At 59.4% G+C, this 95,616-nt stretch carries 84 protein-coding genes and 5 tRNA genes; 64 read left to right on the top strand and 25 right to left on the bottom strand.

Going from position 1 to position 95,616, the window contains the following annotated elements; translation table 11 throughout:
* Window positions 1–215, top strand: a 215-nt coding sequence (locus tag O3649_RS07775; RefSeq protein WP_371573610.1) for a GTP cyclohydrolase I, incomplete at its 5' end; no start/stop codon positions are given.
* Window positions 216–369: 154 nt separating this feature from the next.
* Here O3649_RS07775 and O3649_RS07780 read toward each other — a convergent pair.
* Window positions 370–570, bottom strand: coding sequence for a hypothetical protein (locus O3649_RS07780; protein ID WP_371573612.1), 201 nt, complete (start codon window positions 568–570; stop codon window positions 370–372).
* Between the two features lie 236 nt (window positions 571–806).
* On the opposite strand from O3649_RS07780, the gene folP reads away from it, so the two are divergent.
* From folP to O3649_RS07835, 11 genes are all read left to right on the top strand, one after another.
* Complete coding sequence (gene folP / locus O3649_RS07785) at window positions 807–1,766, top strand: dihydropteroate synthase (RefSeq protein ID WP_371573615.1); 960 nt, start codon at window positions 807–809, stop codon at window positions 1,764–1,766.
* Window positions 1,767–1,833: 67 nt separating this feature from the next.
* Window positions 1,834–2,247 carry a dihydroneopterin aldolase gene (gene folB, locus O3649_RS07790; protein WP_070507308.1) on the top strand — a complete coding sequence of 138 codons (414 nt, stop codon included), beginning with the start codon at window positions 1,834–1,836 and terminating at the stop codon, window positions 2,245–2,247.
* A complete protein-coding gene (gene folK, locus O3649_RS07795; protein ID WP_371573617.1) occupies window positions 2,247–2,843 on the top strand; it encodes a 2-amino-4-hydroxy-6-hydroxymethyldihydropteridine diphosphokinase in 597 nt (198 codons plus the stop codon). The genes folB and folK overlap by 1 nt, the downstream gene beginning before the upstream one ends.
* Before the next feature lie 45 nt (window positions 2,844–2,888).
* On the top strand, window positions 2,889–3,407 hold the full coding sequence (locus tag O3649_RS07800; RefSeq protein WP_371573619.1) for a DUF3180 domain-containing protein: 519 nt from the start codon (window positions 2,889–2,891) through the stop codon (window positions 3,405–3,407).
* Window positions 3,394–4,074 (top strand): PH domain-containing protein, encoded by a 681-nt coding sequence (locus tag O3649_RS07805; RefSeq protein WP_371573621.1) that lies wholly within the window; start codon window positions 3,394–3,396, stop codon window positions 4,072–4,074. Before O3649_RS07800 ends, O3649_RS07805 begins: the two co-directional genes overlap by 14 nt.
* Window positions 4,074–5,951 (top strand): PH domain-containing protein, encoded by a 1,878-nt coding sequence (locus tag O3649_RS07810; protein ID WP_371573623.1) that lies wholly within the window; start codon window positions 4,074–4,076, stop codon window positions 5,949–5,951. The genes O3649_RS07805 and O3649_RS07810 overlap by 1 nt, the downstream gene beginning before the upstream one ends.
* Window positions 5,952–6,057: 106 nt before the next feature.
* Window positions 6,058–7,020, top strand: coding sequence for a Rossmann-like and DUF2520 domain-containing protein (locus tag O3649_RS07815; RefSeq protein ID WP_371573626.1), 963 nt, complete (start codon window positions 6,058–6,060; stop codon window positions 7,018–7,020).
* Entirely contained in the window at window positions 7,017–7,964 is a 948-nt protein-coding gene (panC, locus tag O3649_RS07820; RefSeq protein WP_070819250.1) for a pantoate--beta-alanine ligase, read from the top strand. Before O3649_RS07815 ends, panC begins: the two co-directional genes overlap by 4 nt.
* Before the next feature lie 52 nt (window positions 7,965–8,016).
* A complete protein-coding gene (lysS, locus tag O3649_RS07825; RefSeq protein WP_083311357.1) occupies window positions 8,017–9,600 on the top strand; it encodes a lysine--tRNA ligase in 1,584 nt (527 codons plus the stop codon).
* Between the two features lie 717 nt (window positions 9,601–10,317).
* On the top strand, window positions 10,318–10,671 hold the full coding sequence (locus O3649_RS07830; protein WP_070616037.1) for an Lsr2 family protein: 354 nt from the start codon (window positions 10,318–10,320) through the stop codon (window positions 10,669–10,671).
* Window positions 10,672–11,731: 1,060 nt separating this feature from the next.
* Window positions 11,732–14,302 carry an ATP-dependent Clp protease ATP-binding subunit gene (locus O3649_RS07835; protein ID WP_371573629.1) on the top strand — a complete coding sequence of 857 codons (2,571 nt, stop codon included), beginning with the start codon at window positions 11,732–11,734 and terminating at the stop codon, window positions 14,300–14,302.
* Window positions 14,303–15,009: 707 nt separating this feature from the next.
* Here the strand turns inward: O3649_RS07835 and O3649_RS07840 are convergent.
* The gene (locus O3649_RS07840) at window positions 15,010–16,032 is read right to left on the bottom strand and encodes an A/G-specific adenine glycosylase (RefSeq protein ID WP_371573631.1); all 1,023 of its coding nucleotides are present in this window, start codon (window positions 16,030–16,032) and stop codon (window positions 15,010–15,012) included.
* Between the two features lie 92 nt (window positions 16,033–16,124).
* Between O3649_RS07840 and O3649_RS07845 the strand changes: the two genes are divergently transcribed.
* Window positions 16,125–16,904, top strand: coding sequence for a hypothetical protein (locus tag O3649_RS07845; protein ID WP_371573633.1), 780 nt, complete (start codon window positions 16,125–16,127; stop codon window positions 16,902–16,904).
* Between the two features lie 99 nt (window positions 16,905–17,003).
* Here the strand turns inward: O3649_RS07845 and O3649_RS07850 are convergent, their stop codons facing one another.
* A complete protein-coding gene (locus O3649_RS07850) occupies window positions 17,004–17,243 on the bottom strand; it encodes a phosphoglycerol transferase (RefSeq protein ID WP_314643811.1) in 240 nt (79 codons plus the stop codon).
* A gap of 108 nt (window positions 17,244–17,351) precedes the next feature.
* Complete coding sequence (gene disA, locus O3649_RS07855; RefSeq protein ID WP_070615415.1) at window positions 17,352–18,428, bottom strand: DNA integrity scanning diadenylate cyclase DisA; 1,077 nt, start codon at window positions 18,426–18,428, stop codon at window positions 17,352–17,354.
* 208 nt (window positions 18,429–18,636) lie between these two features.
* Between disA and radA the strand changes: the two genes are divergently transcribed.
* Complete coding sequence (gene radA, locus O3649_RS07860) at window positions 18,637–20,070, top strand: DNA repair protein RadA (RefSeq protein WP_049354023.1); 1,434 nt, start codon at window positions 18,637–18,639, stop codon at window positions 20,068–20,070.
* Between the two features lie 132 nt (window positions 20,071–20,202).
* Here radA and O3649_RS07865 read toward each other — a convergent pair whose 3' ends face one another.
* The 6 genes from O3649_RS07865 to O3649_RS07890 all read right to left on the bottom strand — a co-directional run bounded on the left by O3649_RS07865 (window position 20,203) and on the right by O3649_RS07890 (window position 27,460).
* Window positions 20,203–21,531 carry an aromatic acid exporter family protein gene (locus O3649_RS07865; RefSeq protein WP_070615411.1) on the bottom strand — a complete coding sequence of 443 codons (1,329 nt, stop codon included), beginning with the start codon at window positions 21,529–21,531 and terminating at the stop codon, window positions 20,203–20,205.
* A gap of 141 nt (window positions 21,532–21,672) precedes the next feature.
* Entirely contained in the window at window positions 21,673–23,415 is a 1,743-nt protein-coding gene (locus O3649_RS07870; protein ID WP_371573637.1) for a polysaccharide pyruvyl transferase family protein, read from the bottom strand.
* Window positions 23,416–23,417: 2 nt separating this feature from the next.
* On the bottom strand, window positions 23,418–24,485 hold the full coding sequence (locus O3649_RS07875) for a glycosyltransferase family A protein (RefSeq protein ID WP_070604984.1): 1,068 nt from the start codon (window positions 24,483–24,485) through the stop codon (window positions 23,418–23,420).
* A 131-nt stretch (window positions 24,486–24,616) separates the two neighbouring features.
* Window positions 24,617–25,651, bottom strand: a complete 1,035-nt coding sequence (locus O3649_RS07880) for an inorganic phosphate transporter (RefSeq protein ID WP_070674434.1) — start codon at window positions 25,649–25,651, stop codon at window positions 24,617–24,619.
* Window positions 25,651–26,268, bottom strand: coding sequence for a hypothetical protein (locus O3649_RS07885; protein WP_005504391.1), 618 nt, complete (start codon window positions 26,266–26,268; stop codon window positions 25,651–25,653). The genes O3649_RS07880 and O3649_RS07885 overlap by 1 nt, the downstream gene beginning before the upstream one ends.
* Before the next feature lie 418 nt (window positions 26,269–26,686).
* The gene (locus O3649_RS07890; RefSeq protein WP_314364529.1) at window positions 26,687–27,460 is read right to left on the bottom strand and encodes a histone acetyltransferase; all 774 of its coding nucleotides are present in this window, start codon (window positions 27,458–27,460) and stop codon (window positions 26,687–26,689) included.
* An 87-nt stretch (window positions 27,461–27,547) separates the two neighbouring features.
* On the opposite strand from O3649_RS07890, the gene O3649_RS07895 reads away from it, so the two are divergent.
* The 10 genes from O3649_RS07895 to O3649_RS07940 all read left to right on the top strand — a co-directional run bounded on the left by O3649_RS07895 (window position 27,548) and on the right by O3649_RS07940 (window position 35,735).
* Window positions 27,548–27,620: transfer RNA gene (locus O3649_RS07895), tRNA-Lys, on the top strand.
* 169 nt (window positions 27,621–27,789) lie between these two features.
* Window positions 27,790–28,299: an asparaginase domain-containing protein gene (locus tag O3649_RS07900; RefSeq protein ID WP_070832225.1), complete on the top strand. Its 510-nt coding sequence runs from the start codon at window positions 27,790–27,792 to the stop codon at window positions 28,297–28,299.
* 1 nt (window position 28,300) lies between these two features.
* Window positions 28,301–28,969: an amino acid transporter gene (locus O3649_RS07905; protein WP_371573641.1), complete on the top strand. Its 669-nt coding sequence runs from the start codon at window positions 28,301–28,303 to the stop codon at window positions 28,967–28,969.
* A gap of 252 nt (window positions 28,970–29,221) precedes the next feature.
* Complete coding sequence (locus O3649_RS07910; protein ID WP_303950170.1) at window positions 29,222–29,959, top strand: organic solvent tolerance protein OstA; 738 nt, start codon at window positions 29,222–29,224, stop codon at window positions 29,957–29,959.
* Between the two features lie 110 nt (window positions 29,960–30,069).
* Window positions 30,070–30,663, top strand: coding sequence for a multidrug DMT transporter permease (locus O3649_RS07915; RefSeq protein WP_005504401.1), 594 nt, complete (start codon window positions 30,070–30,072; stop codon window positions 30,661–30,663).
* Between the two features lie 268 nt (window positions 30,664–30,931).
* Complete coding sequence (locus tag O3649_RS07920; RefSeq protein WP_371573644.1) at window positions 30,932–32,437, top strand: ABC transporter permease; 1,506 nt, start codon at window positions 30,932–30,934, stop codon at window positions 32,435–32,437.
* Window positions 32,438–32,528: 91 nt separating this feature from the next.
* Window positions 32,529–33,416 carry a multidrug ABC transporter permease gene (locus O3649_RS07925; protein WP_246828668.1) on the top strand — a complete coding sequence of 296 codons (888 nt, stop codon included), beginning with the start codon at window positions 32,529–32,531 and terminating at the stop codon, window positions 33,414–33,416.
* Window positions 33,417–33,425: 9 nt separating this feature from the next.
* Window positions 33,426–33,956, top strand: coding sequence for a hypothetical protein (locus O3649_RS07930; protein WP_371573646.1), 531 nt, complete (start codon window positions 33,426–33,428; stop codon window positions 33,954–33,956).
* 381 nt (window positions 33,957–34,337) lie between these two features.
* Complete coding sequence (locus O3649_RS07935; RefSeq protein ID WP_371573648.1) at window positions 34,338–35,000, top strand: hypothetical protein; 663 nt, start codon at window positions 34,338–34,340, stop codon at window positions 34,998–35,000.
* 132 nt (window positions 35,001–35,132) lie between these two features.
* Window positions 35,133–35,735 (top strand): hypothetical protein, encoded by a 603-nt coding sequence (locus tag O3649_RS07940; protein WP_371573650.1) that lies wholly within the window; start codon window positions 35,133–35,135, stop codon window positions 35,733–35,735.
* Between the two features lie 134 nt (window positions 35,736–35,869).
* Here the strand turns inward: O3649_RS07940 and O3649_RS07945 are convergent, their stop codons facing one another.
* Entirely contained in the window at window positions 35,870–36,526 is a 657-nt protein-coding gene (locus O3649_RS07945; protein ID WP_005507588.1) for a DedA family protein, read from the bottom strand.
* A 337-nt stretch (window positions 36,527–36,863) separates the two neighbouring features.
* Between O3649_RS07945 and O3649_RS07950 the strand changes: the two genes are divergently transcribed.
* The 9 genes from O3649_RS07950 (at window position 36,864) to O3649_RS07990 (ending at window position 47,033) form a co-directional block, all read left to right on the top strand.
* A complete protein-coding gene (locus O3649_RS07950) occupies window positions 36,864–39,038 on the top strand; it encodes a RecQ family ATP-dependent DNA helicase (RefSeq protein WP_371573652.1) in 2,175 nt (724 codons plus the stop codon).
* A 41-nt stretch (window positions 39,039–39,079) separates the two neighbouring features.
* Window positions 39,080–39,607: a nucleoside deaminase gene (locus tag O3649_RS07955; protein ID WP_303975287.1), complete on the top strand. Its 528-nt coding sequence runs from the start codon at window positions 39,080–39,082 to the stop codon at window positions 39,605–39,607.
* A 300-nt stretch (window positions 39,608–39,907) separates the two neighbouring features.
* Complete coding sequence (locus O3649_RS07960; RefSeq protein WP_371573654.1) at window positions 39,908–40,642, top strand: multidrug ABC transporter ATPase; 735 nt, start codon at window positions 39,908–39,910, stop codon at window positions 40,640–40,642.
* Between the two features lie 2 nt (window positions 40,643–40,644).
* Window positions 40,645–43,251 carry a YhgE/Pip family protein gene (locus O3649_RS07965; protein ID WP_371573656.1) on the top strand — a complete coding sequence of 869 codons (2,607 nt, stop codon included), beginning with the start codon at window positions 40,645–40,647 and terminating at the stop codon, window positions 43,249–43,251.
* A gap of 80 nt (window positions 43,252–43,331) precedes the next feature.
* The gene (locus O3649_RS07970; protein WP_005504416.1) at window positions 43,332–43,952 is read left to right on the top strand and encodes a TetR/AcrR family transcriptional regulator; all 621 of its coding nucleotides are present in this window, start codon (window positions 43,332–43,334) and stop codon (window positions 43,950–43,952) included.
* A 155-nt stretch (window positions 43,953–44,107) separates the two neighbouring features.
* Window positions 44,108–44,194 (top strand) — tRNA-Ser (locus O3649_RS07975).
* A 172-nt stretch (window positions 44,195–44,366) separates the two neighbouring features.
* A complete protein-coding gene (upp, locus tag O3649_RS07980; protein ID WP_005507583.1) occupies window positions 44,367–45,005 on the top strand; it encodes a uracil phosphoribosyltransferase in 639 nt (212 codons plus the stop codon).
* 578 nt (window positions 45,006–45,583) lie between these two features.
* Window positions 45,584–46,336 carry a winged helix-turn-helix domain-containing protein gene (locus tag O3649_RS07985; RefSeq protein WP_005507582.1) on the top strand — a complete coding sequence of 251 codons (753 nt, stop codon included), beginning with the start codon at window positions 45,584–45,586 and terminating at the stop codon, window positions 46,334–46,336.
* 151 nt (window positions 46,337–46,487) lie between these two features.
* Window positions 46,488–47,033 (top strand): histidine phosphatase family protein, encoded by a 546-nt coding sequence (locus tag O3649_RS07990; RefSeq protein ID WP_371573659.1) that lies wholly within the window; start codon window positions 46,488–46,490, stop codon window positions 47,031–47,033.
* Window positions 47,034–47,126: 93 nt separating this feature from the next.
* On the opposite strand, the gene O3649_RS07995 is transcribed toward O3649_RS07990, so the two are convergent.
* Window positions 47,127–47,218 (bottom strand) — tRNA-Ser (locus tag O3649_RS07995).
* Between the two features lie 259 nt (window positions 47,219–47,477).
* Between O3649_RS07995 and O3649_RS08000 the strand changes: the two genes are divergently transcribed.
* From O3649_RS08000 to O3649_RS08020, 5 genes are all read left to right on the top strand, one after another.
* Entirely contained in the window at window positions 47,478–47,909 is a 432-nt protein-coding gene (locus O3649_RS08000) for a hypothetical protein (RefSeq protein ID WP_314423375.1), read from the top strand.
* A 271-nt stretch (window positions 47,910–48,180) separates the two neighbouring features.
* A complete protein-coding gene (locus O3649_RS08005; protein WP_303981019.1) occupies window positions 48,181–48,522 on the top strand; it encodes a DUF4190 domain-containing protein in 342 nt (113 codons plus the stop codon).
* 223 nt (window positions 48,523–48,745) lie between these two features.
* Window positions 48,746–49,348 (top strand): DUF4190 domain-containing protein, encoded by a 603-nt coding sequence (locus tag O3649_RS08010; RefSeq protein ID WP_371573661.1) that lies wholly within the window; start codon window positions 48,746–48,748, stop codon window positions 49,346–49,348.
* Between the two features lie 622 nt (window positions 49,349–49,970).
* The gene (locus O3649_RS08015; RefSeq protein ID WP_070687086.1) at window positions 49,971–50,414 is read left to right on the top strand and encodes a hypothetical protein; all 444 of its coding nucleotides are present in this window, start codon (window positions 49,971–49,973) and stop codon (window positions 50,412–50,414) included.
* 82 nt (window positions 50,415–50,496) lie between these two features.
* Window positions 50,497–50,937, top strand: coding sequence for a hypothetical protein (locus tag O3649_RS08020; RefSeq protein ID WP_371573664.1), 441 nt, complete (start codon window positions 50,497–50,499; stop codon window positions 50,935–50,937).
* Between the two features lie 102 nt (window positions 50,938–51,039).
* On the opposite strand, the gene O3649_RS08025 is transcribed toward O3649_RS08020, so the two are convergent.
* Window positions 51,040–51,127 (bottom strand) — tRNA-Ser (locus O3649_RS08025).
* 125 nt (window positions 51,128–51,252) lie between these two features.
* On the opposite strand from O3649_RS08025, the gene O3649_RS08030 reads away from it, so the two are divergent.
* The 3 genes from O3649_RS08030 (at window position 51,253) to O3649_RS08040 (ending at window position 54,222) form a co-directional block, all read left to right on the top strand.
* Entirely contained in the window at window positions 51,253–52,263 is a 1,011-nt protein-coding gene (locus O3649_RS08030; RefSeq protein WP_371573666.1) for an NAD(P)H-quinone oxidoreductase, read from the top strand.
* Between the two features lie 232 nt (window positions 52,264–52,495).
* Complete coding sequence (locus O3649_RS08035) at window positions 52,496–53,035, top strand: hypothetical protein (protein ID WP_049349921.1); 540 nt, start codon at window positions 52,496–52,498, stop codon at window positions 53,033–53,035.
* 311 nt (window positions 53,036–53,346) lie between these two features.
* On the top strand, window positions 53,347–54,222 hold the full coding sequence (locus tag O3649_RS08040; RefSeq protein WP_070674511.1) for a CoA ester lyase: 876 nt from the start codon (window positions 53,347–53,349) through the stop codon (window positions 54,220–54,222).
* 112 nt (window positions 54,223–54,334) lie between these two features.
* Here the strand turns inward: O3649_RS08040 and O3649_RS08045 are convergent, their stop codons facing one another.
* Window positions 54,335–54,601, bottom strand: a complete 267-nt coding sequence (locus O3649_RS08045; RefSeq protein WP_102033556.1) for a hypothetical protein — start codon at window positions 54,599–54,601, stop codon at window positions 54,335–54,337.
* Window positions 54,602–54,706: 105 nt separating this feature from the next.
* Window positions 54,707–54,781 (bottom strand) — tRNA-Thr (locus tag O3649_RS08050).
* A 322-nt stretch (window positions 54,782–55,103) separates the two neighbouring features.
* On the opposite strand from O3649_RS08050, the gene O3649_RS08055 reads away from it, so the two are divergent.
* On the top strand, window positions 55,104–55,886 hold the full coding sequence (locus tag O3649_RS08055; protein ID WP_371573669.1) for a DsbA family protein: 783 nt from the start codon (window positions 55,104–55,106) through the stop codon (window positions 55,884–55,886).
* Window positions 55,886–56,674, top strand: a complete 789-nt coding sequence (locus O3649_RS08060) for a spermidine synthase (protein ID WP_371573671.1) — start codon at window positions 55,886–55,888, stop codon at window positions 56,672–56,674. Before O3649_RS08055 ends, O3649_RS08060 begins: the two co-directional genes overlap by 1 nt.
* A 134-nt stretch (window positions 56,675–56,808) precedes the next feature.
* On the opposite strand, the gene O3649_RS08065 is transcribed toward O3649_RS08060, so the two are convergent.
* Window positions 56,809–57,783, bottom strand: coding sequence for a DMT family transporter (locus O3649_RS08065; RefSeq protein ID WP_294632137.1), 975 nt, complete (start codon window positions 57,781–57,783; stop codon window positions 56,809–56,811).
* Between the two features lie 188 nt (window positions 57,784–57,971).
* Window positions 57,972–59,033: a DMT family transporter gene (locus tag O3649_RS08070; protein ID WP_049338407.1), complete on the bottom strand. Its 1,062-nt coding sequence runs from the start codon at window positions 59,031–59,033 to the stop codon at window positions 57,972–57,974.
* Window positions 59,034–59,306: 273 nt separating this feature from the next.
* On the opposite strand from O3649_RS08070, the gene O3649_RS08075 reads away from it, so the two are divergent.
* Window positions 59,307–60,188 (top strand): di- and tripeptidase, encoded by an 882-nt coding sequence (locus O3649_RS08075; RefSeq protein WP_371573675.1) that lies wholly within the window; start codon window positions 59,307–59,309, stop codon window positions 60,186–60,188.
* A gap of 104 nt (window positions 60,189–60,292) precedes the next feature.
* Here O3649_RS08075 and purB read toward each other — a convergent pair whose 3' ends face one another.
* Window positions 60,293–61,726 (bottom strand): adenylosuccinate lyase, encoded by a 1,434-nt coding sequence (gene purB / locus O3649_RS08080; RefSeq protein ID WP_294640590.1) that lies wholly within the window; start codon window positions 61,724–61,726, stop codon window positions 60,293–60,295.
* Between the two features lie 290 nt (window positions 61,727–62,016).
* Here purB and O3649_RS08085 point away from each other — a divergent pair, with 290 nt between their 5' ends.
* The 6 genes from O3649_RS08085 (at window position 62,017) to O3649_RS08110 (ending at window position 70,535) form a co-directional block, all read left to right on the top strand.
* Window positions 62,017–62,610, top strand: coding sequence for an ABC transporter substrate-binding protein (locus O3649_RS08085; protein ID WP_371573677.1), 594 nt, complete (start codon window positions 62,017–62,019; stop codon window positions 62,608–62,610).
* A 19-nt stretch (window positions 62,611–62,629) separates the two neighbouring features.
* Entirely contained in the window at window positions 62,630–65,023 is a 2,394-nt protein-coding gene (locus O3649_RS08090) for an extensin (RefSeq protein ID WP_371573679.1), read from the top strand.
* Between the two features lie 251 nt (window positions 65,024–65,274).
* The gene (locus O3649_RS08095; protein ID WP_371573681.1) at window positions 65,275–66,402 is read left to right on the top strand and encodes a histidinol-phosphate transaminase; all 1,128 of its coding nucleotides are present in this window, start codon (window positions 65,275–65,277) and stop codon (window positions 66,400–66,402) included.
* 402 nt (window positions 66,403–66,804) lie between these two features.
* Window positions 66,805–67,971, top strand: a complete 1,167-nt coding sequence (locus O3649_RS08100) for a thiamine pyrophosphate-dependent enzyme (protein WP_371573683.1) — start codon at window positions 66,805–66,807, stop codon at window positions 67,969–67,971.
* 2 nt (window positions 67,972–67,973) lie between these two features.
* Entirely contained in the window at window positions 67,974–68,960 is a 987-nt protein-coding gene (locus O3649_RS08105) for an alpha-ketoacid dehydrogenase subunit beta (RefSeq protein ID WP_005504472.1), read from the top strand.
* 99 nt (window positions 68,961–69,059) lie between these two features.
* Window positions 69,060–70,535: a dihydrolipoamide acetyltransferase family protein gene (locus O3649_RS08110; RefSeq protein ID WP_371573686.1), complete on the top strand. Its 1,476-nt coding sequence runs from the start codon at window positions 69,060–69,062 to the stop codon at window positions 70,533–70,535.
* Between the two features lie 159 nt (window positions 70,536–70,694).
* Here the strand turns inward: O3649_RS08110 and O3649_RS08115 are convergent, their stop codons facing one another.
* The 3 genes from O3649_RS08115 to O3649_RS08125 are packed head-to-tail and all read right to left on the bottom strand — an operon-like array spanning window position 70,695 to window position 72,655.
* Window positions 70,695–71,810 (bottom strand): hypothetical protein, encoded by a 1,116-nt coding sequence (locus tag O3649_RS08115; protein WP_371573688.1) that lies wholly within the window; start codon window positions 71,808–71,810, stop codon window positions 70,695–70,697.
* A gap of 33 nt (window positions 71,811–71,843) precedes the next feature.
* A complete protein-coding gene (locus O3649_RS08120) occupies window positions 71,844–72,506 on the bottom strand; it encodes a sugar O-acetyltransferase (RefSeq protein WP_371573690.1) in 663 nt (220 codons plus the stop codon).
* Window positions 72,506–72,655 carry a hypothetical protein gene (locus O3649_RS08125; protein WP_005504480.1) on the bottom strand — a complete coding sequence of 50 codons (150 nt, stop codon included), beginning with the start codon at window positions 72,653–72,655 and terminating at the stop codon, window positions 72,506–72,508. The genes O3649_RS08120 and O3649_RS08125 overlap by 1 nt, the downstream gene beginning before the upstream one ends.
* Before the next feature lie 147 nt (window positions 72,656–72,802).
* Here O3649_RS08125 and O3649_RS08130 point away from each other — a divergent pair, with 147 nt between their 5' ends.
* The 4 genes from O3649_RS08130 (at window position 72,803) to O3649_RS08145 (ending at window position 77,656) form a co-directional block, all read left to right on the top strand.
* Window positions 72,803–74,569 carry a long-chain-fatty-acid--CoA ligase gene (locus tag O3649_RS08130; protein WP_371573692.1) on the top strand — a complete coding sequence of 589 codons (1,767 nt, stop codon included), beginning with the start codon at window positions 72,803–72,805 and terminating at the stop codon, window positions 74,567–74,569.
* Window positions 74,570–74,874: 305 nt separating this feature from the next.
* Entirely contained in the window at window positions 74,875–75,759 is an 885-nt protein-coding gene (locus O3649_RS08135; RefSeq protein WP_005507550.1) for a MetQ/NlpA family ABC transporter substrate-binding protein, read from the top strand.
* A gap of 145 nt (window positions 75,760–75,904) precedes the next feature.
* Window positions 75,905–76,960, top strand: a complete 1,056-nt coding sequence (locus O3649_RS08140) for a methionine ABC transporter ATP-binding protein (protein WP_371573694.1) — start codon at window positions 75,905–75,907, stop codon at window positions 76,958–76,960.
* Entirely contained in the window at window positions 76,961–77,656 is a 696-nt protein-coding gene (locus O3649_RS08145; RefSeq protein ID WP_012902834.1) for a methionine ABC transporter permease, read from the top strand.
* 1,234 nt (window positions 77,657–78,890) lie between these two features.
* On the opposite strand, the gene O3649_RS08150 is transcribed toward O3649_RS08145, so the two are convergent.
* From O3649_RS08150 to O3649_RS08160, 3 genes are all read right to left on the bottom strand, one after another.
* Window positions 78,891–79,652, bottom strand: coding sequence for an HAD family phosphatase (locus O3649_RS08150; protein ID WP_303987913.1), 762 nt, complete (start codon window positions 79,650–79,652; stop codon window positions 78,891–78,893).
* A 175-nt stretch (window positions 79,653–79,827) separates the two neighbouring features.
* Window positions 79,828–81,249, bottom strand: a complete 1,422-nt coding sequence (locus O3649_RS08155; RefSeq protein WP_371573697.1) for an ABC transporter permease — start codon at window positions 81,247–81,249, stop codon at window positions 79,828–79,830.
* Window positions 81,249–82,202: an ABC transporter ATP-binding protein gene (locus O3649_RS08160; protein ID WP_314360577.1), complete on the bottom strand. Its 954-nt coding sequence runs from the start codon at window positions 82,200–82,202 to the stop codon at window positions 81,249–81,251. Before O3649_RS08160 ends, O3649_RS08155 begins: the two co-directional genes overlap by 1 nt.
* Before the next feature lie 228 nt (window positions 82,203–82,430).
* Between O3649_RS08160 and O3649_RS08165 the strand changes: the two genes are divergently transcribed.
* The 8 genes from O3649_RS08165 (at window position 82,431) to O3649_RS08200 (ending at window position 93,396) form a co-directional block, all read left to right on the top strand.
* Entirely contained in the window at window positions 82,431–83,720 is a 1,290-nt protein-coding gene (locus tag O3649_RS08165) for a histidine phosphatase family protein (RefSeq protein WP_070507226.1), read from the top strand.
* Between the two features lie 34 nt (window positions 83,721–83,754).
* The gene (locus tag O3649_RS08170; RefSeq protein ID WP_141744454.1) at window positions 83,755–84,189 is read left to right on the top strand and encodes a VanZ family protein; all 435 of its coding nucleotides are present in this window, start codon (window positions 83,755–83,757) and stop codon (window positions 84,187–84,189) included.
* Between the two features lie 400 nt (window positions 84,190–84,589).
* On the top strand, window positions 84,590–85,381 hold the full coding sequence (locus O3649_RS08175) for a DeoR/GlpR family DNA-binding transcription regulator (protein WP_005504500.1): 792 nt from the start codon (window positions 84,590–84,592) through the stop codon (window positions 85,379–85,381).
* Window positions 85,381–86,331, top strand: a complete 951-nt coding sequence (locus O3649_RS08180) for a 1-phosphofructokinase family hexose kinase (RefSeq protein WP_005508167.1) — start codon at window positions 85,381–85,383, stop codon at window positions 86,329–86,331. The genes O3649_RS08175 and O3649_RS08180 overlap by 1 nt, the downstream gene beginning before the upstream one ends.
* Window positions 86,332–86,522: 191 nt before the next feature.
* Window positions 86,523–88,529 carry a fructose-specific PTS transporter subunit EIIC gene (locus tag O3649_RS08185; RefSeq protein ID WP_070630030.1) on the top strand — a complete coding sequence of 669 codons (2,007 nt, stop codon included), beginning with the start codon at window positions 86,523–86,525 and terminating at the stop codon, window positions 88,527–88,529.
* 99 nt (window positions 88,530–88,628) lie between these two features.
* On the top strand, window positions 88,629–90,323 hold the full coding sequence (ptsP, locus tag O3649_RS08190; protein ID WP_070630029.1) for a phosphoenolpyruvate--protein phosphotransferase: 1,695 nt from the start codon (window positions 88,629–88,631) through the stop codon (window positions 90,321–90,323).
* Between the two features lie 233 nt (window positions 90,324–90,556).
* Entirely contained in the window at window positions 90,557–90,835 is a 279-nt protein-coding gene (locus O3649_RS08195) for an HPr family phosphocarrier protein (RefSeq protein WP_005504506.1), read from the top strand.
* Window positions 90,836–91,251: 416 nt separating this feature from the next.
* Complete coding sequence (locus O3649_RS08200) at window positions 91,252–93,396, top strand: threonine/serine exporter family protein (RefSeq protein ID WP_314604242.1); 2,145 nt, start codon at window positions 91,252–91,254, stop codon at window positions 93,394–93,396.
* A 139-nt stretch (window positions 93,397–93,535) separates the two neighbouring features.
* On the opposite strand, the gene O3649_RS08205 is transcribed toward O3649_RS08200, so the two are convergent.
* On the bottom strand, window positions 93,536–94,207 hold the full coding sequence (locus tag O3649_RS08205; protein WP_005504509.1) for a uracil-DNA glycosylase: 672 nt from the start codon (window positions 94,205–94,207) through the stop codon (window positions 93,536–93,538).
* A 139-nt stretch (window positions 94,208–94,346) separates the two neighbouring features.
* On the opposite strand from O3649_RS08205, the gene O3649_RS08210 reads away from it, so the two are divergent.
* Window positions 94,347–94,634, top strand: a complete 288-nt coding sequence (locus tag O3649_RS08210; RefSeq protein ID WP_371573702.1) for a DUF3263 domain-containing protein — start codon at window positions 94,347–94,349, stop codon at window positions 94,632–94,634.
* A gap of 272 nt (window positions 94,635–94,906) precedes the next feature.
* Window positions 94,907–95,497 (top strand): LytR C-terminal domain-containing protein, encoded by a 591-nt coding sequence (locus tag O3649_RS08215; protein WP_049326999.1) that lies wholly within the window; start codon window positions 94,907–94,909, stop codon window positions 95,495–95,497.
* Window positions 95,498–95,616: the final 119 nt, after the last annotated feature.

Here is a 95,616-nt window from a genome sequence, read left to right on the forward strand (position 1 = left end):
TGCAGGAGCGTCTGACCACGCAGGTGGTGGAGGCTCTGGAGGAGCACCTGAACCCGCGCGGCGCGATTGTGGTGATTGAGGCTGAGCACATGTGCATGTCGATGCGCGGTGTGCGTAAGCCGGGCGCGAAGACCGTGACCAGCGCGGTGCGCGGTGCGCTGATGAACGGCGCAACCCGTGCGGAGGCGATGAGCCTGATCTTCTCACAGCGCTAAGCGCACTCTAGACACGCTGAAAGGGGCGGAGGTGAAAACCTCCGCCCCTTTTCGCATCGCCAAAGTGCTCTGAGAATGTGTTCTGAGCCGGTACCTTCCGCGGCCGTGGCGGCGCCGATCATGCCGCACCGCAGAAGCTAGAAGAGCCCCGCCGCTAACGCTGCAAGCTACCCTTCGCCTCGCTCGGATTATCCCAACCCAGGGCAAGAGTCACGATCAAGCCCACGGCAATGAAACCGCAACCGGTCGCGGTGCCGAAAGCAATCCAGCGCACGGCAGGAGCACCTTCAGCGAGCACAATAGTCACCAGCGCGGCAAGAGCTACCAGGGAGAGGATCCAAGCTCCAGTCTTCATATTCACAATGAGTCACTTCCTAGAGTATGTATGTGTGGGTGCGCGCCGCCGACCGGGAACGCGCCCGGCACGGTATGCGTGCCCTCCCAGCATACCCTTAAATAAGTATCTGTAATGCAAGTATTGCATGCCGTGTCCCCAGAATCGACCCCACAGCTACCCCAACCCCTGCCCCAATCACTGTGTCAATCACTGCGCCAAACTCCACCGCACCGCAGATTCGGTACGATAAACCCATGACTGAATCCACACACACCACCCGTGTAGCCCCCCTGCCCTGCGACGCGCTCGCCGCCGAACGCACCCTCGTGATGGGCATCCTCAATGTCACCCCCGACTCCTTCAGCGACGGCGGCCAGCACTACGCCGCCACCGACGCCATCGCCCGCGCCGCCCGCATGATTGCCGAGGGCGCTTCCATTATCGACATTGGCGGCGAATCCACCCGCCCCGGTGCCGTGCGCATCAGCGTGGAGGAGGAGCAGCGCCGCATCCTGCCCGTCATCGAGGCAGTCGCGCAGATGGGCACCACCATCAGCGTTGACACCATGAACCCGCAGACCGCCCGCGCCGCCATTGCCACGGGTGCGCACATCATCAACGATGTGTCCGGTCTGAACGTGAGCGATGAAATGATTGAAACCGCCGCGGAACTGCAGGTGCCGTACATCCTCATGCACGCCCGCGGCACCTCCCAGACCATGAACAGCCTGGCGGAGTACCCGCGCGGCGTGGTCACCGAGGTTGTGGAGGAGCTGACCGGTCTGCGTGAGCGTTTCCTCGCCGCCGGTGTGCTGCCGCAGAACCTGATTCTTGACCCGGGTCTGGGCTTCGCGAAGGGCGGCATGCAGGATTGGGAGCTGCTCGCCGCCATTGACGAGCTACAGGGCCTGGGCCACCGCCTGCTCATTGCTGGTTCCCGCAAGCGTTTTATCGCCAACGCCCTGACTGCGGCGGATATGGCGCTGGCTGAGCGCCTGAACGCGAGTGGTTTCACCGCAACCGATGCGGGTGAGGCTGAACGCGAATTGTGGCAGCCGCTGTCGGAACCGCGCCCGGCTCAGCATCGTGCGGCAGCTTCTGCGGCGGTGACCGCCCTGGTGGCGGCGCGCGGCGTGTGGGCGGTGCGCGTGCACGATGTGCCCGCCAGCGTGGATGCGGTGACGGTCGCCTCCGCGCTGCGCTCCGTAAGCTAAGGCTCTGCCAGCTAGAACCACTACCCGCGACCACCGACTACCCGAATACCATCTAGGAGACCCCCCAATGACCCAGGCAGATTACGCCCGCCACGACCGCATCACCCTCACCGGTATTACCGCCAAGGGCTACCACGGCGTGCTCGACTTTGAGAAGCGCGACGGCCAGCCCTTCGTCGTGGATGCAACCCTGTACAGTGATTTTTCCGCCGCAGCTGCTACCGATGACCTGACGAAGACCACGAACTACGCGCTCGTGGTTGACCTGATTCACCGCCACGTGACGAACGGTTCTCTGGACCTGATTGAGACCCTCGCGGTGAACATTGCCGAGGGTATTCTCGCGATGTTTGAGCTTGTGGAGGCGGTGGAGATTACCGTGTCGAAGCCGCAGGCGCCGATTGAGCTGCCGTTCGGTAACGTTGCGGTGAGTGTGTTCCGCGAACGTGCCGCGGAGCGTGTCGTGGAGGGCGGCCGCTAGTGGCGGGCGCAGCAGAATATACACACCGCGCGGTGTTGGCGTTGGGCTCGAACCTGGGCGAAAGCGAAGACACCCTGGAGCGTGCCGTCGCCGACCTGGTGGCGGGCGGCGTGCAGCTGGTGCGCGCCTCCGGGTTGTACCGTACCGCCCCGGTGGGTGGCCCGGCGGGTCAGCCGGATTTCGTGAACGCGGTCATTGAGGTGGCAACTGACCTGGGCGCCTACGAGCTGCTGAAGTTGTGTAATGCGGTGGAGGCGGCGCATCACCGTGAGCGCCTGGTGCGTTGGGGTCCGCGCACCCTCGATATTGACGTGATTGACTATGACGGCGTGATCTCTGAGGATCCGATGCTGACTTTGCCGCATCCGCGGGCGCAGGAGCGTGCTTTTGTGCTGGTGCCGTGGGCGCAGATGGACCCGCAGGCGCGCCTGACGGTCACCCGGCGTGCGGAGCCTTCGGGGGAGCGGCCGGATGAGGTTCCTGCGCCGCTGAGCCGCGAGGTCGTGAACGTTGCGGAGCTGTCCCGCACGCTGCTTGGTGCGGATGAAGACGCTATCAGCTATATGCGTGAGATGCAGGTACCTGATCAGCCTTAAATGTGGCACTCTGGAAGGTAGAAGAACCTACCGAAAGGAAACACCATGAAGCCCCTGAGTTATCGGGCGATTATTGTGGCGGCTGTGTGCGGTGCCGCTGCCGCTCTTATGGTGAATTCCGTGATGATTGGCGCCGGTTTTGGTGAGCTGAATTTCTCGTGGATGCTCGGCGCGGTGTGCCTGCTGGTTGCGGCGGGCGCCGTGTGGCTGGGTGTGCAGGTGGCTCGTTATCGTCGTATTCAGACGCGTGAGAAGGTACCCCATATGGGCCCGATTCTTGCGGCGCGTGCGGTGGCGTATGCGCAGGGTTCCATCATGACCGGCGCCCTGTTGACGGGCTGGTGCGCTGCGATTCTTGGCTACCATCTGGTGATGGTGTCTGTGCGCGGTTTTTCGGTGGTCTTTTGGGAGGTTCTTGTCAATTGTGTGGGCAGTGTTGCCCTGCTGATTGCTGGCCTGTGGGCGCAGCATTGTTGTCGTATTCCGCCGGAGGATGATGAGGATGCGGCCTCCTCTTCCGGTGCTGTCAAGCCGCGAGAGGGAGGAACCTATGTCGGCTCCTAACCAGAATAGTTATTCGCCGAATGGCCAGTACGGGCAGGATGCCCAGCAGGGTCATTATGGTCAGAGCCAGCCTGCTCAGCAGAACCAGTACGGGCAGTACCAGCAGGCGCAGTATGGACAGCAACCACAGTACGGTCAGCAGGTTCCTGCGCAGCCGGCACCTTCTCAGCCCGTGCCGGAGCCGCAGTGGGTGCCCGCCGCCTCCGGCTACCTGACGGTTCGTTTTGTTCACACTATTTCTGCCCTGGCGCTCCCGATTCTTGCGGGTGTTGCCCTGTATTGTGCGGGTGCGTTCTTCGGCGGCCCGGAGGTGCTACGCATCGTCGGCCTGGTGGTGGTCGCGGTGTTTGGTCTGTGGGGTCTGTGGTGGATTCTGACCACTCCGCGCCGTACTCGCGCGCTCGGCTACGCGCTGGAGTCGAATCACCTGATGGCTCGCCGCGGTATCGTGTTCCGTTCGATGAGCTCCATGCCGTACGGCCGCATCCAGTATGTTGATGTGGATTCGGGCCCTCTGGAGCGCATGTGCGGTGTTGCCCGCCTGACGGTGCGCACCGCGGGTACGACCACCGGCACGATGGTGCTGTTCGGTATTCCGCTGAACGTGGCGGAGGAGCTGCGCGCGGATCTGGTGCGCCGCGCCGATGAGCGAATGGCGGCACTCTAATGAGTACCCCGAATCCGGTCAACCCCGCGCCGCAGGCACCGCAGCCTCCTGCCTCCCAGACACCGCAGGAGCAGAAGTGGTGGCGTGCCGATATCCGCACGTTCATCATGAACCTCTGGTTCATTATTCTGTTGGCGTTTGGTTTCTTCCAGAGCATTATCCTGAATATTTTGACCACCCCGCCGAACGAGTGGGGCGCGCGGCTGACGCAGGCATTCGACGAGAACAGTAGCTACTTCAGCGCAACGTACTCGCAGCTTATCGGCTTCGCCGTGCTCGTTCTGATTCTGGTTGCTGGCTCGCTTGACTGGTGGTTTACCCGTTACAGCCTGGACGATTTGGCGATTCACCGCCGTAGCGGTTTTCTGTTCAAGAAGAACCGCACGATCCGCCTGGAGAGCGTGCAGAGCGTGGACATTTCGCGTCCTCTGGTGGCGCGTCTGCTGGGCCTGTCGGAGCTGCGTTTTGAGGTGGCTGACGGTTCTTCGGAGGCGCTGCACATCAAGTACGTTTCTGCCCGCAAGGCGGAGGTTCTGCGCCGCACCGCGATGGCGAGTATTAACCTGCTACGTTCGGAGGTGGCTGGCCGCCCGGTCGACGTACTGCCCGATAGCATGCAGATTTCGGCGGAGCGCATGCCGGATGCGGATCAGCTGCATCAGCCGTTTGAGGCATCCTATGGCACGCCCCTGCAGGACGGCACTCAGCAGGTGGCGCCTCAGCAGGGCGCCCAGCAGCTCGCACCCGAGCAGTCTGCACCCCAGCACCCCGGTACTCAGCAGCCCGTCGCATCCCGCCGCGGCGCTCGCATGCCGATGCCGGTCACGGCTGACCCCTCGCAGCCGCCGATTTTCCGCATCTCGAATGTGCGTCTGATTGCCTCCATCATGCTGGAGCACCTGGTGTGGCTGGTGCCCGCCGTGGCCCTCATGGTCGGTGCCGCCGTCTTCGCCGCGATGATGGCCGGCGAGAGCCCGTTCCTGATTTTCATGGCGATGCTGCCCGGTATGTTCGCGCCCATGGTCGGTTACGTGGTTGCCCTCTGGACGCGTTTTGATGGCGCCGCGAACTTCAAAATCACCCCCAGCGGTCAGGGTGGCGTGACCCTGCGGTACGGTTTCACCGGCACGCACACCCAGAACGTGATGGTTGAGCGTATTCAGGCACTCGCCGTGGAGCAGTCCATCCTGTGGCGTGCATTCGGCTGGTACCGCATCAAGATGACCATTGCCGGTATCGGTATTGAGAAGAACGACAACCAGAAGCTGGTGACCCGCAACGTTGCCCTGCCGGTCGGCAACAAACAGGAGACGCTGATGGTGTTGCGTCTGCTGTTGCCCGCCCTGGATGAGGGGCAGGCGCAGGTGCTGCTGGATACCGCCGATGGTTCGCTGAAGAGTCAGAAGCCGCAGGTTCCGGCAATGATTGTGACGCCCTCTTCGGCGCGCTGGATGGATCTGCTCACCTGGAAGCGTAACGGCGTGACCACGGTCGGTTACACCGCCGGTTCGGTGCAGGCGAGCACCCGCATTGATTCTGATGCGGCACGTTCGAGCGTTGGTGAGCATACGCGAGGTGACCTGCTACTGATTCGTGGCGGCTACTTTATCCGCACGCTGTCGATTGTGCCGGTCAGCCGTGTGCTGAGCGTGAGCAGGGGCCAGGGCCCGCTGCAGCGTGCCTTCGGATGCGCGAGTGTGCATTTCGGTACGGTGCCCGGCCCGGTGCGCACGCTCATGATGCACTTGCCGCCGCGTGTCTGCGAGGACCTGGTGTGGTTGATGACGGTTCGGCTGGAGGGTATTGAGCCCTACTACCGCGTACCGGAACCCGCGCTGGGTTCTGCGTCCGATGCGAACGGGTACGGTGCGTGCTAACCCGCCGGGTTAGCGGGCAGCAAAACTACAGAACGCGCCCTGCCGTCAGTGTTCTTCGTGACACCGGCGGCAGGGTCGGCGTGAAAGGGAGAATATACTTAAAGCCGTGATACAGCATTCAAAACCTGCGCGTTTAGGCATTGGAATTATTTCAGCCGGGAGGGTCGGATCCGTCCTCGGTGCGGCTTTGCGCGCCTGTGAGCACACTATTGTGGGTGTTCACGCGGTGTCTGAGGCTTCTCAGGAGCGCGCCGCGATGCTGCTTCCCGATGTGCCGTTGCTACCGGTGGAGCAGATTGCTGAGCGTAGCGAATTGCTGATTCTTGCGGTTCCCGATGACGAGCTGCCGGGCCTCATCACCTACCTGGCGTCCTCGGGAAGTATTACCGCCGGTCAGATTCTGGTGCACACCTCCGGCCGTCACGGCACCGAGGTTCTCGCACCGGCGACCGCGCTGGGCGCTATCGGTTTGGCGATTCACCCCGTCATGACGTTTACCGGCATGTCCGTGGACCTGCAGCGCCTGAACGGCACCTGCTTCGCAGTGACCGGGCCTGCACCGTTCATCCCGATTGCTCAGGCACTCGTGGTGGAGATGGGCGGCGAACCCGTGCACGTTGCCGAGGCCGACCGAGCGCTCTACCACGCCGCTTTAGCGCACGCCGCGAACCACCTCGTGACCATCCTGGGTCAGTCCCAGCAGATGCTCGCCTCCATCGGTATTGAGGACCCGGCACGCTACATGGGGCCGCTCGTGCGAGCCGCCGTGGACAATGCGCTCGCCAGCGGTGAGGGTGCTCTCACCGGGCCCGTGGCACGTGGAGACGCCGGCACCGTGAAGGCTCACCTTCAGGCTCTGAATGAGTACTCAGAGCATGAGAAAACAGGTGATATTACAGACTCTTACGCCGCTCTGGCACACGCAACCGCAAAAAGAGCGCATAATAGAGGTTTGTTAAACGATGAACAACTGGGACGAATTGAGAATCTGCTGGGTGAGTCTTCGGACCGCAACCACCCCGGCGATATTGATGATTCAGCCCCCGAAAACAAGGAGTTCTCGTCATGACTGAGACTTCGATGCCCCGAGTCGTGACCACCATTGCGGATTTCCGCACGGCAATCACCGAATCCCTTGCCGCAGCGCAGGAAGAACTGGACCGGACAGCCCGCCAGGAGGCGGAGCAGAACGGCACCGCAGTTCAGTACACGAACGCATCCCTGGGCTACGTGCCCACCATGGGCGCCCTGCACGACGGCCACGCAACCCTGTTGCGTCGCGCCACTGAACAGAATGATGTAGTGGTCGCCTCCATTTTCGTGAACCCGCTGCAGTTTGGCCCCGGCGAGGATTACGAAGCATACCCGCGCACCCTGGAGGCAGACGCTGCCCTGGCTGGTGCCGCCGGCGTGAGCATCATCTTCGCACCTTCTGTGGAGGAAATGTACCCCGATGGTGACCCGCTCATCCGCATTTCGAGCGGCGAGCTGGGCACCAAGTTTGAGGGTGCGACCCGTCCGGGCCACTTTGATGGCGTGCTGGCCGTGGTCAATAAGTTCTTCAACATTATTCGCCCCGCAGCCGGTAACCACCCGGTGAACGCGTACTTCGGTCAGAAGGACGCTCAGCAGTACATCCTGATTCAGCGTATGGTGCACGATTTCAACCACGACGTGACCATGCGCCCTGTGGCGATTGTTCGCGACGATAACGGTCTGGCGCTGTCTTCGCGTAATGGCTACCTGTCGGATGAGGAGCGCGAGTCTGCCCTGGTGCTGTCCCGCACCCTGGCGATGCTGCGTGAGAATTCGCTGAACCGTGGCTTCCACGAGATTGATTTGGACGGTGCGCGTGAGCGTATCAACTCCACTCCGGGTGTACGCCTTGACTACCTGGAACTGGTCGACCCGATGACTTTCGGTGAGCCGACTGAGGAGTCGGAGCGAGTGCTGGCACTGGTTGCTGCGTTCGTTGGCCCGACCCGCCTGATTGACAACATGGACCTGCGCTAAGCGTTCGTTCGTTTAGAAGAGTCCCCAACACACTACACAGATAGGTATCACTGTGAGCACTGAGCACACTGCCGCACCGGCGATTGCTGATATGTCTGAGCAGATGCAGATTCGCCTGGAAAAGCGTGCGAAGCTAATCGAGTCGGGTCGCGAGGCATACCCGGTGGGTCTGCTGGATTCTGAGGGTAACCGCGTGGAGCCCAACCACATTGAGGATTTGCGCGCCGAGTACGACCCGAAGCTGGAGTCCGGCGAGCTGAAGGCAGGCGACGAGACCGAGCGTGTGGTGCACGTGGGTGGCCGCGTGGTGTTCGTTCGTAACACCGGTAAGCTGTGCTTCGCGACCCTGCAGGGTGGTACCGAGGGTAAGCGCATCCAGGCGATGCTTTCTCTGGCTGAGGTGGGCGAGGAGTCCCTGGCGGAGTGGAAGTCCCTGGTTGACCTGGGTGACCACGTGTTCGTGACCGGCCGCGTGATTGTTTCTCGCCGTGGCGAGCTGTCCATTATGGTGACCGACTGGAAGATGGCGTCGAAGGCTCTTCGCCCCATGCCGGTTCTGCATAAGGACCTGAACGAGGAAACCCGCGTTCGCCAGCGCTACCTGGACCTGATGGTTCGCGAGGAGGCTCGCGAGCTGGTGAAGAAGCGCGCCCTGATTACCCGCACTGTCCGCCGCGTGCTGGAGGATCACGGCTACATTGAGGTTGAGACCCCCGTTCTGCAGCTGGTGCACGGTGGCGCGACTGCTCGCCCGTTCCGCACCCACCTGAATGCTTTTGATCAGCCGATGACCATGCGTATTGCGACCGAGCTGCCGCTCAAGCGCGCAGTGGTCGGTGGTATTGAGCGTGTCTACGAGATTGGTCGCGTGTTCCGTAACGAGGGTGTGGACTCGACCCACAGCCCCGAGTTCACCACCCTGGAGTGCTACGAGGCGTATGCCGACCAGTTCGTGATGGCTGAGCGCATGAAGGAGATTATCCAGAGCTGCGCAAAGGCTGTCGGTACTGAGCGTATTGAGACTGAGAACGGCACCATCGACCTGTTCGGTGAGTGGAAGTGGGTTGGCGTGTACCCGGGCCTGTCTGAGGCTGTGGGCGTTGAGATCACCCCCGAGACTGACGCTTCGGTTCTGCGTGAGATCGCTGAAAAGCACGAGGTTGACATCGACCCGAAGTGGGACGCTGAGAAGCTGGTGACCGAGCTCTTCGGTGAGATTGTTGAGCCGACCCTGGTGAACCCGACCTTCGTGTACGATTACCCGCCGAGCGCTCAGCCGCTGGCGCGTCCGCACCGTTCCGGTGAGCCGCTGATTGAGGCGTGGGACCTGATTATTGGCGGTATGGAGCGCGGTACCGCGTTCTCCGAGCTGATTGACCCGGTTATTCAGCGTGAGCGCCTGACCGCTCAGTCGCTGCTTGCTGCTGCCGGTGATGACGAGGCGATGGAGCTGGATGAGGACTTCCTGCGCGCCCTGGAGCACGGTGCACCCCCGATGGGTGGCATCGGTCTGGGTATTGACCGCCTGATCATGCTGCTGGCGGGCGACCAGGATCCGGAGCGTCCGGGTACCGTGGTGCGTCAGCCCGGTATTCGTGAGACCATTCTCTTCCCCCTGATGAAGCCGGAAGCCTAAGCTTTAGCTTCACCTCGAGGGTTGCTTATACTTCGCCTTGAGAGGCGATAATGCGGCGGGTGCCGCGGATACGGTTGTATCTGCAGCACCCGCCGTTTTTGCGTGCACTCTTTTGCACGGTGTATAGCGTGTGGTGTGGGCTTGGATTGGTATTTGCACAGGTCAGGGGCGTTTTTCGGTGCTTTTTTGCTCTATTCGGGTGCTGATTTATGCTGCTCTATTCGTTCTGGCGGGTGTTTCTGTTCTTGTACACAAATGTGTTGTGCAGAAAAGAATGAGGTGCTGGGATAGGGGTAGAATTTCGCTTTTGAATAGAGCTGAAATGCTATGGTGCGAATGGTCTATTGTGCAGACTCGTACGGGCGCTATATTTCACTCAGATTGTCGGGGACGCCGGGGCGCATTATTAGGTGTCTTTGTCTCTGGGGGCTGTGTCTGCTGTCTGGAAGAATCCAAAGTATTTGCACTCTGAACTTCGCTTTAATGTTCTTGTGGCGGATGCAGATTTAACGGGGATGCACAGAAGCGATATATCGCTGCGGGTGATTGGTGCATTGTTTCAATGCTCAGAATATTTTCGGAATTTTTAATATAGTTCTGTTACTATATGAAAGAAAATTAGTACATAAATATATCCGGCACATTATTTTCTCAATCCCGATAGAGGCTTTTGGGTTTACTCCACAGGATATATGCAACAGATGAGGAGGTGCCTCAATGGCACAGAAGGTTCGCATCATCCTTGAAGACGATCTCGATGGCGGCCCCGCAGACGAAACTATCCGTTTTGGCCTGGACGGCGCTCACTACGAAATCGATCTGTCCTCCGCAAACGCAGCTCGCCTGCGTGACGCTATCCGCCCCTTCGTAGCGAAGTCCCGCCGCGTGCAGGGTGCCGCTACCCAGCGCACCCGTGCTCCCCGTGGCACCGCTGCTCCGGTTAAGCGCAACCCCGAGACCGCAGCAATTCGCGAGTGGGCTAAGGCTAACGGCCACAAGGTTTCTGACCGCGGTCGTATCCACCAGGACATTCAGGACGCATACTACGCAGCAATGAAGGCTCAGGACTAAAGGTTCTAAGTTATTGCGTGTAACCGGAGGTGCTGGTTCTTTAGGACTATAAACCTCCGGGTGCTCAAGGCGGGCGGTGTTATCACCGCCCGCCTTTTGTTGTGCCCCCTTATGCGTTGTGTGTTTTGTGTATCTAATGGGGCGTGTTTTGTGCCTAATTCCAATTAACTATTTACATGTAAAATATATAGGGTTGGTTGATGGTGCAATCTATGCAATACCGAGAAGGGTATTGGTTGGCCGAAGGGGCATAGTTTACATTCGGATTCTGTGTTCGTTTACTGTGTTCGTTTAGATTGCATGCATCGGCAGGAAGGCTAAAGGTGTTGTTGCATTAATCTCTTCGGTGCGGTTGTTATGTGCCGTTGTTGTGCGCCGAGATATTCCCTCTGTAAGAGGTACAGAGCGCACCCTGAATAGAGTCGAAAATAATAAGTGCCCTACCTATGTGTCAACGTGGGGATTTCCTCTGATGTCGAGATGATTATCGGATGGAATTCTGACGCAGATCGCCTGAATATTATGCGGAAATATATACCGGAAATGGTGCCGTATATATTTTTGCGAATTATTGAAATTTCTCACTTAAACATATAAATTTTTAAAAATTTCTGCAATATATTCATGCACGTGCAGGAAACAAGGGGTTTAGGTGTTGGTCTGTGTGGGTTCTTGTGCGTTCACCTCTTCCGCAAACCCTCGTATTGGCACTGTAGTCCCTCAGAACCCACCTGTAGCACCTTCCCGCGGTACATCCGACGGTAATATGCGCACACTCTGCACAGACTGCCTCCGCAAAAACAGCCAGCCCCGGCAAAAACAGGTAGCACCGACCGGGCGGCACCCGTCCATCTTCAGGGTAGGCTCACCTGCGTGAGCTAGACCCCTCAAAACCGCCCCCGAACCCCGCCAGAAGCCCCGAAGCCGCGCCTAAACCGCCCCTAGAACGCCCCGAACAGCTCATCTGTTCTCTTGATGGCGAACAGACGCCCATCAGCCCGCCCTTTCAGCCGCGCTCAACGTACTCTTGTATCAATAGGAAAATGCAAGGAGTGCGTAAATGTTTGAACGCTTTACCGATCGAGCTCGGCGCGTTGTGGTGCTTGCCCAGGAAGAGGCACGCATGCTCAACCACAACTACATCGGTACCGAACACCTTCTGCTCGGTCTGATTCACGAGGGCGAAGGCATCGGTGCCCGCGCCCTGGAATCATTGGGCGTTACCCTGAACGCAGTACGTGAACAGGTTCAGGACATCGTCGGCCCCGGCCCCCAGGCGCCTAACGGCCACATCCCCTTCACCCCGCGCGCGAAGAAGGTTCTCGAACTGTCCATGCGCGAGGCTATTCAGCTGAACCACGGCTACATCGGCACCGAACACATCCTGCTGGGCATGGTTCGTGCAAACGAGGGCGTGGCAAACCAGGTGCTGGTCAAGCTGGGCGCTGAGCCCGCTGCCGTGCGCCAGGCCGTTATGGACCTGATTTCTGGCTACCCTGGCAACAACTCCGGCGATAAGGAAACCGCCGGCGTGGGTGCGGGTAACTCTCGCGAAGGCACTCCCGCGGGTTCGACCATCCTGGATCAGTTTGGCCGCAACCTCACCGCAGCAGCACGTGAGGGCGAGCTGGACCCGGTTATCGGCCGCCACAAGGAGATGGAACGCGTCATGCAGGTCCTCTCCCGCCGTACCAAGAACAACCCCGTGCTGATTGGTGAGCCCGGCGTCGGTAAGACCGCCGTCGTGGAGGGCCTGGCACAGGCTATCGTGCACGGTGACGTCCCTGAGACCCTCAAGGACAAGCACCTGTACACCCTGGACCTGGGCTCCCTGGTCGCAGGTTCGCGCTACCGCGGTGACTTTGAAGAGCGCCTGAAGAAGGTTCTGAAGGAAATTCGCTCCCGCGGCGACATCATCCTGTTCATTGATGAGATTCACACCCTCGTCGGTGCAGGTGCCGCAGAGGGCGCAATTGACGCTGCCTCCATCCTCAAGCCCATGCTGGCTCGAGGCGAACTGCAGACCATCGGTGCAACCACCCTGGACGAGTACCGCAAGCACATTGAGAAGGACGCCGCCCTGGAGCGCCGCTTCCAGCCGATTCAGGTTGAGGAGCCCTCCCAGGAGCTCGCCGTGCAGATCCTCAAGGGCGTGCGCGACAAGTACGAGGCGCACCACCGCGTCACCATTACCGACGAGGCCATCGAGACCGCCGTGAACCTTGCGGCACGCTATATCTCTGACCGCTTCCTGCCGGATAAGGCTGTCGACCTGATTGACGAGGCGGGCGCACGCCTGCGCATCAAGCGCATGACCGCACCCCCGGAAATCAAGCTGCTCGACGAGAAGGCCGCCAAGCTGCGCCAGCAGAAGGAAAACGCCATCAACTCCCAGGATTACGAGAAGGCCGCAGGCCTGCGTGATCAGGAGCAGAAGGTCCTGGCTGAGAAGGAAGAAGCCGAGAAGGCATGGCGCGAAGGCGGCGACGCATTCGGCACCGTGACCCCCGAGGTTATTTCTGAGGTTCTTGCCGCTTCCACCGGTGTTCCGGTCTACAAGATCACCGAGGAAGAGTCCAGCCGCCTGCTGACCATGGAGCAGGAGCTCCACAAGCGCGTTATCGGCCAGGAGCACGCTATTGCGGCACTGTCCCGCGCTATCCGCCGTACCCGCGCAGGTCTGAAGGATCCGCGCCGCCCCGGTGGTTCGTTCATCTTCGCCGGTCCGACCGGTGTGGGTAAGACCGAGCTTGCTAAGGCTCTGGCGGAATTCCTATTCGGTGATGAGGATTCGCTCATCACCCTGGATATGTCCGAGTACCAGGAGAAGCACACCGTCTCCCGTCTGTTCGGTGCGCCTCCCGGCTACGTTGGCTACGATGAGGGCGGCCAGCTGACCGAGAAGGTCCGCCGCAAGCCCTTCTCCGTGGTCCTGTTCGACGAGGTTGAGAAGGCTCACGCTGACCTGTTCAACTCGCTGCTGCAGATTCTGGAAGATGGTCGCCTGACCGACTCGCAGGGTCGCGTGGTGGACTTCAAGAACACCGTCATCATCATGACCACCAACCTGGGTTCGCGTGACGTGAACCGCCGTATCCCGGTTGGTTTCCAGGCGATGGATGACACCGCAGCCGACTACGAGCGCATGCAGGCACGCGTGATGGAGAACCTCAAGGAGCACTTCCGCCCCGAGTTCCTGAACCGTGTGGATGACATTATTGTCTTCCCGCAGCTCTCCGAGTCTGAGATTCTGCAGATTGTGGACCTGTTCGTGGGTCGCCTGGCTAAGCGCCTGGCGGAGCAGGATATGTCCATTGAGCTGACCAACGCTGCGAAGGTTCTCATGGCGGCTAAGGGTTACGACCCGTCCATGGGTGCTCGTCCTCTGCGCCGCGAGATGCAGCGCAACATTGAGGACGCCCTGTCTGAGAAGATCCTCTTCGGTGACATCAAGCCCGGCGAGAAGATTACCGTGGACGTTGAAGGTGAGGGCGACTCCGCGAAGTTCGTCTTCTCTTCTCAGCCGATGAAGGAGCTGGCTCTGGACTCGGTGCAGGAGCTGAGCGAGGGTGAGTCTTCCGAGGCTCCCGCGGCTGAGGTACCTGCCGCTGACGTTCAGGGCAACGACTAGGCTCTGGATAGCTAAGTTCTAGCGTACTAAACGCCTGTGGGGCGGTACCGGATAATTCCGGTACCGCCCCACAGGCGTTTTCTGTTGTTCGACCTCTTAAGGAGCAGAGTGTGCCCTAGCCCCGATGGAGGCTGAGAGGCCTAATTGATACCTTGTGCAACCTAACAAGCAGTTATGGACGGGCGAGCCGCCGGCTTGTCTGTCAGATAGACGCAGAGTATCGTAGTGATAGCAGGGGCCTCATATGAAGCCTCTGCAGCCTTAAGACAGCACCCGGATTTTGACGTGGAGGGTACTGGCTTAGAAGGAGTCGCCGTCGTCGAAGAAGGTTTGCGCGCACAGTGGGGATAGTGCTGCTATTCCACAAAAGACAACGGCGCGGAAGCTTTCTTGGACGGGCGGTGGGCAGTGTGATACAAATACCGCTAGTGTGACTAGGGCTAACATGACCACTCGAAAAAAGGCCTTCTTCTGGCTTGTTATTTGAGTTACCTCAATTCTCTAGGTTTGTACTTACAACGCTAGTCTACCATAAATATCTAACATATGTTTATTTTCTGTTAATAATAGCGCTCCTCGTCGATATAGAAAAGCCTGTGGGGCGGTACCGGATCATTTCGGTACCGCCCCACAGGCGTTTTCTGTCTTCTCAAGGCTCCAGCTTCTAAAGGCCCCAGAAGCCCCCAGGGGCCTTTCTGCGGCGGGTACTAGAGCGAGACGAGCACTGCATCGCCCTGCGTGACTTCGCGGGCGAGAGAGTCCGCCAGAAGCCCCGCGTAGCAGCGCTGCAGCTGCTCGGCGGCGGGGGAGAGCGCATACAGCGCCTTGAGCGGGCGGTGCACCGCGGCGGGTGCATCCGCCGGGAAGGCCAAGTCAGGCGAAGCTGATGCACCAGTGGCCGCAGTGGTGCCTGCACCCAGGATGAGGTCGCGTTCCACCGGCTCATGCGCCGCACGCAGCACCGCCATGACCGCCCCGCGCACCTGACGGTCCGTGCCGTGCCAGCTCTGACCCTTGGGGGTGTAGTCCGCCTCCGGCTTACCTGCCGCAACCCAGGCGCACAGATCCTCAACCGGGCACAGCTCGCAGCTCGGGGACTTTGCCGTGCAGACCAGTGCACCGAGCTCCATGGTCGCCGCGTTCCACAGGCAGGAGGTGGGGGTGTCGGCGGGCATGAGCGCCTCCGCCAGGCGAGTCTCAGCCGCCGTCAACGAACGCGAGGGCAACGCCTTGCCGGATACAGCGCGCGCGTGCACGCGGCGGATATTCGTATCAATCACCGTGGCGCGCAGACCAAACGCGAACACGCTAATCGCCGCCGCAGTGTAGGAACCCACGCCCGGCAGAGCCAGCAGCGCATCATACTCGGCGGGAACCTCACCGCCGTGCTGCTCCACAATCGCTACAGCGGCACCGTGCAGACGCTGCGCGCGGCGCGGGTAACCCAACCTGCCCCAGGCGCGCACCGCCTCCGAGGCGGGCTCGGCGGCAAGGTCGGCGGGGGTGGGCCAGCGGCGCATCCACTTCTCCCACACGGGCAGCACGCGCTTGACGGGGGTCTGCTGTAGCATGAACTCGCTGACCATCACCCCCCAGGGAGTGCACTCGTCACGGCGCCACGGCAAATCGCGTGCCTGGTCAAGGAACCACTGGTTAATGCGTTGGTGAAGCGCTTCAACATTGGTTCCTTCGGGGAGGTGCTGAGTAGAGGTGGATGCTTCTGTGGTCATCCGAAAAGCCTACGCCACGGGGCATATATTCCCAAAACCGCATGAACAGAGTTCACTGTGAATCTCAGGGTTAAACCCGGTATCCTTGAGGTATGTCTGAAAATGGTCCCGTTCTGCCTCCCGAAGTGTACCGCCGCCGTCGTATCGTGGCAGTTATTGCTCTGCTCGCTGTCATTTTGCTGTTGGTCGCTGGCGTGACCTCCATGGTCGGCATGATTAACGGCAAGAAGGAGGCTACCGTAGCCTCCACCGCGACGGCTTCCGGCGCGCCCTTCCAGAGCTTCAGTGCTCGCCCCTCCGAAACTGCTTCGGCAACCCCGTCCGCTAGCGCGACTGCATCGGCTACTGCTTCGGCAACCCCCTCGGTGACCGCTTCTGCGGCACCCACTGCAAGCGTGACCGCCGCCGCGGCAACCCCTGCGGCAACCACCCCCGCGGCGACCCCGACTACCCCCGCACCCTCGGTGACCACTGCGGCTGCTGTTGCGGCGTGCACCGCGAACGACCTGAAGGTGACCGTCACCCCCGCGAAGCGTACCTTTGCAGCCGGTGAGCAGGTGTCCTTCCACGTGACCTACACGAATTCCTCGAAGACCCCCTGCGCTGTGGGCGGCGAGGGTGCAAACACCGGCGTGGACCTGAAGATCACCTCCGGTGCAGCTCAGGTGTACACCCGTAGCCTGTGCGCGGCGACCGCCGTTCAGAAGTCTGAGGTGGCCGCAGGTGCCGAGGATGCAACCGACCTGGCGTGGGATCGTAAGATCAATGTCCTGGGTTGCTCCTCCACTTCGACCGCTCAGAAGGGATCTTACTGGGCGACTGCCACGGTGAATGGTGTGACTTCGGCTCAGGTGAACTTTGTGATTCAGTAGTTCACTTCTATAGTTTTTGCCCGTGAATGGGCACGCAAAAGCCCCCGTGCTGGATATTATCCGGCACGGGGGCTTTTTGTATAGGTCTATTGCGTGGCGCTATTTGGAGGTGCGCGGCTTGGCGAAGCGGCGCTCGCCCAGGTACCCGAGCAGGCTACCGAATGCGGTCCACTGTAGTGCCGCCAAAAGCAGGGTGGACAGGTCGGTCACCTCAAAGGAATTGGGGATGACCTTGAACCACAGTAGCGGCAGGTAAATCAGGAACAGAATGGGGGACGCCCACACGAAGAACGGGACGGGGCGCTTAGCCGACGGATACTTAGCTCGTGAGTATGACATTGTGACCTCCTTGGGGTGTCAAGGTGTGAAGGGTAACCTCCACTGTCACTACATCATAATGCAAAAGGTTCTTGTGGGGCAGGAAAAGGCCGCCGAGTAGATGTACTTCTAGATGTATTTTTCTAGGCTGCTCTCGGCCATGCGGGAGAGCTGCTCACGCACCGTGCGGGCGCGAGCCTCACCCACACCGTCCACGGCACGCAGGTCCTCAAGGGATGCCGCCATGAGAGCCTGCAGGCTGCCGAAGCGCTCCACCAGACGCTCAGAAATAGCGTTCGGGATGCTCGGAATACCGGCGAGCAGACGGAAACCGCGAGGCTGCAGGGGGAACTCCAGGTCGGGGTTCTCGCCAAAGCCGACAGTGCGGGCAATCGTGCGCAGATCCACGATAGCCATATCGTCCAGGTTCTGAAGCGCCTCAACGCCGGCGGCGATCAGCTCGTCATTCGTCTCGGGCAGATAGTCGCGCAGAATCAGATCGCTGGCGGTCATCTCGGGGGCGCGCAGCTCCTCCAGCTGCAGGGCAATCAGGCGGCCGTGCACGCCGAGCTCCAGCACGTAGTGGCTGACCTCGCGGATAATGCGGTTCACCATCTCCATACGCTGAAGGGTCATCGCCACATCCGCCAGGGACACGTTGGACTCAATCTCCAGGGCCGAGAGTGAGGAAAGCACCGAACGCAGGCGCTTCTTATAGCTTTCAAGGGTCTGAATCGCCTGGTTCGCGCGGGCCATGAGGTACTGGCTGTCCTCGACCGTGTAGCGGGTGCCGTCAACGTACACCGAAATCATAGACATCGACGCGCTCACCGAAATCACCGGGAAACCGGTCTGAATCGCGGTGCGTTCGGCGGTGCGGTGGCGGGTACCGGACTCGTTCGTGTCAATGGAGGCGTCCGGCATGAGCTGCACGCCGGCGTGCAACAGGCGGGTGGCGTCACGGTCGCAGATGATAGCGCCGTCCATCTTCGCCAGCTCGCGCAGGCGCGTTGCCGAGAACTCGGTGTCGATGTTGAAACCGCCCGAAGACAGGGAGGATACGGTGCGGTCGGATCCGAGTACGATGAGCGCGCCCGTACGGCCACGCATGATGCGTTCCAGGCCCTCGCGGAGCTCGGTGCCGGGGGCGATTCGGGCGATAGTTTTAAGCAATAGGTCACTATAATTCATCTGCACAAAAAACATTGTACCTGTAAGGGTGGTTATTGAGCCAGGTCAGGGGCGGAACGGCGGGCTAAAGTGCCTCAAAAGCGAACGGATATTCTCGATATTTATACGGGAGTGCACGAGGTGAAACTATCTGCATTTAAGGGTAAAAGTGTGTTCTGCGGTACCCCTTTTCGCCGTGACTAAACACCGCGCACCATATCGCCCCAGACCCTAAAATAGACCCATGACCGCGCGCACGAAAAACACCAAAACCGCACCCGCCTACCGCTGCACCGAATGCGGCTGGACCACCGCCAAATGGGTAGGCCGCTGCGGCGAATGCCAAACCTGGGGCACCGTCGAAGAAGCCGCCGGGGGCACCCGTGCGCGCACCCGCGCCGCATCCAGCGTGCAGAAACCCGCCCAGCCCATTGCAGAAGTCGACTCGCGCGTAGCCGCCTACATGAGCACCGGAAACCCCGAATTTGATCGCGTGCTCGGTGGTGGACTCGTACCCGGCGCGGTCATCCTCATGGCGGGCGAACCCGGCGTGGGCAAATCCACCCTGCTGCTGGATGTCGCCGCCACCTTCGCGCGCGGCACCGCCGGGATTGCGGGACAGCAGGGGGCGCAGAATATCGCACCCCAGCCGCCGCGCCCGGTCCTGTACATCACCGGCGAGGAATCCGCCGCGCAGGTCAAACTCCGCGCCGACCGCATCGGCGCCATCGCGGACACCCTCTACCTGACCAGCGAAACTGACCTCGGCACCGCCCTAGCGCATATTGAGCAGGTCAACCCCTCCCTGCTGGTCATCGACTCGGTGCAGACCCTCGCCTCCGCGGAAGTTGAGGGTAGCGCCGGCGGTGTGACCCAGGTGCGTGAGGTTGCCGCCTCCGTGATTGCCGCGGCTAAGGAACGCAATATGTGCACCCTGCTCGTGGGTCACGTGACTAAGGAAGGCACCATCGCGGGCCCGCGCCTGCTTGAGCACCTGGTGGACGTGGTCTGCCAGTTCGAGGGCGATAAGCACTCGAATATCCGCATGCTACGCGCGATTAAGAACCGCTTCGGACCCACCGACGAGGTGGGCTGCTTCGACATGCACGAGGACGGCATCGCACCGGTGCTGGACCCCTCCGGCATGTTCGTCTCCAGTACCCCGCACCCGGTGGCGGGCACCTGCGTGACCGTCACGATGGAGGGCCGCCGACCCCTGCTCGCGGAGGTACAGGCGCTACTGGATCAGGCGGTGGCACCCGCCCCGCGCCGTACCGTTTCGGGCCTGGATTCGGCGCGTATTCAGATGCTGCTGGCGGTGCTGCAGCGCCGCGCCGGGCTGAACGTGGGCAAGCTCGACTGCTATGTATCCACGGTGGGCGGCGCAAAAATTGCCGAGCCCGCCGCCGACCTGGCGTGCGTTATGGCGCTTGCCTCGGCGGCGCAAAATAAGCCGCTACCGCGCAAACTCGCAGTCTTCGGCGAGGTGGGCCTGGCCGGTGAAGTGCGCGCCGTGCCGGGCATCCGCCAGCGCATTGCGGAGGTGGGCCGCCTGGGCTTCACGCACGTGCTGGTGCCCGCCTCCCCGACCGGCGTGGGGGACGTGCCCGAGGGCGTGACCGTGCGTGAGGTAACCACCCTGGGCGAGGCGCTCGCGCTGCTCTTCCCACAGAAGTAACCGCCCGCGCATCAACAGCATAGAGATAGCGGAGGAGGGGGCTCCCGGCTGGCGTGAATACCGGCCGGGAGCCCCCTCCGTTGCGTCTTGATGGGTTGCCGCTGACCCCGCTAGAAACCCTCCAGAAACCCGCTAGGAGGAGCGGCTCTCCTCCTCGTTCTCGTGCAACATGATGTTGATCGAGCGGGTGTTGAGCTTGTTCGTGTGGTGGGTGTTCACCGCGCTATCGGTCACGTCATCAACCACCGTGGAGTCGTCCATGTCAGCGTCAACAATCGGGATTGCCGAGGTACGCGGTGCATGTTTGGTGACCGCCTCACCCAGGGGCACCAGAACCGCCACGGCGTCCTTGTGGGACATACCGGTTGCCTCCATAAAGTCCACCACAATCAGGCGGAGCATCAGCACGAGCGACTCGCCCTCAAAGGTTGCCACACCCATCGTGCGCGGCTCGAGGGTGCCGGCAAGCTTAATCATGCGCTCGCGTGCCTCCATCATGTAGTGCTCGCGTTCGCCCTCCGTCGGGGCAGACATGCCCAAGCCGAGGCTCTGTGCCGCCACCGACAGCTCGGTCAGCGCGTCACTGAGCGAGAGCTGCGCGGCAGTGCGTAGCTGCACGTGGTGAATCGTGGACGCCATGCGGCGGTTGAGCACACGGTCGTTACGGATCGCCAAATCCACCGCGGCGAGGGTCTTTGCCATGCGCGCCAGCTCGCCCTTGCTCTTGCGGCTATTCCAGGACAGCTCATTCATACCCTGCGCGGTGATTAGGTCGCCTCGGCACGCATCATACAGTGGTTGCAGGGCGCGTGCATCAAGCAGGCTCTGGTACGCCTTGTTGTAGTCGTAGTAGCGGATTGCCTCAGAGGAAAGCTGGAAAACCTTCGCGAACGCATCCATGAGAGCCTGCGCGCGGGCACGCGGGTTCTTACGCGGGTCGCGCGGCATCAGGTACATGGCGAGGAACGCAAAGGCGCCACCAACGATACCGTCGAAACTGCGGGTGAACGCATCGTCAGGTACGGGCAGCAGCAACGTGAAACAGGCCTGGAAGCTGAGCTGAATCGTAAAAATAATGCCCTTATCAATAAATCGGGCAATAATCACGGTCAAGAAAAGCACCACTGCCGCCTGCCAGGTACCGTGACCGAGCAGAATCAGCAGAAGGTCGCCAATGAGAATGCCGAGGGTCACGCCGAAGGAGACCTCAAGGATTCGGCGGGAATGCTTAGCGCCGCTTACATAGCCGAGGGATACGAGGGCAGCGACCGGCGCGAAAATGGGTTCCTGGTGGCCCAGGATGTGCTCAGCGAAAAGCCAAGCGCCCATAGACGCCGCAACAATCTGCACAGACTGAAAGAAGTCTGCTCGGACTCGGTGAATACCCTCATGAATGAACTGCCGGGTGTTCTGTTCAGTAGTGCGTAGAATCTCTGCGAAGCGTGCCATGAGCACCATCATACCGGCGCGTGTGCGGTGCACAAGAGGCTAGGGCAGTGTTGGGGGCAAGTGTGAGAGACCCCGCGCCCCGGCCCCCGCATAGCACTCTGGCTTGGGTGGTTTTTCGCGCGGAAACTTTAGCTCAAGGGCTCAGCCGCGAATCTAGCCGCGGAGGCGGCGCGCCACCCTCGCCAGCAGACCCGGCTGGGCGGGATGCGCCTCGGCGGGTGCTTCAGAATAAGCCTCAACGGTGACGGGGCGCGTCTGTTCTGCACCGTGCGCCCCGTGAATACCGTGCGCGCTGTACCCGCCACCGATTGTGCGGGCGCGCTCGAGCTGCCGGCGGTGCTCGGCATCCCAGGAATGCGCCCGGTCAGACATCGCCCACTCGAACCCCGCGGTGAGGGAGGTTTCGGTGAAGAGCTCGCGGGCGGCACGGACGGTCGCACCCAGCGGCTCGGGGAGCGCCGGAACCTGCTCCACGGCGGGGAAGGGCGCGGGTGCCTCTACTTCGTCCAGCTTTTCTGCGCCAGATGCAAGAATCTGCGCCAGCAGGTAGGCACGTTCGGCTCGCAGAACCTCCAGCAGCTCGGTGCGGCGCGCATCCGATGTCACCGCCGCGTGTCGCAGGGCGGCGGCAACCATCAGCTCGGGAACACCACCGGCGAGCATGCCCAACGGCAGGGTGAACTCGCCCAGCCCGTACAGGCTCAGGGCGCCGCCCACGCGCATCTGCGTGAAGGCATCCGGCACGAGGGCAAGCACGGGAATACCCGCCGCGGCGGAGAACACCGCCGGGTGGTAGCGGCTGGTCAGCGTGAACGCCGCGCCACGGTGCACGGTGACGCTCTGGTCGGCGTGCAGAATCGGTAGCAGGGTCGCCGGGGTGGAGGGACTGAGTTGCTCGGCGATGCGCTGGTGCGCCTGAATATCGCCGTTGGTCGGGTCCTGCGGGTCACCGTAGTGGCTCAGGAACACGGGGGCGTAGCCGTGCTCGCGCCACATGCTATCGAGCAGGCATGCGATCTGCTGCGCCTGCTGTTCGGTGCACTCGTTGACGGTCACGCACACGTAGCGTTCGGGCAGCTCATCCAGTGCCTGACCTGCGGAAACGCCTTCCGCATAGTGCAGGGTACGCGCGGGGGAAGCCGGCAGGTAGTCGGTGGCATCGTCCACGCTCAGGCGCGCGTCAATACCCCGCTCACGGCACCAGGCGAGGGAAGAATGTTCGCGCACCGTCACCGAACGGGCGGTGCGCAACATGCGCTCCAGAACCTGCGCGTCCTCGGGGTTGAGCACCGGGCCCAGGGACTGACCGGTCACATACACGGGCACGCCCGCATGCTCGGCGGCACGCACCGCGGCGGCGCGTTCGTAGAGCAGCCAACCGTAGCGGGAGTTGAGGTTGCCGCCGCCGGAGACCACAACTGCGTCCATGGTGGCGATAGCGTCCGCGAATTCCACCATGCGCTCAACGGTCTGCTCCAGCGGATGCAACACCTCCGGCAGCGCCTGCACCTGCGGCAACACCGACAGCTCGGTAACGGAGGGGCGCTCTCGGTCGGCGTGCAGCTCCGTCAGGACGCATTCGAACGCCGCGAGGGTCAGCTCGCGTTCAGCCGGTGCCCAGGGGAAGAGGAGGAACGGCAGGTACTCGTAGGGCGCGCCCGCCTCATGCTGTGCCGCCTCATGATTCACCGCTGCGCCAATATAGCGCGCCGAATGGCCCACATCGCGGGTCATGAGGGTGACCGCCGCGCCGCCTTCGGAAAGCGCCTGAGCGCTCGCAATGGTCATGGCTTCGTCGCCCACGTGGTAGGTGTGCTGGCCGATATCGCCAATGACGAGCACGCGCGGTGCTTCAGTAACGGGCAGTGCTGTAGAAGAATGATTGTTCTCTGTCATGGCTATGCGCCCTTCTGATCTGCCGACTCAGCCTCAGCACCGCGACGAACTAGGGAACGCTTCGCCAAGGAACGCAGTGCGCGGCCCGGGGTGCGCAGGTGCTTGAGAACCCGCAGACGCTCCTCAATAGCCTGCTGGCGGTTCTCAATGGCCTGCTGACGGGCCTCAATACGTGCCAGGCGGCTCTCAATAGAGCGCAGAATATCCAGGGATTCGCGGGTCAGATCGTGCCCGTCAATCACGCGGCGCTCCAGGTCAGCCGCCAAATGCGCCTGATACAGGTACGCACCCGGTCGGGCACCCGCCTGCAAATCCTCACGGATAGCGCGGGCACGCACCATCGAATCGAAGCGGGCGTGATCAGCCTGGCGCTTCACGCTATTCGCCTCGGAGCCCTCCGCGTCGGGGCGTAGCGACCAGTACGCCAGCGGCTCATCCACCAGCAGAATATCCGCAACGGAGGCGGCACGCATGTTGAACTCCCAGTCGCCGACCACCGGCAGGGACTCATCGTAGAAACCGACCAGCTCGTGTAGGCTGCGGCGGTAGAGAATACCGATCGGCACGGCACGGTTCGTGCGGAAGAGGAACTGCAAACCCATGCCGGGCAGGCCGTCGTGGAAAATACGCTCCTCGTACACCTCGAACTCGCCGTCGGCGTTCTCACGTTCGTACCGCTCCACAACGCGGGTGGTGCACATGAGCGCGCCGCTCTCTTCCAGCGCCGCGACGGTGCGCTCCAGGAACTCGGGTGCCCACAGGTCGTCGTCATCGTGAATCGCCACGTATTCGGAGGTGGTCGCCGCCAAACCGGCGTTGGATGCCGCCTCCATGTTGCCGCCGGCGGTGGTCAGCAGCTGCACGCGGCTGGAATCGTGCGCGTTAGAACCCAGCAAACCCAGTGGAGAAGCCTCAATGACGGCGCGGGTTGCCTGCTCGTCGCCTCCGTCGTTAATCACGCAGACCGTGTAGTCGGTGAAGGTCTGCTGCGCGATATTCTCCAGCGCGCGGCTCAAGAAGCGGGGGCGGCCCTTCGTGCGGACCAGAATAGCTACGGTAGGGGAAGACATAACCACAATCAGTCGAGGGTGAGTGGGCGCGTGCCAGCCCAAGAACTCAACCATTATGAGGGTGCGCACCGTTCAGACTCAACCCGCCGCCCGGCTATCCCGCGGCAGTGAGCATGCACCGCCCCTAAAATCTAGTGGATGGACTGTAGAGCCACCATCGCCAGCACTCCGAACACAAAGCACGCCGGGATGGTCACCAGCCACACCAGAAGAATCTGCAGAACAATCCTGGACTTCAACGCATTAAAACGCTGGTTTACGCCCGCGCCGAGCGCCGATGCTGTTGCCAGGTGCGAGGAGGAGAACGGCACCTGCAGCAGGAAGTAGCCGATTACCTGCACCACAGCGGTGGTACCCTGAGCGACCGCACCACGGAACGGGTCTAGGCGCACCATCTTGTAGGCGAAGGTGTAGCCGATGCGGCGGCCACCGGTCAGCGTACCGGCGCCCAGGCTGAGGGCAATGATGATGGTGCCCAGCAGCATCCCGCCTCGGGTGAGGGATTGAAGCAAATCCGGGTCTATGATGCGTTCGCTCAGCAGCGCCCACAGCAACAGGTACAGGTAGCCGGTCTGCAGGCCGTGCAACAGCGAAATTGCGGAGGCAGAGACCGCCAGCACCTCGCGGGCGTGCTGATTCACCAGGCGCGGGTTATGCCCCACCACGAGGCGGTAGAACGGCACCACCATCAGCCAGGACAGCAGAAAAATGAGCGGCGGTAGGTAGAAGAGCGGCAGCAGGGTCGCCCCAAAAATATGCGGCAGGAAGGCGAGCGAACCGAAGCCTTCAGCGGCGCTGTCGATCCTTGTTTGGGTCCACCAGCTCACGCCGGCAAGGGCACCCACCAGCGCGTGGGTCGAGGAAGACGGAATCCTCGAAACCCAGGTGAGCACACCCCAAATAGCGCAGACCAGTAGTGCCGCAACAATGCCGTTCAGGCCGGTGGTACCCTCCGGGGCACTCACCCACGAGGCGGAATACTCACCGAGCAGCAGGAACGCACCGACCACACCAAGCACGTTGAAGAGCGCGGCAAGGTACAGGGCGGAGCGCTCGCCGAGGGCGCGGGTACGCACCGGAACAGCGACGGCGTTTGAGGCGTCGTGCACACCGGTCACGTAGACCGCGGCAATGAAGGCACAACAGGCTAGAAGACCCAGGAGCATTAGGATTCCTGAACGATAATGCGGCCGATCTCGGCGGACACATCACGCATAGCGTTGGAGGCGGCGGTCAGCTGCGCCAGGAAGGTGGCGTAGCGGCGGTACCGTTCGGGGGTGTAGCGTTCGGCAATGTACGCGTCGTATTCTTCGGCGGTGCGCAGCGCCTGGCGGGAGATGCGCAGCATGTCCATCCAGTAGTTGTCGAGGCCGCGAATATCAGCAAGTTTGGGGATGACGGCGGCGGTCAGCACCGCCTGACGCTGAATAATGTCCAGAATCGAGGTGATGTGCGTGGCGAAGCCGTCAATGCTGTGCAGGGACAGCACGTGTGCGGCGCTGGTGAGCTTCTCAACGGCGTTGGTGAGCTTGCGTGCCAGCGTGTACAGGTCTTCACGCGGAATCGGCGGGGAGAAGGAGCTGCGCACCTCGGTGAGGGTGCGGAACAGCAGGTTCGTGGAGTCCGCCTCGTGGGTGAGCATGCGTTCGAAGAGTTCGGGGTACTCCGCGACGGGGGAGCCGACCATTTCAGAGAGCAATGCCGCCGCCTCACCGACCTGCGCTGAAATTTCAGCGAGGGAGGCGAGGGATTCGTTGGCGTGGGGGAAAAGTCGGTGCAGCATAGTTCCCAGTCTAACCAGTATTGGGTGCTGCGGGTGCGCATAGCCTGCGCGCATCTCACGAGCGCCCGACCTGCAAACGTCACTGCAACGACCAGTAAATGTTATAGCGCCGCCCTGTTCGCGGTTACGCATGGGGGTTTTAAACAAAAAACGGTGGGGGTCGATTTCTCGACCCCCACCGGAACGTTTAGGGATGTCGGGTTGGGAGCGCCTCTCGGCGGAAGGCCGCTCGAAGCGGCTAAAGATTTGGAGCCCGGGGCTACCTATTAGCAACCCGACATCTTGTAATTATTATCCACCCGCACCCGGTGCAGAGTCAATCGGAAACAGGCTTTTCAGGCCTTTGCGGCCCAATGTGGAACCTGTGCCAATTCGCGGCACGAACCCGTATTTTTAGGTGCTCAAACGTTGCAGAAGACTAAAATGCTTCGAGGTTGGTCTGTGATTTTTCCTGCGCAGAATCAGCCTCCAAAGCCCCGTTAGCCTGCTGACCAGCCTCAACGGCGCGCAGCTGGGCGGCGACCGCCTCCAAATCGTGCGCGATCTGCTCCATCTGCTGAGCCTGACGCGGCAGACGAGCACGACGCTCCACCGCCTCACGCTTCACCTCGTGGCTGCCCGGAACCGCACCATCCTGCCCGGCAGAGCGCGCATAATCGGTGCGGATACCCAACGCCACCACGTGCGCAAACGCGGCGCAACGTTCCATCGCAATGTCCATATCGCCGGTGTACAGGCCCGCCAGAATCTCATCAATCGTGCGGACCACCTCGTCGGCACTCGGCGGGTCGGGAACACCCGCCACCACGTGCGAACGGTAATCCTCCGCCATGCCCAGCTCAAAAGCGCGGCTCACCCCGCGCGGTGAACGATGCACCACGTCCCGCAGCCAGTACATACGCCACAGCGCACCCGGCAGAGAGTGGGCGCTCGCGTGCGACCAGAGTTCGGCGAGCATCTCAATACCGTAGTCGTCGGTGAAGCTGACGAGCCGCTCGGTCATCTGTTCATCGGTGTTGCGTCCGCGCATCAGTAGGATGCGTGCGGAGGCATGCGCCGCCTCTTCGCGTGCGGCGGGGTCCATGCCGCCTTCATGGCGTTCAAATTTCTCGGCGGAGTAGAGGACGGGGCGGTGGTGGGTGCGGTGTCGGGTACGCCCGGAGGCGCCGGTTGATGATGCGGGTGTAGACATAGGATTTCCCAGTGTACCGTTCATTGGCTGGGGGCCGGTAGTGTATAGTATTTCTATCTGCACACTTTCAGTTTTGTGTGGATAGGAGCGCCTTTAGCTCAGTCGGTAGAGCTACGGACTTTTAATCCGCAGGTCGTGGGTTCGAGCCCCACAGGGCGCACTAGCCGACCCGTCGCCTCCCGCTTTGCGGGGGTCGGCGGGTTTTTGCGTCTTCACCCTAGTGTGCGGGGTTTTACCCCGTGTTGATTCCGTGTGGTGGGGCGTGTCCTGCCGGGTTGGCCTGGCAGTTTTTGATTTGTGTACGTTGACCCGAAAAGATGAGGAAATCCGTGAGCGTCACCATTAAGAACCCCGAAGAGATCACGATTCTTGCCACTGGCGGCACGATCGATAAGTTCTACTCCGTTGCGGGCACCATGGATATTGGTGAGCCTGCCGCTAAGGACCTGCTGGACCGCGTGATTACCGATATCCGTTTTGATATTCGCCCGCTGATTGGCAAGGACAGCCTGGACATGACCGATGAGGATCGTGCCGAGCTGACCGAGGCGCTGAACGCTGTCACTAACGACCAGGTGCTCATCACTCACGGCACCGACACCATGCCGGAGACCGCCCGCTACCTGGTGGAGCATGCCGATCTGGGCGATAAGGTTGTGGTGCTGACCGGTGCGATGCAGCCCGCCGTGATGGCTCGTTCGGATGCAGGCTTCAACCTGGGTGCCGCTATTGCTGCCCTGAACCTGCTGGAGCCGGGCGTGTACATCAGCATGAGCGGCCGCATTTTCCCTGCTGAGAGCGTGCGTAAGGATCGTTCTCGCGGCATTTTTGAGGGCTAAGATGGCTGATTCTTCTGCTCGTATGCTGCGGGGTGAACCGGTTTCTGCCGCCGAGCTTGCGCCGGTGGAGGGCTCCTCGGATCTTGTGCCGCAGGAGCATATGTCGCAGGCGCAGCTTATGCAGCTGCAGGCTATGGATGAGCTGGAGCAGCAGGCTGATGAGTTCTGGAATGTCACCAGTGATTACCCGCTGCCGGCTAAGAACCTGTACCTGGTGCGTGTGCTGCTGCTGGTCGTTCCCTCGCTGATTACTGTTTATTACTTTATCCGCGTCACGCTTTTCCCGATTGGTGCGGTGCCGCTGGTCTACCTGGTGATGCACATGTGGGTTGCCATGATTTACCGGGCGAACCGTTCGGTGAAGTTGGTGTTGCTGGCGAATGCGGCATCCGGGGTCGCGGCGGCGATCATGACGGCGTTCTTTGCCTATGCGCTTGTGACGGTGCAGGGCCCGCAGACGCTGCTGGACCGTGTGGGCGTGGTCTATACGGTGAGCCTGCTGACGGTCATGGCGTCGTTTGCGTTGGAGGTTCTGTTCTCGCTGTTTTATAGTTTGGCGGTTCGTAGGAGCTTGCGTCTGACGCAGAAGAAGCAAGAGGAAGAACAGCGGAACGCAGAACAGCAGCATGCAGAGGACCCGAACGCGGAGGCTTCGCAGGTAGCGGAGTAGGGCTAACGCGCCCCGGCGGGCGGGGATTCTACCCCGCGTATCCGCGCCTCCGACGGGGTGATAACGAGGCGATAAGCGGCGGTGTGACACGCTCCCCGCGACGCCCAGCTACTGCTCAGATTCCCTTAAAGTACGCGTGATACGGTAGAGACAGAAACACGACCCGCACCTGCCAGGAGGCCACTCATGGGCGCTACACACCTGAACACAGATGCCGCTTCATCCGCAGAACACCCGGATGAAGATATCAGTATGCAGACCCGCTTTCAGGCGCCTATCCGTCACGTGACTCCTGCTACGCCGGAGGTATCCGTTCCGCTGAACGCGCCGCCTGTGGTGACTGGCTCGCATCCGGTTATTTCGGCGACTTCTACCGTCATCATTCAGGATGGTACGAACCCTCCGATTGTGGTGCGTACACACCCGACGGGTCCTCTGCCGCCGTTCCCGGGGCAGGGTCAGGTTCCCGCTTTTCTGCGCACCTATACCGCTGATGAGGTGAAGGAGCGCAAGCAGAAGCTCAAGAAGAACCTCCTAGTCCGCGCGGTTATCCTGTGTATTTTGACTCTGGTTGAAGGCCTCATTATCTCCCAGTACACGCAGCCGTTGGCGATTTGCTTTGGTTTTGTGGCGGCGCTTTACCTGGTGGTTCAGATGTGGCCGCTGATGCGCCCGCCCAAAGACTCGGCGGATGCCTCCGTATATAGCGTTTGGGCTATATGCTCCCTGATTGGGTATGTTGCCGTGGGGCTGGTGCTTTCACCGATTACGTTCCTGCTGCTGATGCTCGACTGGGCTGGGGTTTCGATGGGGCTTGACCCCCTGCTGATACTTGTTGTCTTGGGCTTGGTCTGGTTGAGCGAGGTCGGTTTATCGTTGCTGACCATTTACCGCTTCAACAACTTGCGAATTGCGATGGCGAATCGGGCAGATTCTCCGTTGCTACCTGAAAGTATTTCTGCGACGGTTGATCCGTCCACTTCTGCCTAAAGTTTTGAGGCGGCGCGGTAGACGAACGCCGCGCCGCCGCCCACACTCACATCACACACTCGCTCATACGTTTTCCGCACACTATCAGCCGATATCCGAAAGATTCAGCTATGTCCGCCGTCGAGTCCTCTCCGCCATCCGCTCCGAACACCACGCATCCTACGAAGCCCGCCACCCCCACTCTCGTGTCTGTGGCGGGTTGGGTTCTGCTTGTTATTGCTGTGGGCTGGCTGGCGCTGATTGCGTACACCGGCGTCTCCTATGCGACTACCCATTTGTCGCATTTTTCGACCTGGCGCGCCCAGTCGCTGGTGGATGCGCAGGCGTACTATCCGGTGCTTTTCCTGATGGTCAGCGCGTTCGGTAACGTGACCCTGCATGGTTTCTGCACGGTGGCGTATCTGCGTGGTTACCGGTGGGCGGCGTTGGTGCTGTCGGTGGCGTTGGCGTTGGGTGTTTTGGCTTCTTTGCTGATTATGCTGACTGTGGCGGCTCTTCTGGGCACGTTGAATGGTGCGCCGAGCCAGGATGTTGAGCTGCTGCTCAGTAGCGCTTCGCCGCTGTACACGCCGGTGTATATTGCGGGTCCGTACATGCTGGTGTGTGTTGTGGCGTTGGCGTTGGTGTGGTCGCGTCAGTCGCGTTCTTATATGGAGGCACGCCGTGATTGGCGTGTGCGCCGTAGCGAGGATTACCTGATTTAGCCTCATTTCTTGCCGCGGGCACTGTGAGACACAGGTCAGCGGCTCACCGATAATTTTATTCACCCAACCACAGTTAGGACGACTCGTGCACCCTACTTCCGAACCTGCGCACGAATCCTCATCGCAGACTAGCCCCGGCGCCGCGAAGCGCACATATGATGAGCGGGCGGCGTTTGAAGAGGCGAAAAGAAACCTTGGCATAGTTGGCGATAGGGAACAGGAATTTAACCGGGGACTGGAGCTTCTTGGTAAAGCCTATTCCATCGGTATGACGCTCATCCTGGTGTATTTCCTCTTGGATGCGTACCAGATTCTCGTTACTGCGGGTCGTAGTGTGAACATTGGCTCGTTCCTTAGTTATGCCCTGCCGAAGGTTCTTCCTGACGCCGTCATTGTGGTGCCGGTCCTCTGGATTGTTCTGGGGTGGGTCAAAGACGGGTACATTAATCCGCGCCGCCTGACGATGCTGTACCTGCTGCTGTGCTGTGTGAGCGGTGTGCTTTCTTTCGCCGGTGTTTTTGGTATGGCGCAGGTACTTTTCCCTGCATTCACTGCTTTGGATCCGGCGTCGCATCCTGCCGCCGCTTCGTCTATCGTGACGCAGGCTCTGGTCGCGGTCATTACGGCGGGTAGCGCTGTTCTGATGTTTCTGCTGACCCGCCCGGCTGTGGGCGCGGTTCCGAGCTTTGCGGTGATTCGGAAACAGATGAGGGCTATCGAGGAAAGCACCTCGGGTGCTGAGGATGAAGAAGAGCTGACTCGTGAGGATGTTCTTCGTCAGCTTGAGAAGGAAGAAGGCCCGGTCAAGGACTCTACCGAGCAGCTGTTGCGTGAGCTTTCTGCCGATTATGCGCTCTCGAATGATCCGGCGGAGAAGAACCGCCTGCTGGATGAGATACAGCAGGTTCAGCGCGCCCAGAAGGCGGGTGTAAAGCCCAATCTTGGTGGCGCCTCCGCTGGTGAGTCGGGTAAGCCCCACGAGCAAGCACACGGGGGCGAGAAGGCTACTGCTGGCTCTACCGCGCCTGCCGTGCCTAAGGTGGTGCTCCCGCCGCGCCCGAAGGCGTTACGCGGCGTCATGTGGTGCGCTACAGCGATTATTATTCTGTCCGCAATCCAACGTATCTATGTATCTATCCATAACGAGGTGCCAGACCGCGTTATGGAAAATATGCCGGGCATCATCATTTCAGGCATATTTGCTACCTTCATTTTCTCTCTCATACCCATTTTTGTCCTCCGCCGATTGTGGAAGGGCCGTAGATGGGCGTACTTCCTCACCCTCTTCGGTAGCGCTTTTGCGGTTTTTGTTGGGGCGCTAAGTTTGCAATCTTTCATCTCGGCTGATTATTTCTCCAGACTGGCGGATGAATCGTTGACTTCAAGGCCCCGAGACTACGTAGTTTCCATCGTGGTGAGTGACATTATGGGAGCTTTTCTTACGGCCTTCTACCTGCTGATAGTTGTGCTGCTCATTAGCCGTCCCACCAGGTCGTTTATGGCTACCGCGAGGTTGGCATGGATAGAAGCACGTGAACAGGTGAACGCCGGTGACGGTTGGATTGTTGCGCATCAGGATGCAGAAACGCGTACTCACCTGGAAGAAGAACAGACACGCAGGGAAGAAAAGGAAGCTAACCGACGCGCTGAAGAAGCGGTCGCTCAACAGTACAAGAGGACCCGCCGCACGGATGCACGGAGGAACTCCCGCAGCGAACAGCGCGGCTACAAGGACACTTCCGTGTACACCGAAGAAGGCTACCGCCTCAACTAGGGCAAGATGCCCCTCCTCATGGGGAAACTCTCTTCTGCACCCGCCCTGCGCTATAGCGTGCGGGGCGGGGCGCGAAGAGTAGAAAGGAACAATGATGTCAGAACGCACCCCAAAGCAACCGTTGAATGACCCGGAGTACACGGTTCCCGAGTACAGCGTGCTGTTGCCCTCCGACGAGGCTGAAAATAGCACTGCAGGAGGCGATGCCGCCTTCAATAACGTAACTTCCGGTAGCGCCGCAGATAACAGCGCGGCGGAGGGCAACGCACCCGGCGGCAGCGCCTCCGAGCACGACGCTAGCACCCCCGAGCAAACCACTACCGGCTACACCGCGACTGTCTCCGCCGAGCAGGTAATCCCGGAGCGCCCTAAGGCTATGCGCAACGTCATGTGGTGTGCAGTCGCCATGATTGCGTTGATGGTTCTTAGCAGTTCTCTTCGGATCCTGCTCCCAAGCCAGTCGTATATCGATTTTGAGATGGTGGTGAGAACTCTCTTCTCTATGCTGGCGTTTACCCTCTTCGCCTCCATCATCCCGATCTTTATCCTCTGGAAAGTCTGGGATGGCCGTGAGTGGGCGCGCATTCTTACCATCATCGGCAATGCTTTTGCAGTGGCTAACGGTGTGCTTATTTTTGCGAATAATTTCATGGACTCAAGGTATTCCTCCAGGGCGATAGGCGGGTCTTCGTATTCAGCCTCTTACCTGGTAGATACCGTTAGCGGCACTCTTATGTTTGTCCTTCATATCCTAATGATTGTGCTGCTGACTCGTGCTCCTATTAGGATGTACACACAAATCGTTAGCGGGGCACGTGCACTAGAACATCAGCAGATGATGTCTGAGACGAGACAGGCTGCCGGTCAGGTACCGGCGGAACTTCGAGAGCTTTTCGCTGATGATGAGGACGGCGAACGCACATCATCAGGGGAGAACACCCCTCGACCCCCGCACCGTAGCGCGGGATGGGGAACATAGAAAGGAACAATGATGTCAGAATATGGATCTCCGGGGCTAGCCCCGCACTATCAGCAGAACCAGCCGTATCAGCCGCGTTCTAACGGCCGCCCTGCTGCTCTGATATGGGTAACGGTGCTTACTGCGCTGGTTATTCTGATTGGGGCAACCCAGTCTACTGTGAGTGCTTTGGAGTCGAACCACACCTCCATGAATTCAGAGGCGCTGGTGCAAGTAACGATCCCTGCGCTGGTCAAAATTATCCTGATGGATGCGGTGACCCTCATTGCCCTGTTGTTCCTCTGGCTGAGGCGTAATTGGGCGCGTATCGTCAGTATTATTTTGAGTGTTCTCGGTGCGCTGGGCGGTCTTTTTTCTATTTTTGGTTCCGTCATACTCTTCAACTCTGTTGATGTGCAGGCGCTGAGCGGCGCCGAGCTGGCGCACTTCATCTTTGTTCTTGCGTTGGTAAATCTGCCTACTGTCTGCCATGCGGTGATAGCGGTATTGCTGTTCACTCCAGGTATGCGCCGATACACGTACGCGGCTGGCTCATACTAAAGGCCTGTTGACGTGAGAAGGCGGTGATAGAGCCCGATGCGTGAGCATCAAACAGAGCTTGGGGGCGGTAAATTTCTGTGCCTCTTCTGCTGGGCTTGAGAGAATGCGAAAGGGTGGGGATACCAGACGGTATCTCCACCCTTTTGCGTTAAATATCGAAATCTTTTAGCTGGTAAAACCCTTTGAGTTACCTAAAAGGTTCCAGGCTTCGTATAAAAACGTTACTAGGCTCGAAGAGCTTACCCTATACTGAAAAAGTATTATTCTCTCAGCTAACTACATCAAATAACTCTTTTAGGTACGTTTAAGACAAATCTACCTATACGAGCACAACAATCACCGACTGACGCACCACAGTGCGAGCATACGAGAGAAAGAACAATGATGTTTAACAATACTTCCGGTGCCTCCGCGGGCACGCTGGCACCGCAGGCAGCTCAACCTAACGCCGCAGCAGCGAACTTTCCGGCACCGAACTTCGCGGCACCCGCCGCAGTGGCGCCTCAGCTTCCGGTTCCTGTAGCTGCCCGCCCCGTGCATGGTGTGCCGGGTACTCAGCGCGCTATTACTCTTCCGTCGCGCCCCATTGCCATCTGGACGGTAAGTATTTGCGTGATGTTGCTCCTGCTTACGTACCCCCTGCAGCCTCTTGTGGGTCTAGAGTTTATGTTTGCGTATGTACTGGCAGGCGCAACCATGGGGCTTACGATGATTCTCCCTATTGTGCTTGGAGTAGTCTCTGCCTGGTACCTCAATGAGGGTTATGAGTGGGCGCGAGTGGTGATTATTATCGAGGGCGCACTGCGTATGCTTCTGGATATTTTGGTTGTAGCTGGCTCTTCCCGATTCTTCCTGAGCAATGACTATAATTCGCAAGCGTTCAGGTTTATGTTTTTTGGTCCGTTTATGACCCTTGAGGGTATGTATGTGAAGCTCGCCTTTGATTTCATCATCCGTATCTTCTTTATTGTTCTTCTCTGCCAGCCGCAGGTTGGGCGGTACATCCATATGCGTGGAGACCTGCGACGCATGGGCGTGCGCTAAACATAACTAACCGGGGCGCAACCCCGCCTGCCTCTTGAGGCAGGCTTCGCATGAGCCTGCCAGGTTTGAACAATCTCTTGAACAATCACCGACTCACGCATCAGCGTGGGGCACATACAAGAAAGAACGACGATGTTTAACAACGCTCCCAACTCTTCGGCTACTGGCCCGGCATCTCAGCCAAACGCCGCAGCACCGAACTTTCCGGTCCCGGGCGCACCCGCTCCTTCATACGGCATGCTGGGCTCCTACGGAGTCGTTTACGTCCCTTCGCAGCCTGTCGCCCTGCGTGCGGCGATGGGCTGCGCAATCGCCGTGATGGTATTGGCCGCCCTATCATCCCTATACATGATGAGCTGGCGTGGTGTGGAGTTCTCTGATCTTTCATGGATTGGCTTTACCGCTATCGGCGGGCTCGTCATCTGGCAGCTCTGGCAAGGAGCCCGCTGGGCGCACATACTGGTCATCGTTGACTGTGCGCTATACCTCACCCTTAACCTAACGGGCTTGCTGTTGCTCCCCGTTTTGAGTCAGGCTGGTGTGCCCGTCCTAGAAGTGGTTGGGCTAGCAGGCGCATACCACTATGGAGATCCTAATATCTTCTTTGTGCTGCTTATAGGCAGGACCGCACTTGATGTTGTCTTGCATATTGCCATCATTATTCTTCTGGCTCAACCGCAGGTATTGCAGTACTTCAAAGCTCACGAGGACCTTCGAAGCATGTGCGTAAAGTAACCTCGCGGAGGTGTAGCTGGCTTCCGGGGTATCACCTCCACCGGGTTTGAGAGAACGCAAAAAGGTGTGGGGATACCAGACGGTATCCCCACCTTTTATCATCCCCGGCTCAGGAGCCGAGAAGGACTCACGTATTACTCAGCAGATTCCTGCTTCGCCTTCGAACGGCCACGCAGGTACTCGATAATAACCGGCACCACAGAAACCGCCACAATAATCACAGCAATGTACTCAATGTTGTTGTGCACGAACGGGATACCGCCCAGCAGCACACCCGCCAGACCAATCAAACCAATCCACGCAACCGCACCAACGATATTCCACAGGTGGAACTTCTTACGGTCGTACGAAGAAATACCAGCCGCAAGAGACACAAAAGTACGAACAATCGGCACGAAACGACCCAGAACCAGAGCCAAACTACCGCGCTTCTGGAAGAACTCCTCAGTAGTGTGCAGGTTCTTGGTGCTCAGAATCTTCGCGTCATCCTTGAAGATCTTACGGCCGTAACGGGCACCAATCTGGTAGCCAACCTCAGCGCCAGCAATAGCAACCAGCACCAGGACCGGGAACGCAACCCACAGGGACAGGCCCATCTGCTCATGCAGCATACCCAGAGCAAAAATCAGGGAGTCACCCGGCAGAACAGGGAAAAGGACACCGGACTCAATAAATACGATAATTGCCGAAACTACCAGAACCCAGGGGCCGGTATCGAGCAGGAACTGCTCAAGGTCGAGACCCAAGAGCGCAACCGGAAGATGCGCCAAAGCGGTGGCAAGAAAAGTCATGAAAAATCCTGAACTGTGAGTGGACCGCACGCACGGATCGGCGGCGGAGTAACACCAGCATAGAAAGCGTACCTATGGTGAACATTGTGCAAAACTATGCGGAGGCTGTGTATTACTGGCACAATTCTACCGGCATTTACGCCGGATGCACGGGTGAGCGAGGCGTAAATCTCGGCGCCCGCATGGCGAAACAACCCGAGGTGACGCGGCGCTCGCGTGCCTCCCCAAGAAATGACCATCCGCAGAGCCGGAGGATACGGGGTGTGACATGATGGAAAGAGAGCACGGCGCGTCGCGGCGTAGCGAACGCCCCAACCACCCACCGTTGGAGAGAACCATGAACCCCCAGCAGTCAGCTTCCAGCCCCGCGGACTCCCTGTGCGCTGACCCTCTGCACACTGAAGCCCGCGAAGTGTTGCGCCGCCTCACCGGTGTCGCTGATGCCGAGTTCCACGGCGGCCAGTACGAGGCGATTCGCGCCCTCGTAGCCGACCGCGCCCGCACCCTCGTCGTGCAGCGTACCGGCTGGGGTAAGTCCGCGGTCTACTTCATTTCTTCCCTGCTGTTGCGTGCCCGCGGTATGGGCCCGGCGCTTATCGTCTCCCCGCTGCTTTCCCTCATGCGTGATCAGGTCGAGGCGGCATCCCGCGCGGGAGTGCGCGCCGCCATGGTGAACTCCGCGAACGTCACCGAATGGGATGAAATCCGTACCCGCCTCGAAGCTAATGAGCTCGACGTGCTCCTGGTGGGCCCCGAACGCCTCAATAACCCGGCGTTCCGCGAGCAGTGGCTACCGTACCTGCTGCCGCGCCTGGGTCTGCTCGTCATTGATGAGGCGCACTGTATTTCTGACTGGGGCCATGACTTCCGCCCCGACTACCGCCGTATTGGTTCGCTCATTAGATCTCTGCCGGCGGGTGTGCCGGTGTTGGCGACTACCGCAACCGCGAATGACCGTGTTAGCCGCGATATTGCCGAACAGCTCAGCACTGATACCACCGCACCCGTGCATGTGTTGCGCGGTCCGCTGTCCCGCGAGTCCCTGCGCCTGGGTGTTCTGACCCTGCCTCATGAGGCGCAACGCATCGGTTGGCTGCTCACGCACCTGAACAGCCTGCCCGGTTCGGGCATTATCTACACGTTGACTGTCTCTGCGGCAGAAGATACCGCAAATGCTCTGCGTGCCAGCGGGTACGAGGTGCTCGCCTACACCGGTAAAACTGACCCGGATGAGCGGCTGGTTGCAGAGCAGGCACTCAAGGAAAACAGGGTGAAGGCTCTTGTTGCGACGAGCGCCCTCGGTATGGGTTTTGATAAGCCTGATTTGGGTTTTGTTGTGCACCTGGGGGCGCCGTCGTCTGCGGTGAGCTACTACCAGCAGATTGGCCGCGCCGGACGAGGTGCCGTTAACGCTGATGTTCTGCTCCTGCCCGGTCGTGAAGACCGCGCCATTTGGGAGTATTTTGCGACCGCTTCCATGCCCAATGAGGAGCAGGCGCTGGCGGTGCTGGATGCCCTCGCCCAGTCCCCGGAGGGGTTGAGCATTACCGCGTTGGAGGCGCGCGTTCAGTTGCGCCGCTCCACCCTGGAGCTTCTGCTGAAGGTCCTGGACGTTGAGGGTGCCGCCGTGAAGGAAGGCAACTATTGGCATCGAACCTCTTCGCCGTGGCAGTACGATAGCGCCCGTTATGCGGCGGTGGCGCAGGCGCGTGTGGTGGAGCAGAATGCCATGCTCGAGTATGAACGTACTAGTCAGTGCCGTATGCTTTTCCTAGCTCAGCAGCTTGATGATGCTTCCGCGACTGCTTGCGGTCGTTGCGATGTGTGCGCGGGCCCCTGGTACCCGGTTGAAGTCCCCGCTGAGGCGCAGCAGGCGGCACAGAGCAGCTTCAATACGGTGGGCGTGCCCCTGCAACCGCGCCGCATGTGGCCGAGCGGGCTGGACCAGCTGATGGGTGCGGATGCGCCGCGCGGTCGTTTGTCTAAGGACGAGCAGGCTGAATCCGGTTACGCTTTGGCGCGTCTGAGCGACATGGGGTACGGTACTCGTCTGCGTGAGCTTCTGGCGACGAATGAACTGGGTGAACCGGTTGATTCTGAGGTCCCTGCCGAGCTGGGGCGCGCCTGCGTGAAGGTGCTTGCCGCTTGGGAGTGGTCTGAGGCGGGTCGTCCGGTGGCGGTGTTGACTTTGCCTTCGCCGGTGCGTCCTCGTTTGGCTCAGTCTCTGGGTAGGGGGCTTGCGTCGGTGGGTCGCCTGGTGGATTTGGGTCGGGTATCTCTGGTGGGGGAGCCGCGTTTCTTTGGCGGTAATAGCGCGTTCCGTTGTGCGGATGTGCTGTGCTCGTACCGGGTGCCTGCAGAGGTTCTGGACTATGTGCGTGAGCATCGGTGCCCTGTTCTGCTGGTTTCTGATGTGGCGGATTCGCGGTGGGCGTTTACGGCTGTGGCGCGTGAGCTACGGCTGGCGGGTGCTTCTGCGGTGTATCCTTTCTCTTTGGCTGCCACCCACTAGTTGCGCCTATTAACATTTATTTATTCCCCTGACGAGGTTGTATGTCATATTCGGAATATTCAAAATTGACGGTCACAGACGGCTCTTCCGCTGTGCTCAGCGATATTCCCGCTCGCCCCGAACACAGCGAGTGGATGGTCCGCGCCCTCGCCGAGGGTGCCGCCGCAGGTGAGCGTGGCGAGATTCCTATCGGTGCTGTGGTGGTGGATGAGCAGGGTGTCATTATTGGTTCGGCAGGCAATACCCGCGAGCGGGAGCATGACCCCAGTGCCCATGCGGAGGTGAACGCGATTCGTCAGGCGGCGGCGCATCGTGGTCAGTGGCGCCTGGACGGGTGCACGCTCGTGGTGACGGTTGAGCCGTGCCTGATGTGTGCTGGCACGATCCTGGCGTCGCGCGTTTCGACGGTGGTTTTTGGCGCCTGGGAGGAGAAGACGGGGGCTGCTGGCAGTCGTTACGATGTACTGCGTGACGGCAGGGTTGCTCCGGTTCCCGAGGTGTATGCGGGGGTGCGTGCTGATGAGTGTGCACAGCTGATGGTGGACTTCTTTAAGGAACGCCGCCCCTGACCTGCTCTAGGCATCACCCCTAAAAGATGGTTTGTATAACGCGAAAAGCCGCGCAGAGATTGCGTGGCTTTTCGCGTTATTTGTACGAAAAACCCCATTTATTTGAAAAATAGTTCAAAAATTTCAAAAATGACCCCTGTTTTTCAGGAAAAGCCCACCACATCACACACAACCGGGTCTACCATATATAGGCATTGGAGCCTCCGCCTGCCTGCGCCTGACGTTCTACACCCCGCGTGGTGCCCGCGGATGACTCCCAGAAACTCACCCGAACCATCCATTCTCTGAGGGGATATAACCGTGTTAAGCGTTGACAATATTTGGGCGAAAGGGCGCCACACTCCGCTTTTTGACCGCACCACCTTCTCAGTGGGTGAGGGTGAAGTCATTATTGTTCAGGCGGATAGCCAGTTAGAGCGTACCTCTCTCGCGTTGGCGCTGACTGGTCGCCTTCCCCTGTCCGGCGGAACGATTAGCTGGAGCGAAGGCGATGATGAGCCTCGCCGTATTTCGATGAAGCGTCTGCGTGCTCTCAGCAGCGTGGTGGACTCTCCTGATGTGACTGCTCCTGAGCAGCATATGCGCGTGCATGATTACGTGTCGGAGATGCTCTCCTATAACCTGCCGATTTTTGGTCGTTCCCGTGCGAGCCGCTGGTTGGCCGAGCGCGGTCTTGAGGAGCTGGACGGCCTGTGGATGGATGAGATTAGTGGCGAGATGAACATTGAGCTGATGGCTGCTTTGGCGCAGCATAGCCCCTCTGACTTGCTGGTTTTTGATACTCCTTCCCGACACCTGAACCACACGTACATGTGGCTTCCGTATCTGGAGGAGCTTGCCGCCGATGAGGACCACCCGCGCACGGTGGTGGCTGTTGTTCCGCATATTTCTGAGTCCTGGCATGGTGCGCGTGCTGTGGTCGGTCGTGCCCCTGAGGAACAAGCCCCTGGGGAAAACGTGCCGGCTCTTGTTGAGGGTGAGATTGAACCCTCCAATGATTCCCCCGAACATGGCGAAAACGCTGAGAAGGAGTAAGAATGACTGTTCTGCGTGTTGCACTCGTTGAGCTGAAGCGCCTGACCAGCGGTGTTCTGCCGGTTCTGGTGCTGCTTGCGATGTCCTGCATTCCTCTGCTGTACGGCGCCTTGTACTTGTACGGTAACTGGGATGCTTACGGCCATGTGAATGGCATTGTGGGTGCCCTGGTGGTTGAGGATGAGGGCGCTGAGGATTCTGAAGGTAAGCAGGTGAATACCGGTGCGGACGTGAAGAAGAACCTTCTAGACGCTGGCACGTTTGATTGGCGTCAGGTGCAGACCCGCGCTGAGGCTGTTGAGGGCGTGGAGAACGGCACCTATGACTTTGCGATGGTGATTCCTAAGGATTTCTCCCGTAATTTGCAGAGTGCCGGTTCGTTCAAGCCTGATGCTGACGGCAAGACGGGCACTATTGATGCGCGTTCTGCGGGTATTGAGGTCATTACGAATGATGCCAATAACTATGTACTGACGAATATTGTCACGAAGGCGGGCACTTCGGTGCGTGATTCGGTGGCTGAGAAGGTCGGTAATTCTACGGCGAATTCGCTGTTGGCTAGCTTCACGACTATTCATTCGAAGATGGGTGAGGCTGCTGATGGTGCGTCAAAGGTGAATAGCGGCACGGTGAAGCTGGCGGATGCTATCACTCAGCTGAAGGACGGCACTGCCACGGTGAATGATGGTGCCGTGAAGCTGAAGGACGGTACTTCCTCCTTGGCTGATGGTCAGTCCCAGTTGTTGGATGGTCAGAAGCAGTTGGCGGAGGGTGCCGCGAAGCTTGCTGATGGTGTTTCGACTTTGGACTCTGGCGCGGCGAAGCTGGATTCTGGTGCGTCGAAGCTTGCCGATGGTGCGTCGGGTTTGAAGGACGGTTCGTCGACTTTGGCTTCGGCTGCGGCGTCTGCTTCTGATGGTGCGGCGAAGTTGAAGGACGGTTCGGCGACTCTGGCTGAGGGTACTGCGAGCTTGAAGAGTGGTTCGGCGGCGGTTGCGAAGGGCGCTAATGATTTGGCGTCGGGTATCCATCAGATGCGTGAAGGTATGGATCAGGCGGGTATTCGTGAGTTGCCGGCTGAGCTGAATGCGATGTGCACGCGCCTGCATGAGACGGATACGTCTGCTGGTAGTGGTGATTTTGGTCGTGACTTGTCGAATACTGTGGTGTCTGCGACTGCGCAGAAGATGCGTGCTCAGTTGGTGCCGTTGGTTGAGGCGGGTACGTTGACTCAGGAGCAGGCTGATCAGCTGGTGGCTGCTGTTGATTCTGAGGAGACGAAGAATGAGGTTGCTGAGCTGAATCAGAAGGCTCTGCAGTCGCACCTGGCTACTCGTGATGCTGCCGCTGCTGATGCCCTGTCGAAGCTGAGCGCATTGAAGTCGAGCCATTGTATTTCTGATGGTTCGTCGTCGACTGCGGTGAAGATTCAGACTTTGGTTGCTGGCGTGGATTCGCTGGATTCCGGTGCGTCTTCGCTTGCCAAGGGCGCTTCGTCGGTAGCTGATGGCGCCGCTCGTGTGGATGCTGGCGCGTCCTCGTTGGCGTCAGGTTCGGCGAGCCTGGCTGATGGTAATTCTAAGATTGCTTCGGGTGCTTCGAGCCTTGCGAGTGGTTCTGCGACTTTGTCTGGTGGTGCTTCTGAGCTGAAGGAGGGTACTGATTCTTTGAAGAGCGGTACTGCCGAGCTGAAGGATGGTAGCGGTACTTTGGCGGAGAAGGAGCAATCTGCGGTTGAGGGTCAGCAGAAGTTGGCTGATGGTGCGAATGAGCTGAAGGACGGTGCGTCGCAGCTTTCTGACGGTACGGCGAAGCTGTCTGATGGTTCTACTCAGCTGAATGATGGTGCTTCCGAGTTGAAGGATGGTACTTCGTCGCTGGAGAGCGGCCTGGCTTCTGGTGTTAAGCAGGTTCCGAGCCTTGCGCCGACTGATCAGGCGAAGGTTGCGGATACGATGTCGAACCCGGTGACTTTGTCGCATGATTCCTTGGCGTCGGGCCGTAACTATGGTGAGGGCATGGGCCCGTTCTTCATGTGCTTGGCGTTGTGGATTGGCGGCTTGATGCTGGTTCAGACGTTGCGTGTGATGAATAACCGTGCGTTGGCTTCGCATGCTCCGTCGATTCGTGTGATGCTCGGTAGCTGGATGCCGTTCGGCCTGGTGGGTATTGCTCAGGCGACTTTGATGTTTGCCGCGATTAAGTTTGGTTTGGGCTTTGAGATGGCTCATCCGTGGCTGGTGTGGCTGTTCCTCTGCTATGTGGCTTTGGTCTTTACCGGTTTCATTCATGGTTTGACGGTGATTTTGGGTGCGCCCGGTAAGCTTGTTGCTTTGGTCATTCTGATTCTGCAGCTGATTACTGCGGGCGGCACGATGCCGTATGAGACTTTGCCTGAGTCGATTCGTTGGATGCATGATTTCTTCCCGATGGGTTATGCGGTGGCGGGTACGCGTCGTTTGGCGTATGGCATTAATGAGTCGAGCCTGTGGGGCATCATGCTGGTTTTGACTCTGTGGGGTCTGGCTGGTCTGATGTTGGGTTACATTGGCACGCGTCGTGATCGTACGTGGTCGCTGAAGAAGCTGGCTCCGGAGATTACGGTGTAACAAACCCTGTTTGGTCGCACCGGGGGAAAACTGTCTAATAAAATAGAGATATATCTGCAAAAAGGGAGGGAGGACTGCTGATGTTGCAGCGCCCAGTCGCTGAAGCTTCAAGTCGTCGTCCCGGCCGTACAGGTAGAACTCAGTTGAAGTTGTTCAACGCTGCTATGGAAATCATGACCGAAAAGGGGCTTGAGTACGCCACTGTTGAAGAGGTGGCTGCCCGGGCGGGTGTTTCTAAGGGAACCGTGTATTACAACTTCGGTTCTAAGAAGACCATGGTGGATCAGCTGGTTCAGTACGGCACGCAGTTGCTGCTGAGCGATGCGCGTCGCGCGGCGTCGGTTCATTCTGATCCGCGTGAGGCGTTGCGGAGTGCTGTTCGCGCCGCGTTCCAGTATCTTGAGGACCGTCCGGGTTTTACTCGGATGTGGCTTTCGGAGGCGTGGAAGGGTGCGGATGGTTGGACTGAGGCGATGAGCGATAACCGTCTGAATCTTCTGGATTTTTTGGAGGAGATGACGGAGGCTGTGGCTCGCCGCTATACGGTTGATACCGCTCAGAATCCTCGTGCGATTGCGATCTCTATGTTCGGCGCGATTTACATGTTTGCTATGGATCGTGAAGTGCATCAGGCGGAGCGCAATGCTGAGGATGCAACGCGTGCTGTCATGCTGGTTGTAGATGGGTATATCCGTCATTAGGCGGACCTGTTGGGGTCTGTAGACGTAGCCGGGACTTCGGTGTCGGGTGTCGAAAAGGGCACGGTGAAAAGGGGCCGTGAAGAGGGCGACACCCGGCTGCCGCACGTGGTTTTTCTTGCTCTCCTGTTGGGGGTGTGCTATAGTTTTCCACTGTTGGTGGTGTGTCCGAGCGGCCGAAGGTGCATCACTCGAAATGATGTTTGGTGTAAAAGCCAACGGGGGTTCAAATCCCTCCACCACCGCACCAACGAAAACCCGTCGAGATTCGTCTCGGCGGGTTTTTGCATGCCTGGATTGTTCTGGGGTGGTGTTGGTGGGTGTTTGCGCGGCGGTATTCGCCTCGTTTTATAGGGTGTGTGCCACTTCCGGGGCTTTGCCGGTGCTTGCTGATTCGGGGGTGGGTAAAATCGTATTATGCGTATTAAGATTCTTGACCACCCGCTGGTCTCTCACAAGATTAGTGTTCTGCGTGATAAGAACACCCCGTCCCCGATTTTCCGTCAGCTGGTTGATGAGCTGGTGACCCTTCTTGCCTATGAGGCGACTCGCGAGATTCGTGTGGAAGAGGTTGAGGTTGTGACTCCGGTGGCGACTACTACCGGTGTTCGTATTGCTGATCCGAAGCCGCTGGTTGTTCCGATTCTGCGTGCTGGCCTGGGCATGCTGGAGGGTATGACTCGTCTGGTTCCGACCGCTGAGGTGGGCTTCCTGGGTATGGCTCGTAATGAGGAGACCCTGGATATTGTGACTTATGCTGAGCGTCTGCCGGAGGACCTGACTGGTCGTCAGGTGTACCTGCTGGATCCGATGCTGGCTACCGGTGGCACTCTGATTGAGGCCATTAAGTTCCTGCGTGAGCGTGGTGCTGAGTCTGTGACTTGCGTGTGCCTGATTGCTGCTCCTGAGGGCATTGCTGCTCTGGAGAAGGGTATTGAGGGTATGGAGAATGTTGACCTGTTCCTGGCTGCTCGTGATGAGCGTCTGAACGAGAAGGCGTACATTATTCCGGGTCTGGGCGATGCTGGTGACCGCCTGTACGGTCTGGCTGAGTAGTTTTTCAGCGTTATTCACGTGATGTGAGTGGGGCGCCTCTGCATATGTTTAAGCATGTGCGGGGGCGCTTTGTTGTGTCTGCTGGAGGCTGTGCGCAGGTTATATGGTGTGGTGTTGGGGGATGTGTGTCTAACGGTCTGCTGTCTTGGGTGTTTATGGTGTTGTTGGGCGCTTGTGTGGGTTTATGAAACACCCTCGATAGTATGTGATGAGGAACACTATAGTGTCTTGAGGGATTCAAAATATATTGAGCATATTCACAGCTTCACATGAAAATACAGGGTGAAACCAGTAAATAAAAGAAGCTATGAATATTTATAAGGAAAAAATGCTGAAAGCTTCAGGTGGTCCCTGAAACCCTAAAACATGAGAGGGGGCATTGTACTCCTCTCGCCCATAAAGATGAATCCACTATGCTGAATCCGCTTGATTTATCCGTCAAATAGGAGAAATATTAAGTAAGAGGATTGAAGCTCGAACAGGTATTGGGGACTGTTTTAGCTCCGCGTCACTTCCGGCGCACCCCACACTACGTACGACAGGGATCCCGTACACAGACTTTGAGAGAAGGTTGAATCATGTCAGGCGCTGTACCTGGATATGTGCACATCTCCCAGCGCGGCCGCGCCGCTAAGCGCCAGGTCGTGCAGCCTCAGCGTCCCGTTGCGCAGGCCGCAACGTTGCGTCCGATGACTTTCTCAGCCGGTGACCCTGCCCATAAGCAGGCTCAGGAAAATGAGGCACGCGGCTTTGTGCTCTATGTGGGTTTGAACGAGGAACTTGCTGCAGCGAACGGCACCTCCCTGGTGCGTATTGTTCAGGATCTGCGCACTTATGCACACCACCTGGCTCCCGAGTCGGAGTCGTACGCCGCTGTGGCGTTGGCTCCGGTGAACGCTGAGGGTAGCGACCTTGAGGTGGTACGTAATGCGCTCGGCGACCCGACCGCAATGTACATGCACCCGGAGGCGAATGTTGCCCGCGAAGCAGAGACCACGAATAGCCACTCTTCGGGTGTGCTGATTGATTTGGCACGCCGCGAGGTGTTCCTGGATGGTGAGCCGCTCATGCTGACTTTCAAGGAGTTCGAGCTGCTGGCACACCTGGTGGAGAACTCTTCCCGCACCGTGGGTCGTGAGGAGCTGCTGAAGGCGCTGTGGAGCTCCGGTGACGAGCATCCGCATGAGCGTACGATTGACGTGCATATTCGTCGTCTGCGTTCGAAGCTGGGTCGCCTGTCGGGTACCGTGCGTACGGTGCGCGGTCAGGGTTACCGCTTCTTTGAGCACCCCGAGGTTGTTGTCTGGGCTGCTCCGGAATACTCGATTTAGCGTGTACAGAATTTAGCTTCTGTAGAGTGCACCCCGGTGTGCTGGCGTGATGCCGGTGCGCCGGGGTTTACTTGTGCCCGCCTGGGGGTGTTAGTGTGCGTGCTGTGGCGGCGTGCGGCACGTTCCGGCGCCCTCTAGATAGAATGAGTGTATGGCTGAAAATTCTTCCAACACTGCATCTGGCTCGCACCGCAGCGGGGTCAAGCGTCTGATTATTATGCGCCATGCGGAGGCTGATTGGGGTCTGAATGATTTTGATCGTCCGCTGACGAAGCGCGGCCATGAGCAGGCTGCCGCTGCTGGCGCCTGGCTGGCGGCTCGCGGTTATATTCCGGAGCAGATTATGTCGTCGTCGGCTTTGCGTACTCGTCAGACGACGACTTGGGTTTCGGATGGTTTGGGGGCGAAGGCGCCTACCGCTCATCTGGATGAGGGGCTGTACGAGGTGTCTGCGTCCCGCATTATTGCGCGCATCAACAGCGTTTCGGAGAATGTTCATTCTCTGATGGTGGTGTCGCATCTGCCCGGCGTGCAGGATACCGCGCAGCGCCTGATGAGCCCGGATTCTGACCCGAACGCGTCCATGGATGTGTATTACGGTTTCCCGCCCTCTTCCATTGCGGTGTTTGAGGTGCCGGGGGAGTGGGCTCTGCTTGATGGTGCGGATGCGCGCCTCGTGGACTTCAAGAGCTTCTAGACCAGAAATTTCTAAACCAGGAGTTTCTAGGCTTTGTGCCTGAATGAAATGGGTAAAGCAAAAGCCCCGTACCAGCCGGTACGGGGCTTTTTGTGGCGGAGACGGGGGGATTTGAACCCCCGGTCGAGTTTAACCCCGACCCTTCATTAGCAGTGAAGTCCATTCGGCCGCTCTGGCACGTCTCCACGGTGCGCTCGTGAGCGCATCCCTATAAGAATATAGGCTGTTTTGCGCTTGGTCAATTCGGGTTGTGTGGTCGGTGAGGCATAGGTGGACGGGGGTGGTGGCTATCCCTTCACCGCCATGATTTCTTTACCTGCGAGAAACATGTGAATAAAGCTGTTTAACCTTTAAATACCCTGAATTTAGGCGTTTGAGGTATTTAGGTGATGTAGCTTTGAGGGTAGAAGCGACATTGCGGTCCAGATAGAAAGGCTCCCTCCCGTGACGACCACCGTTCCTCAGTTGCCCCAGGTTCCTCAGAAGACTCAGCCTCCTCAGGGTGCTCCCTCCTCCTCTGTGAATAACCCGGCTTTCAACAACCAACAGCTTATGGCGCATCCTGCGCAGTTTGCGCAGCCGGTGTATGTTCTTCCCGAACAGGAGAACACACACACTCAGGGCTGGATTATTGCGATGGCCTCGGTCATTATCGGTGTTCTTGGGCTGATTAGTGTTTTTGTGCTGAATTATTTGACGGGCGGAGGCGCTTCCCTTCTTCTGGGTCTTACGGGCTGGGTTCTAGCGATTGCTTCGCGCCACCGCGGTCATATGCGTGTGGCTGGTGTTGCGTTGGGAGTTATGAACATGTTGCTTGGTATCCTGACTGTGCCTTTCGAGATGCTGCTATTGATTCTGGTCATGATGCATGTTTAGACAATATCGTTCATAGCTACTGGTCAGAGAAAGCCCGCGAGCGCCCCGTGTGTCCGCGGGCTTTTGCGTGTCCGCCTGCTTAGCTGTAGCAGTTTTTATGGTCACCTGACGCGGGTTTTTCGTCGTGGACTATGGGCTAGGGGCTTTGAGGTTCATAAGCATGTTCGATACACTGCATGAGTCCCAACCGATAAATAGAGGGCATCTCTGACGTTTTATCTTCCGATACAGCACATCAGAGGCACCTCATCACTCAGCGAAGCGAGAAATCATGTCTGAAAACCCCAATAACCCCCAGCCCCAGTTCAACCAGGACCCCCAGTTCAGCCAGCAGGCGCCCCAGTATGGTCAGCCGGTGCTGACCCCCGAGCAGCAGGCTCAGGTGAAGAGGGCGAAGATTCTGTCGATTCTCGCTATTGTATTTGGCGCTATTGGTCTGGTCCTTCTAAGCCCGCTTTTCAGCGCACTGGGCCTGGCTTTTGGTTTGGCGTCTCTGCGTGTCCCTGAGCTGCAGTCCCGTGGTCTGGCACTGACTGGTTCCATTATCGGTGGTACTGCTCTGGTCCTGAGCATTATTGTTGTCGCGCTGGGTGCTCTCAAGAACCTGGGCTAGGACCTTATAGCGTTTTAGCCAGCATCCTTCATGGAGATTGGCTACAGAAAGCCCGCGAGCGCCCCGTGTGTCCGCGGGCTTTTGCGTGTCCGCTAGAGCGGCTAGCTAATGCATTGGGGTGCGTTGTTATAGGCTTGGAAGACGGATGTAGTTGTACCCGTTCCATTCATGGGTTAGGGTGAATTAGGTTTAACGCACACCAGCCGTACGAAAGTGAGATGCCATGTCTCAGAATCCTCGAGGTTCAGACCCCTACGATTACAACCCGGACTACAACCGTCTGAACGAGCAGTACAACCAGAACGGCCAGTACGGTCAGTATGGTCAGGGTTCTTACGGCCAGTACGGGCAGAGCTCCTACGATCAGTATTCCTACGACCAGTACGGTCAGGATTCGTACGGTCAGAATCAGTATGACCCGTACGGTCAGCAGTACCAGCAGCCCGACCAGTATGGTCAGCCCATGATGGTTCCTGTGGGCTTTTTGCAGAAGACCCCCGAGCAGCTTGCCGGTGAGAAGGCAGCTCAGACTTCCACGGTGCTGGGTATTATCAGCTTGGCGTGTATAGTGACTCTCAGCTGGTGGCTGTTTGGTCTGCCTTCCCTGATTCTGGGTGTTATCGGTATTCTCAAGGCTAATGAGGCAGAGCGTTATGGTGTGGCTGCTTCAGCTGGTCGTATCTTGAACTGGATTAGCGTAGCCATTGGTGGCATGTTCCTGGTGCTTTTCGGCGGAGGTCTTCTGCTGGCGATTATGCTGGCTCTTTCTGATTCTGCCGCAAATTCTAGTCTCGTGGAGACTGTGCAGATACTGGCATTCTTCTAAACACTTTCACCCTCATTGGAGGGTACGCAAAAGCCCCGCTCCTCAATACGAGGAACGGGGCTTTGCTGTGTATATGCCGTATATCTCGTGGATTGGTCCTGACATGCTTGTTCCCTCGGCGGGGAAAGCATAGGGTGGGCTTAACACCCGGTATTGAAAGGTTATGATGCAACGATGCAGGATCCAATCCTAGGCCCGTATTCCGACCCAGCAGCTGGTCTGCGCTCGAAACCTCATCGCCACAAACAGGGTGCTGATATTGAAGAGCCCCCTATGATGCAGAGCGGTGGGAAAACAGCGACTAATCTAGGGGAGCGAGCTTCCCAACTTTCACTCACTTTTGGTGTGCTCAGCCTCATCAACATCTTGGTGTTGGGTTCGTGGTTTTTCGGTATCCCCACTGTCATCTTGAGTGTCCTTGGTCTACAGAAAGCTAAGGAAGCGGATAGTTACGGCGTAGTTTCTCTTGCGGGTCGAATCCTGAGCTGGATAGCTATCGCTGTGCTTGTCCTTGGGTACGTACTGATTGTGTGGGCGTGGTTCAATGCCGAATAGGTTTTTGCGAAGCACCAGGCTGAGGTATTCAACTAACGCGTGTAGATTCTGAAAGGTTGTGGATGCGATGTCGCAGCTACCCCAAAACATTGAAGCCTTCGATTACAACCCCGAATACGCCAAGCTCTACCAGGAAGATAACAACGAGCTGCCTAGCCCGGATACATCTGACGAGCAGCTACTGCCCGCAAATGAGTCTCTGGATGAGTTCTCAGATCAAGCGGCGGGTAAAAGAGCAGCGAACCTCTCCCTACTTTTTGGCTTCCTCAGCCCGCTGTCTTTCTTTCTAGGGTTCTGGTGTCTTGTCCAAGGTCTTGAAGAAAGTGCTCTGCAGGTAGCTATCCTTGCCCCAATTCTGAACATCCTGGGTATCTGGCAGGGGTTCGCGGCGAGGCGGCGCGGTACGCGTGCCAGCGGTGGCCTGATTCTCAACGGGCTGGGGCTATGCATTTTCATCGGTATCGCCGCCCTCATCATGCTGATTGTGAACGCCTTGTCAGGCATCAACTAACGACGCCGGATCGATAGTGAGCCCAGATGCTCTCTCGAGTCGCTAGACACTTAACACCCGGTATTGAAAGGTTGTGGATGCGATGTTGCAGCTACCCCAAAATAACGAAGATTTTGATAACAACCCCGAGTACGCCAAGCTCTACCAGGCGAATGACAGCTACCAGGCCGACGTTGATGACACGGACGATTGGGAGCAACCTGCGAGCGAGCAATCTTCCGACGTGCAGAGGGAACAAGCCGGTGAAAAGGCCGCGAGCTCCTCCCTGACGTTCGGCTTCCTCGGTCTGCTGTCTCTCTTCCTAGGAATTAGTTGCCTTGCCAATGGCCTTGGAGCTGGTTTAGTTCCAGCCTTCATTGCGCCATTCCTGAGCATCTTAGGTATTTGGAAGGCTTTCGGGGCAAGAGAGTATGGCGTTCGCGCCACCGGAGGCCTAATCCTCAGCCTGGTAGGAATCATCATTGCCCTTGCTATCATCGCCCTCATCATATTGATTCTGAACGCATTGTCACACATCCACTAACGACGCCCCCGGTAACTCGAAACGGCATATGCGAAGAGCCCCGTTCCTCAATACGAGGAACGGGGCTCTTTGCGCTCCACACGTGGAGCAGAAGCTATAACGCGGATGGTAAGGGATTTGAACCCTTGAGACGGGGTTACCGCCTACTGGTTTTCAAGACCAGCTCCTTCGGCCGCTCGGACAACCATCCATACGCACCAGAGACCGGCATTTTATGGCAATACCGTGCCGCAGGGCACTACGAGATTATCTCATGCGATAAGCTTTCTGTAAATCACGCACCAACGATGGTGCTTCCGGCAATGAGGAGGACTCATGAGAGCAATTATTGAGAACAGTCACGGTGGACCTGAGGCTCTGACAATCAGCGAAGTCCCCGCCCCCGTACCTCGATCCCACGAAGTTCTCATCCGCGTTCACGCCGCCGGAATCAACCGCGCCGACGCCCTGCAGCGCCGCGGATTCTACCCGCCGCCCGCCGGCGCGAGCGCCATCTACGGCCTCGAAGTAGCCGGCGTTATCGAAGCGGTCGGTGAAGGTGCCTCCGTGGAGAACCGCGGCACCCCCGTCATGGCGCTCCTGCCTGGAGGTGGCTACGCCGACTACGTGACCGTACTGGTCGACCACGTGCTACCCGTACCCGAACAGCTGAGCTTCGCCGAAGCCGCCAGCATTCCCGAAGTCGCGGCAACCGTCTACTCGAACCTGGTGCTCACCTGTGGTATGAGCATGAACCCCGCCGAAAACCTCAAGGAAGACGGCGAACCCGCGGTGGTGCTCATTCACGGTGGTACCGGCGGTATCGGTGTGCACGCCATCCAGCTGGCGCTCGCCGTAGGTACCCGCGTGTTTGCAACCGTGGGCACCGAGGAAAAAGCAGAATATGTGCGCTCACTAGGTGCGGAACCCATTATTTATATCGAACATTCGTTCCGTGAAGTTCTGCTGGCTGAAACTGGCGGACGCGGCGCCGACTACATTCTCGACGTCGTGGGCGGAAAGTACCTGGACGACAATCTGCACACCCTCGCCGACGGCGGTCACCTGTGCATTATCGGTCTGATGGGCGGCGCCAAAGCAGAAGTGAACCTGGGGTATATGCTCTCCCGCCGCCTGTCAGTGCACGCCACGAGCCTGCGCACCCGTTCGGACCGGCAGAAGGCTGAGATTCTGCGCGGTGTACGCGAACACGTGCTGCCGCTGATTGAATCCGGCAGGATTGGCGTGGGTCTGGACCGTATCTTCGACATGGAGGAGGCAGCTGCCGCTCACGAGTACTTCGACTCCGGTCAGCATCGCGGCAAGATTGTGCTGCGCATGGTCTAGAAATCGCTGTGCCCCCGCGGTGCCTTTTTAGGCTGGCGCCGCGGGGAGTGTTGCGTGAGCGGCGTAATGAGAATCTGGGCTTGAAATAAACAGCTGACTGCTGACATCTCGTCACTAAAAGAAATTTAGGGTAACCTAAGCATAGGGAGGTTTGCGGGTCGCCGCAGAGCCCATCACCGGCAGCCTCCACCGACCAACAGACACGGCACACACACCACGCAGAGGAGGGCATATGGGACTTAAAAGCTACCTGCAATCGCGCCGCGACGACGCCGAACTCGGCAAAGGCATCTGGCGCCGATCCCACGACCGGTTTATTCGCGGCATTGACCGCTTCCACCAGGTCCTCGAACGCCTAGCGGCAACCGATTCGTCCACCTCCATGATTGAGCTCATCGTGCCGGACGCAAACGCGCTCGCCGACCTGATTCCGCGCGTGCGTGCAGTCGCTATGGAAGCGCACCGCCTCGCCCCCAGCGACGGCGATATTCCCGCCTCCCCGTTCGGCACCTACTCCGACCTGAACCGCGCCCTCTCCAAAGCGGGTAACGCCGTGGCACTCTGCGCCGAAGCGCTCGCCATGGCACGCTGCTTCGGCAACTGTGCCACCGGATGCGACCGCCAGGTGAGCGTGCACCGTCGCGTGGAAACCGTCATCCAGCACATTGAGGATGCCGAACGTCTGATTCAGCGCGCCCAGAAGGAAGCCGCCGGCGAGCTGACCTTCGACGACGGTATTCCGGTGGGTCGCACTCAACTGGTGGAAGCCTAATCGTAAACTTCTGAACTGCCCGCAGTATCCGCACCGGATGCTGCGGGCAGGTTCGTTGACAATGCACCCTGACCCGCGTCCGCCACGTGAGCAGGGCAAAGTCGAACGGTGACTAACAGGCGAGCTAGTTTGATGTGCACCTCAACAGGCGATACGCTTAAAGAAGAGGTGTAGGACACTTCTTATGCGGTTCCGTCACAATGGAGGTGACGACACAATGCGATGGTACGCGCGGAAGAACCGCAGGCTTTTTCCTGCCCCTCTACGGCACAACCCACTGCATATACAATTCACGGAAGAAGTCACACACCATGTTTGAATTCCACCGCAATGAGCGTGCGCGTCAGCTGCGCCCCAGCCTCTCACGCTCCTGGCTCCTCGTGCGCGCCAACTCCACCGAAGAAGTTTTTGAAGAGGCCTTCGAATCCGAGGCTGACTCCATCATCATCGACCTCGAAGACGGCTGCCCCGCCGAAGAAAAGGACGCAGCCCGCGAACAGGTCGTCCGTATGCTCAACTCCGGCGTCGTCGCATGGGTGCGAATCAACGCCATCACCACCGAACACTGGTGGAAGGACGTCAAGGCCCTCAAGAATGTGAAGGGCCTGCGAGGCGTCATGCTCGCCACCGCAGAGCACGCCACCGACATTGACCGCACTGCAGCCGAGCTGCCCCCCGGAACCCCCATCATCGCGCTGATTGAGTCCGCACTCGGTGTGCACCACTCCGTCGAAATTGCGCGCGCAATCGGCACTTTCCGCCTCGCATTCGGCGCAGGCGACTACCGCCGCGACACCGGCTCCTCCGCAACCCCCATGGCGCTCGCCTACGTGCGTTCGCAGCTGGTCATCGCATCCACCCTGGGTGGTCTGCCCGGCCCCATCGACGGCCCGACCCTCGGCGCATACGGTGCCGACCTCTCCAAGGCATGCGGCTACGCGAACGACCACGGCATGACCGGTAAGATCACCCTGGACATCCGCCAGACCGAGACTATCAACGCGGCATTCTCCCCGAGCGAGATTGAAATCGAAGAAGCACACCAGATGCTCGACGTGCCCCTCGACGGCCCTCGCGACGGCTCCTACCTGCCGCGTTACCTGCGTGCAAAGAAGGTCAAGGAACTCGCCAAGGTTTACGGCCTGTGGGGCAAGACCGACAGCGACTTCCAGCGCGCCTCCAAGTAAGGTGCTCGCCTAAAGTACACGCGCAAAAAGCCGCGCATCCGACCCCTGAACGGGGGAACCGGATGCGCGGCTTTTATCTGCCTGAAACCTCTGGCGCGCTACAACTTAGCTACTAGTTGCGGGGCGATTTGCCGCCCGTCAGCGCATGAGCGCACACGTATGAAGTCACCAAAGAAATCACAATCGGCACCAGGAACGAGGTGTCATCCTCATACACGGAACGGTAGAAGAACCACACCGCCAGGGAAACCACCAGCGCCAACACGTACACCAGAGCAAAACGCATCGTGGGGCTCATCGGGCGTGCAGGGCCCGTGGAGGCACGATCAGCCTGCGAACGGCCCCTCTGGCGCTTAGCGGATGCGGATCGAGAAGACATGAGAATCTCCTAAAGTTCGACGGTGACATCTTCGAGAAAACGACAACTCTCAGATGCTAAAAACCGCCGCAACACACCGGAAACCGGCACGCGTTACGGCGGATGTGGAGCCCCCAGTGGGATTCGAACCCACGACCTTTTCTTTACGAGGGAAATGCTCTACCCCTGAGCTATAGAGGCGCATATACGTTTGTTCCCAGACGCCCGAAAGCAACCGGCGAACAGTGCATACCCCGCAATAGTACCAAAAAGGCGGGGGAGAGGCTAATTACTTTCAACACCGGCCCCGCAGCTGGGAGCAGGCGACAGGGCAGCTATGGTGTGCACTGCATTCACCCCGCAAACCCGCCCGAAGATAGGGAAAGTTCAGGGCAGAGGCATACAATAAACCCTATACCCACGGCGGCTGGCAGCACCTCACCGCGCCCAACAACCACTGGCACATCAACCACAGAGGTATCAACCACAGGCCAGCCCGCCACCCGTAGAGAGAGGAACCACCATGACTTCACCCCTCAACCGCCGCACCCTGCTGCTGGGCGTAGTGCCCGCCGCCGCCCTGGGACTGAGCGCATGCGGTTCCAGCTCCTCCCAGCCCTCCGCATCGGCATCTGCGAGCGGTTCGGCGAGCGCCACCGCAAGCACCGCCGCTACCTCGGCAAGCGCATCCGCAAGTACTACCTCGAGCGCTTCGGCATCCGCGGACCCCTCGGCTTCTGTGAGCGGCTCGGCAACCGCCGATGACGGCTACGTCGGTTACCGCCTCAACCGCGAAGTACCCGGTGCAGGCACCGCAACCCTGTACACCGACTACCAGTGCCCCTACTGCGCCAAGGCAGAACCCAAGTTCGAAGAAGCTGCCAAGAAGCTTGACGGCATCATGAACGTGACCGTGCGCCACATGCCGCTGAACATGCACGCCAATGCCGTACCCGCCGCACTCGCCGTAGAAGCCGCAACAGCTCAGGGTAAGCACGTCGAAATGGCGAACAAGCTCTTCAACACCCAGAACGACTGGAAGAACATCAAAGAGCGCGACAAGCTGCGCACCCTCTTCAACGACTACGCCAAGGAACTGGGCCTGAACGTCGAAGAATTCGACAAGGTCCTACTCGCCTCCGACACCGTCAAGCCCGTTCAGCGTGACTACGAGCACGCCGTGAAGATTGGTGTGAAGGGCACCCCCACCTTCGCCGTGAACGACAAGGTCGTTGAGGGCCTGGATTCTTCCTCCTCGGTGGACGACCTGGTCAGCACCTTCAAGCGTGAAGCTGGCGTGAAGTAGTGGCGCACATTCAGCTCTCCGGCGGGCAGCGCGCCGAAATTCACCCCGACGGGTTCAGCGACCACGGCCACGTCCTCGAAATCGGTGGCGCCGAGCAGTCCCACGTGGACGTGCAGAACCCCGACTACGTGTTCTACGAGTACCTGCGCCGCATCGCAAACGCGGTGGATGCGCTCGCACCCGTCGGCGAACCCATCACCGCCGCACACCTGGGCGCCGGTGCGCTCACCCTCGTGCGTTACATTCAGGCGACCCGCCCCGGCTCCCGCCAGGTTGCCGTGGATATTGAACCCGAGCTCATGGGCTTCGTAACGGACCGCCTGCCGCTCCCCGCCGGAACCGACTGCCAGCTGGTGGTCGGTGACGCCCGCGAGCAGCTGGCGAACCTGCCCGAACTGCTGGGCGTGCCCGGCTTCGACGCGATCATTCTCGACATCTTCACCGGCATGGATGCGCCCGCCCACCTGGCGAACCGCGACTTCTACCGCGAACTCAAGGACGCCCTGAACGAGCGCGGCATGGTCGCCATCAACGTGGGTGACGACGCGGGTCTGCCCTTCTTCCAGCTGCAGGCAGCCGCCATGCTGGAAGTCTTCGACCACGTGTGGTGCCTGTGCGAAAGTTCCATGCTTAGCGGGCAGAATGAGGGCAACCTCGTGCTGGTTGGTACCGCCCGTGAGCTGGACGAGGACACCCAGGACTGGCTGTACGCCCTGGGCCCGCATCCGGCGGAGGTGCTCACCACCGATGAGCTGCGCGACCTGCTGGACGAGCTGGCTGAGAGCTAAACCTGACATACAAAACCGTTGAGGCGGGTACCAACCAGGTACCCGCCTCAACGGTTTTTTCTATGGATTTTCTACAGGGGTTTTCTATACGCCGCGCGCCGGCGGAATTTTGGTTCTTACTCAGGACTTTGGCTTTACTCGGGTAGCGGCATGGGAACGGGGTCCTCGCCGACATCCTTCTGCTTGTGGGAACTACCCTTCGTGGTGGTCAGCGTAATGCCCACACTCGCAGTCATCAGCAGGAAAATTGCCACCCAACGAATCGGGCCGGTCTCCTGATTCAGCAACGCCCAACCGGCAATCGCCGCAATAGCGGGCTCCAAGCTCATCAGCACACTAAATACGCGCTCCGGCAGGTTGCGCAGAGCCATCAGCTCCGCGCTATAGGGAATCACCGAAGCGAACATGGCGGTACCAAAAATCATGAGGAGCAGCATCGGATCCTGCGCCGCATTCCAAATCGGCTGAGGCGCCGGAACAACCGCCGCCACCGGGGCAATAAACGCAGCACCAACAAGCATCGCCACCGCCAGGCCGCTCGCACCCGGAACCAGGGCACCCACCTTCGCGCTAGAGCGAATATACAACGCCCAGAACACGCCAGCAATCAACGCGAACGTCAGACCCAGGTAATCGGTATCCTTACCAACCGCCGCCTCATAGCCGAGCACCAGCATGCCCGCCAGGGCGCAGAGCACCCACACCGCGTCGCGGAGCCTGCGCGTCAGCATGGACGCCAACGCCAGCGGGCCCAAGAACTCCACCGCAACCGCCAAACCAATCGGGATGCGGTCAATCGCGCAATAGAAGAAGCCGTTCATCAGACCGAAAGTCATACCGAAAATGATGACGGCACGCCACTGCTCCTTCGACCAAGATAGCGCACCCGGCGGCATTTCGCCGCCGCATCGGGTACGCCAACGCGCCGCCAACCACACGGCGCTACCCACCACCATGGAAGCAATCGCCAGACGGCTGACGCTAATAGCCAGAGCACCAAACAGCGGGAAGAGACTCACCGCGAACGCGGCACCGAACTGCAGCGACGAGCAGGATATCAGCACAAACATAATGCCCAGTGCGGGTCGTTGAGATGAAGTATGCGGCATGATTCTCCTTCCTGCGCCTCACAAGGAGGCGGTGCATCTCTCAAGGTGTACAGGTGACGTATCGATTCGGGCGGAGGCAAGAACCTGACCAGTGCAGTTAAAAAGCGCACCCCCGGGCAACACGAGATACTATCCTACTCGTCACCCGGGGGCGCTAGAAACCGTTGACACGGCTACAGTTCAGTAGATTAGAGGCCTTTCGCCTCACGGTCAGCCTTAATCTGCGCAGCCGACGGAAGCGTAATGGAACTGGTTGCCATCTGCGCAATATCTACTGCGTGCGCATCCACCGCACCGGGCAGGTAACGTTCGTTATCCTCCAAAGTGCCGTCTTCCTGCGCCTTCTTCTGCGCGCGAGCGTGAGAAATTGAAATACCGATACTCGCAGCCACCAGCAGAGCAATAGCAACCCAGCGGACCAGGCCAGTAGCCTCACCAAGCATCACAATACCCACAGCCGCCGCAATCGCAGGCTCCAGGGACAGCACCACGCTATAAATATGCGCGGGCAACAGACGTAGCGAAGAAACCTCACCCAGAGCCGGCAGAGCAGAAGCCAGCAGACCCATCAAGCAGCCAATAGCCAGCAGGTTCACATCCTGAGTTACCTTCAACAGGTTATTGCCACTCAGAATAAACGGGAACGGCAGAACCAACAGGGTCGAAACAGCGTTACCCATGACCATGCCACCCATACCCGGAATCAGCGCGCCCACCTTCTCCGTCGCCAGAATGTAGGCGGCACGAGAAATAGCGGTCAGCACCGCAAAGAACACACCCACCAGGGCGAAATCCTCCGGCTTCGCCTGCGACTCAGCCGTCAGAATCGCCATGCCCGTAAAGGACAGAGCAATCCACACCAAATCCAGCTTGCGGCGCGACATGACCGTCGCCAACACCAGCGGACCCATGAACTCAATAGCCACCGCAATCGCCAGCGGAACCTGCTCAATCGCCACATAGAAGAACGCATTCGCGCCGGTCAGGGCAATACCCATGACAATAACTGTCAGCCACTGCGCGCGAGTCCACGAACGAATCTGCGGGCGGAAAAACGCCCACATCAAAATGGTGGAGGTCAGCAGGCGCAGAGTCACCACGCCCCAAGGGCCCAAATCACCCATCAGCTGCTTAGCAAGAGCCGCACCGAACTGCGCCGAAATAATCGCGCCGGTCGCGTACGCAACACCCAACCCTTGAGTCATGACGGGGGAACGCGCAGCATTGGGCCTATGGGTGGAAGAAGTCATAGCAATCCTTATTAGTCCAGAAGAGGTATTAGCCGCTATCTGTCATCAGGCGCGACCCCGAATCGTCGTGAAACAGGTCACGCACTATGCAAACAATGAATAGTGTGTAATCTACGACAATTTTACGCGCTTTAAAATCCGGCGCAAATAAAGACCAAAACACCTTAACAAGCAGACAAAAAACCACACGCCCTCGGTGAAATTTCACCCCCGCACCCCACCACAACCCCCTATATCCAGGAAATATTCACCCAGCCGTGATTTACTGAGAGCATGCTTGACCCGAAGAAGTCTCTATTCGATGAAGACGGCAACCCCCGTCCCGCGCTAACCACCACCCTCGACAACGTACTGCGCATGCAACGACCGCTCGCGCTGTCCATCGTCAAAAAACTCCGTGAAGCGCACCCCGACGAAACCCCCGAACAAATCCACAAGCGCCTCGACCGCACCTACCTGCGCGATATCACCGCTATCGGCGGCGTCACCGGCGCATCCGCATTCGTGCCCGGCGTCGGCACCGTCACCTCCATGAGCCTGTCCGCGCTCGCAGTCGGCGGCTACCTCGAACGCACCGCCCTCTACGCCCAGGCAGTCGCAGAACTGCACGGCGTGCACGTGCACGACGCCGAAACCGCCCGCTCCATGGTCATGGCAATCATGCTCGGTGAAGAAGGCTCCCAGCTCATGAACACCGTGCTACTGCAGACCGGCAAGGCAGGCGGCATCTCCAACAAGTGGGGCATGCTGCTCGGCAACTCCTCCAGCGGCAAGATGTTCAGCGTTGAACGCACCATCCGCAACCTGTTCATCCGCCGATTCCTCACCCGCCAGACCGGCGCACTGCTCGGCCGCGCCCTGCCCTTCGGCGTTGGCGCAGTCGTTGGCGGCGGCGCAAACCTGACCCTCGGCAAGGACGTCGTGCGCAACACCCGCCGTGCCTTTGGCGACGCACCCGCGTACTTCCCCGCAGAGCTCATGATCACCCCGCGCGCACCCCGCGTACAGGGCGGCGAAGGTTCGGAAAGCCCCTCCGGTGTGGCTGGTGCCCTCCTCAAGGGCGTCAAGGATGCAGGTAAGGCGGCAGGCAAGGTCTTCACCCGCGGCAAGGGCAACGACACCGAAACCGGCCACCGCCGCATGCTCGGCCGCTAAAATCCATACTGACCAGCCAAACATAGCAAAGACCCAACACACTAAAGACCCCGGCTCCCTGAATACAGGGAACCGGGGTCTTCTGTTTAATCCTTTGCTACGGACTAGGCGTTCTTCGCGTGATCCAGCAGCTGAGCCGCAATACCGTTATAGGTGTGCGGAGTCAGAGCCGACAGACGCGCCTCAGCCTCGGGGGAGAGGCCCAGAGTAGCCACAAACTCCTTCAGACGAGCAGCATCCACGCGGTGACCGCGAGTCAGCTCCTTCAGACGCTCATACGGGTTCTCCATGCCGGGAACACCTGCGATAGCCTCAGCGCGCATCACCATCTGGATTGCCTCAGCCAGAACCTCCCAGTTGGAATCCAGATCAGCAGAAATAACATCGGTCGCAATATCCAGACGCTGCAGACCCTTCACCACATTGGAGATAGCCAGCACCGAGTGACCAAACGCCACGCCAATATTGCGCTGCGCCGACGAGTCAGTCAGGTCACGCTGCCAACGAGAAGTCACCAGGGTCGAACCCAGCGAATCCAGCAGAGCGTTGGACAGCTCCAGGTTAGCCTCCGCATTCTCAAAGCGAATCGGGTTCACCTTGTGCGGCATGGTCGACGAACCGGTCGCACCGGCCACCGGAATCTGACGGAAGAAACCAATCGAAATGTAGCTCCACACATCGGTGCAGAGGTTGTGCAGCACGCGGTTGAAATGAGCGATATCCGAGTACAGCTCAGCCTGCCAGTCGTGCGACTCAATCTGAGTGGTCAGCGGGTTCCAAGTCAGACCCAGGTGCTCCACAAAACCACGAGAAATCTTCTGCCAATCAGCGCTCGGCACCGACGCATAGTGCGCGGCGTAAGTACCGGTCGCACCATTAATCTTGCCGAGGAACTCGGTCGCCTTCACGTGCTTGACCTGGCGCTTCAGGCGGTAGGCGAGCACGCCCATCTCCTTGCCCAGGGTGGAGGGGGTCGCCGGCTGGCCGTGAGTGCGGCACAGCATCGGCACGTCGCGGCCGTCCTCAGCCAGCTTCAGCAGAACATCAATCAGCTCCTCCGCGGCGGGGATCCACACGTTCTCAGCGGCGTCCTTGATACCCAGCGCGTAGGAGAGGTTGTTAATGTCCTCAGAAGTGCAGCCGAAGTGAACCAGCGGCACCAGGTGACCCAGGCCCAGGCCCTCCAGGCGGCGACCAATGTAGTACTCGACCGCCTTCACATCGTGAACGGTGACAGCCTCAATCTCAGCCAGCTCCGCCACAGAATCAGCGTTGAAATCGGTCACGATGGCGCGCAGGCCCTTCTTCTGCTCCTCGCTCAGCGGGGACAGACCCGGCAGCACCTCGTGCTCGCACAGGTAAATGAACCACTCAACCTCAACGTGGATGCGGTCGCGGTTCAGAGCCGCCTCAGAAAGGTAGTTGGTCAGGGGTGCGGTTACGGATGCGTAGCGTCCGTCGAGGGGGCCCAGCGCAAGTTCGCCGGTGCCCAGGTCAATACGGCCAGAAGGCAAGAAGGTGTTATTGGTGTGAGACATAGCTCTATTTTTGCATGAATTCGCTGAAAAAAAGAGGCGGAAGAGCATATGGACGTGACGGGCGGCTTGGTTAGTTACAGAAATATGACAAAACGAGGTGCTGCGGAAGGGGTATTTTTCGGGTCTTGAGGGGTCAAAACGTGCGAATTTTTCGAAACAAGCCTGAGTTATCCACAGGTTGGCGTACTCAGCCTGCACAGTCACCGCGGCAGATTTAGCCTAAAACAAACCCAAAAACAGGACAGAAACAGGCGCACAAACAACCAGCCCAACCACCGAAAGGACGCCCCATGAACACAATCGTCGACACCGCACCGCCTCCCGCACCCCAGCTGCCCCGCATCGAACCAACCGATATCCTCCGCGCAGCAGGACACATGGGCATCGGCACCGCCTCCGGCCACGCCCTCGCCGAACAGCTCATGGCCGCCGCCGTGCTCGCCCGCGCCAAAGGCGCAGAACTCGCCCACAGGATGCGCACCGAAGCCCAAGAAATCCGCACCGCACACCAACGCGCCAACGAACTCAACGGCGAACACTGGGCATCCGAAGCCGGACGCGCCTACCGGCGACAACTCGAAGAACACCGAGAAAAAATCCGCCACCAAGCCGAACAAGCCGAAGGCACCGCCGCCATGATCGCCGCCGCCGGTGAAGAACTCGCCAACGACCTCACCGGCAAAGCGCAGGCAATCAAAGCCGCCGCCTCCGCCGTAGATAACCTACTCGGCAAACTCGCCGACGGTGCCGCCGACGCCCTGGAAAAACTCAACCCCGGCGAAATCATCGCCCGCTCAGGCGTGCAAAAAGCCCAGTCAACGCTGGATTCACTCATGCACGTGAGCCTGCCCGACGGGCTGAGCTCGCTCATCCGAACCCACTAACCTCACCCTAGGAGACACCATGATTACCGGACCCACCGTTGCGCCCATCGGTGACCTCAGCAACTCCGCAGGGCCCACCGCAGGCACCATCAGCGTTGAGCTTGAAGAAATGCCCGCCATCGCCGACGGGCTAGACACCGTCAGCCGCACCTGCGCCGACCGCACCATGCCCATTCTCGGTATCGCCGCTGAAACCCGTCTTTTCCTCGGCATCAACGGACGCGCCCAGCAGGCTGCCGCCCTCTGCACCAGCCTCGCCGCAGACCTCGGTATGAGTGCCGCAAAGTTCGGCGCCACCGCAGCCGCCGTCCGAGCCGCCCACAGCTCCTACCTGCAGACCGAAAATATCGTCGCAGGCTGGTTCGACTCCATGGGCATCGCAAAGGACGGTAAGCTCACCGACGGACGCAGCACCCGAGACCACCTGCGCGGCCTCATCGCTGGAGAACCCGGCGAAGCTAACTACCTCTTGAAGCTCACCATTCCCGAGCTTGGGTACTTCTCGGCCTATTGGGTATTGCCTCATTCACCTGTAGTAGCAGCCATTATCTTCGGCTTTACTGCCTACATGGATGCCAAATGGAACCCCGAAATTGCCCGTCAGCGTATTGCTGGGCGACTCTCCGCTATGACAGGAATACCCCAGGAATTCATTGAAAAAGTCTTGGCCGTAGGCGGAGTTGGAATCGTCGGCCCCCTCCGTGATCCGGATTCTGATAAGAAAGCGCATAACATGCGCACTGCCACAGCCGACGAGTATGGGGTTAGTGCGCATTCCGGCGAGAAAGACCGTCTCACAGTGGACGCTAGTGCTGAACGTCTGCAGGCAGCCGCCAAGGCACAGGACCAGGAGTTTGAACGCTCCCAACAGGACCCGACTAAGGGTGAACGTGGTGCCGTGCTCGTCACCGTCATGTACGAAGCAGGACACGAAGGCGATCCCGCCTATGCCCTATACGTCGTGAGTATTCCGGGTACTAACTTTTCTTCCTTTGGTGGGTCTCCTATGGATGTCCCTGGGACTCTTCGCGAAGCACTGGGTAACGATACTCTGGAGAACCCCGCCTATCAGATGGTTCTGCAGGCTCTACGTGATGCTGGAGCACCTCAAGGTGCCCGCGTGTACATGGAAGGCTTCAGCCAGGGAGGCATGATTGCCTACAACATGGCTAATAGTCTCGAGGTTGCCAAGGAAATCAATATTGTGGGTGTCTACGCTCAAGCCTCCCCGCTACGAGGTCTACCGGCTAAACGCCGCGACTTTGGAGTGGACTACGTGGAAGGAGATGGAGACCCGGTTCCTGACTCTGCATTGAGGCCTGAGGGAGGGTGGCGTCCCGATGAACGTGATACCGCAATTACAATCTCAAATTTTAGACATAATAGCGGGGAATACCGAGAAACCCTGCAACGTGAAGGATATGGAAACCAGACTCTGGGTGCCCTCAGAGCGGCCATGGGCAACAAAGGTTACGTGCAAGGGGAACAAAAGGTTACCTCGGGCTCTGCTATGCCAGATGGTTACACGTTTGAAGAACGTCTGAACGAGTATGGACTGCGTGGGGCTAGGTACACTCAACAGGCTCTAGAAGCTGGGGTGCAGCTTGATTCTCGAGTTTTATATGAGGGTATAGACCAACTAACAGATGGAGAACTGCACCGAGTAGATAGTGTAGTGCGTGGCAACGTCGAAAATACTCGGCAGAAAATCGAAGATACCGTCTCAGATGTCCAACAGGGCATGGAGATTGCCAAGCAGAGGGCCGAGGGTCTTCGGCGAGAAGTTGGAGAAACCGTACAGGCGGCTGCTAAGCAAATCCCCGCCGTCATCGAGGGTGCCCAAAAGACCATCCCTCACCCCGAGCCGACTCCGCAGGAAAAGCCTCAGAACCTGAAGCCTGCATGGCCCGAAATGCCTGTGCCGCAGATGCCCAAGGTGCCCCTCCTACAGGGATACAACCCGCAGCATCTGCCGCCCGCCATCAAGATGCCGGGCGACCTGAGTCGTCCAGAGCCTGCACCCATCAAGATGCCCGCTCGAATCGAGGCAGAGGGGCAGTTGCCCCCTGCAAGTCTGATCCCGCCGGACATTCTGCCCAAACCTGCAGATCTGCATACGCACATCGAAAAGGCTGTTACTCAGCCAATCATCGATCGCTTGCAGTTCCCTAGTCCTGGTTCTGTGCTCAGGGACCCGTTCTCCGGGCCCCGGCAGGGTGGAGACTACGACGGCAGCGAGTCGCTCATCCCCGCCCTACCGAATCTGAAGCCTGCACCCATGCTCCCGCCCAAGAGCATTGACCCCGGGTTCCTCGCACCAACTCCGCCCGAGAACATCGACCCCGGGTTCCGCGCCCCAGGCCTTCCCGAGGACCTGACTCCCATCGAGGAGAGTGAACCCCTGATGGTCTAAACACCGAGTCTAAAAGCACCAATCTCAACGGCTCGGTGGAGGGTGGAGGGGACGAGTAGAGTAGAGAAGAGAAAAGGAGAGGCGCCACCGGGAACAACCCTGGCGGCGCCCCTCCACCTTTGCGTACGCAGCCTTTGCGTACAGCGCTTGCGGCCAGTATCTGCTGCCTGCACAGCTACAGCCTGCTCGCGACCTGCTCTCCAGGTGAGAAGCGTTAGCCCCCGAGCCGCCCGCAGGCACATACTGGAACCATGAGCCAGTCAGCTGAACACGCCAACATCCCGGTCCGCCCCGTCTTCAACACCCTGCCCAGCTACGCGGCAGGCAAGCCGCCCATACCCGTTGAAGGCCTCACCCAGTACAAGCTTTCCTCGAACGAGAACCCGCTGGGCCCCGTACCCGAGGTCGCGCGCGTCCTCGCAGAATTTGCGACCGCGCACCGCTACCCCGACCCGCTCTCCACCGCCCTGCGCCACAAGCTCTCCGCACGACTGGGCGTGGACGCTGACGACATCGTCACCGGTGCCGGAAGCCTCGGCGCGCTCAACCAAATCCTCAAAACCTTCGCCGGCGTAAACGCCGACGGCGTGCAGGACGAAGTCATCTACGCTTGGCGTTCCTTCGAGGCATACCCGATTCTCGTCGGCATTATGGGCGCTCGCAGCGTGCAGGTGCCGAACCTGCCCGACGGCTCACACGACCTGGACGCCATGGCGGCCGCCATCACCGACCGCACCCGCCTGATCCTGGTCTGCACCCCCAACAACCCGACCGGCCCCGCCGTCACCGAAAGTCAGATCCGTGCGTTCCTGGCGAAGGTGCCCGCCCACATCCCCGTGGTCATTGATGAGGCGTACTTCGAGTTCTGCGCTGCCTCCACCGTGCCGGACAGTGAAGAAGCCCCGCTGAACGGCATGGACATCTACCGCGACTACGAGAACGTCATCATTCTGCGCACCTTCTCCAAGGCGCAGGGCCTGGCGGGTCTGCGCGTGGGCTACTCAATTTCGCACCCGCAGATTACGCAGCACCTGCGCGTGGCGGCAACCCCGTTCGCCGTGACGGCGCTGGCTGAGGCGGCGGCTATCGCCTCCATCGAGCATGAGGATGCGGTGATGGAGCGTGTGAGCCACCTGGTCGCTGAGCGTGAGCGCGTGACCGCTCGACTGCGCGAGCTGGGCTACGATTTCCCGAGCACTTACGCGAACTTCGTGTGGCTGCCTCTGGGGGAGCGCACGGGTGAGTTTGTGCAGCTGATGTCTGAGCATGCGCTGTCGGTGCGTGCGTTCGGTACCGAGGGTGTTCGCGTGAGCATTGGTGAGGTGGAGGCGAATGACCGTTTCCTCTCGCTCTGTGAGGTCTTCGCGAAGGGGCTCTAGAGCGTCTTGTGAAGGGGTGGGGGTACCCACTCGGCCCTAATTGAACAATGTACTATTTTCCCTTGTCGAGGTTTGTTTGGGCTTTTCAAATGGTTCTCGCGCGGGAAAAATGATGGCCCGAAAAAGCTCTCAGTAGTTAAATTAAACCTCCCATATATTCTCAAAAAAGAATATATGGGAGGTTTAATTTAATGATGTTCAAATAGTGAATGACAGGGCATAATACACTGCGTTATCAGCGTAACTGCCGCGAGATAAAGCCGAAAAGAGTAGACTGGTAACTATATATGCCCAGACCCTCACAAGCTTGCCGGAACACCTCAAACCCTGCACCATCAGGTGAAAGTTGAGACTAAAACCCAAGCCGCTGAGGGCCAAGCCCTCGTCACGTGTGGAGGTTAGATGCACGAGAACGACAAGTACCCCGGAGTGCCCGAACGCATCCAGCTCATGGATGAAAACGGCACCGTACACGAACACCCCACCTACAGCCGGTACATCGAAGACGTCAACGCAGACACCCTGCGCGAGGCATACCGCCTCATGTACACCACCCGCCGATTCGACGACGAGGCAACCGCCCTGCAGCGCCAGGGTCAGCTCGCCCTCTGGGTACCCAGCCGAGGCCAGGAAGCCGCACAGGTCGGCTCCGCACTCGCCTACGCGCCCAACGACTACATCTTCCCCTCCTACCGTGAGCACGCCGTCGCCCTGACGCGTGGCGTGGACTTCCGCGACCTGATCACCATCTTCCGCGGCTCCACCACCCACGGCTGGGACATGAAGGCACACAACTTCCATACCTACACCAAGGTGCTTGCCGCCCAGACCCTGCACGCAGTCGGCTACGCTATGGGTCTGAACTTCGACGCCGACATCGAGGCTGAAACTGGCATCCGCCGCACCGGTCAGGGTCAGGCAACAGATCCTGCCGAGGACACCCAGAAGCCCGCCGTGGCGGTCTACTTCGGTGACGGCTCCTCCACCGAAGGTGACGCACACGAGTCCATGGTTTTCGCCGCCTCCTATAACGCGCCGGTGCTCTTCTTCGTGCAGAACAACCGCTGGGCTATCTCCGTGCCCTTCGAGGTGCAGTCCCGCGTTCCGGTGTCCACCCGCGCCGCAGGCTACGGCTTCGAGGGTATTCGCGTTGACGGCAACGACGTTCTCGCCGTACTGGCTGCAACCCGCTACGCCATGGAGAAGATCCGTGCCGGTGAAGGCCCGGTGCTGATTGAAGCTGAGACCTACCGCCTCGGCCCGCACACCACCGCGGATGACCCCACCAAGTACCGCACCGACGCCGACCTGGAAGGTCCTCTGCGCCGCGACCCCATGATTCGCCTCGAGAAGTACCTGCGCGAGCAGGGCTACGCCGACGATGCCTTCTTTGAAGAGGTTGCAGAATCTGCACAGCAGGTCGCGAACGGCGTGCGTGAGGCAGTGCTGAACTCCGAAGTCGCTGACTTTGAGCGTTTCTTCGACCGCGTCTACGTGCAGGAACACCAGCAGGTGGAAGACGACCGCGAGTTCTACCGTAACTACGTCGCAGGCTTTGAAGAGGAGTAAGCATGAGCGAGAAAATTGAACGTTTGACCCTCGCCAAGGCGATTACCCGCGGCCTGGAAGACGCCATGGAAGCCGACCGCACCGTCGTCATGCTCGGTGAGGATATCGGCAAGCTCGGCGGCGTGTACCGTGTGACTGAGGGCCTACAGGCGCGCTTCGGCAACCGTCGCGTCATGGATGCGCCCCTGGGTGAGTCCGGCATTATCGGCACCTCCATCGGTATGGCGCTGCGCGGCTACCGCCCCGTACCGGAGATTCAGTTCGACGGCTTCGTGTTCCCCGCCTACAACCAGATCACGAGCCAGCTGGCGAAGATCCACAACCGCACCGATAAGCAGTACACGGTGCCGGTGACTATCCGCATTCCGTACGGTGGCGTGATTGGTTCGGTGGAGCACCACTCCGAGTCCCCGGAGGCGCTGTTCGCCCACACCGCGGGTCTGCGTATTGTGACCCCTTCGACCCCGCACGAGGCGTACTGGATGACCCGCAAGGCGATTGAGTGCCCCGACCCGGTCATTATTTTTGAGCCGAAGCGCCGCTACTGGCTCAAGGGTGAAGTGGACTTTAGCGACACTTCCTTTGATCCGTTTAGCGCCCAGGTGGTGCGTGAGGGTACGGACGCGACCATCGTTGCGTACGGTCCGCTGGTGCCGGTTGCTCTGGCTGCGGCAGAGGCTGCGGTGGAGGATGGCCGTTCGATTGAGGTCATTGACCTGCGCTCGATTTCGCCGCTGGACGTGCCGACCGTTGCCGCTTCGGTGGCGAAGACTGGCCGCCTGATTATTGCGCACGAGGCGCCGACCTTTGGCGGTATGGGCGGTGAGTTGGCTGCGGCGATTACGGAGCGTTGCTTCTACAGTCTGCAGGCGCCGGTGATTCGCGTGGGTGGCTACTACATGCCGTACCCGGTATCCCGTGTTGAGGAAGAGTACGTGCCCGATATTGACCGTATTCTTGAGGCGGTTGACCGCGCTTTTGACTACTAGGCATTCCCTGATCTGACGTATCAGCGTGTTGCGCTATGGCGGGTTGCGAGCCCGCACAGAATATTCCGTATAGGGTATATGCCCTAGTGAGAGGTAAAAATGTCCCAGATTTTCCCGCTCCCTGACGTGGGTGAAGGCCTGACCGAAGCAGAAATCCTCAGCTGGAAGGTGGCAGTCGGCACCGAGGTCGCCATCAACGACGTCCTCGTCGAAATTGAAACCGCGAAGAGCGTTGTGGAACTTCCCTCGCCCTTCGCCGGCACCGTCGAGGCGCTGCTCGTTGCCGAAGGCGAAACCGTTGAGGTGGGCACCCCGATCATCAGCATCTCCGGCGGCGACAACGCACCCGCAACCCCGGCGGCACCCGCCGCGGCAGAGGCTGAGTCCGGCACCGCACTGGTTGGCTCCGGCCCCAAGGCGGACGCTGTGAAGCGCCGCGCCCGCAAGCGCCCCGCCTCCGCAGCCCAGCCCGCACAGGCTGCTGCGGCACCGGCCGCACCGGCTGTTCAGGCACCCGTGGCGCACACCCCCGCCGACTCGGCGAACCGCAACCAGGGCCTGCTGAGCGAGCTGGCTGAGCGCGCCTCCCGCTTTGTGGAGAACACCCCGCTGAACTCGGTGGTGCAGCGTCTGGCACCCGAGCCCGCAGCGGCTCCCGCGCCGACTTTGGCTCCCGAGCAGGTTCCGCACCGCCCGACCCTCGCGCCGCCTCCGGTGCGTCTTGCCGCAAAGGAGCTGGGTGTTGACCTGGCGAACGTGACCGCTACCGGTGCGCGCGGCCAGGTGACCAAGCAGGACCTCATGAACTATGTGGCGCACCTGAGCGATGTGCAGCATAGCGGCGCCCGCCAGCCGTTCTGGCAGCCCGCAGCCACCCCCGGTGACCGCATTGAGCGCATCCCTGTGCGTGGCGTGCGTAAGGCTACCGCGAAGGCTATGGTTGCTTCGGCGTTTAGCGCCCCGCACGTGTCCATCTTCGTGGATGTTGATGCCTCCCGCACCATGGAGTTCGTGAAGCGCTTGAAGAAGTCCCGCCACTTTGAGGGCGTGAAGGTCACCCCGCTGCTGGTGCTTGCCGCCGCGGTCATTTGGGCTGCTGAGCGTAACCCGCAGGTCAACGCGACCTGGACCGATAGCGAAATCCAGATTAAGCACTTCATGAACCTGGGTATTGCTGCGGCAACCCCGCGCGGCCTGATGGTTCCGAACATTAAGGACGCTCAGGAGCTGTCCCTGCGTGAGCTGGCTATTGCGCTGAACAACCTGACCACTCGCGCCCGTGAGGGTAAGACTCAGCCCGCTGAGATGGCGAACGGCACCCTGACCATTACGAACATCGGTTCGCTGGGTATTGATACGGGTACCCCGATTATTAACCCCGGTGAGGTGGCGATTGTTGCCTTCGGTACGATCAAGCAGAAGCCGTGGGTGGTTGATGGTGAGGTTATTCCTCGCTGGGTGACGACCCTGGGTGGTTCCTTCGATCACCGTGTGGTGGATGGGGACCTGTCGGCTCGTTTCATGGCTGATGTGGCTGCGATTCTTGAGGAGCCTGCACTGCTGCTGGACCACTAGGCGGCACATTTGGGCTAGTCAGCACCGTATTGCTGGGTAGCTGAGGCCGTTTAGGATACAGATATTTAGATACAGAAAACCTCCGGTACCTTACGCAAGGTACCGGAGGTTTTCTGCACGTTTTATCCCTATCGCAACGAGGCGCAGGTGCTTAGAAGTCTATGCGTCTTCGCGTGCCACCTGGTCGCTCGGGTACTTGTCCACGCGGCGGTGGTACAGGCGTCCGCACAGGCCGCCGAGGATAGCGCCGAGGAAGCTCAACGACAGAACCAGCAGAACCGCGAGCAGGCCGTTCGCGAAATCGCCCGCAATCAGCTTCTGCAGGGACAGGGACGCGACACCGTTCTGGAACAGCTGAGGCGTGAGGAAGGTCGCCAGGGACCCGAGGATGAGCGCCATAATCTGCCAGAGCCACACGGCAATGCCCTGCTTAGCGCCGGCGAATCGTGCCATGCGTCCCGCAGCGTAACCGCCCACCAGATAGGCGAAGAAAATGAGCACACTCAACGCCACCGCGACCGGCACGGCGTTCGACGCGCCGCTAAAGAGTCGGGAGACCACCGAGGCGTACTCGATGGACTCGCTCTGACCGGTCAGGGTCAGCCACGACTGGATAGCCCATAGGCCACCGTCCATGAGGGAGATGGTGATTAGCCAGCCGAGCAGGCCGGGCAGCAGGTGCATGCGGGAGTAGCGGCTCTTCTGCATGGACAGCGCGGTTGCGGCGGTGAGGATGGGTTCCGAGCCAGCGGCATCACCTGCGGGGGTGGGGATGACGAAGTGGTCATCATCCGCCGGATTAGCCTGCGGGGCACTGGGTGCCGCATGGGCGTTGCCGGGTGCGGGCACCTCGTAGCTTGCCGTAGCGGGGGCAGGCGCGGTAGCGGGGGCTGCGCCGCCGCGCACATTGTCCGCGCTGGGGGCAGCAGGCTTGTCGAGCCAGCTGAGGTTGTCGGTAGCGGGTTCACCCAAGTCAGCGCCGGAGTCTGCACTTTGAGCGGCGCTGTTTGCGGAGAGGAGCGGCTGGGTTGCGGTAGCCGCCTCAGCAACAGAGAGAGGCAGGGTTGCATCCTGCGAGGACTGCGCGGAGGACTGCGCCGAAGAGGCCGCCTCGCGCGCTTTTTCGTGGGCGCGGCGTGCGGCGTTCAGGCCCTCATCGGTCAGAACCACGGTGGGGTCGTCGGAGGAGAATGCCGCCTCCCACAGGTCACTTTCGGTGGGGGAGGACGCCGCGGCGGCCGGACGCTGCTGCGGGGTGTTGTTCTGTGCGTTCATTAAATCCTTTGGATTCTAGTCCTGGGTGCTGATTTAGCGGTTGCGGTCAGCGTAGAAGGCGCGCGCTTCTTCCAGGGCTTCTGCGGAGTAGGTGTGCGGGTATGCCGGGCGTTCGTTCTCGTCCAGGGTACGGACCACGCGGCCGGGGTTGCCGACCACGAGGGAGTTTTCGGGGACATCCTTGGTGACGACGGTGCCCGCGCCAATCACGGAGTTCTTGCCGATGGTCACACCGCCCAGGATGATGGCGCCGCCACCGATCCAGACGTTGTCTTCAACGGTGATGGGCTCGCCACCTTCCCAGTATGCGGCGCGGTCGACCGGGTTGAGCGGGTGGGTGGGGGTGAGGAACTGTACGTTGTTGCCGACGAGCACGGTGGAGCCGATGCGGATCGGGCAGACGTCCAGGAAGACGCAACCAAAGTTGAAGAAGGAGCCGTCACCAATATAGGTGTTCACGCCGTAGTCGAAGCGTGCACCGGGGCGGATGTGGGAGTGCTCGCCCAGATGGCCGAGGTGTTCACGGTAGACGTGCATTGCCTGTGCCTGCTCGCCGCGTGCGTAGTGTTCTTCGGCGAGGACGGTTGCAGCGTGGATGCGCTTAGTCTGCGCGGCGCATTCGGCGTCGGGCATGTAGGCGGCGCCGGAGACCATGCGGTTGAAGATGTCGCCGTTGGGGCGCTGCGGGGTGCGCATTAGTGGGCTCCTCCCAGAAGGTAAGCAAGTGCGATGATGGCCATTCCGAACAGGATGACGACTCCTCCGGCGATAGCGAATCGTTTGGAAATTTCGCGGAGGAGCTTCTTGAACTGCTCGTCAGTGATGTCTTGCTGTCGTTTACTCATGCTTTAAGTATCCCAGAGTTGCTGGGTTCTGCCTTAGTGTTTCGGTGTTTATTGCGGTATCTGGGGCGGGTGTACCGTGTGATTTTCAGCGTGGAAAGAAACGGTGCTGAGTTGAAGCGTGAGGGTGTGGGAAGGCACAATCAATGCATGACTGAGGCTCAGAAGAACACGAACCTGCAGGATGCGGCGGCACCTGCATCCCCCGCTGGCGTATCGGCTGGTGCGCATCCGTTGGCGCATCGACCCTGGTTGAAGAATTATTCTTCGTGGACTGCCCGCGATATTGAGCTGCCCGAAACCTCGCTGAGCCACCTCATTGACGAGGCGGTCCGCACCGTACCCCACAAGGTGGCGCTGGAGTTCTTTGGCGCGACCACAACCTACGCCGAGTTGGGGGATCAGATTGAGCGTGCTGCGGAGGGTCTGCGCGTAGCGGGTGTGCAGCCGGGTGACCGTGTGGCGCTGATTTTGCCGAACTGTCCTCAGCATATTGCGGCGTTCTACGCGATTTTGCGCCTGGGCGCGATTGTGGTGGAGCATAACCCTCTGTACACGGGTGCCGAGTTGCGCCACATGTTTGAGGACCACGGCGCGAAGGTCGCGATTGTGTGGGATAAGATCGCCTCGCATATTACGGGTCTTCCGGCGGATATCCGCCCGAACCATATTTATTCGGTGAACATGATTTCGGCGATGCCCGCGCTGATGCGTACCGCGCTGAAGCTGCCGTTGAAGAGTGCGCGTGCTTCGCGTGAGAAGCTGACCGGTCCTGCGCCGGGTACGGTGCCGTGGACTCAGCTGGTGAAGAGCGAGCGTATTGACCCGTCGCATCGCCGCCCGACCGCGCACGATATTGCGCTGCTGCAGTACACCTCGGGTACGACCGGCCTGCCGAAGGGCGTGATGCTCACGCACCGCAACCTGGAGTCTAACGGTCGCATGGGTGAGGCATGGATTAACCCGGGCGATGACGAGGTGATTTACTCGGTTCTGCCGCTGTTCCACGCGTACGGTATGACCCTGGGCGTGACGATTGCGTCGTTGTGCCGTGCCCGCCTGGTGCTGTTCCCGACCGTGGACATGGACCTGATTTTGAAGGCGATGAAGAAGACCCGCCCAACCATTCTGCCTGCGGTTCCGCCGGTGTACCGCCGCCTGATGGATGAGGCGAAGAAGCGCGGCGTGTCCCTGGAGGGTATCCGTTATGCGGTCTCTGGTGCGATGAACCTGCCGCCTGAGCTGGTTGCCGAGTGGGAGGAAGCGTCCGGCGGTTTCATGGTGGAAGGCTACGGCCTGACCGAGTGCGCGCCGCTGGTGTCCTGCAACCCGCTCAATGACACTCGCCGTGCCGGTTTTATTGGTGTTCCGTTCCCCTCCACCGATATTCGTGTGGTGGACCCGGAAACTGGCGAGGATGTGCCTGATGGTGAAGAAGGCGAGCTGTGGGTGAAAGGCCCTCAGCGTTTTGCCGGCTACTGGAAGCGTGAGGACGAAACGGCTAAGACCATCACCCCCGAGGGCTGGTTGCGTACCGGCGATATTGTGCGCCTGGATGAGGACTACTTCATTCAGATTGTCGACCGTATTAAGGAAGTCATTATTACCGGCGGTTTCAACGTCTCCCCGACGGAGGTTGAGGTCGCGCTCAAGCAGCACGACATGGTCGCGGATGCGGCGGTAGTCGGTATTCCGCTGCCCGCCGGTGGCGAGATGGTGGTCGCCGCTGTGGTTCCCGCCCCGGGTCGAGTGGTGCAGGAGCATACTCTGCGTGAGCACTGCTATTCGAAGGTGACCCGTTATAAGGTTCCGCGCCGCATCGTGGTGGTGGATGACCTGCCCCGTTCGATGCTGGGTAAGGTTCTGCGCCGTAAGGTGCGTGAGCAGCTGATTGCTTCGGGCGAGTTCGATCAGTAGGCGCTAGCGGCTCGCTGATTGCCCGTTTTACGAACGCCGGCGTGGGTTTTTGTACCCGGGCCGGCGTTTTGTGTGTGCCTGAATACATGGTCAATGACGCTTTGTGACCTGGAAATAATCACTGCGTGACGAATTGTGACAAAATATGACGACCTTGACGTTCTGTGTCTCATGAATAGCCATTAACTTCCACACCCGCCCTTGTGCGTGCTGTAATTGTCCCATCATCATTCCCATCGGACGTGCTAATACCAACGTCAGCACCCGGTGGAACGCATCATCATTCAACAGAAAGATTCATAGCCGTGAAGAAGTTTGCTGCTGCACTCGCAGTTGTCCCCATGGTCTTTGGCCTGGCAGCCTGCGGTTCCACCAACTCCTCCTCTTCCTCCTCTTCCGCATCCAAGAAGGTCACCATCGGTGTGGTTGGCTCTGAGAAGTTCAACAAGACCCTGAAGGAAGAAGCTAAGAAGCAGGGTATCGACATTGAGTTCAAGGAGTTCAGCGCGTACACCGAGCCGAACCCCGCACTGGACGCCGGTGACATCGATATGAACCGCTTCCAGCACATCGCGTACCTGTCCAACTACAACGTGAGCGCTAAGAAGGACCTGCAGATTGTTGGCCCGACCGTCATCTACCCGATGGCTCTGTTCTCCAAGAAGCACTCCAAGTTGGCTGACATCCCCCAGGGCGGCGAGATCGTTATCCCGAACGACACCGTGAACGAAGCACGCGCGCTGAAGCTGCTGAAGACCAACGGTCTGGTTACCTTCAAGAACGCTGATGTTGACGCACCCACCATCGACGACGTGGACACCGCTAACTCCAAGGTGAAGGTCACCCCCGTCGACGCAACCCAGACCGTGGTTGGCATGGAGTCCGCTGACGGCGCAGTCGTCAACAACGACTTCCTCAAGGATGCAGGTCTGAAGCCCGCAGACGCACTGGCTCAGGACGACCCCAAGACCGACCCCTCCGCTATCAAGTACGTGAACCTCTTCGTTGCTCAGAAGGACAAGGCTGACGACGAGACCTACAAGAAGATCGTTGAAATCTTCCACACCAAGCCCGTCATGGATGTTGTTCAGGAAGAGACCCGCGGCACCGCCGTTGAGGTCAACGTGAGCACCGACGAGCTGCGTCAGTCCCTGGCTAACGAAGAAGCCAAGCTGCGCGCCAAGAAGTAATCTTCTAAATACACGCCTCTTCTAGGCATACGCAAAGGCGGTAAGTCTAAGCACCCGATGCGGGTCACGACAGGCTTACCGTCCTTTGCGTAACGGCGTTAATGCCCTTTAGCGCCCCAACCACGACATTTACGGATACAAACTTATGAGTGAACTGGTACAGAGCTTCGGTGACAGCACCGAGCCCATGGTGGTTCTGGACGGAGTCTCCAAGGTCTTCGGCAACGGCCCCAAGGCGGTAGTTGCTGTCGACAACGTCTCCCTCACCATTAACCGCGGTGAAATCTTTGCAATTATCGGCTACTCTGGCGCCGGTAAGTCCACCCTGGTCCGCCTCATTAACGGCCTGGAAACCACCACCAGCGGCACCCTGACCGTTGGCGGCTTCCAGATTTCCGGTAAGCGCGACTCCGAACTGCGTGAAGCACGCACCAATATCGGCATGATCTTCCAGCAGTTCAACCTGATGAACTCCCGCACCGTGCTCGGTAACGTCGAGTTCCCGCTGAAGATTGCCGGCTGGTCTAAGAAGGACCGCCGCGAACGCGCCCTGGAAATGCTTGAGTTCGTGGGTCTTGCCGACCGTGCAGGCCACTACCCGAACCAGCTGTCGGGCGGTCAGAAGCAGCGTGTGGGTATTGCTCGTGCGCTCGCGACCAGCCCCGCCCTGTTGCTTGCGGATGAGTCCACCAGTGCACTGGACCCGGAAACCACTCATGAAGTTCTTGCGCTTCTTAAGCGTGTGAACCGTGAACTGGGTGTGACCGTCGTGGTGATTACCCACGAGATGGACGTGGTCTCCAGCATCGCTGACCGTGTGGCTGTCATGGAGTCCGGCCGAGTGGTGGAGCAGGGCAACGTCTACGACGTCTTCTCCAACCCGCAGACCGACGTGGCAAAGCTGTTTGTTGCGACCACCGTCAAGCTCGCCCCCACCGGCAAGGAAGCGGCTGAGCTGCGCGCAAACCACAAGGGTTACCTCATCAACGTTGAAATCGTGGAGGGTAACCAGGAGCTCGGTAAGGTGCTGTCCTACCTGGGCGCCCGTAACGTCCGCTTCAACATTGTGGGCGGCGGTATTGAGACCCTGCAGGGTAAGGCGTACGGTACCCTCACCCTGGAACTCCTTGGCGAAATCACCAGCATTGATGCCGCCGTTGCCGAACTGAAGACCGTTGCCCGCGTGCAGGAGGTGCGCTAAATGTTTGCTACTACTCTTCCGCTGGCTGCGTCTAAGACGGATTGGTCCGAGTTCCTGCCCGAGAAGCTGCTCCCGGCTATCGGCGATACGTTCTACATGGTGTCTATCACCATGCTGTGCGCCGGTCTGGTCGGCCTGATTGTGGGTGCTCTGCTGTACACCACCCGTGAGGGCAACATCTTCCAGAACCGTTTCGTGTACACGATCCTGAACATTCTGGTGAACGTGATTCGCCCGATTCCGTTCATTATTTTGATTGCGGCTTTGGGCCCGCTGACGAGCGCCGTGGTGGGTACCCGCCTGGGCGTGAACGCTGCAGTCTTCGCAATGAGCTTCGGTGCTGCATTCGCTATTGCCCGTATCGTGGAGCAGAACATGGTCTCCATTGACCCGGGCGTGATTGAGGCGGCGCGTGCGATGGGCGCTTCAAAGCTGACCATCCTGTTCACCGTGATGATTCCGGAGGCGCTTGGCCCGCTGATCCTCGGTTACACCTTCCTCGTCATTGGCGTGGTGGATATGTCCGCTATGGCCGGTTACGTGGGTGCTGGCGGTCTGGGTAAGATCGCGATTGTGGACGGCTACCAGCGCTTCAACGATGAGATCACCTGGGCTGTTGTGGCGATTATTATCGTCCTGGTTCAGCTGGTTCAGTTCATCGGTAACTTCCTGGCGAAGAAGGTTATGCGCCGATAAGCTCGTGCCGCTATAGGCGCAGCTGATAAGGCATAGAAGACCCCCGGCCTGCTCTCTACGAGCGGGCCGGGGGTCTTTTTTATGCTACTACGAGGTGGAGGGCGGATGCCGCTTAGTTCTGCGCCGCCTCCAGGTACATATCCGGGGCAGGCTTACCGGTGGGAACGTCGTTGCTGCTGACCCAGGTGCGCACCAGCGAAAAAAGCATACGCACGTAGGAAAGAAGAAGAGAGGTGGGTGAAAGCAGCAGGGGAAGTGAAGACTGTTTACCGCTGTATCTGCGATAAGAACCTAGAAATGTTTAAGGCAGAGGAGCATCTGAAGCGCATTAAGACGACTTAGGATGCAAGTTTGCTGAGGAGAGAGAACAGGCTGGGAGCTTTAGCAGCTAAATACTATAGTTTGTAGTGGTGCAAATTATTATTGAATCGTTACTAAAATAATCTTGACTCCCATTTTGCTAATTGATATCATAAAAGTGTTCCGGTTCACATCAAGCTAGAGATATCATCAACAGCTATTGTTGGAGCCGGTATAGAAGGACGTGGAATCGCGTTCTACGCAGATTGGGGTATGCCACCGCTGAAAGCAAAAATTGAATAAATATCTGAGGTGATTAAGTTGGTCGACACTAGATACATACCGGTACCTGAATTATGTTTCGCAGGTTATTCTTTCTATTATTTTACATCTTCGCATGATATAATGTTTTATAATGTTGCCAGTATTTTAATTCTTTGTGGATTTGTTGGGTACTCTGCATATCGTGCAAATAAGAACTACGTACAACCTGCGGCATCCTTCATAAAATCCGTATTTTTTATGTTGGCTGTGGTAATTTTACAAGTGTATTGGCTTGACCCTTTGGCTCAGGTTGTAGTTCTACTTATGAGTATCCTGTACGCTTTTGTTTTCTATAAGCAACAGCCGAAATAAGCATCCTTGGAGTTCTAAAACACCTAGCATCACGAGAACCTGCCAATGTTCAGGTTCTCGTGATGTTTTGTATTGGTACCGTTTAGTGAGACTTTGGAAAAGTAGCGCTCCGCGAAAGTGCTGATGAGGTCAAAGGGCTACAAGAGCAGGTGCTAGAGAGGCAGCTGATAAAGCATAGAAGACCCCCGGTCTGCTCCTTGAGGAGCGGGCCGGGGGTCTTTCTTGATGCTGCCTATCAGGTGAGGCGGTGGCGCGGTGAGGCGTCTGCGGTACGTGCTTAGTTCTGCGCTGCCTCAGACTATTGAGCTGCCTCAGACTGCTGTGCCGCCTCAAGCTTGGCGATCCAGGTGCGTGCCGCCTCCCAGAGCTGCGGGTCATTGAACGAATCGAAGCGCCCAAAACCGGCCGGTGCCTTTGCCGGGTCGGTGCCTTCCGGAACGTAAATCATGACCTTCGTACCGGCGTCACGTGCCGCCTGCGCGCCCGCGGGGGAGTCCTCGAACGCCAGCGCCTCGTGGCCTTCAAAGCCGAGGCGACGTGCCGCCTCCAGGTACATGTCCGGGGCGGGCTTACCGGCCGGAACGTCGTTGCTGCTGACCCAGGTGCGCACCAGCGGGGCGTAACCGTAGCTTTCCATCTTCAGGGTCAGAATGTTCGCGGTGGAGTTCGACGCCACCGCAACCGGCATGTGCTCGCTCAGGAAGCCCAGGAACTTCTGCGCACCCTCAATCAGGTCCACGCCGGAGCTGATGACCTCGTGCTCGGTGGTGAGCAGGTCCTTCATCACGCGTTCATGGTGCTCGGCGTACTCTGCGGAGGCGGTGTCCGGCTTCTGGCCGTTCTGCGCCTCGTAGGAGAGCAGTGCAAGCTCCTGCGCGACGTCGGCTGCCGCCAGGCCGGTGAGGCGGTGCTCCACCTCTTCGGTGAAGGGAACAGACCAGCGGGCGAAAAGCTCACGCTGCACATCGTTCCAGACGGTCTCGGAGTCGAGGAGGATGCCGTCGCAGTCGAAGATTGCGCAGCGGGGGAACCAATCGGAGGGTACTGTGTGTTCAAACATAATGTCAGTCTCTCACAGGGCTTTAGGCGATGGAAGCGGTGGCCCGGTGCGTGAGAAAACATGCAGGGTGCAAACCGGGTGAGGGTACAAAAGCACGCAACACAAACGTTGGACATGAAGAAACCCTCCCGCCGCATCCACTGAGAACGCAACGGGAGGGTAGCAGCCGTACAGCTTAGAGAGCGGACACCGGCTTATGAGTCACCTGACGCATAAACGGAATGGTCGCCAACAGGCCCACATAGACCAGTGCCAGACCCAGCGCAATAGCGCCGAAGGTCATACCGAACATCTTCGCCAGAATCTCACCGGAAAGACCCTGCGCCGCAATCAACGCTGTCAGCGGCAGACCCAGTAGCGCAGAAACCACGCTAATGAGCACCAGCGGACCGAAAACCACGGTAAGGCGCGAAGCCTGCAACATCCTCGTGGGGGTACCCATCATATTCAGCGAAGAATACAGCGAACCACGCTCGTAAATGGCGGCGCTCTGGTTCAACACTGCGGAGAGGGTGACCAGCAGGTACGAGAAGAACAGCATGAGCAGCATGCCCTGGAACATGTCCGACATGATGGTCATGAAGGGGCCGGCGGCGGGGCCTACCTCCTTCGCCGTTTTGTTCATCTCACCCGCCAGAATCAGGATGGGGCCGAAGAAGGTCACCAAGAAGGTCGACAGTGCCACACCCGAAACCTGACGCCACGCCCCGCGCGGGGACTCCAGCACCGCACGATAACCCAGCAGAACCGACGCCTTCTGGGTCATGCGCACACGAATCTTTGCGTACGCCCACACCAGGAAGGTACCAATCAGGTCGATAGCAACCATCATCAGCAGACCCGGCAGAGCAATGAAAATCGCTAGGTTCTTAATCGCGCTATCGGCACCGCCGTCCTGGAAGGGTGAGAACATGCTAAAACCCTTCGAGGTCGAAGCCAGAATCATCACGGCAATGACCAGAACAACACCGATACCCAGAGCAATGTAACCGGCGGAACCGGCCTTCGCGCGGGTACGCACACCCAGCGGGCTGATGCTGACCTTCGCCAGACCGAAGAGGGAGCTAAGAGCCGCCAGAACCATACAGCCCAGGAAGCAGTAGAAAATCACGCTCACCGGCAGGAGCATATTCTCAGCACCCAGCGGAACGTTCATGAAGTGCAAAGCGCCAAAGGGGAAAATCAGCACCAGGTAAAGCAGCAGACCGATGACGAAACCCACAAGAGAGTACACCAGCGCGTCCGCAACGGACAGACCCACAATCAGGGTCGTGGAAGCACCAATCAGACGCAGGGACGCAAGGCGCTCGTCACGGCGGCGGGCACTCAAACGAGCAGCCGAAGCGCCCAGGGTAAAGAGCGGAACAACCAGCACCAGAGCGGCAACCCACGCCAAACCCATGTAGAGTTTCTGAATGCCCATCAGGTTCACCAGCTCGTGGTCAACGTTGGTGGCGTGGTCAAGCCAGGTGCTCAGCGCTTGAACACCACCGGCAACCGTCAAAAACAGTGCCGAGGAGGCGGCAAAAGCCAGCACGGGAAGAATCGCCTGCGAACTCCATAGGGTTCGCTTGGCGAGTAGAGCATAGATTTGCATTATGCACCTGCCTGAGGCTGAGCGCCGAGGTTCTGAGCACCGGGGTTCTGAGCGGGAACACCGCCCTGGTTATTGCGCTGATCGCTCACAATCTGACCGTCCTGCAGGTACACCACGCGGGAGCACGCCGCCGCCACGTTCGGGTCGTGAGTAACCACCAACAGAGTCTTACCCTGCTGCGGAATCATGGTCAGCAGCAGAGCCATCACCTCACGCGCGGTCTTCGAATCCAGCGCGCCGGTCGGCTCATCCGCGAAAGTCACGGGGGCACCGTTCACCTGGGAACGGGCAATCGCCACACGCTGAGCCTGACCACCGGACATCTCACCCATACGGCGGTCCAGCATCTGCCCCAAACCCAGACGGTTCAACAGATCAGCCGAAATGGAACGCGCCTGCTGGCGGGGAACACCGGCAATCATCGCGGCGAGGGAGACGTTCTCCTCCGCGGTCAGCTCGGGAACCAGCAGACCCTGCTGGAACACGAAACCAAACGAGTTAGCGCGCAGGGAGGTGCGCTCACGCTCGCTGAGGGACTCCACCGCCACCTGACCGGTCGGGCCATTGAACAGCACAGAACCGGCATCGAGCTTGATAATGCCCGAGAGCGCATGCAACAGGGTGGTCTTACCGGAACCGGAAGGACCCATAATCGCTACGGACTCGCCGGGGAAAATATCCAGGCTCACGTTACGCAACACCGGGTTATTGCCGTATGACTTGTGCAGGTTACGGGCAGAAATAATCGCGCCGCGCGCGAAGGGCGCCTGCTGCATCTGCTGAGGTGCCTGAGCCGGGTAGCCCTGCGGCTGACCCTGATAGTAGCCCTGCTGGCCGGGCTGACCCTGCTGAGCGGAATACTGACCGGCAGGCTGCGCCGCCTGCGGAGGGGTCATTGAATACGGGTTCTGAGCCTGGAACTGCGGGTTCTGAGATTGAGGATTCTGCGTCATGACAACCTTCATTGGGTATGAACTAACGGAAGTACACTTCTATCATCTCAGCTTCTCGGCGGCTCACCCCTCCGTCTGGGGGCTGAAAAATATGGGAATACCCTGAAAAAATTCGCCCGACCGGGCGCTCAACCACCCCGCAGCTCATACCGCGGTATGAGTGCGCTTCATGAGAGAATACGCCTCTTGCCCCCTTGAACTGCGCGGGGGCAATGCCATACTAGAAGGATGACCGACGCACAGAACACCCCCATCATCACTCCTGTAGCCGACCCCGAGGCAGGAACCCGCATCATCTTCCTGCGCCACGGCCAGACCGACTGGAACATCGACCACCGCTTCCAGGGCGGCACCGACATCCCCCTCAACGACACCGGCAGAGAGCAGGTCCGCACCGCTATCGGCGCCCTGCAACAGGCAGCAGCTGAGGGCACCAGGGTGGACGCTATCGTCTCCTCGCCCCTTTCCCGCGCCGTAGAAAGCGCCGAAATCGTAGCCGAAGGCCTGGGCGTACCCTACCGCGGTGCCATTGACGGCTTCCAGGAACGTTCCTTTGGTGACCTGGAAGGCCAGATTGCTACCCGCGAGCTGATTCTCGCCTCCCGCCAGTCCAACAATGCTTTCAATGTGGAGCCGAAGAAGGACTTCCTCGCCCGCTCCCTCGCGGCGCTGAACCGTGTCCGCCGCGAATACGAGGGTCAGACCGTTGTGGTCGCCGCGCACGGCATGCTGATTGCCATGACCATGACCGCCCTGATCGCTGAGCGCCACCCCGAACTGCTCAACGAGGACGGTATCTACCCGATCCCGGTGAACGCCTCCCTGACCGAGGTGCCCCTGCAGTACCTGGACGACGCGATCGACCGCCTGGTCGTGCAGCATCTGGAACCCGAGCTGGGCCCCGAGGAAGTACCGGCGGGTGCCGAGAACACGACCCTCACCCTGATCCGTCACGGCCAGACCGACTGGAACAAGGCGAACCTGATGCAGGGCATCACCGACATTCCGCTCAATGACACCGGCCGCGAGCAGGCACGCACCACCGGCAAGAAGCTCGCCGACATGGGTCTGGAGTTCACTGTGCTGGTGTCCTCGCCGCTGTCCCGCGCCTACAAGACGGCGCAGCTGGTCGGTGAGTACTTCGACCTGCAGGTGCACAAGACCTACCCCGAACTGGTGGAACGCGCCTACGGTGCCGGCGAGGGCCTGGACATTCCCGCCCCCGAACGCCGCGCCCCGGAACGCTACTACCCGAACGTGGAATCCGAACGTGACGTGTACATTCGTGCGGTGCGCACCCTGCGCAATATCGTGCGTGAACTCTCTGAAGCCTCGGGCGACCAGAAGATTATTGCCGTCAGCCACGGCAGCTTTATCCGCCGCGCCCTCTCCGCCGCAGCCGGTGAAGAGTGGACCGTGACCGTGCCGAACGCCGAACCGCTCACGATTGACGTACCGGGCCTGTTCGCGTGGGATTCGACCAAGCAGTTCGACGAGGTGGGCCGCCTTGTTTGGTAAAGGACAACCCGGTAGCGGTCGCTCTAGCGCTCGCGTGTGGCGGCTGATTCTCTGGCCGGTTACGGCGCTGTACTGCGCGGTGGTGGCGAGTATCGTGTTCGCCCCCGTACACGTGGACGATAACGAGATGGGCGGCCGCCTGGCGCAGCTGCTGGATACCGGCCATGCCGAGGGCTGGCTGCCTGCGTTCATCACCTATTCGAGCATTGAGCAGCTTTCGAACGTCATCATGTTCATTCCGGGCGGTTTTCTTTTCGCCCTGCTGCTCAAGCCGAAGGCTCGCCCGCACGTGCTGTACTCGGGATTTTTGGTCAGCGCCTGCATTGAGACGATTCAGAGTTTCATGCCTGATCGCACCGGTGACCCGGTGGATGTGCTGATGAACGGTTCGGGTGCCCTGCTGGGTGCGGCGGGTGCTTTGGGCGTGCATCGTTGGCGTCGTGAACGTCGTGAGCGTCAAGGTAAATAAAGTTTTGTGCCCGGTGGAGGCGCTGGTTTCGAGGATTCTCGCTGAGGATTTTCGGAGCTGGCGCCTCCACTTTTTACCCTGTGAGGGCGCCGTGTAGGTGTTGGATACTGTGCGGATGAGGGGGGAGCGGGAAAACCCAACAGTTCATTAGGTCAAACAGACATAAACAGGCAGTGACCTCCGATATAGTGTGGTTTCTGTAGGGAACATTCGGGTAATATTCCGGTAAATACAGCGTTTTATATTGACTTACCCACAAAAACCCACATAAAATCAAGTATTACCCTCAAGTGTTCTGCTGGCTCACTGAAACCATGTCTCTCACGGTTATAAAAGCCGAGCAGAGCACAGAAAAGAACGCACAGATTTCCTCCCACTAGCCCAAAGGAACACCAGATTTATGTTCGCAGAAGAACGCCGTGCCGAAATTGCAAAGCTTGTTGCCTCCGCACGTCGTGTCAACGGCGCTGACCTTGCGCGCCGTTACGATGTGACCATGGAGACCGTGCGTCGTGACCTCGCCGCACTGGAAGAGGCAGGTAAGCTCCGCCGTGTCCACGGTGGTGCTGTCACCATTGAGCAGTCCACCTCCCTGGAGTCCTCCATCTCCTCCCGACAGGGCATGAACACCCCCGAAAAGCGCCGCATCGCCACCAAGGCATACCAGATGCTGCGCGACTCCGAGGCGGGCTCCATCGTCCTGGACGCAGGCTCCACCATCGAAATTCTCGCCGACCACATCGGCGCTGAGAACTTCAGCCTCAAGACCGGCAATGACCGCATCGTCATCACCCATGCACTGCACATTGCAGTCAAGCTCGCCGAAGCCGAAGGCGTGACCCTTGAACTGGTTGGCGGCCAGCTGCGCAAGATGACCTGGGCTGCTGTTGGTGCACGCGCCGCAGAGCACTTCGGCACCATGCGCCCCGATATTGCTTTCATTGGTGCCAACGGTATTGAAGCCCACTTCGGCATCTCCACCCCCGGCATGAACGAAGCCATCGTCAAGACCGCAATTTGCAAGGCGGCCCGCCGCGTGGTCTTGCTCTGTGACTCCGCGAAGTTCGGTCAGGAATCCCTGGTCCGCTTCGCTGGATTTGAGGATATTGACACCCTCATTACCGATCGCGAGCCCGAAGGTGCCCTCCGTCAGGCACTCGAGGCCGCAAACGTTGAGATTGTGATTGCCTAATGATTATTACTCTGACCGCAAACCCCAGCCTGGACCGCACCATTGAACTGGGTGCGCCTTTGGCTCACGGTGCCGTGCAGCGTGCTGTCGGCGCCGTACAGGATCCCGGTGGCAAGGGCGTGAATATTTCGCGTGCCCTGCAGGTTTCCGGCGTGCCGACCCTCGCCATTGTGCCCGGTGAAGCCACCGACCCGGTGCTGACCGCACTGCAGGCTGTGGACGTTGAGTTCGCTAACCTGCCCACCGGTGAGCCGATTCGCTCGAACATCACCGTGGTTGACCCGGATGGCACCACCACCAAGCTGAACGCCCCCGGTACCGTTTTTGATGCTGAACTGCGTCAGAAGCTGGACGAGCTGGTGGTTGAGCGTTCCAAGGGTGCCGACTGGGTGGTTCTGGCTGGTTCGCTGCCTCCGGGTCTGGAACCGACCTACTACTCCGAGCTGGTTGCGGCACTGCGCGCCTCCGGCTACGAGGGCAAGATTGCTATTGATACCTCTGAGGCGCCGCTGATTGCGACCGTCGCCGGTGAGCACAAGCCCACCCTGATTAAGCCCAACTCGGAGGAGCTGGCTCAGCTGACCGGTAGCGATAACTGGGAGGAGCTGGAGGCTAGCCCCGAGCTGACCGCCCGCACCGCCCAGAAGCTGCTCGGCGACGGCATCGAGTACGTGCTTGCCACCCTCGGCGGCGGCGGTGCAGTGCTGGTCACTGAGCAGGGTATCTGGCATGCTGTGCATGAGCCGATTCAGGTTCGTAGCACTGTGGGTGCCGGTGACTCGTCGCTGTCTGGTTTCTTGATTGCTCACACCCGTGGTGAGGATGCCCCCGGTTGCCTGGTTCAGGCGGTAGCTCACGGTTCGGCTGCTGCTGCTCTGCCCGGTACTCGCATGCCTTCGCTGGAGCAGACCACTCCTGAGAAGGTCACTGTTCGTCAGCTGCAGCTCTAATTCGGGCTGTTTTCGCACCTCCAGCTTTTATTCTCAGAAGGGAATATAAGCTGGGGTGCTGTGCGCATATGTACACACATATACGCACGCTGCACACGCAACACACACTGCGCACACTTTGAACTCATATAGGGGAGAAGTCCAGCACCGCTGAGTGAATCCCCGCCCCAACACATACCCGAGGAGGGAATATGTCTGATCTGATCACCGCAGATCTCGTCCTGCTGGACGAGAACCTCGGCGAGACCCGATTCGACGTAATTGCCAAGCTCGCCCAGGCAGTCGTAAATGCCGGACGCGCTACCGACTTCGAGCAGCTCTACGCGGCTGCCGAGGCACGCGAATCCAAGACCGACACCGGTATCCCCGGCGGTATTGCGATTCCGCACTGCCGTAGCGCCGCCGTCACCGAGCCGACCCTGGCAATGGCACGCCCCAACCCGGCAGTTTCCTTCGGTGCAAAGGACGGCCCCGCCGACCTGATTTTCTTCATTGCTGCACCCGATGGCGCTGACCAGGCCCACCTGAAGCTGCTCTCCACCCTGGCACGCTCCCTGATGAAGAAGAGCTTCACCGCGTCCCTGCGCGAAGCCTCCTCGGCTGAAGAGATTGTTGAGCTGGTCAACGGTGCGCTCGGCGTGGGCGAGAAGAAGGCAGAGGCTAAGCCCGCCGAGGCTGCACCTGCCGTAGCTGCCACCTCCGCTCAGGAAACCCCCGCCGCTTCGGCTCCGGTGAAGAAGATTGTTGCTGTGACCGCGTGCCCCACCGGTATCGCTCACACCTACATGGCTGCGGACGCCCTCAAGTACGCTGCTGAAGAGCTCGGCTACGACCTGAAGGTTGAAACTCAGGGCTCCTCGGGTAATGAGAAGCTGACTCAGGCTGATATTGACGCCGCAGACGCCGTGATTTTCGCGGTGTCCGTGAACGTGCGTGAGCGTAACCGCTTCGCGGGTAAGCCCTTCGTTGAGTCTCCCGTCAAGCGCGGTATTGACGAGCCTAAGGAAATGATTGCGGAGGCTCTAGCTGAGGCTGAGAACCCCAACGGTGCACGCGTTGCCGCTGCCGCATCCAGCGGTGAGGACAGCGCAGGCGCTACCGAAGGTGCATGGGGCTCGCGCATCTACAAGGCCGTGATGACCGGTATCTCCTACATGATTCCGTTCGTTGCTGCCGGCGGTATTCTGGTCGCCCTGGGCTTCGTTTTCGAGGCAATTACGGTGCCGAACCTTGGCGATGTGAACACCAAGGCGATTCTCGACTCGGCAACCCTGTTCAACCTCGGTGACGTGCACTGGACCCTGTACCTGGGTGCTGTTCTGCAGACCATCGGCGGTTTCGGTCTGAGCCTGATGGTTCCGGCTCTTGCCGCGTACATTGCGTACGGTTTGGCTCAGCGTCCCGGTATTGCTCCGGGCTTCATCGCCGGTTCGGTGGCTCTTGCGGTGAACGCGGGCTTCCTTGGCGGCATTGTTGGCGGTATTCTCGCCGGTCTGATTGCGTACGCTCTGGGCACCCTGAAGCTGCCCCGCTGGCTTGGCTCGATGATGCCTGTGGTCATCACCCCGCTGGTAACTTCTCTGGTTGCCGGCCTGGCAATGTACCTGCTGCTCGGTGCGCCCCTGGCGTGGGTTATGACCACCCTGCAGGATTGGCTGACCTCCATGTCTGGTGGCTCCGCTCTGCTGCTGGGTCTGATCCTGGGTGCCATGATGGCTTCTGACCTGGGTGGCCCCATCAACAAGGCTGCTTACCTCTTCGCAACCGCTGGTCTGTCCTCGGGTGCGACCGTGAACCAGGAAATCATGGCTGCCGTCATTATTTCCGGTATGGTTCCGCCGCTGGCTATGGCTCTGGCAACCACCCTGCGCCCCAAGCTGTTCAACGAGAACGAGCGTGAGAACGGTAAGGCTGCGTGGCTGCTGGGTGCATCCTTCATCTCTGAGGGTGCTATTCCCTTCGCTTCGGCTGACCCGGCTCGCGTGATTCCTTCGACCATTGTTGGTGGCGCTATTGCCGGTGCAATCTCCATGGGTGCGCACGTGGCTTCCCCGGCTCCGCACGGTGGTATTTGGATTATTGGTCTGGCACAGAACCCGCTGATGTTCCTGGCGGCTGTTGTTGCCGGTACCGTTGTTTCGGCGCTACTGTACGTGGTGCTGAAGTCCCTGGGTGCCCGCTCTAAGGCATCCGCATAAAGGCCGTATAACCTCACCTTCATTTGATCGTCTGTTTGCAAGCGTGAGCGTGAAAAAACACGTTACACTGTAGACAAACCACAGATAGGACATGAATTTATGACTACCTACAAGGGCGTCGGCGTATACGCCGGCCGCGTTATTGGCCCCGTTCTTCAGATGCCTAAGCCCATCGAGGAACCCAAGGATGGTCTGCGTCTGAGCGGTGAGACCGCTGAGGCTGCAGCGCAGCGCATCAAGGACGCTTCGGTCCGCGTGAAGGAAGACCTGCTCGCTCGTGCAGAGCACGCTAGCCGTGACGGCAAGGCTGTTCTGAAGTCTACCTCTCAGATGGCTACCGACCGTGCACTGATTAAGAGCGCTATCAAGCTGGTTGAGACTCAGGAGATGGCTCCCGAGCGCGCAATTTGGGAGGCTGCAACCTCCTTCGCTGACCAGATGGCTGCCCTGGGTGGCTACATGGCTGAGCGCGTCACCGACATCCACGACGTGCGTGCCCGCATCGTTGCTGAGCTGACCGGCCAGCAGGCTCCCGGCATCCCCGTTTCTGATGAGCCGTTCATCCTGGCTGCTATTGACCTGGCACCGGCTGATACCGCGACTCTGGACCCCGAGAAGGTTATCGCTCTGATCACCTCTGACGGTGGCCCCCAGGCACACACCGCTATTCTGGCTCGCGGCCTGGGCCTGCCCGCTATTGTGGCGGCTAAGGGCGTGACCGAGATCGCTGACGGCACCGTCGTATACGTGGACTCCAACGAAGGCATCGTTGATACTGAGCCGACTGACGCTGACCGTGAGGCAGCAATCAAGTACGCAAACCGTAAGCCCGTCGCTGACTTCGACGGTCAGGGCGTGCTGGCTGACGGCACCCGCGTTGAGCTGTACGCAAACGTTGGTGACGGCAAGTCCGCTGAGAAGGCTGCAAGCCTAAAGGCTGAGGGTGTTGGCCTGCTGCGCACCGAGTTCGGCTTCCTGGGCCACGACTCTGAGCCTTCTATCGAGACTCAGGCTAAGACCTACAAGTCCGTGTTTGACGCATTCCCCGGCAAGCACATTGTGGTTCGTACCCTGGACGCTGGCGCTGACAAGCCCCTGCCGTTCCTGAACGTGAACCCCGAAGAGAACCCCGCGCTGGGTGTTCGCGGTTTCCGTACCGACTGGACTGTTCCGGGCGTTCTGACCCGCCAGCTGGAGGCTATCAAGGCTGCTTCTGAGGACTCCGACGCTGACATCTGGGTTATGGCTCCGATGATTTCGACCACCTCCGAGGCACGCAACTTCGCGAACATGCTCAAGGAGATCGGCCTGCCCGTTCACGGTGTGATGGTTGAGACCCCCGCAGCTGTGATGAACGCTGAGGCTATCCTGGGCGAGGTCGACTTCGTGTCCATCGGCACCAACGACCTGACCCAGTACACCATGGCGGCTGACCGTCTGCTGGGCGACCTGGCGCACCTGAACAACCCCTGGCAGCCTGCAGTGCTGAAGATGATCAAGATGACTGTTGAGGGTGCTCAGCGTGCATCGGTCACCGCGGGTAAGAAGAAGTACGTGAGCGTCTGTGGTGAGGCTGCGGCTGACCCGGCTCTGGCTGTTGTTCTGATTGGTCTGGGTGTTGACACCCTGTCCATGAACGCTGGCGCTATCCCCGCTGTGGCTGCGGTTCTGAAGTCCGTGACCAAGGAGAAGGCACAGCAGATTGCGGCTATCGCTCTGCAGCAGATTTCTTCTGCTGAGGCGAAGGAGAGCGCACGCAAGGCTCTGCCGATTCTGGACGAGCTGGGCCTCTAAGCCTTAAAACGATTTCGGGGCTGCCTGCCGCTTCTTGATGGGGTGTGCTGGGCGGTGCCTGAGTCCATGAAAATGCCGGGTGTAGAGTTTTATTTCTGCATCCGGCATTTTTTGTACTTGTTAGCGTATGGCTGAACGGTACAATTTATAGAGTAAGGGCGGGTCCTGAAGCGCCCCGTTCATTTAGAATAGGTACTGATATATTTCGGTTCCTTGATCAAAGGAGAAACATAATGGCAGAGCGCGAAGCCACTATTGCAAGCCGTGTTGGCCTGCACGCACGTCCGGCAGCTATCTTCGCTGAGGCAGCTGGCGACCTCCCCGTCGAGGTCACCATCGCAGCTAAGGGCGAGCCCGCAGATGAGGCTATGGACGCTGCATCGATTCTGTCCCTGATGTCCCTGGGCGCAAAGCACGGCGACGTTGTTGTCCTGCGCGCTGAGGGTGAAGGTGCTGAAGAGGCTCTGGACTCGCTGGTTAAGATCCTCGAGACCGACCACGACGCTGAGTAATTGACTTTCGCCTCTGAAGTGACCCCGAGCGGTGCGCTTCGGATGCTGTGAAGGCTACAGCCTTAAAGCGTGAATATCCCGTCACTTCGGTGGCGGGATATTTTTTGTTATGAATAATTCATTTTTTATTGAGGTGTGAGTGGGGATAGATGGGGGATATTTCTCTGCAAATCTTAATGTATATATAACCTTTATTTTTCCTCGAAAATAGCTCTAGAAATATCTCCCAAAATATCTTCTGTGCAGTAATGACCTGGATTTCTCTTCATATCAATGAAGCCTTCTGCCGTAAGTGCCGCAGAGCGCTTTTTGCTCACAAAATCACCGGGCAGAAAAGTGATATTTCTGCTCTTCAGTGCTACCGCAGAATCGTGCCCTTGTTAGACTAAAAAGGCACTGTCTATCTGGGAGGGACATTGGCAGAATCGAGGAACACCCCCGCGACCCCCACATCGCGGGAAGCTTCGCATGCAGGCGAAGCAAACACTGCCGCAACGGAAGGAAGCGAGCAGAATACCACCGCGGGCTACATCGCCGGTAAACGCGGTTTTCCCCTGGTTTCACTAGACCAGGTCACCGACGAGAAATTGCGCCGCGTGCTGGCTCAGCATGCCGCCTCCGCGAAGAACTCCGAGGGCACCGTTAAGGCAGAAGCAGTGAGTGAGGTGCTCCAGGAAGCTGCTGCCGACATGGGCATTACCCCGCAGGAGACCGCAGAGCCCGATTGTGGCCCGGAACTGTGCCCCCACGAGCACGATCATGGGGCGCGCACCGTCATTGACCCCTCCCTCGTGCCTGATGACGACCTGGATGCGTACCGTGAGGACCCTAACCCCGTCACATCCAGCAACTTGGTAACTGAGGCGGCGCTGACTCGCCCCTCCCAGCCGGTGCCCATGACCGGCATGATTCCGCAGGTGCCCAACTCTCACGCAGCCCGCCGCTTCGGCGCGGATCCTACCGCAATGCCGAAGACCGGGCCTGTCTCGATGCCCACCACCTCCGTACCGCTGGTTGAGGGCGGCTCTCGCGGCCTGTTTGGGCGCGGTAGCGGTGGTCGCTGGGGTTCGCGTCGCTTCCGCTCCTTTGTGCGCACTGAGGAGGCGGCACCCGCCGCCCCGCGCGGTGCCCAGCGCATCGCGCAGCGCCAGTTCGTGCCGACTATCCGGTCTGACGAGCATGAGCGCCGTGAGGCGTTCCGCCGTGAGAAGGAGTACGCACGCGATACCCTGAACTTCACCCTGCGCCTGGCGGAGGCGATGTTCCACTACGGCGCGGACGCAATGGATGTGGACTCGGCGATTATTGCGGTGTCTTCGGCGTACGGGCTGGACTCGGTGGAAGTCGACATTACGAACCAGTCGGTGACCATCAACTACACGTCGGACCCCGATATTTACATGGAGTCCCGCATCGCCAAGCGCAATGCGAACGCTGAGGAGCGCTTTACCCACACCCTGGTGCGTGTGGTTCGTTCCTCTACGGAGAACTACGAGGCGCTTTCTGAGGTGTACGGCCTAATCTACAAGATTACTCGCGGTGGTATGACCCTGGAAATGGCTGATTTGAAGCTGAACCAGATTACCCACCGACCCAAGCCGTTCCCGCCTCTGGTGGTGTGGTTGGCGAACCTGGCGTGTGCCGGAACCCTAACGGCGGCGCTGGGTGCAAGTTTTGCGACGGCGTTGAGTGCGGCGATTATTTTTATTCCGGTGTACCTGCTGATTCAGTGGTTGAGTTCGATTGGTATTCCGGCGTTCTTCCGTATGGCTGCTAGTGCGGGTCTGATGACCTTCTTGGCGATTTGGCTGGGTGGTGAAGGGTCCATTCTTTCGGTGCTGCAGCGTCAAGGGGAGGCGATTTCGGCGCCTCTGGTGGTGGCTGCGGGCATGATTATGTTCTTGCCAACGCCGCGCCTGGTGGGTGCCGTGCAGGACGCGATTAATGGCTTCCCGGTGACGGCTGCGGGTCGTTTCGTGTCTACGGGCATGAGCTTCTTGGGTCTGGTGGTTGGCATTGCGACCGCGGTGAGTGCGATCAATATTTTCAACGGCCCGACCCTGGATATTGAGCAGTTGCGTTTTGAGCCGACGACCCCGCTGGTGGCGTCGTTCTTCTTCCTGGTGGCGATTGCGACCTTTGCGATTACCTTGCAGACGAAGCTGGTGAAGGTCGGGTGGCTGATGGTCATTACGGGCTGCGGTTTGGCGGCGTATTACGGTTATGAGTTGCTGGCTGGCCCGAGTACGGGCCGCGGTCCGACGGCGTGTGCGGCGGTTGTGATTGGTGCGTTGAGCACGTATTTTGCGTACCGTCTGCATGTGCCTCAGGCGATCTTCTCGATTCCGGCGATTACGTTCTTGCTGCCGGGTCTGTCGTTCTTCCGTGGCATGTATTTGTTGACGGTTGAGACGGACGTGATTCTGGGTATGCAGAATATGATTACGGCGGTTTCGATTGTGGTGGCGATGGCTTCGGGTGTTGCGTTGGGTAATTACACGATGCAGTATGCGCTACAGCGTTTTACGACTCCGAGGAACGTGGAACCGGCGGATTCTTAGCCCTTTTTCAAGGGTATATAGCCAATATTGCATATATTGGTGGCGAAAAAGGGGCGGTAGCTTGCGAGTTCAATTCACAAGCTACCGCCCCTTCACTACGCCCAATGCGCCAGCTCTCATACTGGCTCATGTGCTGCGCCTAGCGGACCGTCCAATCCACCGGCTCAGCACCCTGCTGCACCAGCAGGGAATTTACGGTCGAAAACGGGCGCGAACCAAAGAAACCACGACGAGCAGATAGCGGCGAAGGATGCGCCGACTCCACGCTCGGGTACGGCTGCAACATGGGTGCGCACTTGCGCGCATCCGCACCCCACAGCAGACCCACCAGCGGCTGATTACGCGCCACCAGTGCACGGATGGCGCACTCGGTAATCTCCTCCCAACCCTTGCCGCGGTGCGAACCCGCATCAGACTCGCGCACCGTCAAAACCCTGTTGAGCAGCATGACGCCCTCATCAGCCCAACAGGACAGGTCGCCGTGATCAGCCGGGGCGATACCCAGATCGTCTTCAAGTTCCTTGTAAATATTGTTCAGCGAACGAGGTAGCGGCATACCGCGGTGCACCGAGAACGACAGACCCATCGCATTGCCCGGAGTAGGGTAGGGGTCCTGGCCAATAATGAGGACCTTCACCCCGCTCATCGGGCGGCGGAACGCATTGAAAATATCGGCGGCAGGCGGGAAAGTACGGTAGCCCGCCGCGTGCTCCTCACGCAGGAAAGCGCCCATGGCGTGAATCTGCTCTTCGACGGGGGCGAGTGCTGCCGCCCAATCCTCGCTCATAATGCTGCTGAGGGGCTGGTTCATAAATCTCCTCGGGCTGATGCGGCTCCGGCGGTCACGGTGCCGGGCGCGCTGCGGTTACTTCTCTTCTAGACTAGGGGATGACGAATACTTGCGGTAGGCGACGCCAACCGCGGCAGACGAGCTGCAGACAGGAGGGAACGTGTCAGAACAGGAACGTACTGAAACCGCTGAGGCCCAGCCGGAAGCACAGAACCAGCCGGAGGTAGGGAGCCAACCCGGTGGCCTGACCCCGGTGGAGCGCCGCATCCTTGAGGTGGAGCGCCGCCGCTTCAAGCACCAGGGTTCCAAAGAGAAGGCGATTATCACCGCCGGATTCACCCCGATTGCCTACTACCAGCGCCTGAACGTGATGCTGGACGATGAGCGGGTACGCGCCGCAGCGCCGCAGATGATCGACGTTCTGCGCGTCCGCCGAGACGCTGACTAGGGGCTCAAACTGGGGGAGTCGTGCGAGCTTTCCAACTCCTGCTTTCAACCCCGCGCACCTCAAGTTCAGCTAGAGATTGAACACTGTGCGGTGCCCGTCTCTTTCACAGCCGGTTGCGGGGCGTTCACGTTGGTTCTCGCTAGTTGAGACGGTACTCTAGGTACTAGAACACCAAGACCGTACCTTCCGTAGCCGCGCGATGCGTCAGCCCATGCGCCAGGCAGGACGGTACGGTACCAGCCGGTAAACAGAGACCCGTGAAATGAGGATAAATGAGCTACCCCCGCGACGAATTTGACGAGGTAGACGAAAACACCGCCCGCCGCGGAACCTACCGCGCGGTCAACGCTGACCCGGCAAAGAGCCCCAAGGGCGCTATCCCCCTGGTAGCTGCAGGTGTAGTTGGTCTGCTCATCGGCGGCGCGATGTACGTGTATGCGCCGCGCACCGCCTCCCCGCAGTATTCGGCGTCCACCGCGAAGAGTAGCTCCGCCCCCGCAAGCTCCTCTGCGTCCTCTGCGCCGGCTAAGGCTTCCGCCTCGGCAAGTGCTACGAAGACCGGCCTGGCTGAGTCCATCTCTGTGGCGGTCTACAATGCGGCGGCTCCGGCGGGTAGTGCATCCCGCGCGGCGGCTCTGCTGACCGGCTACACCATCAACGAGACGGCAAACTACACGGGTGTGGCACCGGCAACCAGCGTGGTCTACTACGCTGAGGGCTACCAGTCGCAGGCACAGAGCATCGCCTCGAAGCTGGGCATTACTCAGGTGCGCCAGGCGACCGCCAACGTTGAGATGGGCAACCACGAGGTCATCGTGATTCTGTCGTCGGATTACACCGCCTCCGCTACTGCCGCGGAATAGGTTTAGGCGGTTGCTCGGGTGATTCTAAGCCCGCGACTCTAAGCCCGTGCCAGCTGTTTCATCCATAACGACTTCTGCTCAACCCCATCCGCGCAATTCCACTGATGCGCCGGGTGGGG

This window comes from Rothia sp. 27098_8_29 (assembly GCF_041432785.1).
In the GTDB taxonomy this organism is placed as follows: Bacteria; Actinomycetota; Actinomycetes; order Actinomycetales; family Micrococcaceae; genus Rothia; species Rothia mucilaginosa.

What these genes read in the sequence shown, in the direction of transcription:
- O3649_RS08010 (WP_371573661.1), top strand. Translation starts at nt 48,746, where the DNA reads ATGTCTCAGAATCCTCGAGGTTCAGACCCCTACGATTACAACCCGGAC.
- O3649_RS08120 (WP_371573690.1), bottom strand. Translation starts at nt 72,506, where the DNA reads ATGCGCACCCCGCAGCGCCCCAACGGCGACATCTTCAACCGCATGGTC.
- O3649_RS07985 (WP_005507582.1), top strand. Translation starts at nt 45,584, where the DNA reads ATGTCAGGCGCTGTACCTGGATATGTGCACATCTCCCAGCGCGGCCGC.
- O3649_RS08185 (WP_070630030.1), top strand. Translation starts at nt 86,523, where the DNA reads ATGTCTGATCTGATCACCGCAGATCTCGTCCTGCTGGACGAGAACCTC.
- O3649_RS08030 (WP_371573666.1), top strand. Translation starts at nt 51,253, where the DNA reads ATGAGAGCAATTATTGAGAACAGTCACGGTGGACCTGAGGCTCTGACA.
- O3649_RS07885 (WP_005504391.1), bottom strand. Translation starts at nt 26,268, where the DNA reads ATGCTGCACCGACTTTTCCCCCACGCCAACGAATCCCTCGCCTCCCTC.
- O3649_RS08100 (WP_371573683.1), top strand. Translation starts at nt 66,805, where the DNA reads ATGCACGAGAACGACAAGTACCCCGGAGTGCCCGAACGCATCCAGCTC.
- purB (WP_294640590.1), bottom strand. Translation starts at nt 61,726, where the DNA reads ATGTCTCACACCAATAACACCTTCTTGCCTTCTGGCCGTATTGACCTG.
- O3649_RS08205 (WP_005504509.1), bottom strand. Translation starts at nt 94,207, where the DNA reads ATGAACCAGCCCCTCAGCAGCATTATGAGCGAGGATTGGGCGGCAGCA.
- O3649_RS08055 (WP_371573669.1), top strand. Translation starts at nt 55,104, where the DNA reads ATGACTTCACCCCTCAACCGCCGCACCCTGCTGCTGGGCGTAGTGCCC.
- ptsP (WP_070630029.1), top strand. Translation starts at nt 88,629, where the DNA reads ATGACTACCTACAAGGGCGTCGGCGTATACGCCGGCCGCGTTATTGGC.
- O3649_RS08150 (WP_303987913.1), bottom strand. Translation starts at nt 79,652, where the DNA reads ATGTTTGAACACACAGTACCCTCCGATTGGTTCCCCCGCTGCGCAATC.
- O3649_RS07955 (WP_303975287.1), top strand. Translation starts at nt 39,080, where the DNA reads ATGTCATATTCGGAATATTCAAAATTGACGGTCACAGACGGCTCTTCC.
- O3649_RS08215 (WP_049326999.1), top strand. Translation starts at nt 94,907, where the DNA reads ATGAGCTACCCCCGCGACGAATTTGACGAGGTAGACGAAAACACCGCC.
- O3649_RS07965 (WP_371573656.1), top strand. Translation starts at nt 40,645, where the DNA reads ATGACTGTTCTGCGTGTTGCACTCGTTGAGCTGAAGCGCCTGACCAGC.
- O3649_RS07930 (WP_371573646.1), top strand. Translation starts at nt 33,426, where the DNA reads ATGATGTCAGAATATGGATCTCCGGGGCTAGCCCCGCACTATCAGCAG.
- O3649_RS07990 (WP_371573659.1), top strand. Translation starts at nt 46,488, where the DNA reads ATGGCTGAAAATTCTTCCAACACTGCATCTGGCTCGCACCGCAGCGGG.
- O3649_RS08035 (WP_049349921.1), top strand. Translation starts at nt 52,496, where the DNA reads ATGGGACTTAAAAGCTACCTGCAATCGCGCCGCGACGACGCCGAACTC.
- O3649_RS08015 (WP_070687086.1), top strand. Translation starts at nt 49,971, where the DNA reads ATGTCGCAGCTACCCCAAAACATTGAAGCCTTCGATTACAACCCCGAA.
- O3649_RS08075 (WP_371573675.1), top strand. Translation starts at nt 59,307, where the DNA reads ATGCTTGACCCGAAGAAGTCTCTATTCGATGAAGACGGCAACCCCCGT.
- O3649_RS07925 (WP_246828668.1), top strand. Translation starts at nt 32,529, where the DNA reads ATGATGTCAGAACGCACCCCAAAGCAACCGTTGAATGACCCGGAGTAC.
- O3649_RS07935 (WP_371573648.1), top strand. Translation starts at nt 34,338, where the DNA reads ATGATGTTTAACAATACTTCCGGTGCCTCCGCGGGCACGCTGGCACCG.
- O3649_RS07810 (WP_371573623.1), top strand. Translation starts at nt 4,074, where the DNA reads ATGAGTACCCCGAATCCGGTCAACCCCGCGCCGCAGGCACCGCAGCCT.
- radA (WP_049354023.1), top strand. Translation starts at nt 18,637, where the DNA reads ATGACCGCGCGCACGAAAAACACCAAAACCGCACCCGCCTACCGCTGC.
- O3649_RS07870 (WP_371573637.1), bottom strand. Translation starts at nt 23,415, where the DNA reads ATGACAGAGAACAATCATTCTTCTACAGCACTGCCCGTTACTGAAGCA.
- O3649_RS08040 (WP_070674511.1), top strand. Translation starts at nt 53,347, where the DNA reads ATGTTTGAATTCCACCGCAATGAGCGTGCGCGTCAGCTGCGCCCCAGC.
- O3649_RS08125 (WP_005504480.1), bottom strand. Translation starts at nt 72,655, where the DNA reads ATGAGTAAACGACAGCAAGACATCACTGACGAGCAGTTCAAGAAGCTC.
- O3649_RS08165 (WP_070507226.1), top strand. Translation starts at nt 82,431, where the DNA reads ATGACCGACGCACAGAACACCCCCATCATCACTCCTGTAGCCGACCCC.
- O3649_RS07970 (WP_005504416.1), top strand. Translation starts at nt 43,332, where the DNA reads ATGTTGCAGCGCCCAGTCGCTGAAGCTTCAAGTCGTCGTCCCGGCCGT.
- O3649_RS08195 (WP_005504506.1), top strand. Translation starts at nt 90,557, where the DNA reads ATGGCAGAGCGCGAAGCCACTATTGCAAGCCGTGTTGGCCTGCACGCA.
- O3649_RS07780 (WP_371573612.1), bottom strand. Translation starts at nt 570, where the DNA reads ATGAAGACTGGAGCTTGGATCCTCTCCCTGGTAGCTCTTGCCGCGCTG.
- O3649_RS07940 (WP_371573650.1), top strand. Translation starts at nt 35,133, where the DNA reads ATGTTTAACAACGCTCCCAACTCTTCGGCTACTGGCCCGGCATCTCAG.
- O3649_RS07945 (WP_005507588.1), bottom strand. Translation starts at nt 36,526, where the DNA reads ATGACTTTTCTTGCCACCGCTTTGGCGCATCTTCCGGTTGCGCTCTTG.
- O3649_RS07850 (WP_314643811.1), bottom strand. Translation starts at nt 17,243, where the DNA reads ATGTCATACTCACGAGCTAAGTATCCGTCGGCTAAGCGCCCCGTCCCG.
- O3649_RS07865 (WP_070615411.1), bottom strand. Translation starts at nt 21,531, where the DNA reads ATGATGGTGCTCATGGCACGCTTCGCAGAGATTCTACGCACTACTGAA.
- O3649_RS07835 (WP_371573629.1), top strand. Translation starts at nt 11,732, where the DNA reads ATGTTTGAACGCTTTACCGATCGAGCTCGGCGCGTTGTGGTGCTTGCC.
- O3649_RS08045 (WP_102033556.1), bottom strand. Translation starts at nt 54,601, where the DNA reads ATGTCTTCTCGATCCGCATCCGCTAAGCGCCAGAGGGGCCGTTCGCAG.
- O3649_RS08065 (WP_294632137.1), bottom strand. Translation starts at nt 57,783, where the DNA reads ATGCCGCATACTTCATCTCAACGACCCGCACTGGGCATTATGTTTGTG.
- O3649_RS07830 (WP_070616037.1), top strand. Translation starts at nt 10,318, where the DNA reads ATGGCACAGAAGGTTCGCATCATCCTTGAAGACGATCTCGATGGCGGC.
- O3649_RS07915 (WP_005504401.1), top strand. Translation starts at nt 30,070, where the DNA reads ATGTCCGCCGTCGAGTCCTCTCCGCCATCCGCTCCGAACACCACGCAT.
- O3649_RS08005 (WP_303981019.1), top strand. Translation starts at nt 48,181, where the DNA reads ATGTCTGAAAACCCCAATAACCCCCAGCCCCAGTTCAACCAGGACCCC.
- O3649_RS08085 (WP_371573677.1), top strand. Translation starts at nt 62,017, where the DNA reads ATGAACACAATCGTCGACACCGCACCGCCTCCCGCACCCCAGCTGCCC.
- O3649_RS07805 (WP_371573621.1), top strand. Translation starts at nt 3,394, where the DNA reads ATGTCGGCTCCTAACCAGAATAGTTATTCGCCGAATGGCCAGTACGGG.
- disA (WP_070615415.1), bottom strand. Translation starts at nt 18,428, where the DNA reads ATGTTTTTTGTGCAGATGAATTATAGTGACCTATTGCTTAAAACTATC.
- O3649_RS08130 (WP_371573692.1), top strand. Translation starts at nt 72,803, where the DNA reads ATGACTGAGGCTCAGAAGAACACGAACCTGCAGGATGCGGCGGCACCT.
- O3649_RS08115 (WP_371573688.1), bottom strand. Translation starts at nt 71,810, where the DNA reads ATGAACGCACAGAACAACACCCCGCAGCAGCGTCCGGCCGCCGCGGCG.
- O3649_RS08090 (WP_371573679.1), top strand. Translation starts at nt 62,630, where the DNA reads ATGATTACCGGACCCACCGTTGCGCCCATCGGTGACCTCAGCAACTCC.
- O3649_RS08070 (WP_049338407.1), bottom strand. Translation starts at nt 59,033, where the DNA reads ATGACTTCTTCCACCCATAGGCCCAATGCTGCGCGTTCCCCCGTCATG.
- O3649_RS08180 (WP_005508167.1), top strand. Translation starts at nt 85,381, where the DNA reads ATGATTATTACTCTGACCGCAAACCCCAGCCTGGACCGCACCATTGAA.
- O3649_RS07800 (WP_371573619.1), top strand. Translation starts at nt 2,889, where the DNA reads ATGAAGCCCCTGAGTTATCGGGCGATTATTGTGGCGGCTGTGTGCGGT.
- folP (WP_371573615.1), top strand. Translation starts at nt 807, where the DNA reads ATGACTGAATCCACACACACCACCCGTGTAGCCCCCCTGCCCTGCGAC.
- O3649_RS07910 (WP_303950170.1), top strand. Translation starts at nt 29,222, where the DNA reads ATGCAGACCCGCTTTCAGGCGCCTATCCGTCACGTGACTCCTGCTACG.
- O3649_RS08145 (WP_012902834.1), top strand. Translation starts at nt 76,961, where the DNA reads ATGTTTGCTACTACTCTTCCGCTGGCTGCGTCTAAGACGGATTGGTCC.
- O3649_RS08155 (WP_371573697.1), bottom strand. Translation starts at nt 81,249, where the DNA reads ATGCAAATCTATGCTCTACTCGCCAAGCGAACCCTATGGAGTTCGCAG.
- folB (WP_070507308.1), top strand. Translation starts at nt 1,834, where the DNA reads ATGACCCAGGCAGATTACGCCCGCCACGACCGCATCACCCTCACCGGT.
- O3649_RS08140 (WP_371573694.1), top strand. Translation starts at nt 75,905, where the DNA reads ATGAGTGAACTGGTACAGAGCTTCGGTGACAGCACCGAGCCCATGGTG.
- O3649_RS07905 (WP_371573641.1), top strand. Translation starts at nt 28,301, where the DNA reads ATGGCTGATTCTTCTGCTCGTATGCTGCGGGGTGAACCGGTTTCTGCC.
- O3649_RS07880 (WP_070674434.1), bottom strand. Translation starts at nt 25,651, where the DNA reads ATGCTCCTGGGTCTTCTAGCCTGTTGTGCCTTCATTGCCGCGGTCTAC.
- O3649_RS08175 (WP_005504500.1), top strand. Translation starts at nt 84,590, where the DNA reads ATGTTCGCAGAAGAACGCCGTGCCGAAATTGCAAAGCTTGTTGCCTCC.
- O3649_RS08095 (WP_371573681.1), top strand. Translation starts at nt 65,275, where the DNA reads ATGAGCCAGTCAGCTGAACACGCCAACATCCCGGTCCGCCCCGTCTTC.
- O3649_RS08160 (WP_314360577.1), bottom strand. Translation starts at nt 82,202, where the DNA reads ATGACGCAGAATCCTCAATCTCAGAACCCGCAGTTCCAGGCTCAGAAC.
- O3649_RS07920 (WP_371573644.1), top strand. Translation starts at nt 30,932, where the DNA reads ATGACGCTCATCCTGGTGTATTTCCTCTTGGATGCGTACCAGATTCTC.
- O3649_RS07875 (WP_070604984.1), bottom strand. Translation starts at nt 24,485, where the DNA reads ATGTCTTCCCCTACCGTAGCTATTCTGGTCCGCACGAAGGGCCGCCCC.
- O3649_RS08105 (WP_005504472.1), top strand. Translation starts at nt 67,974, where the DNA reads ATGAGCGAGAAAATTGAACGTTTGACCCTCGCCAAGGCGATTACCCGC.
- O3649_RS08020 (WP_371573664.1), top strand. Translation starts at nt 50,497, where the DNA reads ATGTTGCAGCTACCCCAAAATAACGAAGATTTTGATAACAACCCCGAG.
- O3649_RS07890 (WP_314364529.1), bottom strand. Translation starts at nt 27,460, where the DNA reads ATGTCTACACCCGCATCATCAACCGGCGCCTCCGGGCGTACCCGACAC.
- upp (WP_005507583.1), top strand. Translation starts at nt 44,367, where the DNA reads ATGCGTATTAAGATTCTTGACCACCCGCTGGTCTCTCACAAGATTAGT.
- O3649_RS07845 (WP_371573633.1), top strand. Translation starts at nt 16,125, where the DNA reads ATGTCTGAAAATGGTCCCGTTCTGCCTCCCGAAGTGTACCGCCGCCGT.
- O3649_RS08110 (WP_371573686.1), top strand. Translation starts at nt 69,060, where the DNA reads ATGTCCCAGATTTTCCCGCTCCCTGACGTGGGTGAAGGCCTGACCGAA.
- O3649_RS07950 (WP_371573652.1), top strand. Translation starts at nt 36,864, where the DNA reads ATGAACCCCCAGCAGTCAGCTTCCAGCCCCGCGGACTCCCTGTGCGCT.
- O3649_RS07840 (WP_371573631.1), bottom strand. Translation starts at nt 16,032, where the DNA reads ATGACCACAGAAGCATCCACCTCTACTCAGCACCTCCCCGAAGGAACC.
- panC (WP_070819250.1), top strand. Translation starts at nt 7,017, where the DNA reads ATGACTGAGACTTCGATGCCCCGAGTCGTGACCACCATTGCGGATTTC.